Below are 115,009 nucleotides of genomic sequence, written 5' to 3' on the forward strand. Positions count from 1 at the left end.
GAAAGCGCGATCAATTATCGATTTTTGGCGACGATTATGAGACCCCAGATGGCACCAACGTCCGTGATTATGTCCACGTTTTAGACTTAGCCGACGCCCATATTTTAGCACTCGGTTATCTTGAAGCCGGCCATGATAGTAACGCGTTTAACTTAGGGTCATCAACTGGGTTTTCAAACATGGAGATTGTTGAAGCGGCCCGCACCGTAACCGGCAAAGCAATCCCCGTTAAAATGGCGCCACGACGTGCTGGTGATCCAAGCACTTTGATTGCCGCCAGTGACAAAGCCCGTGCCGTGTTAGGGTGGACCCCACAATACGATAACATGGAAGCCATTATTGAAACCGCCTGGAATTGGCATTTAAATCATCCCAACGGTTATACAGACCGCGATTAATATGTATGCCCAAACACGCCAGTAATGCGCTGGCGTGTTTTTTATTGGCTAATTTGGACGCCCGCCATTGTTTTTGTTACAATGGAACCACTACTGAGGAGGCACTTACTTATGCAATTATTAATTCTTGTTTTAACTTATTTAATCGCCATTGAGCACATCGGTATCATGGGGCTGGAAATGTTTGCCAACGCTGAAACCAAGGCAAAAGCTTTTGATATGCCGTTGGAATTTGTGAAATTGCCAAATGCTCGGGTAGCACTTGCCAACCAAGGCATTTATAATGGGATGTTGGGGGCTGTAATTATTATGGTCAACCTGCTATTGGCCGGTCAAACCCTTAAAATAGTGCTCGCCTTATTGATGCTTTACGTCTTCATTGTTGCCCTTTATGGAACATTTACCGCAACCAAGAAAATTTTCTTTTTACAAGGTTTGCCAGCTTTAATCACATTATTATTAATCCTATTCAGCTAAAAGGAGCTTTAGTCATGACAAATCCAATTCTTATCACTACGACCGAAACCATTCCCGGCAAACATTATGAAGTGCTTGGTGAAGTATTCGGTCTAACCACTCAATCCAAGAACGTCTTCAAAAACATTGGCGCATCATTGAAAAATGTCGTCGGTGGCGAAATCAAAGCCTACACTGAAATGATGACTGAATCACGCGACGTCGCTATCGACCGACTCCGCCAAAATGCCCTTAAAATGGGGGCCGATGCGGTTGTCATGATGCGCTTTGATTCCGGTTCAATTGGAACAGATATGCAATCAGTTGCCGCGTATGGCACAGCTGTTAAATATATCGATTAACTAAAAAGTCCTTTAAGTTAAACTAGTCGCTAGTAAGTTAGCGGATAAAATTTAAAATATTTATAAAGAGCTTTATCCTAATATTCACGGGATAAAGCCTTTTTAGATTAAACAATTATGCTTCTTCAGAAATACTAAACTCCGAATATCTTGTTCTCGAGCAAAAGTTGATCATGGTATTTTAAATCCCCTCAATTCTTCAATAGACATTAATTTTTTCTTTACCTAGGCATATCAAAAACCCTTGATGTTCATCAAGGGTTGCTAATAAAGTCGACAATTGACTACTTATATTTTTTACGCCACCGGTATTTCAGGTTGCATACTATTAAGGGTCCACGTAATATCACTTGCGAAAGTCTCGCCAGCTTCAAGTTGAAGCGCTGGATTAGCATTCATTAATAGTGCACCCGTGACTTGCCAAGTATTTGAAGCTTTAGCCGATGCAATCACTATTTCACTATTGTTATCAGTTAATCCTAGATTAGTAGCGCCTGGTAGCCCGTTGATATTAACAGTTGTTATACTTAATTGATTTCCCTTTTTGGACGCCATTTTGGTCATTTTAGCGGTTAATTTCCAACCAGAATCAACCCTCGTATCAGTAACTTTTACCGTATCACTGGTTTCGTATAGTTTATCTTGTGGACTTGTACCCACGTAAACATCTTTAGCCAAGACGTTCCCAAAATTGAAATTAGGTACCTGGTCCAACGATAACTTGCCTAATGCAGGCTGTATTTGTAATTCAGCCTTATTAGAAACGACAACGACTTTTTCTGCTTTCTTACTTGAATCCTCTTCAGAATCAACACTCGTCGTTAGTGTCAGCTGCGCTTGATAACTCTTACCACTAGCAGTCGCATCTGCAGCCTGCTTCATGAAATCACTATTCTTAGCAAACGTTAACGGTTGCACCGTATTTAAATCAGCCAAATTATTAATATCACCGCTACTGTTAGTCACACCACTATTGGCTGGTAATGCTATGGTCTTGCCGGTACTGTCCATAAATTGCCAAGCATAATGCCAGGCACTCGTTGAGCCAGTTGCTTTGACTAAATCGCTTAAACCACCGACAGACCAGCTACCACCGACGTCTACCGCCTGATTATAGGCAGGTAATCCACCGACATAAACGGTTTTATTCGCAAATAGTCGCCCAGCACCAACATGGAAGTGCGCAGGAATTCCTGGGATATTCGGATTTTGATTAACTTGATTAACATAATAAGAATCTGGTACATATTTTTTATCGCTATTAACTTCACCATTGCCAGCCATTAGAGAGGTTTTTCGCCCATTGTTTGGTGTAAATTTCAATAGATCGTTTGAACTAGTCGGTTCCCAGTCAACATCATCAGTTGAATCCACTGGATCTATAATAGCTTTAACCCCATAATCGACATCCGAATAGATGACTTTCGGCGTGCCATCCGCATTATCCGTATCGGCATTAATGGTCTTCGCCGGTTTAGGTTCAGGAGTAATCCCCACCTTCGCTAAATCAGAATAAAACGTCTTCCTAAAAGGAATAATTCCATCTGTAAAACTAAATTGATAATAGTATGTCCCGACACCTAAATCACCTTTACTATTTAGCGCGTAGTCTTCAACATCCAAAAAGCCCAAAGAGCCCATGATTAAAGACCAGCCCGTTTTTGCTTTAGTTTGTCTTTTGTCCTCTACCCAGTTATTTTGGCTGGCATCCCAATGCCAACGGCGAACGGTAATGTTTTTTCCTAAGCCATTACCTAGGTTCGTTAGAATACTCATCCCCGAAAATTTAGCCTTATCAATATCTTGGAGTGCAAAATAATCTTCTTCTTGCGGCTGTCTACTGAAACCTCTTCTAAAAATTGTTAACAAGAAACTCCAACCATTTTTTGAAGGTTTATCCGCATTACTAGGTGTGCCAATTGGTTCAGCACTCTTAGTATCTATCGCTTTTTGCTTAACAATCGGATCCGTACTAGTTGAATTAATTACTTTTGCTTGTGATTGCTCCGTTACAATCGAACTACTAGATTCAGTTGATACCTGATTACTCGTTCTTGAAGACATCAATTCAGCCGCTTTAACTTGAACAGACCGATTCATCAGATGACTACCTAGTAGCACAATAGCTAAACTGCCATAGATTAAATGTCTAATTTGCATCCTATATCGCCTCCTTTTTTACGTGTTGTTGGCGACGCCAGACGATTGCTAATAGCATTAATACACTACCTAATAAACTTAAAAATGAGCTCTTTAAGACATCTGTCTGTGGTAACCGACCGGTACTCGTATTCTGCCCACTAGCTGTATAATGGATTTCTTGACCATTTTTAGGGATATCCGGTTGTGCAACACCATCTTCGCTGTTGTGACTGTTTGGTGCCGTTGGTCTTGCTTGGTCAATATGCACCGTAAAACTAATGGTACTTTGATTTTCAGGAATCCAGGTAGCCCGTGTTGGCTGGACTGTTATGTCTAACATCATGACCATTAATGCCACTATTAAAACCAAACCCGTTTTAGATCTTAATAAGCTATGCATCATGTCTCCCTACACCCCTTTTTCGACCAATTAGATAAGCCATTAAAGCAATCATTAAAATCCCAATCATTCCGATAGAACCCCACAACCACCAATTAAGCCCCGCTTTTTCTGGATTAATTAATGTCTGATTGACTTGTGCACGTGCTTGATCATCAACTGTAAAATTACGCTTTAAATTGAAGGTCTTCTTACCCGAAACCATTTTTACATGGTAGGTATATTGTCCCTTGGGTAAGATTTGGTTATTGGTATCAATTGCGTATTTAAAAGTTGACCACGGCGCCATTGATAGTTTTGCCGCACGCTTTTCATATAATTTTTTGGTTTGGTTTTTGCGCGTAACCCACGCATTTAGCTTAATCTGCCCAAACATGGTCGGTGCGCTATTAGCAATACGCCCAACGACTTGCGGCACGCCACTAGTGGCTTCCACCTTCGCCATTGTTAAAGATAGCTTCGGCGTCAGCTTCTGGTCGAAATCCTGGGTCATAACGACCGGAATTGTCATCGCAAAGCGATTATTAATCCCAAACCCTTTTTTAGACACTTCATTGTTCGAAGTTCGTTTAACATAGATACTGCCTAAAACGGTCCCTTTAAATCCTTTGTCTGGTACCTTAATCATAAAAGTGACTTTTTTTAAAGCACCTGGGGCTAAACTAAAACTTTGCTGATCGGCCCCTTTTTTGACTAAATCAGGTAATAACGGGGCTTTTGTTTTGACCATTTTTTGGTGAGTTGGCGTGTAATCGATATGCCCACTGTTCGAAGTTGAAGCAGCCACAAGTTGTGCATTAAAATCGTTCGCTTTTTCCATATTCAGATTTTGGACGTTCACCGTTAGCGGATATGTTTGGCCGTTTTCGGCTTTAATTGAAAAATACCCCAGACTAGCATCCGTTTGGCCCCCACCGTATTCAGGGGTCACTGTAAATTCAGCCCCCTCAGCGTGGACGGCTTGCGTAAAATGGCTGAACGCTATGAGGAAAGCCATTAAACAAAACAGCACAATTAAAACTTTCTTTTTCAACAACCTTGGTCGCCTCCTATAAAAATAAGGGGTGAGCAAATCACTTTGCCTGCCCCTTATTGAATCACTACATTCGTATACTTTAGTGCGCTTTAAATTCTAGACAATTAAGCTTCTGGTGCAACCGGTGTTGTTGATGATAAATTCCAGTTGATTGTGGTTGAAAAAGCTTCATCCTTGGCCAAAGTAGCCGTTGGGTTAGCAGCCATTGTCAACTTACTATCAGCTGCAGCTAACTTAAATGTATCTACCCCGTGGTCACCGTTACCTTTAACAACTTCAACAGCACTGGCATCATCTTTAATAGCGGTTGATAAATCCTCACCTAAAGAACCAGTAGAAGCTAAATTCAATGTTGAACCACTTAATTGGTTATCACCATCGGCAAATTGATCCATGGCAGCTGTTAATGACCAGTCAGATTTACCCAAACGGGTATCAGACACTTCTAAAGTCCCATTAGCTTGTGCTGGTTTGTCACTAAAACCAGCATAAATATCACTAGCTTCAATTGTGCCAAAACTAAAACTTGGTACTGATTTTAAGACCAATGTCCCGTTTTCAGGATCAGTTGGATTATCTGGATCTTTAGCAACAACCGTAAAATCTGCTTTTGATGTTTGTGGTGTCACTGAATCAGCTGATACCGCACCAATGGTTAGTGCCATTGGTGCTATCAATGCCGTTAATGTTAATATTGAAAATAATTTTGCCTTCATAAAATAATTCCTCCATAAGTTAATAATTGATTACGGTTAATATCATAGCACGCAATTTAATGCGCCAAAACTAAAAAAGAGATACCAAGTGGTATCTTCTTTCTAGTTTTTGTGGTTCATAATTAATCTGATTAACTTAAAACTAACAATCTATTTACCAAAATTTTGGTATCCCAATCAACTCCAAGCCATATTGATTGTTGCCCTTTTAAACCTGAATATTGTTTTTTAAAATCAACTGTTTTAAAGTTACCAATGTATTAGGCGTAAGATCCCATTTTAACCGGTAACTGGATTATTTCCATCATTGTCTCCAAAATACATTATAAGTCGTGGTCATTATAATATGTCTTGTTTTATGTCCTTTTACTCAACTACTATCTATTCTCGAAATACCACTTTTTTGATATACTTATTTCATAAGATCAACCGTCAAAAGGAGCCCTTTTATGTCAACTGTGCAACACCTATTTCTATCATTTATTGTCGTCTTTTCCGCAATCGCGGTTCTTATTTCTTCTGTAATGAGCCTAGTTGCTTTTTATAAGGACCGTCCGATGCTCAAAAAATTGGCCAGGGTGGTCTTTTGGATTAGTTTTGTAATAATGCTTATCTTCTTAAAAATTATCGATGCTTATAAATAGTAAAAAAGTCCTGATTACATTAGTAATCAGGACTTTTTTGTTATTTACCTTTTTTATCGTCTTCATTCATCTTCAAAATGGACATGAAGGCTTCTTGTGGGACTTCCACTGAACCAACGGATTTCATTCGTTTTTTGCCGGCTTTTTGTTTTTCTAATAATTTGCGTTTCCGGGTAATATCCCCTCCATAACACTTGGCAAGTACGTTTTTCCGGTAGGCCTTAACTGTTGAGCGAGCAATCACTTTATTGCCAATAGCCGCTTGGATCGGCACTTCAAATTGTTGACGCGGAATAGTCTCTTTTAACTTGCTAACAATCGCTTTGCCCCGTTCAAAGGCAAAATCACGGTGCACAATGAAGCTCAAGGCATCGACGGATTCGCCGTTCAATAAAATATCCATCTTCACAAGATCACTTGGTCGATAACCTGTTACTTCATAATCGAATGAGGCGTAGCCCTTCGTATTTGATTTCAAGTCATCAAAGAAATCAAAAATGATTTCAGATAATGGCATATTATAGATAACATTAACCCGATAAGTATCTAAATAATCCATGGTAACGAACTCGCCCCGCTTGCGTTGCGCCAATTCCATGACGGCCCCAACGTAATCGTTGGGAACCATGATAGAGGCTTTAACATACGGTTCTTTAACCTCGGAAATATTTGATGTTTCTGGCATTTCTGATGGGTTATCAATTACAACTTCAGTTCCATCGGTTAAATCAACATGATAATCTACTGATGGTGCGGTCATGATTAAATCAAGGTTGAATTCCCGTTCTAACCGTTCTTGAACCACATCCATGTGTAACAGCCCTAAGAAACCACATCGGAACCCAAAACCCAACGCTTGTGAAGATTCAGGCTCAAATTCTAAGGCTGCATCGTTTAATTGTAATTTTTCCAAGGCTTCGCGTAAGTCATTAAACTTCGCGTTATCCACGGGATACATCCCAGAATAAACCATTGGTTGAATGTGTCGGTACCCATCAAGGGCTTTTGCTGCTGGATTGTCAGCAAGTGTCACAGTATCCCCAACACGCGTATCTTGAATCGTCTTGATGCTGGCCGTAATGTACCCCACATCGCCAACCATTAAGAAGTCTCGTTTAACAGCTTTAGGCGACATCACACCGACTTCAGTGACTTCGAATTCTTTCCCATTATTCATTAAACGAATCTTATCGCCAACTTTAACCATTCCGTCAAAGACACGTACATTTAACACAACACCGCGATAACTATCGTAGATTGAATCGAAAATGAGCGCCTTCAATGGGGCCTTTAAATCACCAGTTGGGGCTGGCACGTCGGTTACCAGTTTTTCTAAGATTTCTTCAATGCCAATCCCGCTCTTAGCGCTGGCCAGAACGGCTTCTGAAGCATCCAAACCAATCATTTCTTCAATCTCTGCTTTAACAACGTCTGGTTGTGCTGATGGTAAATCAATTTTATTAATGACCGGTATAATTTCTAGGTCATCGTCGACCGCTAGATAAACATTAGCCAACGTTTGTGCTTCAACGCCTTGGGCCGCATCAACCACTAATAAGGCCCCTTCACAAGCTGCCAAACTTCGCGACACTTCATATGAAAAATCGACATGGCCTGGCGTATCAATTAAATGGAAAATATAAGTTTCTCCATCTTTAGCACGGTAGTGTAACTCCACCGCGTTTAACTTGATGGTAATCCCTCGTTCACGTTCTAATTCCATATCGTCTAAGACTTGCGCTTGCATATCGCGTTTGGCAATAGTATCCGTCATCTCAAGAATCCGATCAGCTAATGTTGATTTTCCATGATCAATATGCGCGATGATCGAAAAATTACGAATGTGTTTTTGCCGGTCTAACATTTCTGCGTAATCCATTAATTGTACCTACTTCCTCTGACTATCCTCTAAATTATACCAAGCCTGCCCCGTAAAAGCGAACGCATTTAACGGCTTTCCAATAAAAAAAGCCAAAACCAAATGCATGATTTTGACTGTTTCTTTATGATTAAGTCCTATTTTTTGGCCGCCTTTTGTCCCTTTTTTATTTTACCCTTATGGATTGTCACTTCACTGACAACCTTTTTAACCGTTCCTTCAATGACACTTTTCAGACTATCTAACCGTTCTTCATTTGCCATATCAATGCCTTCCCTTCTTTTTTATTCAACTTCATTCTACTTTTTAACTGCAATAGATGTCAAAAGGTTCGCCTTAAATGCTATAATTAAGGTAAGCAACAAAATAGGCTGTTGCTTAATTAACTAATTGGAGTTGACCCATATGCAATTTATCATGACTTTTTCAAATAACGAGACCGTTACTTTTGCGGAAACCGATTTGCTACACGCTTGGAAGAATGATACCACGTATTTAAACGTTGGTGATGATCAAGCCTTTTACCTAGACGAAATTTTCAATGGTAGCTACCAAGATGCCATTGCAACTTCTAGCGAACAACAACTCGCTAAAGAACGTCCAATTCTCGCATTAGCAGGTCTATTCGCTGATGCAGATTGGTTAACTTTCGAAACCAATCCTGATAAATACTATCAAACAAAAGCAATCGTTTCACTCACAACCAAAGATTAACTCTCAAAAGCCTAGATTACCTAGGCTTTTTTTATTACTTTCACATGATGCTCGGTACCCAAAGCACCATGCTTCGTTACTTTGGCGGTTATAATGCTCGATTGATGTTTAAAGTGCACTGCTTTTATTACTCTATTTTATCCGGAAACAAGCAGCCTTTAGTCCAGTAGGTCTAATAACTGATCATGGTGATTGATAAGCCAAATTACTCAATAGGCCTAAAAGCCACGCTAAGATCACTTTTATCGTCTAACAAAATTGTCACTATCCATTTAAAGCTTAATAATAAGCACCAAATATGCGATAATATCGTTAATTAAATTTTAGGGGGGCTATCATGCAAACTAAAGCGTATCAAGTTTTAAATAACTTCGAGATCAAATTAATTGGGATTATCCTCATGTTTATTGATCACGTGCACCAAATGTTCGCCGCTGCCGGGGTTCCTGGCTGGGTTGATTGGTTCGGACGGCCAGTTGCCACGATTTTCTTCTTTATGGCAGTTGAAGGATTCACGCATACTCGAAATCAAAAACGTTACATGTGCCGATTACTCATTGGCTTTTGGGTTATGAACTTGGGAAGCCGTATTGTCCAGCAATTCTTCGAAGTCGGTAACCTCGCACTGTCAAACAATATTTTCACCGATTTATTCATTGCCGTTTTAGCAATGTATGGGATTCAAGAAATTAGTGCCGGCCGCCGCGCACACCATCCCAAACAAATCCTGATTGGTGGACTAGCAATTGTCGTTCCCATCCTCGTATCAATATTGGTGCTTGGTCTAATTGCTAACCCTAAGACAGTGATGCTGTCTGCCAATCTCGCAATGGTTATCCCAAACATTATGCTTGCGGAAAATGGTCTTCTCCTCTACATCGGCGTATTTTTTTATCTTTTCCGAAACAACCGACTCTTACAATGTCTAACAGTCCTTGTTTTCGCATTCATTAGCGCTGGGGTCACCTCCGGCTTTGCCTTCACTGGCCTCTTCACTAGCAATACGCAATGGATGATGATCTTCGCGATTATCCCGATTCTCTTGTACAACGGCCAAAAAGGCCCTAGCATGAAGTATTTCTTCTACTTGTTCTACCCAATTCACATTTGGTTATTATTCATTCTTGCTTCATTAATGGGCGTTGGGGCTTAAATCATTAGCTTGATATGCAAGCTAAAAACGATAAATAACTTGTTTAACTATGACTAATGTCTTTGATAGAAATTTCGATGGGCCGTAATATCGCCGTCTTCATCGTTGGGATTGTAATTTTATCCGTTAAAATTCGCTGTCTCTACGATCCAGACCGTTCAGACTGATAGGTGCTCATTGAATTCAAACCGCTTATTGGAACAACCTAGTTCTATATCCGCATGCTCTTGCCAACCAAAACCAACCGTTGGGTATAAGCAATTAATATAACAGCCACAGGGGTGGCTGTTATTTTTTTACAAACAAAAAAAGGCGATTAACACCGTTACGGTAGTGTTAATCGCCTTTTGTTAAGCCGCTAATGCTGCTTAACACCTTGTTTTTTATGGAGCCGGCGGGGGTTGAACCCGCGTCCATGCGCATTGCCACGTCAATCTCTACACTCATAGTCGAACAATTTAGGCCTTCGCTAGTCCAAAACGCCGTCCGACAAAAGCTCGGATGAACTAGCTAGTTTGCAAATCTCCTTTAAACACCTCAAACGGCAGTATTTAACGTAACCCAATTAATTTGAGACCCGGATCTAACCCTTGGGTGAAGTCAGGCGGATCACGCTATGCTGGTGTTTAGGCAGCTACAGCGTAAGAATTGTTATTGTTTGCAGTTATAATTAACTGTAACGTTGTTAACGTAGACGTAACCTACGAAGTGCAATTCACGCTCACCTACACATGTCGAATCCGTAACGGCCCCGATATGCAAATACTAGTTTAGCATATCAGCCAGTAATATGAAAGACTTTAACCTTATTTAACCACTAAGCGTTTCTTAGGGAACCGCTCTTTTAAAAAGGCTTGTAATTTTTCAACCGTCGTTTTAAAGCGTAACTTGGCAATCCGAATTTCACCAACATAAAAATGAACTTCAACGAAATCATCTTGTGTTAATAATTCAATCTTAGAAATCGCCGCAAATTGCCGAATCGTATTTAAGTTTGCAATCAAACTTGTTTTCGTCAAACCACGGGGCCAAAAAGCAATCACAATTAGGATTACAACCGAGCCAAGACCGGTAATTTGGTCGCTAAGGGTTCTCCCCATTGCTAACGTTAAACCCAGTAATAGGATTCCGACGCAACATAGAAAAATCGTCCACAAGCGATTCCGTTTTGCGCGCCAAACCATTTTTGTTTCAACGATTAGCCAGATAACGAACAAAGCAATGGCCAATAAGCCATAAAATAATGTAAAACCTGTCATATTCCTATCCCCTCCACTAAAAAATGACCAGCCAATCGCTGGTCATTTTAACTGATGCTTTAGACGTGGCCAATCTCAACAACGTCTCTTGCAATCATTACTTCTTCATTAGTTGGTACTAGTAACACTTTAACGCGTGAATCGTCAGCACTGATAACGCGTTCTTGCGCCATTACATTATTGCGTTCTGGATCAACTTTAACGCCAAAGAAACTTAAGCGATCGGCAATGCGTTGACGCATTAAAATATCGCCTTCACCCATCCCAGCTGTAATCACTAAGACATCAAGGCCACCCATAATCGCAACGTATGACCCAACGTACTTAATCAGCCGGTTAACAAAGATATCAATTGCCAATTGTGATTCAGGACGTTCTTCACGCGTCTTTTCAAGATCACGCATGTCAGGCGATAAACCAGAAATCCCATAAATACCTGATTTAGTATTCAAAATATCGATCATTTCGGCTGGATCTTGAATGGCTAGTTTTTCCATTAAAAATGCAACCAGTGAAGGATCGATATCCCCTGAACGCGTACTCATTGTCACCCCTGCAAGCGGCGTGAAGCCCATTGATGTATCCAATGATTTACCCTCTTTAATGGCAGTTACTGAGACACCACTCCCAAGATGCATGGTGATCATTTTTAATGCTTCCAATGGTTTGCCTAACATTTCAGCAGCACGATGGGAAACGTAACGATGACTCGTCCCATGAGCACCGTACTTCCGGGCGCCATACTTGCGATAATATTCAAGCGGTAAACTATAAAGATAATTTTCTTTAGGCATCGTTGTATGGAACGATGTATCAAAAACAGCAACCTGCGGTACATCTGGTAGAATCTTCCGAAAAGCACGGATAACACCGGCTTCAGCAGGATTGTGTAATGGTGCATACTCTGCCAATTCTTCAATCCGTTTTAATGACGCTTCATTAATTAATGCGGATGACTTGAAATCTTCACCACCGGCAACGACGCGATGGCCAATCCCACTAATTTCACTATATTCATTGATAATTTTAAATTCAATTAACTTCTTCAATAACAAATCAACCGCAACATCTTGCGTCTTAATATCCTGGGTCATTGAGAACTTTTGCCCATCCCCGTATTTAACGGTAAAGACTGAATCAGATAATCCTAAACGATCAACCATCCCTTGGGCAACAACTTGTTCTTCAGGCATGATAAATAACTTCCATTTAAGGGTAGAACTACCAGCGTTAATTGCTAATACTTTTGACATCTAATCACCTTTTCTATTCGATTATTGTAAATTATCTTTATGCCAAGTCCGGATCTTCTGTAGATACGTTGCAAACGCTTTTTGATCGTTAGAATTTGGAAACTCACCTAATAAAATCGGGTCTGCTTGTTTGGCACCAGCACCTTGTTTTTGAAGGATTAAAATCGCTTTTTGGCCTTCTTTAGTCTTAAACAAGTTGGCTGGTAAACTCAACAAGCCTTGCAAATAGACATGTTTTGTCACCCATTTAATCAGTTGTTTAGCTTCATCCGTTTCTAAAATAACATTCGGTACTAAGAAAAAGCCATAGCCACCTTCTTTAACATAGTGCATCGTTTGTTCAATCAACAAATGATGGGCATATGAATGACCACTAGCTGCATGGGTTTCAAAATCAGCGGCCCGTTCATCTAATGGATAAAAACCAATCGGCAAATCGGCGACGGCAATATCAACGGGTTTAACCAATAGTGGTTCGATTGCATCCTGATGGAAAAAAGTTGTTGTATGCTTCTGCAATTCACTACTGATACCCGCAATTTCCAATAAACTATCGTCATTATCAATCCCAAAACCTTGCACGGTATTCCCTGTTAATTTTTGGATATGATTGATTACGGTTGCCAGTAAGTTCCCCGTTCCGACAACTGGGTCTAAAACCGTCTTGATTTGGTCAGCACCACCGAACACCTCTGCCAAATATGCTACAAGATAGCCAATCGCATCCGGTGTCATTTGCTTGTTCGGTTCCACTTTCACTTGGCGCAAGCCTTTAAGGGTTGCCAACTGCACCGCTTGGCGAATTTCTTCTGCATCAAATTGATTGAGATTAACCGTCGCATAAAGCGCTTCTAATTGTGCAACAGTATCAGCATCTGGTAAACCATCTGCAACTTTTACACGACCACCATCTGCAATATTCGCAATCGTCTCAGTGAGTGCATCTAAATAGGTCGTTTCTAAATTCTTTTCAATTAATTGAGTTGTTTGATCGAATTGATCAAACAACGTTTCTACAGCACTCTTAGGCAAAATAGCCACCTCTATTCATTGGATTCCTGTTATATTCTATCGGTATTCTAACGGCAAAGCAAGTAATACAGGTGGGTACACTTAGAATTATAAATCATAGTAAGCGCTTTATCAAATAGAAAATTTTAACGCTAATCTGTTTCATTCTGAGCTGGAAACTGTTTTCGATAGCCATTGTTTAACTCAATGATGATTAACTTATGTTGTTGATCAATACGACTCTTCCCCATATTAGTCTTTATACCTTGAATTGACGCGGTTTGTCGCGCCTTATTTGTTAATTTAAGAATGATTTGGGTCTGGTAATAGTTGGTCAAACTGGTATAACTTTGTTGTTGCTGTTGATAGCTATGCGTCACAATTAATAGCGTACTTGTCACTAAGCTTAACATCAACACTGCATTCAAAAGTGCGACTGCAGAGCGTTTAATCGGTATGTTTTGTATCATGTTGCGCCTCCAAAAAGCATTCATGTTGATACACGGTCCCATCACTTAAACGTACTTCCAGTTCTAAAAAAGGGTTGTGATACACCATTTTTACCCGCGAGACCCCTTCTAGTAAAGGCATATACCCATTTTCCGTACTCGAGACAACCAGTTCTTTTTTAGCTTTCGTTAAGGTATACCGCCGTTTTGAATCTTTGGCGATGATTAGTTGTTGCTCATAACCTACATATTCGATTGAAACAAATTGGGCGCCCTCCAAGAAACGATCAAGCTCAATCATACTAATGTGCCAGTTAATATTTTGGCGTTCCGTTTGTGTTAATTGCGTTGTATGCGTTAATGTTCTGACGGTCGCCAATCCTAATTGACTGCTCAAAACCAAAATAACGAGTGCTACAACCATTTCGATAAGCGTAAATCCGGAGTGTTTAGTAGCAATGCCATTGAAGTGCAACTCGTTCACCCGCTTTATTTGTGACATAAATAGCCTGTTTTTGGGTGACGACCTGGTATGTTTCCCGTTGTAGCTGCCATTGTGCTCGCGGCGGTTGCTTATTTACCAAGCGATTAACAGCCATTGCCATTACCGCATATTCTGCAGTCACACACCGGCGTTGAACCTGATGTGCTTTAAACTGGTGCAGGCTTATCGTTAAGGTCAAGCCACCCATTAAAAGGAGACTTAACGCGACAATTTGTTCTACTAATAAAAACGCCGGTCTACTTCTTAACATGTAACATCCCCCACATCATCTGGACCCGGTATTCATAGCGGCGCCCATCAATTTTAGACCGACAAATTAATGACTGCGGTCTGGCAGCTGAGTCATGATTAAACTGGATCCTAAACCAAGTTTCAGGATCGACACACGTCAATGTTTCTGGAATCGGGATAGCCATGCTTGAATATTGTGGATCGGCACTTGTGTAATGTAACGTATGATTGGCTTGGTCCCAAGATAGGTGGACATTATGCGGCTCAACAGCGACATATTCGCGAGTCGCATGCCATGATGCTTCAAATTGTTCAAAAAATAACCGCTCCGCCTGCCGTGCGCGATAATCACGAAGATGTTGTAATGCAAATAAACTGACTACCCCAACAATGAACAAAACAACACAACTCTCAATTAAAGTGAATGCCTTATTTTGAATTTTGAACAACTTTATTATCCTTAATTGTTATACCGCGTTTTTCAGCTTGTTTAACTTGATTGTCGCTTAAATATTTTTCGCCTGATGCTAAATCAGCTAAGCTTGAAACTGTTTTTCCATCATCCCTAGCTAATTCGACTTGTGTCTGAATCGTTGCCACCAAGGCCGTATCCGTTTTTTTCTCAGCTGCCTCTTTCTGGCGCATTAAATTAGGCGCAATCAACAGGACTAACATTGATATGACAGCTAAGACAACTACCATTTCAATCAACGTAAATGCCTTTCTTTTTTTCTTCATGATATCCCCTCCATTGTGTGATATAACGGTAATAAAATACTGAGATAAGTACAAATAATGATGACCCCAATCAGGATAAATAAGAGTGGTTGTAGCCAATTGACCTTCTGTTGCAGTTGGCGTTGCAAGTCATCGTATTTAATAGCAGCCAACAGATCGACCTCTTTGGCCATCTGTTGTAACGAACTTCCTTTAGCCAGAACTAAACGCAATTCAGACGGGTAAAAAGTGGTATCTGCTAAATGATCCAATAGCGTGCCGCCCTTTTTAATTCCGGCTTCTAGTCGCTGCATTAGTTGCACGAGCCATGATGTTTGCGCTAATTGTTGAGTGAGCTGGTGCATTTCGGCTAAGTTTAACCCATTTGCTAAGCAAGTCGCCAAATCAAATAAAAGACAATATTGATAGTACGTCTGTAATGACTTACCCAAAAAAGGCCATTTAAACGCCGCGGTGAGCCGCTTTAATAATGGTTGCCGATGCCAACAAATGAAATATCCACTAAGTAACATCCCAATAACAATCACTGATACGCCCATGATTCTTAAAAAGAATTGTAATGGCGAAATGGTCGTCGTTGTCGGAGTAAACTGTGCGATTTCTGGGAAAAGATAGATCTGCATCATCCCAATCAAGAACCCCAGAAAAAGGATCAGAAAACAAGGGTAAGCAATCACCCCGATTAATTCCTTGCGGCGCTTTTGTTGGATCCGTTGTAATTGCCCTAGATGCCATAGACAATCGTCCAAATGCCCCTGTAACTCTGTTAATTCAATTTGGGCAACAAGGTGTGGTGGAAACGAAACGGCCGCCAAACTCGGTGCTAAGCGTTCACCTGCTTCTAAACTAGTTCGAAGCTGATTTAACCACTGCTTTTGGGATGGAAAAACAATTGGCATAAAGCTCAGCGCTTGTTGTAAAGAAAAACCATTTTGCAATAACCGGCCTAACAACAACATGAATTCGGTATTAAATTGGGTAGTTGTTTTAGCCTTCATGTGCAATCTCCTCTAACTGCTGACCCGTAGCCAACTCATAATGTGCCGCCACTTTTGAGCCTTTAACCACTAGTGATTGATAAGCAACGCCAGCTAGGCAAGCTGTTAATTGTACGTGACTAATCCCAAGATCCAATAACCGATCAAGTACGCCACTTGTACTCCGTGCATGAATCGTACTTAATACTAAATGCCCACTTAACGCCGCTGAAACCGCATGTTGGGCCGTCTCTAAATCGCGAATCTCACCAATAATTAAGGTATCTGGTCGCAAGCGGAGACTAATTTTTAATAATGCAGCATAGGTTAATCCTGCGGCTTCATTTACTTGTAACTGTAAAAAAGCCGGTTGTTGAATCTCTATCGGATCTTCAATCGCAACCACCATTTTGTCTTGCATGACTTGTTCTGCCAAATAGTACAAACTAGTTGTTTTTCCCGAACCAGTTGGCCCAGCAAATAATAATAAACCCGATTGCGCAATCAGTTGCATCAAACGCGTTAAAATCTGCGGATCATCACAGTGGTAAGTCTGCCCAATTGGATAAATAAATCGGACGACTAAGCTTTCCCGATTTAAAAAATCACCCACAGTTGCCAACCGCAAATAAACCAATTCACCAGCTACAGACAATGATGAGCGACCAGTCTGCGGTCGTCTTGTTTCACTGATGTCCATCCCTGCCTGGTACTTCAATTGATTAAGCCACTGGTTACCTTGAGACTGAGAAATTGTCTGCACCGTTTGGATCCCCGTTGCTAACCGCTTAACAATCTTCCATCCCGTTGTTAGTGGTTGAAAATAGAGATCCTGTGCTCTTTCTTGCGCACACGCTTGTAAAAGTGCCGTTAATGTTTCAGTCATCTCGTGCCTCCTTCCTGACTAACCAAAGATACGCAAATAACTGAATATTTTTTTGCACAAAAAAAGTGCGTTGCAATAACTTGCAACGCACTTATCAAACAAATTAATCTTCTTCTGGTAGTTCGCCAGCGGTATAAACTTCTTGAATATCGTCATTGTCTTCCAAAGCATCAATTAAACGTTTGAATTGATCGACTTTTTCAGGATCAACTGGTGTTGTATTTTGGGGAATCATCGTTAATTCAGCATTTGCCAATGTGTATTTCTTTTCAAGAATATCACGGACATTTGCTAATTCCTTAGGATCTGTGTAAATTTCAAACACATCATCTTCTGTTTGTAAATCATCCGCGCCAGCTTCTAAAATGTCTTCAAACATTTGGTCTTCATCAACATCTAAGCCGTCACGTGCGATCGCAATATACCCACGACGGTCGAACATGTAAGCAACTGAACCAGAAGCCCCCATTGTCCCGCCATTACGCGTAAATGCAACCCGAACGTCTGAACTAGTCCGGTTCTTATTATCAGTTAAAGCATGGACTAAAACGGCAACGCCACCTGGTGCATAACCTTCATAAGTAATTTCATCGTAGTTCGCGGCATCACCGCCATCAGCCTTATCAATTGCCCGTTTGATATTATCTTTAGGCATGTTAGCTGAACGGGCTTTATCCATAATTAAACGTAATGCGGCGTTAGAACTTGGGTCAGGACCGCCACTTCTCGCAGCCATGAAAAGCTCACGGGATAGTTTTTGGAAAATCTTGCCGCGTTTTGCATCTTGTGCGTTTTTACGACCCTGAATATTATGCCATTTTGAATGTCCTGACATATCTAACTCCTCTTTTCGATTATAGAATTCTGGTACTAAGTCGTTTTCTATGATAGCAAATTACCCTGCTAAAAGCAATGGTAGTCGGGCTATCGTCTCTTTTTTTGTGTCAAAATCCACCGCAGTGCGCAAACTATCACAATCCCCGTTAATGCACCGACACTGTCCAGCATCACATCTTGAAAAAGCGGTGTTCGATCGCCCGTCAACATTTGGTGAAATTCGTCCGTTGCCGCATACCCGGTGGCTGCTAGCCAACTAAAGATTACCGCTAAAAAACTCCCGGTTATGCGTGGCCGCAGCCCTAAATAACTAAAAGCCGCCAATAAAAAATATGTGCCAAAATGGGCGCCTTTACGGACGAAGAATTCCACAAATTTGAAGTATCCAGATGCACTGACACTCTGTTCACTACCTGCATAATGGAACGAAAATTGACTTAACCAAGCCTTAAGTGGTTCATTTTTAAGAAATCGTTCCAACGTGGGCACTGATGTTTGTTCATGATACGTCATTGAAGAACTGTAAAATAAAATCGCCATCATGACCAAGGCCCCCACTAAGAACCAATCACTTTTACGTTTAAACATTGCTGACCTCCGCAAAACTAGTATTTCTCTATTATACCAAAGCCCACGGTTGTGACGAATATTATTATTCGCTATACTACTTTAAAGAAAGAAGGAATTTGCATGTCTGATCAAGAACGTTTTTACCAACCACAAAATGCTAAAGACGCAATGCGTTTTGTTCAAAAACTATTCAATCAATATAACCAAGCGCCACTTTCCGAAGAACTGATTGCCTATCACCAAAAGTTATTGGCTTATCTCACCAACGATGTCACGGCCGAAGTCCAAAAACAAGCAAAGCCTGATCAAGCCGCAAAACTAACTGGGATGATTGAAACTATGCAAAATTGGTTGAAAATCCGCCTCAGTGGTCAACCATACGCAGGGAAAATGCAACACTTTAAATTCGTTCCTGATAGCCAACAAGCTCACTTCAAAACCCGCACGATTAAAGGCGGCAAAAAAGCAAACAATCTCCGAACATCTGCTCGTCACTAATTCATCTTGCTATTTTAGCTAAAAGTGTTAAAATATTCTCGTAAGCATTGGGCCCGTAGCTCAGTTGGGAGAGCGCCTGCTTCGCATGTAGGAGGTCGCCAGTTCGAATCTGGTCGGGTCCATTAGTGATTAAAGCAAGCCACTCTGTAATCGAGTGGCTTTTTTCGTATAGTTGTTTAATTAACCTTTTCTAGTTGTCCATTCCAAGGCTAACGGATTTTGATGTGCACAACTTAATCGTTGCCAACTTCTTCATCGAGCGCTATATTATTGGTGACCCATTCACAATTCGAAGGAGATTTTAATTATGACAGAAAAGGTCTTTACAAAAGAAACACTTGCGCAATATAACGGTCAAAATGGCCAACCCGCATACGTTGCTGTTGATGGTATCGTTTATGATCTTTCAGCAATTGCGCCTTGGCAAGGTGGCAAACATTTTAAAGGTCTCACAGCCGGACGGGATTTAAGCGAATTTTTTGCTAAGTCCCATCACACACCAGCCACTTTAAAACAAGCCGTTCAAGTCGGCACTTACCAAGCTTAAGCGCCAAAAAAACTGCCATCAATCAATTGATGGCAGTTTTTTTAATCAGTACCTGTTTTTAGAAAAATCTCAACTGCTAACACACTCTAGAATAGTAATGTGATTAAGACAAGCGCGAGGACGACTTGTATTGTGACTAATCCTCCAGCGTATGCTAATAGACGTTTACCTTGGTTGAAGAGCGCTTTTAAGTTCAAGCGTAATCCGATAGCTGCTAATGCCGTTGTTTCACACCAGGTGCTCAAGAAGTGACACAGTGCCCCAAATTGGCTTGGAAAAACCCGTAAGCTATTCAAGACGCAAAATAACAAGAAACCAATCACATACCATGGTACTAGACTACTCTTCTTCGCTAATAATTGTTTGCTTAGTTTTGAATCACCGACTTTACTTTGTTTCTTTTGATGTAAGTAACCAAAACCACTGACAACCAAAACCAGGCAAATAATCCGCAAAATTTTGAACAGGGTGGCTGTGACAACCGTTCCTTGGTTAATCATCGTCGCACTAGCAACCACTTGACCAACCGATTGCACTGTGCCACCAATTAAGACGCCACGGAGTGCATCATTATGCCCCCACAGCAACGTTCCAATCACAGGCAAGAGTAACATCAGGATGGTTCCCATTAAGTTCACCAACGTAATCGCAATTCCAGTCTCTTCGTTATCAGCATCAATGACCGGCGCAATCGCCCCAATTGCACTTGAACCACAGACGGCGTTACCACCAGCCATCAATAAATAGGTCCCTTCGCTAAATTGCAAGCGCCGGCCGAACCAGATGGCAAAGCCAATCGTCCCCCCCATTTGTAACATGGTAAACAGCACACCATGCCAGCCGATTTGTTGAATACTTTGAAAGGTAATTGTCGCACCCAGTAACATCACGGAATATTCCAACAGCTTTTTCTCGGAAAACTGAGTTCCGGCTGCTAATCCTGGTTGTTGCAACCCAGTATTGCCAAGTACGATACCGATAAAGAGCGCGATCGTTGCGCCACCTAACATTGGTAACCATAATTTAGCGCTGTAGTAACTGGCAATCGCAATCGCTAACGATACTGCAAAACCCGGTATTTTTTTTATGATAGTGTCCATTGCTTTACTCCTTCTCACTTATTATCTTAAACTATACCGAAACTCTTTCAATTAATAAAATAAATCTTTATAATAGTTGTTATTAAGATAACGAATAGAAGTGATGAGATGTTTAAAATTTTAACAACCTTTAAAACCGTTTATGAAACCAAAAATTTTACGACGGCTGCGCAACTGCTTTTTCTATCACAGCCGACCGTTTCTGTTCAAATTAAACAGTTGGAAGAGTCATTGGGCGTCACATTATTTGAACGCAATGGGCGCCAGCAGATGACGCCAACTAAAAGCGCTGACCTTTTTTATCAACAGGCACAGCAACTCCTTGATTTATGGGCGCAAGACTTGCATGCACTCCAGCATCAAGACGGTCAGCCAAAAACGCCCTGTCGCATCGGTGCCTCGCATACCACCGCAACAGCCTTACTTCCACCCCTGCTTAAAGCCCATCGGCCAGTCCTTGAAACACTTGCCTTGGATATCAGAACCCTCAATTCATCGCAGATTGTCCAAGACTTGACGCAACATAAGCTAGACTTTGGCTTCATTGAAAAACCGTTAACCGAGAAAGATTTAATTCGGACACCACTACAGACTGATCAACTGGTCCTGGCAGGGAACCCCAATGAACCATGGTTGCTCCGTGAACAAGGTTCTGGCGTTTATCATTACACCATGAATTACGTTAAAGAAAATAACTTACCACTCGAAAATGTAATGACCGTTAGAAGCAACGCGCTGATTATCCAACTATTAAGACAAGGTATCGGTCAATCCCTTGTTTCAAGTGCGGCATTGCTTGATTACCCGGAGATTTCCTATCGACCGTTGTCCCAACAATATCAACGCCAATTCTACCTTGTTGCCCGGAAGAATTTGCCGGAACCAATCCAATCATTTATATCGTTATTAATGGCAACCCGATTACCAATTGAATAGGAGTGTTATTTTGGAAAACTCACCACATATTAAAAAAGAATTAGCGGGCTACATTATCCGTGATGTCTTCAGCTCATTAGGCTTATCGATCTATATTTTAGCGGACACGTATTTTATCGCATATGCAGTTGGCCCAATTGGCTTGGCTGCTTTGAATATCGACTTGCCCATTTTTAACTTATTTAACGGCTTAGGCTTGATGCTAGGAATTGGCGGTGCCACGATTTTCTCGATTAATAAGAGTAAACATCCCGAGAAGAGTCGCTTGATTTTCACTCAAGTGCTTTCCTTCGGCATTTTATTAGGCCTGATTATTATGGCACTAGGATTGATTTTTATCCATCCACTACTCCACTTACTCGGTACCAATCAAGAAACACTCGCCCCAAGCTTAGTCTATTTACGCATCATCCTAATCGGTAGCCCTTTATTTATTATCAATAACTTGGTCTTAAGTTTCGTTCGTAACGATAGTAATCCCCATCTGACAATGGTTGCGACACTTTCACAAAGCTTATTTGTTATTATCTTCGATTACCTCTTAATGTTTCCACTGCACATGGGCATGATGGGCGCGGCGATGGCCACGATTTTCTCACCACTTATCAGTCTCATTATTCTGACGCAACACCGTCATCACCCACAACGATTACTGACTCTGCAGCACTTAACGTTGCGTTTTAAACCAACGTTCAAAGCAATTCAACTCGGTTTTCCATCCTTTTTAACTGAAATGAGTACTGGCGTTAGCATTTTCGTCTTCAATATTGTTATTCTCCATCTCAGTAATAACTACGCGGTCGCTGCTTACGGGATTATCGCCAACATCTTGTTAGTTGGTTTATCCTTATTTAATGGGGTCGCCGTCGGGGTTCAGCCCATCGTTAGTCGCGAATTTGGGAAACATCATTTTGATAATGTTAAAACCAGTCTCAAAATTGGCTTGCTTGCTGCCCTTGGCATCGCGCTTGGTTTATATCTCGTTTTAATTGGTCTTAAACTACCAATCATCGAAATTTTTAACCACGAGCACAATCAGCAATTGATTCACTATGCGTCAGCTGGGATTCCATTAATCTTCATTAGTTTCTTTTTCTCAAGCATGAACATCGTCAATAACTTATTTATAACTGCCATTGCACAACCCCGATTATCCTTTTTCGTTGCAATCATGCGGGGCTATGTTCTACTGATTGCAAGTGTCTTGGTTCTTGCTGGAATTTTCGGATTAACCGGTGTTTGGTTAAGTGTCCCACTAACAGAAGTGTTAATCTTCATCATGGGTATGCTTATCACGCGCAGTCTCTTGAAAACAATTGATCAATAACCGCCAAAAAAAGGTGTCGCTCAGCAATTCTGCTAGGCGACACCTTTTTATTAGCTAAAACATGAGTTGTTGAATCAGTGAAATAACGGTCGGATTGTCCGGTAATTGAGTGTGGGCTGCTTGGCGCTGACTGACCGAAATGGTCATATACTCAGCAACTTGCTTTTGAAAAATGAGACGGCCAGCTGCCACACTCGCCGCTGGGACAATGCCATCGTTCTCATCGTTAATGGTACCGCCGACTGAATAGACAACTAGTGCGTTTGGCAAAGCTTGGCGTCGACTCTTCAAATCAGCTAACATCGGTGTTTCTTGATTGATGTGCTCTGACATGCCATTATATGGCGTCCCTAGCGTTAGTAATCGCGTAATCTTCGGCCCACTTCCGCTACGTTCAGCATACCGGGTTAATACAAGGCCCCCATTAGAATAACCAACCCCACCAAAGTGCGTAAAGTGGTATTGCTTAGCCAATTTACCTACGGCCAATTTAAACCAGTTTGATTGTTTAAAGACATTCTGGTCCCCATCAGCATTATTTTCAAACGCGATCACAATCACCGGGTGGTGTGCTTTTGGGTCAAAGTGGCCAGTAGTTTTCAAGTGGCCATCTTTTAATACCGTTACTTTTAAAACATGGCGCGTGGCTTGGCGCTTGAGTCTAGCGAAGGTTCCGTTAAATCCTTCAACAGTCCCATCACTACCGGGGACAAAAATAACAGGCTGGTTCGCGGTTGCCAAAGTTGGCCGGATAATCGCTGGCCCTGCTGCTTGGCGAGTTACTATATGGCCGATAATCCCGCCAATGCCTAAACACAAGATACAAATTAATAACCATTGCCATTTTTTCATTTGTCATTTTCCTTTCAATCAATTGATGATTGTGCTGTAGGTAGAATCGCTTGAATATCGGCCGGAATCGGCGCTGCAATTGTGATCTGCTGGTGACTGAATGGATCTTGAAATTGTAGACGATACGCATGCAATGCTTGTCGCGTTATCCCCAGATTAAGCGGTCCATCATAGAGTTGATCGCCTACTAACGGATGACCGAGTGCGCTGAAATGGACGCGAATCTGATGGGTGCGTCCGGTGTGAAGCTGGACTTTAACTGCCGTCAACTGATCGGTTGCTCCCAAGCGCCAGTAATGGGTCCAAGCCGATTGACCATCGGCTAATACTGCGCGGCGTGGTTGATGATCAATTTGTCCAATCGGTTCACGAATATCCCCCGACTGTGGTAAACCCGTTCCTGAAACGACTGCTAAATAAAATTTTTGTAGTTGATGCTGTTCAATCTGCGGTTGCAATAGACTTTGTGCAACCTGATGTTTACCGACTAAAACAATCCCACTTGTATCAAAATCTAAACGCGTAATGATATGCGGGACTAAATCCGTTACCCCTTGGTCTTGCCAGTAACCCTTGATACGATTCAATAAAGTATCCGTTTGATTAGTGGGTCCTGGAATTGTTGCCAGACCGGCTGGTTTGTTAATTGCTAACCAATAATCATCTTCGTAACAAATAGTAATCGGCGCATGACTAATCGCCACCGCGGCATCCGCCGGTTCAGCTGGTAACTGCACTGTAACCACATCACCGCGTTGCACCCAATCACTAGGCGCACACTTTTGCCCGTTCACTAAAATTGGTTGTCCTACTGCCTTAATTTTGGCATATAATCGTTGACTGATGCCACTTGCAAGCAAAAATTGTTTAACAGATTGTGTTTGATTAACGTGCCATTTAATTTCCATGATTCATTTCCCATCTTTGTTCTAATGATTGTTATTATACGATTATACCTTGCGAATGCCAATCGCTAACCGACCATATTCTTTGCTAAAAGCTTCATTAATTCGCTATGCTTAAATTAGCAAGTAAAAATGGTTGCCTTTTCAGCGGAACGTGTTATACTAAAATTACTTACTAATAATAAGTAAACAATTGGAGGGTTCACTATGACAAAAAATATCGCAGTTTTAATTGGTAGTTTACGGAAAGATTCTTTTAGCAAAGCGGTTGCTAAATCATTAATGCCATTATTCCCATCAGATTATAAGCTAGAAATTGTTGAAATTGGTGATTTACCATTGTACAACCAAGATTATGACGATTTAAATCAAGTCCCTGAAGCTTATACGACTTTCAGAAATAAAATGAAGACAATGGATGCCGTTTTATTCGTTACACCAGAATACAACCGTTCAGTTCCAGCCGTATTAAAGAATGCTTTAGACGTTGGTTCACGTCCTTATGGGGCAAGCATCTGGGATAACAAACCAGCTGAAATCGTCAGCGTTTCACCTGGTGCAATCAGTGGTTTCGGTGCTAACCACCACTTACGACAATCACTTGTTTTCTTAAACATGCCAACGGTTCAACAACCAGAAGCTTATATCGGCAATGTCATGAACTTATTAGACGACAATCAAGAAATTACCAATCCAGATACGCTTAAATTCTTCCAAGCAATCGTTGATGCCTTCGATACATTAATCAAACGTTACTAATTGATTGCACAAAAAAATACCCCGGCTTGCGTCGGGGTATTTTTTTGCGCTAAAGTTTACCAATTTGTCGCATTCCAGATTCGGCCGTCAAGCTCACCTTGTTGTTGTTCAATCCGCAACGCTAGTTCATCACTTGCTTGTTGAAGAGCTGTATAAAAAGCTTGCTCCTCATAAGTCGTAGCTTGCTCTTTTTGCAATTGAATTTGTTCCGTTAGCCAATCCACTAGCCTTCACCTTCTTCTTCACGAATCAGTTGAACTTGCCAATTCAAATCGGTTAATGCCGCATGCTTATTAGCCAATTGTTCACGCAAAAGCGTGATCCGTTGTTGTGCTTCAGGCGACGTGACTTCAGCAGCCTTTTTAATAAGCATCGTTTCAAACCACGCTAATTTCTGATCAAAATTAAATTGCGCTTGCGTCAAATACCGCTGATAATCAATGACCAAACGCTGTTTATCGGTTTCTTGCCAATAACCTAGTTGATGTATCGTAAGTGGTGGTAAATAAACCATCCCTAACTTACGCGCCACCAATTCATATGGACGCAAAATTTCCGAAAGTGTTACCTGTTCACTACCACCAGCTTGAAAATGTTTAGCTGCCGTTCCCGTTGAAACGACAATCCCAAGTGTTTTTCCCGCTAATGGTTGGCGGCCATTAAAAGCAAATTGGCCCGTTAAAACCGTGTCCAACCACGCTTTTAGACTCGCTGGGGCAGCATACCAATAGAGCGGAAATTGAAAAATAATCCGCTCATGATGCCGTAATAAGGTTTGTTCAGCAACCACATCGAATGTATCGATTGCATCTAAGTGATGCCAAGTAATGTCTTCCAGCGGTGCTGCACTCGCTTTTAAGAAATTTTGAACCATCGATGTTTCGATTTCGGGATGGCTAATAATCACCAATGTTTTCATACGCTGCCAACTTTCTATTTCTAAAGTTTAATTGTACAAAAATATGGCGCAAATAGCGACTAATAAAGTTCCAAATATTGTTCCCGTTCCCACTCAGAAACTTGTTGGCGATAAGCCGCCCATTCTAATGATTTAGAATCCATGAAGCTCTGGTAGAGATATGGTCCCATTGAAGCTTTGATAATTTCATCCTGAGCTAATTCCTTCAATGCATTGTGCAATGTTGATGGTAAATCAGTGATGTGATTTTCCTTCCGTTCTGTTTCATCCATACTATAAATATTACGATCGACCCCAGCATCAGGTAAGAGCCCTTGATCTAAACCAGATAAACCGGCTGCTAAGATCGAACCGATTGCTAAATAAGGATTGGCACTTGGATCGACACTCCGTAATTCAAGCCGCGTTGATAAGCCACGTGATTGGGGGACCCGAATTAATGGTGAACGGTTATGACCAGACCATGCGACATAAACAGGGGCTTCAAAACCAGGGACTAGTCGTTTGTAAGAATTGACTGTTGGGTTGTTAATCGCCGTAATGGCGCGCGCATGTTGCAATAAACCGGCTAAGAAATGATAAGCCGTTTCTGAAAGTTGCTCAGTCCCATTTTCATCGTAAAAGGCATTAGTCCCATCTTGATTAAAGAGCGACATGTTAATGTGCATCCCAGAACCGTTGACACCATGCAATGGTTTTGGCATAAAGGTTGCATGTAACCCATGTTTTCGCGCGATGGTTTTAACCACTAGTTTAAAGGTTTGAATGTTATCGGCAGCATCAACTGCATCAGCATATTTAAAATCAATTTCGTGTTGTCCCGGTGCGACTTCATGATGACTCGCTTCCACTTCGAAGCCCATCTTTTCAAGTTCCAAAACAATGTCCCGGCGACAATTTTCCCCTAAATCAACGGGGGCAAAATCAAAATAGCCGCCTTGGTCGTTAAGTTTTAATGTCGGTTTACCGTATTCATCTAATTTAAAAAGAAAGAACTCTGGTTCAGGTCCGATATTAAAATCTTTGAACCCTTTTGCCTGCATTTCGCGAACCAATTTCTGCAAGTTATTCCGTGGATCACCCAAGAAGGGTTGCCCATCTGCCGTATAGACAGAACAGATGAGCCGCGCGACTTTCCCATGTTCAGCTTCCCATGGGAATATGAGCCACGTACTTAAATCAGGGCGCAAATACATATCACTTTCTTCAATCCGGACAAAACCATCGATTGAAGAACCGTCAAACATCATCTTGTTACTTAAAACTTTATCTAATTGACTAATTGGCACTTCCACATTTTTGATAATTCCATTGATATCCGTAAACATTAAACGTAAGAACTTAACGTTTTCTTGATCCACCAATTGCTTAATTGCTTCTGCTGTTAATTCTTTACGTGCCATTAATCCGTCGCCCCTTAATATAATTTAGATGATTGTGAAATGGTTGACCGTTGTCCAACTAAGCCGCCGACTGATAATAATTCGTTGGCCAATAATCGGCGCGCCTTTTCGTCTGATAGCTGTTTATCGTGTTGCCGCTCTACCTTCTTTTGATAAATCTGACGAATCTGAGCCATTGTTGTCCCTTCAGCTAGGTAATCCTTGATTTCTAACAAACGATCAACGTCGTTCAACGAAAACATGCGTTGATGGCCCGTTGTCCGTTGTGGAAAAACAAGCGCCTGCGCTTCATAATAGCGAATTTGACGGGCTGTTTGCCCTGTCAATTTCATGACCGTCCCAATCGGTAACACTGCTAAGTTGCGCCTTAACTGTTTTTCAGCCATCCATTTCACCTCACTTGCGTTTTATCTTACCAGTCGCCTTGCAAACGGTCAACATTTGATGTTAGCTTTTCTGACATCATTTAAAAATTCGCCTTAGTGGCCGTTTCGACCCCCAGTAAAGTATTCAAAGGAACATTGTCCAATTTCGCAAGGGCGACTACCATATTCAAATCTGGTGCACTTTTATCCGTCTCCCATTTAGAAATAACTTGGCGTGACACATTAATCTGATCCGCGAGTGTCCGTTGAGAGTAGCCCGCGTCCAGACGGAATTGTTTTAATCGTTGACCAATTAGCATCTAACCACCTCCAAGATTTACCGTAGCGAGATTAACTCCTTTGTACTAGCAATAATTTAAAGCATCGCTTAGAAACAATCGCTACGTTCCGTTGCATCCTTATCATACCACGCTTTATGTCCAAAAAAAGCGGTCAATCAAACGCGCATTTGATTGACCGCTAAGAATTTATTTTTCAAAAAAAGTTGTTTGCACCGCTCGACTAATCGCGAGTTTAACGTGCGCGTAAGTTAACCCACCTTGCAAGTAAAGGGTATATGGTGCGCGCAGTGGTCCATCGGCTGAAAATTCAATACTAGCACCTTGGATAAAGGTTCCGGCAGCCATCACGATTTGGTCTTCGTAACCAGCAAAATCACTTGGAATCGGTGTCACAAACGAATCAATTGGTGATTGTGCTTGAACACAACCAGCGAATTTAACCATATCATCTGGATTACCGAAGTTCACTGTTTGAATCAAGTCAGTTCGAGGCGCATCCCATTTCGGTGAGACACTCAAGCCCATTTGTTCCAAGAGTGCTGCTTCAAAAACAGCCCCTTTAATTGCATTACCGGTCACACTTGGGGCTAAGAAGAAACCTTCAAACATCAATTGTAAATTACCTTGGGTGGCCCCTTCACTGGCACCAACACCTGGTACAGTGAGCCGATAACCAATCATTTCGATTAACTTCTCAGTGCCGACAATGTAACCACCCGTTTGCGCGATACCCCCACCAGCATTTTTGATCAAAGAACCAGCCATGACATCAGCTCCGAACTCCGTTGGTTCCGTTATTTCAGAGAATTCACCATAAGCATTATCGACAAAGACAATCAATTCAGGGTTAATATCTTTGACAAAGGTAATCATTTCTTTGATTTTAGCAACTGTGAAACTATCGCGGTCAGCGTAGCCCCGTGAGCGTTGAATAGCAACCACTTTTGTCTTAGCAGTGATTTTGGTCCGCGCTGTTTCAAAATCTACGGCCCCATTCTCTAATAATGGTACGAAATCAAATCCAATTTGGAATTCTTTTAGTGAACCAATTCCATTGCCGGCCATTCCGATGACTTCTTGCAACGTATCATAAGGTTCACCGGTTAGATATAAAAGGTCGTCGCCTGGACGCAACATGCCTAATAAAGCCGTTCCAATTGCGTGCGTGCCAGAAACTAGTTGTGGCCGCACGAGGGCAGCTTCGGTTTTGAAAACGCGGCGATAAACAGCCTCTAATTTATCGCGTCCTTGGTCATCGTTGCCATAACCGGTTGTTCCATTTAAATGTGATTCAGAAATATTTTCTGCTTGGAACGCTTCGAGCACCTTTGCTTGATTATTGATAATTTGTTCATCTAATGCTTGTAAACGCGGTGCGATTTGGGCATCAACTGCCGCGATTTTAGCTTGTAATTCTGGTGCTAAGCTTGCTTGCCAATCCATCTTAACCACTCCATTTCTATTATTGCTGTAACCATTGTTGTAAATCAGTTTGAATCCGGGCTAAATCAGCTTCTGGTTGTTCAACTAAATTGTACCAGTTTACCGGAATCTGGTTTCTAAACCAAGTTAATTGCCGTTTTGCATAATGCCGCGAATTCTGTTTCACTTGCGCAATTGCCGTTTCTAACGATACGGTACCATCAAAATAAGGAAAGAACTCTTTATAGCCAATCCCCCGTACAGCTTGCGGGCTCGTTTCACGATGTGCATAAGCGAACCGTGCTTCTTCGATCAAACCCGCTGCAACCATCTGATCGACCCGTTGATTAATGCGCGCATATAATAGCGAACGCTCACAATTTAAGCCAATGATAAACGAAGCATAACGTAACGCTTTTGGCTTTTGTTGTGAAAAAAGCAGCCCCGTTGTTTCGTACACTTCTAATGCCCGAATCACGCGCCGGGGGTTAGCGCTTGGAATTTTAGCGGCTGCTTGCGGATCAATCTGATTAAGTGCTTGCCATAAAGCTGTTTCAGAATGTTTATCCAAAAAAGTTTGCCACTTTTGCCGAATTGCAAAGTTCTGTTCCGCATCTTGCGCGCTACCCAGGGTCATATCATACAGTAATGCCTGCAAATACAATCCCGTCCCACCAACAATTAAGGGCATATGTTGACGACTGATAATTTCAGTAACGAGTTGTTGCCCTTGCTGTTGAAAGTCAAAGGCGGTGAACCGTTGGTCAATATCTGCCACATCAATTAAGTGGTGCGGCACAAGCGCTTGTTCTTGGGGAGTTACTTTCGCTGTTCCGATATCCAATTGACGATAAACCTGCATCGCATCCCCGGAAATAATTTCACCTTGTAACTGTTGTGCAAGTTGTAGGCTTAAGGCTGTTTTACCAACGCCTGTCGGACCAACAATGACGATTAGCTTTTCTTTTTCCATATTTTCACCACATTAATTAACGTATTTTACTAGCTATTCGCGCTTAAATACGCGATAATAAAGTTGTACTTGAATCAATTGAGACTTGAGGAGGCTTTATCTATGAAACATAAATTTCTAAAAGGGTTCGTCATCGGAACCGTTTCAACAGTCGGCGCGATTGCCGGTTCGCTCTTGGCATTTAAGAAGACCGTTGTTGATCCAATCGAAGAAAAAGAAAATCAAATTGAAGAAAGTCGTCGACGTGCTAACCGTAAGAGCCATTCAGCTCACCAAGGATAAGTCCTTCGAAACGACTGTGTCCGTTACCTTTGGGTGACGGACTTTTTTTATGGTTTCACAACCTATCCAAGAGGCGCTGCCAAGCCGCCTAAGTGTCGTACGCTAACATAAAAACCCAACAGTCGACTAGTTTGTTTGCTAGTAACTCTTGGGTTTTTTAGTTTAATTTAATTTCTTTTTACGCTTTGTTTTGCCGGTCCAACCAGCATAACCCTTTTTCAACCATTTAACATCTGTGAAACCAGCTTTTCTTAACTTCAGTGCTGCTCGGATACTAAGCGTAATGCCTGCATCGTATAAGTAGACTGGTAAGTCCATCCGTAATTCACCCATGTTTTGTTTCAACATTGGATAAGGTAGGCTCCGGGCCCCTAAAATATGCCCGGCATCAAAATCTTTTTTATCCCGTAAATCGACAATCTGAGCCTTACGCATGGTTTCTTCAAAGGCCGCTTCCGTTAATTCGCCACCTAAGCGTTTGCGTTGAATTTGATAATAGGCCCAATCGCCCAATAACCAGAGTAAAATGACGACTAGAATAATATTAATGACTACCCATACATTAATTGTCCCTAATACAAGCATCGATAAGACTCCCTCATAACAAATTATTGTTGATCAAATTGAAGTGCAAGTGAAGCAGCCCCGATAACACCGGCTACATTCCCTAGATTTGCTAAGCGAATCTTAGTCGTCTTCTTAACATTTGGGAATGTGAATTCTTCAAAGTATGCTTCAACTTGTTTGCGTAAGAACTCACCAGCAGCTGAAACGCCACCACCGATAACGATGTAAGCTGGGTTTAACATGTTCCCAACGTTAGCCAATGCTAACCCAAGGTAGTAACAAACGCGATCAACAACTTTGACAGCCAATGCGTCTGATTCTTTAGCCATGTCGAAAACTATTTTCGAACTGATTTCTTCACCATCATCCAACATTGTCTTTAATTTTGAGTTACCAGCGTATTCTTCAGCCATGTCACGCGCAACCCGAACAACTCCGGTTGCTGAAGCATAAGTTTCTAAACACCCTTGCTTGCCACAAGTACATTCGTAACCATGTGGTTCAACCGTTACGTGGCCTAATTCACCAGCAGAACCGGCAACACCGTGTAATAAATGACCGTCAGCAACGATTCCGCCGCCAACACCAGTGCCAAGTGTCACAAAAGCAACGTCAGGTTGGTTTTCTCCTGCACCTTTCCAGCGTTCGCCTAAAGCAGCAACGTTGGCATCGTTATCAATTGCAAGCTTCATGTGTGTGCCTGCTTCGATATCGCGACGAAGATATTGCGTTGTCTTCCAATTTAAGTTGTAAGCCCCAATAACGGTTCCTTCTTTACTGTTAACACTACCAGGGGTTCCCATCCCAATTCCGATAAAATCAGCAGGTGTCATGTTATATAAATCTAAATGATGATTAATCGATTCAATGATATCAGGTGTAATGTGGCTACCTTCATCTAAAATATCCGTATCGATACTCCAACGTTGTTGGATTTCGCCATCCATTGTCATAATTGCAAATTTGGCAGTTGTTCCGCCTAAATCAACGCCGATTAACTTCTTGTCTGTCATTTAAATTTCTCCTCCAATAAATTGTGATTAAACGCTTCTTTTTCCTCCAACCGATGTTCACGCACTAAAACCATCTTAGCATCACGATACACTTTGCCATCGATTAACCCCGCATCATAAACGTGCCGTAATTCGATACTGGTTAACTCGATATCCCAAAGTCGTTTACCAAGATGGACGTAAACCCCGAATTGTTTTAAAAGTTGTTGTACATCATAGAGAGTTTTCATCAACTTCACCTTTAACATTATACATAAGTTATTTAATGATTCATACCCAGAAATCCAAATAAAATCATCGTTGCGACATAAATTAACCCACTCACAACACGGTTTAGCGGGTTAATTTTCCCCACTTTAGGGGCACCAAGCGCCATACTACTTAAAAAGCCGCCAAGGACCCCACCAACCATTGCGTACAATGCATTGTGATCGACAATAAACTGTAATCCGATGGTTAAAAATAGAAATAACCAATATTGACGGGCCACTTGGCCTAACACTGACTCTTCTTTGAAGGCATCCCCTAACATCAAGAAACCACCGAAGAGCCCTAAAATGGCTGTTCCAGCAGTAACCATTGGCGTATTAAGGCCCAAAAAGGCGCTAGTGGTAAACAAGCTCGCCAAACTACTCAGCACATAGATCGCTAGTAATCGCCAGTGGCCCAACAGGCGTTCAAGTTGCCCACCGACAAAAAATAAAATCACTAGATCTACGAAGAGATTCATAAACCGTCCATGATTAACAGACGCCATTATAAAGCCAATAATATGGCCATTCATTAACATATTAGCCGATGTAAAGCCGTTCAACCATACCACCGGATTCAAAAACATCATTGCAAACATCAAAATGTTCAATAACATCAAGGCGTACACCACAATCGGGGCGTCTTGCCAACGTTCTTTAAAATTAGTCATCTTTTCTCCTTTAGACCTGAAGAACCTGATCGAGCTGGACATCAAATTCATCAATGGCCCAATCGGCACTTCGTTGTTGTGGTTTAAGTGCTAGTGCGATAGTTGGCATGGGGTGTTGGACCAGATAGCGGTCATAATAACCACCACCAAAGCCAACCCGCCAACCTTCCGGACTAAATGCTAGCCCAGGTACAATCATTAAATCAGGGATTATCGCCTGGCTACTAGCTGTGATTACGGGTTCTAAAACACCATACGAACTCGTTGCCAAGTCAGTGGTTGCCGTTAACGGGTAAAAAGCCATTTGTCGCGCCGGTAAAGTCTTAGGAACTGCAACTTGTTTACCTGCAAAACGAATGGCATCAATTACCGGTTTTGTCGCCATTTCAATTGGCTGACTTAATGTGATACCGATGATTGTTGCCGTTTGGAACGCTTCGGTTGCCATTAATAATTGCAAAAGCTTTGCTTCTTGAGCGGATTTAAGCGCTGGCGTTTGCGCAAGCGTTTGTAAGGCCGCAATTTGTTGTTGCCGAATTTGCTCTTTAGTCTGCATTCAAACGCCTCCTTAACAAAAAAAAGCCCGAGCGCGAAGCGCCCCGACTTTTGATGTGCGTCACTATTATTTAGTTTCGCGGTGTAAAGTTACTTTGCGTTCGCGTGGGCAATATTTCTTTAATTCCAAGCGATCTGGATTGTTACGTTTATTTTTGTTTGATAAGTAACTACGTTCGTGACATTCTGTACATTCCATTGTAATGTGAACACGCATTGATATAGCCTCCAAGTTGTAAGTAATTTTCTAAAAAACTGTTTAATTCTTAGACTCTTAGTATCATACCATTTTTTATGGTATCTGAAAAGGTTATTTCGGAATATTTCATCCAGTAATGTTATTTAATTTATAAAAACTCGTAATCATTTCACGCGCTAGTAATGTATTGTAATGTCCTTTATCAGAGTTTAAGTTCGGGAACACAATGGCAATTGCCACTTGTGGATTATCGTAAGGCGCAAACCCAACCAAACTAGACGTAACGGTTTCCACTTGCTTACTTGTCGAATCATTTGGATCTTCACGCGCAAAAGATTGGGCAGTCCCGGTTTTAGCGGCAAACGTTGGTTTGATGTCTTTTAAGGTGTGTGCTGTCCCCCAGGCGTTGGTCCCGTTGACAACGTTGTACATCCCTTTTTTAACGACATTGAAGTAACTTTCCGGCGCATCAACTGTGCTGAGCACGGTGGGCCTTGTCTTGGTGCCGACTTGACCAGCTGTGCCATCGTTACCAGTTTGTTGGATGGAATCCACAAGGTATGGTTTCATGCGCTGGCCACCATTGGCGATGGTTGAAATGTATTGTGCTAATTGAATTAAAGTATAAGCATCATAGTTACCATAGGACAAATCCAGTAAGGAACCTAAGGCTGGATCGCCATATTCATTGACAGTTGGCCCTAAAATTCCTGAGGCTTCACCCGGTAAATCAACCCCAGTCTTTTGTCCTAAACCGAATTGACTGAAATAACCGCGCATCTTCGTAAAGATATCTGAGTCCATCGTCAACTGTGAATTGGGTACATATTTGGCATGCCCTTCTAACATTGCTAATTGCATCATATAAATATTAGAAGAAACTTCCAACGCTGATTCAGCATTCAATGCACTAAATGTCCCAACTGGGTAAACTGATTTCTTAACGGGCGTTCCAGTTAAATAAATCGGGGTATCCGGTAAGGTATTATTGGTTGGTGTAATCACACCGTCCATTAAGCCACCCATAACAGTCGCCCCTTTGATTGCAGACCCCATAACGAAGGTGTGGTTAATAACCCCAAGGGCATCATCGGCAATTTCACCTGATTTGCGATCGTTGGATTCACCGGCCATTGCTAAAATAGCCCCTGTTTTGGGATTCATCGCTACGGCATATGCCCCATCAGAATACTGGGTGGCTCCTGCGGCTTTTGCTTGGTCGTAGACTTTCTTCAAAGCAGCTTCCACCTGTGTTTGATAAGCTTGATCAATGGTTAAATTTAAATTGCTCCCTTTTTGTCCTTTATATAAGACATTACTTGAAAGAATCTGATTATTCGCACCAACTTCGACTTGTGATTGTGACTTCGAACCGTGCAAGACACTTTCGTATTGCTTTTCTAAATAACTCGTCCCAACGCGATCATTCCGCGAATAACCCTGTGCTAACAAGGCGTTAATACCGTCTTCTGGCAACCCTTGTTCTTCTGTTGAAACATGGCCAATAATACTGCGCATCGAATCCCCATTGGGATAAGCGCGTTCCCAATCGGTGCCGACATTAATCCCTGGTAAACTCGTTAGATGTTCACTAATTTGTGCAATTTCCTTATCGGTGACATCCGTATTCTTGATATAAACTGTCGATAATTGATAAGCACCACTCATAATTTTAAAAATCGCAGCAGCTTGTTTCTGTTGATCGTTTAAGCCGCCAAACGATTTTTTAACCAATTCGATTGTCGATTGATAAACTTTCTTTTCCGGTAACACAGAACCATCACTGGCAACCTTAGCCGATTTAGGCAGTTTTGCGTTCCATTTTTTAAGGTTCTTGGGATTACTGAGGTAGTAATCAATCTGATCCCGTTCCGTTAATTTATCTGTCGGTACCGTTAAATAGTGGGTTAACTTATTAGCTTCGGTATACATTTGATCCGCCAAAACATTCATGTTCTTCGTATAAGTAATCGCCGGCTTAGCTGTATTCCCAACTAAAACCCGCCCCTTCGAATCGAGGATCATTCCTCGGGGCACGTTACCTGTAACGATTTTCTTATCAGTCGTGTTGACCATTGCTTGAAAATTAGCGCCCTCCATTACTTGTAGGCGGCCCAATTGCATAATCAACGCCGCAAATAACACAAAAACGATGAACAATAGGAAGTTCAAGCGGAATGGAATCAGTGATTTTTCATGGTTTTGTTTGTTTTTTCTCTTAATGATTTTCACAGACGGTCAGATACTCCTTATTAGCGCCTTGCTAGTGAAAGATGGGGCGCTGCTTTATGCTTCAAAAAGTCACCAAACGACTTTTTGAGCGATTGTGTGCTGTATTGTTTAAGTTTAGCAAAATTATCATAAACAAGCTATGCCAAATCTCTAAATTCAAACAAGATTATGGTATGCTTAAGCATAGTCATTAACTGATTATATTTTACAGCTTTTCTCAGTTAAAAACGGACTAGCAACCTAATTTTTAGATTTTTTTATTAATTGGAGGATTACCGTGAGTCGATTCTACGCTTTTGCACGTCGTCATTATACATTAGGTCTGAGTTTCCTACTACCACTTAGCATTTTATTTATTTATGGGCTACTGCGGCATGTGTTTCCTTTTGGTGGGCAAACAATCCTGACGGTTGATTTAGGCCAACAATACATTGATTTTTATGCTTTTTTCAGAAGCACCCTATTGCATCATCCCGAGACCTTTTTTTATTCCTTTGCTAAAGGCTTGGGGGGCGACATGCTTGGGGTCTGGGCCTATTATCTGATGAGTCCGTTCAATTTAATCGTCCTATTGACACCGGGACGCTGGCTGAGTTTGGGCGTCTGGCTGATGGTCCTTTTGAAAACCGGGACCAGTGGTCTGAGCTTTGCCTACTACTTAAAATCTAACAAACTACTCCACAGTTGGTGGTTCCCAACACTTAGTGTCGTCTACGCCTTATCCGGATTTGCAATTGCTAACCAGTTTAACGTCATGTGGTTGGATGCACTCGTTTGGCTTCCGTTAATTGTTTTAGGAATTGATCGCCTCTTTACTGGCCGTCACTTTTGGCTGTATCCATTGAGTCTTGCTGCCCTTTTAATGAGTAACTATTATATGGGATACATGGTTTGCCTGTTTGTCATTGCTTATTTTGCGTGGGCTTGTGCCCATTACTGGCAAACTTGGCGTCATTTCCGACGAAGTGGCGTCCGCTTCATTAGTGGCTCACTTTTAGCCGGTTTACTCTCGGCGTGGTTGCTACTGCCGACTTTCTTCCAATTGACGCAGAGTAAGGGCCAATACACAATCCAAAAAATTCATTGGCAGTTCGAATATAATCCGCTTAAGATGCTCTCTAAACTAGTCATTGGTAATTTCAACTTCGACCAAATGCCAAAAGGCGAACCGAATATCTTCGTCGGAAGCCTTGTATTAATTTGTGCGCTTTTATACTTTGGAACACACAAGATTGCTTGGCAAGAACGATTTGTTGCCTTATTAGTCACTATTTTCTTAGGCGTTTCAATGTGTTATGAACCCCTTGATTTATTATGGCACGGCATGCAATTTCCGGTTTGGTATCCTTATCGTTTTTCATATGTGGTTAGCTTTTGGCTAATCGTTCTTGCGGTCCAACGGCTCCACTATCAACCGCGATTTAGTTGGTATCAACTCTTATTACCATTTTTAATGTTGATGGCAGCCTACGGTTATACTGCTAAACATCTCAAGCATTTTACGGCGCTAAGCCCTACTCAGATTAACGTAAGCATCGCCTTTTTATTAATGACTTGCTTGCTTTTGCTCTTGAAAAGACCACTCAAGCGCTATTATCCTTTGCTTCTAATCCTATGCGTCGTTGGTGAAATGATCACCAACGCGACAATGAGTCTCAATCAGATTAGCTATGTTTCGCAAAAAGATTACGCAGACTATACAGCGCACTTGCAGGCGGCCGTTAACGCAATTCCCAATAAAACCACTTTTCAACGAATTGGTAAAACCTTTATGCGGACTAAAAATGATCCAATGCAAGCTGATTATTTCGGTGGGTCCCATTTTAATTCGATGCTCGAACCCAGTTATCCGAAATTTATGGGCAGCATTGGTGAACCGGCTGGCGATGGCGCCGTTGCCGATACGAATCAAACACTCTTCACTGATGCATTATTAGGTTATCGCTACTATCTCAACGACACTAGTGGTCAACCAACAATGCCGCTCAGTTCCAATAAACCAGACTTAGCGCGCTATAACTTACTTAAGAAAAAAGATCAAGTTGCAATTTATCAAAATCAAAACGCACTCGGCCTTGGCTTTGCCGCTTCTGAAAAAGTGCTTAAACACCATGTCGTCGCTAACTATCCACTACTTGAACAGAACCAGATTGCATCAGATTTAACCAATTCAACGACGATCGAACCACTTTTCACACTACAATTTTTCAAAACCGTCACTTATAAGAATGCTAAACAAAAGCCCAAGCTCAATGAAACATTCTTACGAATTGACCCCAAAAATCCAGCGCATGTCATCTATACGTTCACGCCCACCACGAGTGACCCTTATTATCTCACATTGGGCGCCAGCCTTGAAAAAAATGCGGTTCAAGTCGCATTAAATGGCCAAGCCATTCAACAATACGATACTTTTCGGGATGCTGTTGTTCTAAACTTAACGAGCAACGCGATTGGGCAACAACAAACCGTTGATCTAACCTTTTCTAAAAAGGAAATTTGGCTGCAGAATATTAATCTATACAGCCTAAATTACCAAGCTTTAACGCAGTTAACCAATCAATTACGAGCCCATTCATTGCAACTGAAAACTTTCTCAAACACGTTAGTTAAAGGGACAATTACCATTCCAAATCAAAATCAAGTCCTCATGACAACCGTCCCATATGCTGCTGGTTGGCACGCAACGGTTGACGGGCACCCGGTTAAAATCAAACGCGGTTTGAAGAACTTCATTGCCATCCCGCTGAAAAAAGGGCCCCATACAATCACCCTAAAATACTGGCCGCCTTATTTCTATTGGGGATTGACGATTTCACTAATCAGCGCAAGCCTTGCGCTAGTTGGCTATTACAGCTACCGATACTACCGTCGCCGGCATTTATTCTAGCTATCAAAAAAAGCCCTTTACACTCGTTTTAAAATGAGTGCAGGGGGCTTTTTTTCCATCTATTCAGTATCCGTTCGTGCTAAAATGAGCGCATTTTCGGAATAGTTAATGTTTTTACGTAATTCATCTGCAAGCTGCCAAGCAATCTTATGTTGTTCCAATAACTCTTGAATCGCCGCACGTTCACTCGTGAGCGCTTTGATTCTTAATTTTTGCAATTGACGTTCATAAATAGCGGTCTTACTCCGGCCCCCATTTTTCATATTTTCAATCTGGTTACGATAGCGCACAATAATTTGATAAATCACCTGACGATTAAAATGACGTTGGCGATTTTCCGGTTGCTTCAAAAAATATGACAACTGCTTGATTCCCGCTTTAGCCATTTCCCGTTCAGTTAATTGCCACTCAGTTTCACTTGGGGATTTAGTCCGCCGCGGCCAGAGATGCGTCAAAAATCGTTTGCTAATCGACCAAGCACGATAGATTTGTAATTGTACATGATGCCAGTTAAAGCTCGTCCCGATAACCGATAACATCACTTGCTTTTGCCGTAATTTACGTTTACCGTGCCGATAACTTTTGGCACTAATTGCTTTTTCAGCCCATAACGCCTCTAACTTCTGCCGTTCACCGTCAAATGCTACTTGCCGTAAAATTAACTCTTCAGCAATTAACGGTGGTAATTCGTCGCTTGGGCTTGCTTCGCTTTGCCGACTCTCCAATCGGCGAATCATCAGTTGATATTCTGCTAATAAATCTAAAGCAGCCCGATTATTGTCACTATGTCGTTGGGATTCGACCATGCTCGCTGCCACCTTGTACATGTAAATCTTAGCATCTGTTTCATCCAAAAAGTCAGTGGCTGCTTCATCTTCGGCGGCTGCTTCGGCCTCCAGCTCTTGTTGCATGCCCCGCATCTCAATTGGTGCTTTGACTTTGGTCAACTTAGGAATCAAGACAACGGCCATCACTAAGCTGACAATAATCACGCCCGCCGCAATAAAGAGCATTAAACCGCGTTGAGGAAACGGTGAACCATCCGCCAAAACGGTTGGTACCGACAACACCCCCGCCATGGTAATTGCCCCACGAACCCCAGATAGCCCAGATAACACTGCTATTTTGCTATTTTCACGCAGCGTTTTGGGATTGGTCTGGTTTGTGTAGAGCAAATAAGCTAACGTCCATAAGCCACGAACAATCACTAGAATCAGCCAAACCGCGAAGACAAGTAGAATTTCTTCACTCGTATTAATTAACGGATTATGCACCGTATTGCGCATTGCAACGGGCAGTTCAATCCCTAAAATTAAGAAGACAATCCCATTTAGTAAGTAAACACTGATTGACCAAGTTTGTTCCGTCACTAACTTCAATTCAGGTAAGAAATCAAGAAAAATATTACGCGATGAATGACTAATAATCCCAGCTACCACCACTGCAATAACACCAGACGCGTGAAATAGATCTTCAACAATCAGGTAGATAATAAACGGCGTTATCAATTGTAGAATCGTGTGGAACATCACGTCTTCAAAGCCTTGTTGTAACATAAATAAGCGGATAAAATGAATTACTAACATGATGATCATCCCAGCTAATGCACCAACAATACTAATATAGAGAAAATCTCCCGCAGCTTGTTGCCATGAAAAATAGCCGGTAACAGCAGCGGCAATGCCGTATTTAAAACTAATCAAACCACTAGCATCATTAATTAAACTTTCACCGCTTACTAAGTGCAAAACCCGTGGGGGCAGATCAGCCTGTTCCGAAATCGACTGCACCGCTACTGGATCAGTTGGCGACAAGATTGCGGCTAACGCAAAACTCGCAGCAAGTGGTAACGTCGGTACTAACCAGTGAATCGCCAAGCCGCCAATCAACGTAGTGGCAAAAACGAGGAAAATTGCGTTGCCAATAATCGGTCCGCGCAACGCCCACAGTTCTTTCTTGGGAAACCGGCGGCCATCGTTAAACAATAGTGGTGCAACAAAGACTAACATGAACCAATCCGTTTTCAGTGGAATTTTGACGGCAAAAACTAAGGCCACCATCAATCCCAAGCCAATCTCAATTAAACTGACCGGTAAATTCGGTAAATAATGCCCGATGATATTGGCAATAATCACCAACGTAATTAACAAAATAACAGCTTCAATAATCGCCATCCCAACACCCTTTCTTTTTAAAACGCGCCATTAATCAGCGCACATCGTTAAAAAAAGCCCTGATAAAATCATTTTTTACCATAGCTTTTCATCATTGATTTAACCTTGCTTATGTTGGCCAATAATGCGGACTTCTGGTTCTAAGCGCACCTGAAACTTCGCCCAAATGGTTTTTTGAATATATTCGATCAACGTCAAATAATCCGTTGCCGTTGCATGATCAATATTCACAATGAACCCGGCATGTTTTTTAGAAACTTGCGCGCCACCGATTTGATACCCTTGAAGCCCCGCTTTTTGAATCAACGGCCCGACAAAATACCCAACTGGTCGTTTGAAGACACTTCCACATGAGGGATATTCCAAAGGTTGTTTTGCAGCCCGGAGAGCATTAACCTCATCCATTCGTGCTCGAATCGCTGATGCAACACCAGTTGTCATTTCAAAATAGGCCGCTAAAACAATGCTCCCGTTTTCCTGCATTAAACTATGCCGGTAACTAAAATTTAAGTCAGCGGCTGTTAAGGTTTGCAATTGATTGTCACGTGTTAAGACATCAACGCGTGTCAAGACATCACTGATTTGGCCACCATAAGCGCCAGCGTTCATGAAAACCGCGCCGCCAACACTACCAGGAATGCCGGCAGCAAACTCTAATCCCGTCAAACCACCAGCATAAGCTGCTTCAGAGGTTTGAATGATTCCGGCGCCAGCTTGGGCGGTCACCAAGTTGCCCTCGACTTTAATCTGGTTCATTGCGGTTAAGATGATGACTAAGCCCTCAATCCCGCCGTCACGGACAATTAAATTACTAGCGTTGCCGATAACTGTGATAGGTAAGCTCAGTTCGTTAGCACTGGCCACTAATTGGCGCACTTCTGCAACAGATTTGGGGAGTGCGAGTAAATCCGCTGGCCCACCTGTTTTGGTAAAGGTGTACAAGCTTAATGGTTCAGCTTGATGGATCTCGATTGTTTGATTTGCTTGTAAGAATGCTTCAACTTGACTTGTCACAATTGTCGTTCCCCTCAAAAATAATCTACTCCTAGTTTAACAAAGACGGCTTAAATTGAACAGTCACCACTTTTTTTGCGTATTATTAACTAAACCGTTAAAATGGAGTTTAGAAATGAGGGAACGACAATGAAATTTATTTCTTGGAATGTTAATGGCTTACGCGCTATTTTAAAAAAAGATTTTATGACCACTTTTAATCAACTAGATGCCGATTTTTTCTGTCTGCAAGAAACGAAGATCCAAGCCGGCCAAGTTGAATTGGCGTTACCAGGTTACCATCAATACTTTAATTATGCCGAAAAAAAAGGCTATTCCGGTACTGCCATCTTGACCAAGCACAAACCGCTAAACGTAACTTATGGTATCGGTCAGTCTGAACACGATCAGGAGGGGCGCGTGATTACGCTTGAGTACCCGACTTTTTATTTAATCACTTGTTACACGCCCAACTCACAGGATAAATTAAAACGATTAGCTTATCGAATGCGCTGGGAAGATGCCTTTCAAACTTATATCGCTGATTTATCGACCCAAAAATCCGTCATTTTCTGCGGTGACTTAAACGTTGCTCATGAACCAATTGATCTAAAAAATGATCAAACTAATCATCATAATGCCGGCTTTACTGATGAAGAACGCGGACAAATGACAACCCTTTTAAAGCGCGGTTTTACCGATACTTTCCGTTACTTCTACCCTGATCAGACTGATACTTACTCATGGTGGAGTTATCGCTTCCACGCCCGGGATAATAATGCCGGGTGGCGAATTGATTACTTCATCACTTCTAATGATTTACAACCTAAGTTACTGGATGCCAAGATTCACACGGAACTTTTCGGTTCCGATCACTGCCCCGTTGAACTTGACACGCAAGATTTATTCGCTTAGAATAAGCAAACTTTAAAAAAAGCGAGGTTCAAAATAGTGAATTTTGTCGCAATGGATTTTGAAACCGCCAATGGACAGCGGCACAGTGCTTGCTCACTCGCCCTTGTCGTTGTGCGCAACAATCAGATCGTTGATAGTTTTTACACCTTAATTAAACCGGAAACTTATTTTAGTAGTCGCAATACTCAAATTCATGGAATTCGTGAAGCTGATGTGGCGCAAGCCCCCAAATTTAATCAAGTCTGGCCGCACATCGCACCGTTTTTCACCCCAAATAAGTTAGTAGTCGCCCACAATGCCAATTTCGATATTGGTGTGTTAAAAAGCACCCTTCAATACTACGACATCCCTGCCCCCCATTATCTAGCCTTAGACACGCTCAAAACGAGTCGCCGTTTATACCCACAATTTGAAAATCATAAGTTAAATACATTGTGTGATAACCTAGCGATTCCACTCGATAATCACCACAACGCACTGGCTGATAGTATCGCCTGTGCCAAAATTTTAATTAAAGAAGCTAACGATTTTGGTGTTGAGCCGCTAAAAGCAGCCACCAAATTAATCGGCTAACAAAAAGAACGGTTAACTTGTCTATGCAGACAGGCTAACCGTTCTTTTAACGAATGGTGGATTAAAGCTAAATTGTCATTAAGGCTTCGACAAGATTAATAACTTCATCATAATCATTAATTTGTTTTGACTAATGTAAGAGCTTTGTTTCCGTTGTTGATTATACCATAATTCGGTTCATCGTGTTAACTTATTTTGAATTAGATTGCCCAAGGCTCAAGATAAAGACGGTACTGATGACGAGTATCCCGCCAACGACTTCCCAAATATTAAAGCTTGTTTTTAAAAATAAGACGGTGCCGATAGTCGCAGCCAGCGGTTCAAAAGTATTCAATAACCCGGCCGTCGTTGGGGTGATATACCGTAAACTTCCCAAGAAACAGAGGTTAGCAAGGGCGGTCCCAAATAGGGCAATGAACAAGACACTGCTGATTGTTGCCACGTTTAACGGTGGCACATCAACCCAAAATGGGTGGACAAAGGTAAAGACAATCCCACCGATTAACATCGCCCAGCCCACAATCACTAACGTCGGAAATTTTTGAAATAATTTGACCGGCAATAATGTATTCAAAGCCCCGGAAAAGCCGAGGCATAAACTAAGTCCAAATGCTACGTGTGAAATCGCTAAATGGGTCAGCTGGCCCTTTGTCACTAACAACCACGTTCCTAGCAATGCAACCGTCACCGCAATTAATTCAACTCGGCTTGGGGCCCTCCGATAAATCACTAAACTAATTAAAATAATCATTATGGTGCCTAGCTGCTGTAAAATGGTGGTCGTTGGGGCGTTGCTGGCTTGAATCGTTAGAAAATAAAAATACTGAACGGCCGATAAGCCTAATACAGCAAATAACAGCAACCGGCTAAAATCTCGTGGTTGCCGCCACACTGTCAAAACATCATTCGGTTGTTTAATGAACGCATAAGCCAATAAGAATAAGCCGGAAAGGCCCATTTTAACCCCCATCAGCCATTCCGGCTTAATTGCCGTGTCAGTGAACAACCACTGTGATACTGGTCCTTGAATTCCCCAAAAGGTTGATCCTAATACGGCTAAGTAAATTCCGCGTCCTCGTTGGTGTTGCATCATAATTCTCCTCATCCATATTCATTAATTGGCTCATTTGCACCATTGGCATATAGCCTGTTTCCGGCGTATCAAAGCCCGCTGTTAATCGGACCTTGGCCCTATAACCAAACTGTTTATTGCATACAATTGCCGGATAATTTGTTGCAATTCAAAAATACGCGCTATCTAAATTCAGTAAATCGTGACGCTAAAGCGACTAGCCCCGCGAATAAGATAACTTACGGTGTTTCTTTGGGCACCGTTTTTAGAAAAAAATAAATAAGCCCGCGCATCTGCGGCTTGCACGGGCCGAATATCAATGACACTCATCTGCAAAACTAGCACGCACCAATGCTTCATAGCGCGCGCCATGCGGTTCAAGTACTAACGTCCGAACTTGATCATCATGAACATCCTTATTAAAGTGAATCATCAAATAATCGCTCGGTAGCTCTTCGGCAATAAATTGACTCCATTCAATCACGGAAACCCCGTTCCCATCGAGATACTCTTCTAAGCCTAAATCGCTAGCACCCGTTTCTTCCAATCGATACATATCCATATGATAAAGTGGTAACCGACCGTCTTGATATTCACGAATTAACGTAAACGTCGGACTCTTAATATAGCGCTCAATTTCCAAACTCGCTGCTAAGCCTTTAGTAAACGTTGTTTTACCAGCGCCTAAATCACCATCCAATAACAAGACGTCACCGGCTTGGACTTGTTGGCCCAACTGTTTGGCAATCGCCATCGTTTGTTCTGGATCAGTTGTTTTAAATTCTAACATCTTCTGCCTCATTCTAATTGTTATCTGTGTGTCATTATACCGAAAAAAGCCCTGTTCGCAAAGTTAAAAACGCCAGCACAATTTTTTGTGCTAGCGTTTTTAATTGCCATCAGTTAGTTTTGTAATGCTTGAGCAGCCGTGATAATAGCCAACTTATAAACATCTTCTTCATTGCTCCCGCGCGATAAATCAGAAATGGGTTGATTCAAGCCTTGTAAAATTGGCCCGATTGCTTCGAAATTCCCAAATCGTTGAGCAATCTTGTACCCAATGTTCCCTGATTGTAATTCTGGGAAAACAAACACCGTCGCCTGCCCAGCAACTTTTGAACCTGGCGCTTTTTGGTTAGCAACAACTGGGACGTAGGCGGCATCAAATTGTAATTCACCATCAATCGTTAGGTCTGGTGCGATTTCATGCGCAATTTTGGCTGCTTCTTGCACTTTCGTGACTTCGTCTGCTTGAGCCGAGCCCAATGTCGAAAAACTCAACAGGGCAACTTTCGGATCAATGTCAAACAACTCAGCCGTCTTAGCAGATTCCACCGCAATTTCAGCCAGTTCTTGAGCATTCGGATTGATGTTAATCGCACAATCCGAAAATAAGTAACGTTCGTTATCCCGTCCACGTTGCATAATAAAGGCACCGCTCGTCCGTTGAACGCCTGGTTTTGTTTTAATAATTTGAAGTGCTGGGCGAACTGTATCCCCAGTTGAATGCACGGCCCCTGAAACCATCCCATCAGCTAGGTTTAAATAGACCATCATAGTGCCAAAATAATTCGGGTCTTGTAAAATGGTTTGTGCTTGTTCAGGGGTTACCTTGCCTTGACGACGCTCGACAAAAGCAGCAACCATTTTTTCGAAGTCGGCTGCTGGGTATTCTTGTGGATCAATAATCGCTATTTTGTCCAAGTTAAATCCTTTAGCAGCGGCGATTTGTTGAATATCGTTCGTTGCGCCAATTAAAATTGGTTTCAATAGCCGATCGGCATTCAACCGCGCTGCTGCGCCAATAATCCTTGGCTCTGTCCCTTCCGGAAAAACAATTTTAAATTGCCGATTGGTAATCTTTGCTTTTAAGCTTTCAAATAAATCCACAATTGCAACCTCCAGTAAGCGTTTTATTATTGCTAATGTAATCATACAACGTTTCTAATAGCGCGACAAGTTAATAATGGTAGCGTTTTATTATTCTGCCGTGACTGTTTGTGGTAATTGCCAATTAATTGGTGCCATGCCCCATTGTTCAAGGGCCGTATTTGTCTGTGAGAACGGTCTAGAACCAAAGAAGCCATGATAGGCTGATAAGGGACTAGGATGCACCGCCGTAATGACCGCATTTTGCGTCTCATCAATTAACCGGCGCTTATTCTTTGCCGCGTTTCCCCATAAAATAAAGACCACGTGGCCCCGCTTTGACAATGCGGCAATGGCTGCATCTGTTAGCTGTTCCCAACCATGGTTACGATGCGAATTTGCTTGGCCTGCCCGCACAGTCAATACGGTATTCAACAAAAACACCCCTTGATCTGCCCAATTCTTTAAATAGCCATGTTCAACCGGTTGAAAGCCAACATCCGTCTGCAATTCTTTATAAATATTTTGTAATGACGGTGGTACTTTGACGCCTGGTAAAACGGAAAAACTGCACCCATGCGCTTGGTGCGGACCATGATAGGGATCTTGTCCTAAAATAACGACTTTGACCTGTTCAAACGGCGTCCATTCAAAGGCTTGAAAAATATGATACATCTCGGGATAAATCGTCGTCGTTTGGTATTCTTGTTTCAAAAAAGTATGGAGCTGACCATAATAGGGTTTAGCAAATTCTGGTGCGAGAATTGTCTGCCACTCATTGTGAATAATTGTTTTCATCTGCTCACCTCGTTAACTAGTTTATCGTGTTTTGACATAAGTTGCTAGAAGAAAAGTAGCTTGCATGCTAAGATAGAGGTAAGTTTCGAATAATACGTTTTCAGGAGGAATTCCTTTGATTTCAATTATTGCATCTGATATGGACGGTACTTTATTAAACGACAAAATGCAGGTTTCAGACGGGAACATAACCGCCATTAAAGCTGCTCAAGACGCTGGCATCGAATTCGTGGTGGCTACTGGCCGCAGTCGCTCGGAAGCCCTCCCACTAATTGACAGTGATGACATCCACCCAACTTTAATCACGATGAATGGCGCTCAGGTTTTTGATTCTTTAGGGAATGAGGTGTTAAACGTCCCGATTGATGCGCAAACGGTGGCGGCCGTTACAGAAAACTTACGCGAAAATCAGATTTACTTCGAACTCATGACGACTGCCGGTAATTATTCAGATAGCAAAGTCAGTCGTATCCAAAATGTCGCTGATTTACTCGTCAACCTCAATCCTGATACGAGTTATAAAATTGCGGTTGCTTTAGCTGCTGCCCGTTTGGAATTGATGAACATTAACTATGTCGATGATCACTATCAAGGGATTATTAACGATCCAACAGTTAAGATTCTTAAAATCATCGCTTTTAGCACCCACGGAATGACCGAATTAGCACCAATTAAGACCTTTTGTGAAGACCGCGGTAATTTAGTCGTAACTTCCTCTTCAAGCAATAACATCGAAATAAACCACATTGATGCGCAAAAAGGCATTGCTTTGGCTGCTTATGCTGAACAAAAAGGGATTCCAATTGAACAGACAATGGCGATTGGTGATAACTTAAATGACTTTTCAATGATTAAAACAGCCGGCATTGGGGTGGCCATGGGCAATGCCGTCCCAACGATTAAAGAACTTGCCAACTATCAAACTGCAACCAATATTCAAGACGGCGTTGCACAAGCCATTTATCACGCAATTGACTTGAATCGTTCAGCTGAAAAGAAGTGATCTAAGATGCCCATTTTTTACATTAAACACCAAGCGAGTGCTTCACGCGGGGTCTCAACAGTAATTGACGAACAACAACAACCGCGTTATTTACTCGTTGGTAAGCGCGGCATTCGGCATGACGTGTTTAGCCTTTACTCACTCACGGGCGATTTACTGGGTGAAATTCGCCAAGTTACAATTAGCCCCTCACCTGACTTTGACTTGTTCCAAAACGGTGAACGGATTGGGCAGCTCAAAAAGATTTGGGGTATCTGGCGTGAGTTTGTCTATGTTAAACAACTCAACTGGTTAATTATGGGGGATTTAACGCAAAATCAATATCGCATTATCTACCATACCCAATCCATCATGCAAGCAACCACCATCCTAGCTAGCAGCGGGCCTGCCTTTCAATTAACTATCAGCCATGAAACAGATGTCGTCCCCTGCATCTTGATTGCTACCGTTTTAAATCATTGGGCCTATAACCAGCCCAAGGCCCTGATGCGGCGTTTTAAGCCTAGCTTACGATGCGAATAATCATTAAAAAACCGACTAATCCGCTGATTAGCCGGTTTTTTTGGTCTAGTTCAAGACTTCGAAACAATATCGCTAAGCGCTAACATTTAAAATTAAATTGATTCTCTTCTTTTAAATTGGTATAGTTGAATATGCAAACTTAAAATTAAAGGGGTCTTATTAATGCCAACTGGCGTAATTATTAATTCATTAGCCGTCTTACTCGGCGGTCTATTCGGTAGTTTATTGGGCGATAAATTATCAACTAAATTTAAAACTGAGCTCACCTTAATCTTCGGTGTCGCTTCAATGGGGATGGGCATCAATGCCATCATTCAAATGAAGAACATGCCGGCCGTTATCTTCGCAGTCGTTCTCGGTACCGGCATTGGGCTCTTAATCCACTTCGGTCGCTGGATTGATCGCGGGGCAGTTCTAATGGAACGGCCAATTTCTAAATTCTTTCCTCGCAAAAACAATACGTTATCTGACGCCGAATTTATTTCAGCACTCGTGACAGTGATTGTCCTCTTTTGTGCTGGAGGAACTGGGATTTATGGAACATTAGATGCTGGGATGACCGGTAATAATACGATTTTAATCTCTAAATCGATTCTAGATTTCTTCACGGCTGCCATCTTTGCCTGCAATCTTGGCCCCGTCGTCTCAACGATCGCAATCCCGCAATTCATTATCTTCTACATCATTTTTTTACTCGCAAAACTAATCTTTCCGTTGACGAATCCAACAATGCTTGCCGATTTCAAAGCTTGCGGTGGCCTCTTGATGCTTGCTACCGGCTTTAGAATCGCTAAAATTCGTGAATTCCCAATTGCGGATATGATTCCGGCAATGATCTTAGTCATGCCACTCAGCTGGCTATGGACGACAATGATTATGCCACTACTTTAAACTTAAAAAGAGCCCTCAACAATAATTGTTGAGAGCTCTTTTTATTTTAAAGCTGTTTAACCATGTGATCGTATTGATGATCACCAATCATTAATGTCCCTTGTTTAACAAAACCCATTCGTTCATAAAGTTTCTTAGCGCCCGGATTTTGTAAATCAACACTGAGACTAATCTTTTTTTCACCACGAGCTTTTAAATACGCTGGTAATGCTTCAAGTAACTTTGTCCCGATACCGCGCCCCTGTGCGTGCTCAGCAACGGCAAGTGTATCTAAATACCACTCACCCGGTTGGGCCTCTTTATCGGTAAAAAAACGCGTTGTTTCAGGTAACCCGATTTGTGGGAATAGCGGTGCTAATGCATCATCGATGTGGGCTTCTTTGTCTTCGGGGAAGCCAACCATAATCCCCAGAATTTGACCATCTTCTTCATAAACCAGTGTATTAGCATAACTATACCGATATTCTGGTATTGCAAAGGCCTGTTCTAAAATACTAAATAAATCCTCTAACGGAATTTTTTGGAAAAGGGGCATTTCCATTTCTTCAAAAACGATGTTAATAATTGGCAAGACGCTCTTGGCATCTGCAACTGTTGCTTGACGAATCATTCAAAAACCTCCTTGTTCATCTCATCTAATAAGCATACGGGGGATTATGCGACACGTCAAATCCTATCATGTTAAATCTGATCGATAAGCTGCCATTTTCTTAGCAAATAACTCACCATTGGTCGGTGGCGTGTACGTCAATGCATTCGCACCTGCTTCAATGGTCGCTAATATATGCGCTTCATCTTTGCCCCCAGTTGCCATGATGGGGATTTCAGGGTATTGTTGCCGAATTGCGCTGACAATCGCTGGCGTTTTAGCCGCACCACTAACGTTTAAAATCGAAACCCCCGCTTCAATCTGTGCGGCATAATCCTGTTGTTCCGACACAACAGTACAAATAATTGGCACATCAACAACGCGGCTAATCATTTTAATCGTCGCCACGGACGTTGGTGCGTTAACCACCACCCCAATTGAACCGGCAGCCTCAGCCAATAATCCCATATACGCGGAGCGACTGCCAGCTGTTAGCCCCCCACCAATCCCGTTAAAGACAGGGATCGTCGCTACATTGCTGATGGCATTCATGACCGCTGGATGTGGTGTGAATGGATAAACCGCCAAAACAGCATCGGCATTCGTATTATTCACAATCGCTACATCGGTGGTAAAAATAATCGTTTTAATCTTCTTACCGAGGATCTTAATGCCCCCAACTTTTCGCGCCACAGTAGGTGGTCCGACAACACTGGTTTTTAATGGCGTATAAATTTCTGGCACGAATTCTTCCATCATCCAATTCTCCTTTTTATTCTGTTGCTTGCATAATGGTTACTAATCGTTGTTCTAATGCAACCAAATCCATTGCATTTAACCGCGCAAAATTGATGCGTAATGCGTCTGTTTTAAGGCCAAATAGTGATCCTGGTGCGACAGCTAACTGATGATCAAGAAAGGTTTTTAAGCGTAATTTATGGTTGGGCCGTGTCATCCAGATATAGTATCCGCCCGCTGGTAAGTCAATTTGCCAATCTGGTAATACGCTTTTGAGCATCCTATACGTCGCCAGTGCCCGTTCTTGCAGTGTTGCCTTAAGTTGATCCAATTGTGTTTGAAATTGGGGATCCCCCATCGCCAGGGTCACCATGACTTGTGACATAATACTTGGTACTAAATCCATTTCATGCTGCACCCGGGTCAATTGTTCGATCACTTGCGAGCTAGCAACTACCCACCCGATTCGGCTACTAGCCCCCATAATTTTGGACAGCGAACTAATATAAATGACGTTATCCGGATCGAGTTGTTTCAATGTTGGGATTGGATTAACAGTCTCAAATCCTAACCAACCAAAAACATCATCTTCTACAATTGGTATTTGGTATGTCTGACATAAATGAACGACTGCTTTTCTTTTTTGAAGACTCATGACGTGACCAGTTGGGTTTTGATAGTCCGGATTAAGGATAACCAATTTAATCCGATGCTTAATGATTAGCTGTTCTAAAACCGTTAATGAAATCCCATCAGCGTCAACTGCCGCCTCATAAACGCGGACACCAGTTGCTTCAAACAAAGTTGAGTCATGAAAAAAAGAGGGGGATTCAATCGCGACAGCATCGCCTGGCGACAACAAACCTTGTAATATTAAAAAAAGTGATTGCTGTACACCGGCCGTCATTAACAACTGTTCTTCGGTAAACGATAAACGTTTGTTGTATTGATCCAATTGATTAATTGCTGCAATAAGCGGTTGATAACCGCGCGGTGTCTCTAGCGCTTGTGCTGTGATGAAATCTTGCCACGTTAATGCCGGAAATCGAAATTGTGGGACTAATGCTAATGGTAAATCACTTGAATAAACATCAATTAATTTTTCCGATTTTTGGCTAACTAATTGTTGTAATTGTCGCCGTTCATTTTGACTTTGTGACTGCCGCTGACTTAACAAATAAGTATGCCAGTTAACCCGCTTTGCCTGGGGGCGGGCTTGTAGACTGACAAATGTACCGCTCCCGACGCGCCGTTCAATCACACCATCTGCAACTAATTCATCAGATGCACGCGTCACTGTTGAACGATTAACCCGCAATAATTTAGCGAACTGCCGCTCGGGCGGTAATTGATCACCTGGGCTTAGCTGGCCACGGTCTATTAAATCAATAATCATTTTTTTAATCGCCATATACTTTGGCTTTTGTTCTGGTAGATATTGGCGCCATTCAATCACTTTTACCACCTCTCACTCAGTTTACAAATTGGCTGGTAAAAAAACAAGCCAATTGGCTGTTGTTGCACATTCTAATCTTCACTATGATAGTGGAGATTAGAATTGGGAGGACAACTATGCAAAACATTTTAACCATTGCCGGCTCTGATACACTGGGTGGTGGTGGCATCCAAGCCGATTTAAAAACATTTGAAGCCTTAGGAACATTTGGTGTTAGCGCGATTACTTGCATCGCGACGTTATTACCAGATGGTCAGTTAAAAATTCATGACTTACCTGAGGATACCATTTTAGACCAGCTTGATGCCATTTTAAACTACGTACCACTGACCCACGTCAAAATTGGTTTGGTGCATCAAACAAAAACTTTAAAAGCAATCTGTGGGCGATTACGACAACATCCCGAATTAAACATCATCACTGATCCAGTCCTCATCTTTAAAGAAGGAGCTGTTCCTGCGCAACAAGCGTACCTTGAGACACTGAAAAAAGAACTGCTCCCCCTGACGAGCGTTACCACGCCAAATTTGTTAGAAGCGCAACAACTCAGTGGGCTTTCAACGATTACTACCCGTGCGGAAATGGTCGAAGCCGCCACAATCATTCAATCATTTGGTCCCAAGCACGTCATCATCAAAGGTGGCCAACGATTTCCTGGTAAACAAGCCGTTGATTTATTAAAATCGGGCCCAACAACTCATTATTTAGAAGCCCCTCGATTGGAGACAACGACAATTGATGGTGCGGGCTGCACCCTTTCAGCAGCAATTACGGCAGAATTAGCAAACGGAAAATCACTTGAAAGTGCCGTTGCACGCGCGAAAAAATTGGTTTATGCTGGTTTAAAAGCGGGGGTGCATTTGCGCCATGGCCTGGGGAACGTTTGGCAGGGGGCAGCTCAACATGCATTTTAATAAACATCAGTTACCATTACTCGCGATGCTCACCGCATTGACCGTTGCACTCTCGTTGTTAATCATCATCCCGATTCCGGCGACAAAAGGCTTTGTGACGCTCTGTGAGGTCGGGATTTACACAGCAGCAATCATGCTTGAAAATCCCGGCGGACTCGCTGTCGGATCCACGAGTGGCCTATTAATCGATCTATTATCTGGTTACCCTGAGTGGTGTCTTTTCTCACTCATCATTCACGGGGCACAAGGCTTTATTGTAGGTCACCTGACTCGTAGTGATTCAATACGACCAAAGCAGCTGATTATCCCCCTCATTTGCGGTAGTATCGTCATGGTTGCCGGTTACTTTTTAGCTACCAGTTTACTTTTCGGCTGGGCTGCCGGAACCGCTTCGATTTTCAGCAATATTGTTCAAAACGGACTTGGAATCGTGGTCACCATCCCGTTAGTCACGAGTTTATCCCGTATTCGACCACAATTATTTAACCATTAGGAGATTTCAAAAATGACAAATGATTTACCATTAAACCAAATTCAACAAAACTTAATCCAAATAACACAAGATGTTTTAAACGAAGCCCACTTAGCAAGCGGCGATTTATTCGTTCTCGGCTGTTCAACGAGTGAAGTTGTCGGGGGCCATATTGGTAAAGCTTCTAGCAAAGAAGTTGGCGAAATTATTATTGCAACGCTTCGTGGCGTGCTTAATCCACTGGGGATTCATTTAGCCGTGCAAGGCTGTGAGCACATTAACCGTAGTTTGGTTGTTGAACGCCAAGTTGCCCGCGCACACGACTTTGAAATTGTCTCGGTTGTTCCCGCTATGCATGCTGGCGGTGCTTGTTCTGTTGCTGCTTTTGAACAATTCAGTGACCCTGTCGAAGTTGAACATATCGTCGCACAAGCTGGTTTAGATATCGGTGATACAGCGATTGGGATGCACGTGAAATTCGTTCAAGTCCCTGTCCGTCCAACACTTGATACATTAGGTAGTGCACATGTCACAGCTTTACGATCACGACCAAAATACGTTGGCGGGCCACGGGCCACTTACGCCCCAACGCATTAAACGCAAAAAAAGCCTCGTTCTTTTGAACGAGGCTTTTTTTAAGTGTTTATTCAACGGTGACACTCTTAGCTAAGTTTCTTGGTTGATCGACATCATACCCTCTATGCAGACTTGCATAGTAAGCAATTAATTGCCCAGGAACAATGCCCAATAAAGGCGCCAATAAGTCATTCACGGTTGGTAGAACGATTTGATCGTCTGCTTCAGCGAAGGCTTCACTAACAATCGTCAAGGCTTTTGCCCCCCGCGCGGTCACTTCCTGCAAGTTCCCACGGGTGTGCGCAATCGTTTTGGCATCCATTAAAAATGCAATGACTGGGGTATTTTTTTCAATCAAAGCAATCGTCCCATGCTTTAATTCGCCGGCAGCAAAGCCTTCTGCTTGAATGTATGAGATTTCCTTTAATTTCAAAGCAGCTTCTAAACTTAAAGCATAATCCTCACCACGTCCGATATAAAAGGCACTGCGCGTTGTTTGCAAGTAATCAGTCGTTAAGGTTTCAATCTGTTCTTTTTCGCTCAGTAGCGTTTCCATGCCGGTAGCAATTAAGCCTAATTCATGGTGCACGTCGAATTGTTCTGCCAATACTAGTTGATTGTGGCGCCCAAGTGCGACAGCTAAGAATAATTCAACCGCAATTTGTGCAGTGTAGGCTTTCGTTGAAGCAACTGCAATCTCGGGCCCCGCATGCAACAATAATGTGTAATCAGCTTCCCGCGAAAGCGTTGAACCTTGGCTGTTTGTAATGGTCAAACTAGGATAATGGCGGGCATTAGTTTGGACCAACACTTGACGACTATCAGCGGTTTCGCCACTTTGGGTTAAAAAGATAAAGAATGGCTTTTCAGATAATAGTGGCATGTGATAGCCAAATTCACTAGCAACATGGACTTCAACTGGTTTGTGCGCTAGCGTTTCAAACAAGGTCTTCCCGATTAAACCGGCATGATAACTGGTCCCAGCCGCCACGATGTATAAGCGGTCGGCATCATTCATTGCGCTGAGTAACGCTGCGTCGATCTTAAGCTGTCCGTCAGCAGCAACGTATTCGTTTAATAAACGCCGCATGACAGCTGGTTGTTCGTCGATTTCTTTTAACATGTAATGTGGATAGGCACCCTTACCTGCTGCATCAGCATCCATTTCCACATGGTAGCTTTCACGGTGAATGAAAGTGCCGTCTAAATCTTCAATTTGAATGCTCTGTTTCGTGAGCGTTACCATTTCACGATCATGGATTTCAATAAAATCCTTTGTTTCGTTCAACATCGCTAATGCATCCGAGCAGACCACATTAAAGCCATCACCCACACCAATTAACAACGGCGATTTATTTTTAGCAACGTATAAAGTATCCGGATCATCGCGATCAACCATGACAAATGCGTATGAGCCTTCAATCAGGGTCAATGCCTTCCGGAAAGCTTCCTTAGCTGACAACTGTTCCGTCTTAGCAAAGTAAGCAATTAACTGAACAGCAACTTCCGTATCGGTTTGACTGACAAAATGGACATCTTCTAAGTAAGTTTCTTTTAAAGCTAAATAGTTAGTCAATACGCCGTTATGCACCAAATAAAAACGACCGTCTTCAGATACATGTGGATGCGCATTATCACGACTGGCAACACCGTGCGTTGCCCAGCGCGTATGCCCGACCCCGATTGTACCTTGTACTTCAGAGCCAACCGCTGCTTGTAAAACGCTAATTTTGCCCGGTTCTTTAACTAAGTAGTCATGGCCAGTTTCACTGTTTACATAAATGCCTGCTGAATCGTAACCACGATACGCCAACTTCTCTAATCCGTTTAGCAAAATTTCAGTTGTCTTTTCATTACCAATCACGCCTACGATTCCACACATTATAAAATCCTCTTTTCAACTTTGGTTTAATATTTTTAAATTAATTGGTATAACACTTAAATATAATAACACCAACGAATTTAATGTCAACTATTTTATTGGTATATATCGATTTTACATTTTGGTATAGGCCGCTTATTACCAACGACGTCGGGCTTTTATGCTCGATTGCAACCAATTTATTTCAGTAACAAGCGTGCGTTAATGCGAGTCTTTTTTCTTGAGCGATTAATTAGCGCGGGCTTGATTCTAATATGATCGACCAATCAGCACATAAAAAGCCCATCAACATAATATTGATGGGCTTTTTATTTATTTCGAGTAACTTTTGCCAGTAATTTATGCACCAATTTCAGCTTGAACGACAGCGGCAATTTGATCGGCATATTGGTTCACTTTTTCTTCAGTTGCAGCCTCACACATTACGCGTAGTAATGGTTCTGTCCCACTTGGACGGACTAAGACGCGTCCGTCACCATTCATTTCTTTTTCAACGGTATCAATAGCAGCTTGAATCTTGTCATTCGTTGACCAAGCATTCTTATCCTTAACAGTTAAATTAACAAGTTTTTGTGGGTAAGTTTGAACCGGCGCTGCCAATTCAGATAACTTCTTACCAGTTTGTTTCATAACGTTTAAGAGTTGAATCCCCGTTAACATCCCGTCACCAGTATTATGATAATCAAAGATGATAATGTGGCCTGATTGTTCGCCACCAAGGTTATAGCCTTTTTCACGCATTTCTTCTACGACGTGGCGATCACCAACGTCTGTTTGGGCAGATTGCATGTGGTGAGCTTCAATCGCCTTATACAAGCCGATATTACTCATGACAGTTGTCACAATCGTATCTTGTTTTAAGCGTCCCTTATCGGATAAATATTGGCCCAAGATAAACATAATCTTGTCACCGTCGATAATGTTGCCTAATTCGTCAACTGCGATACACCGATCACCATCACCATCAAATGCTAAACCAACTTCAGCACCTGTTTCTAACACTTTTTGGGCTACATTTTCTGGGTGCGTTGAACCAACACCGTCGTTGATGTTCAAACCATCGGGATGCGTAGCCGTTGTTGTGAATTCTGTGTCCAAATCAGCAAACACCCGGCTAATCAAACCACTGGTTGAACCGTTTGCCCCGTCCAATACTACTTTTATCCCAGCTAAATCATCAGGAATCGTGTGTTCTAAAAACTGTGTATATTTCAAAGCACCCTCTGGATACTCTTCAACGGTGCCAAGGCCAGCGCCTTCTGGACGTGGTAAAGTATCTTCTTTGGCATCGATGATTGCTTCGATTTCTTCTTCGGTTGCATCTGGTAATTTATAACCATCCGCGCCAAAGAATTTAATCCCATTATAAATAGCAGGGTTATGCGAGGCTGAAATCATAATGCCGGCACTTGCTTCTTGAACCTTAATTAAATAGGCAACTGCCGGTGTTGTCACCACGCCTAATGATAGGACTTCAATCCCGACTGATAATAAGCCAGAAATTAAAGATTGTTCTAACATTTGACCTGAAATACGTGTGTCCCGAGCCACCAATACCTTAGGGCGTTGATCCTTAGCAGCATGCTTGGTTAAAACATACCCCCCCGCACGTCCTAATTTAAACGCCATTTCTGGACTTAATTCTAAGTTGGCAACCCCACGTACACCATCAGTTCCAAAATACTTTGTCATATTTAATTATCTCCATTCATCTTGCTAAAATCTTTAGCGTTGATTATTGATTTATATTGGGCTTTATTTTGCTACTTTCGCTTTCACTTGAGCTTGATTGACTGTTTGATTGGCTACTACTTGAACTTGACGCAATGGGCGCACTAGTTGATGTTTGCGCCGTGCTTTCAGCAGGCGCTTCAACCGTACTAGTGGCACTCGTATTAGCCGTATCCGGCGTTACCGTAATTGTGACCTTAATAGTACTTGGCATACTCTCATAAATATTATCTGGTAAAGGCACTTTAACCGTTTTAGAAGTTGAACTCGTAATCGTCGATAAGTCGACGCTCACTGGTAACGATGTCAACTTTGCTAAAGCAGTTTGCCGCCCGTAAACGGTCACTGAATCAGTTGGTGATGACAGACTGTAGCTATAACCACTCTTTTCACCGGTCTTCTCCAAACTAATTGGGAGTGTTTTCTTGTTCATTTGAACCAAAATCTTAACGTTAACGGTTTGTGGTGAAATTAAAACATTCAAGGCTTTGCCATTGCGATCAACAGCTTGCAATAAGACTTCTTCGTTGATGTCTTTTTTGGTCCCTTCAGCAGGATCAATAGTGGCCACCACTTGCGATACAGCATTCACAGCTGATTTTGCGCCACTGACTTCAACCACGTCTTGACTTAGTTTTGGATTTCCCAAACTATACCCCGCCGCTAAGTTTTCTTTTTTTACATTAACTTGCACTGGGAATTGTTTTGTCACTTTATGCTCAATATGAACCTTAATTTCTCTGGGTTCAATCGTCACTTTGATATCCTTATTAATCCCCGTCTGTTCCAACTTAACAGTATGATCACCAGGACCTAGCTTCGTTAAATCAGCAATCACACGGAAATTTAACGTGTTAACCGCAGATGTTACCAACGCATTTGGACCAGATAATTTCACCTTAACTTTTTGCGGATAGCCCGTAATAAAGTACTGATCAGTATCCGCGTTAATCTGTAGGGGGACTTTTACGGTTTCCGTGCGAGTTGCTAGCATCTGGGTATCATTGTTATTCGTCTGGCGGGTTGTGTTGATTTCATCCAAATTAACATAACCAAACAATAATAACGCTAGAAATAACGCTAAAATGCGATAGAGCCATGGGCCTTCAACAAAGTTTTTCATCATTTCTGGCCTCCTTTTTTGAAGCCATCAACAAATTCTTGTAAGAGACTCGGTTTGTTTTCCTCTTGGGTAATCAAATGCGAGTTGAAGTACTTCATATAATCATCACGGCTTAAATCACGCATTAACTCGTTATTGCGCGTTAATGTGACGCCACCAGTTTCTTCAGAAACTACAATCGTCAAGGCATCCGTTACCTCACTAATCCCAACGGCTGCCCGATGTCTGGTCCCTAATTCTTTGGGGATTAAATTACTCTCTGAAAGTGGTAGGTATGCGGCCGCAACAGCAATCTTGTCGTCGCGAATAATGACAGCCCCATCATGTAATGGTGTATTCGGAATGAAGATGTTAATTAATAACTCACCCGTTACATCCGCATCCAAATGAATCCCTGTTTCGATGTAATCTTCCAAACCGGTATTCATTTGGATTGTAATTAGCGCTCCGATGCGTCGTTTCGACATATACTGAATTGACTTATCGAGTGCTTTAATTAAATTATTTTCTTGTTCAATCTTAGGATTAACGCCACGGCGTAATAACGATCCACGACCGATATGTTCCAGACCACGTCTAATTTCGGGTTGAAAAATAACAATCAGTGCAATCACAATCCAACTGATAAATTGATCCATAATGTATGAAACAGTTCGTAGACCAATGTACCAACTGATAACCTTAATCAGCGCAATCACAATAATCCCTTTAAACAATTGGACGGCTTTGGTACCGCGAATCAACATGATTAATTTATACACAAAATACCAAACAACAATAATGTCTAGCACATTTGCGAGCATCCGCCACGTTAATAATTGTGACCATTCAAATGACATAGGTAACCTCCATCCAAAAAATTCTGTGTCTATTATACCATGAACCATTTCAATCTGCTCATTGTACTTTAATGCTGCATTTTAAACTCTAAAAATAAATCATTATACCGGCCAACCGCAGTTGGTGCTAAATCTTTATAAACTTGTAACCGCTCAATCACCTTTTGACTTGGATAATAGCCCGGATTGTTGCGCGTTGCTGCTGGTAATAATGCTTTAGCTGGTATATTGGGCGTTGAATAGCCGATATATTCGGCGTTTTGAGCCGCATTTTTAGGCGCTAACATAAAGTTTAAGAAAGCATAGGCTGCCTTTTCATGTTTGGCTGTCTTGGGAATCACTAAATTGTCAAACCATAAATTGCTACCCTCTTCGGGAATGACATAGTGCAAATGGGGATTGTTAGCCAACATTTCGGCTGCTTCACCAGACCAGGTCACAGCAACACTCGCTTCATTTTGAACCATGTACATCTTAATTTCATCAGCCACAATCGCTTTGACATTTGGGGCCATCTGATCAAGCTTATCCTTGGCTGCCCTTAAAACGACTGGATTCGTACTATTGACAGACTGGCCATTTTCAATTAATCCGACGGCCATCATATCCCGGGCACTATCAACCACCATAATCTGCCCGCGATAATCAGGGGACCAAAGATCAGACCAATGCGTCAACGGCTGCTTCACTAATTGATCGTTATAGATAATCCCTAACGTCCCCCAGAAATAAGGCAGCGAATACTTATTTCCCGGATCAAATGGTTGATTCAAAAAATCCTTGCCAATGTTCTGATAACCGATTAGGCGCTGATGATCAATCGGTTTAAGTAAGTTCGCTTTGCGCATCTTTTCAATCATATACTCACTAGGGACAGCTAAGTCATAAGCTGTTCCACCTTGTTTAATCTTCGTGTACATCGCTTCATTACTATCAAATGTCTCGACTGACACATGATAACCCGTTTGCTTTTCAAACTTTTTAATGAGCGCTGGGTCGATATAATCGCCCCAATTATACAATGTTAACGTGTTACTCTTCGTATAACCTTGTGATTTTTGTAATTCAACCGTCCCAAACCAAAGGGCTGCACAGACCACTAAAATCGCTAAAGTGATGCGTCCTAATTTATTCATCTTAAGCCCTCGCTTTCCGTTTACGCCGTGCTTTTTGGGCTTGGCTTCTTTGATTCAATAAATAATAGCCAGCCACAAGAATTAAGGAGAAGACAAACATCAAGGCAGATAACGCATTGATTTCCAGACTAATCCCCTGACGCGCTCTTGAATAGATTTCAACGGAGAGCGTTTCAAAGCCATTTCCAGTGACAAAGAAGGTCACGGCAAAATCATCTAACGAATAGGTGAAAGCCATGAAAAAGCCCGCAAAAATACCGGAACTAATGTACGGTAAAATGACTTTACGTAAAACTTGCCAGTCAGTTGCTCCTAAATCACGTGCCGCATCTACCAATGCTGGCCGCATTTCATTTAACTTCGGCAAAACCATCAAGACGACAATCGGAATTGAAAAGGCGATATGACTCAATAAAACTGACCCAAAGCCTAAGCCAAAACCTAAGAACGTGAAAAAGATTAAAAAACTTGCCCCAATAATGACATCGGGTGAAACCATTAAAATATTGTTAAGCGATAAAATCATATTGCGCACACGCCGACGCTTCGTCGAATAAATCCCCAACGCACCAAACGTTCCCACGATTGTCGCACACAAAGATGATAGAATCGCGATTAATAATGTTTGTAACACAATTTCAATCATTCGTGTATCTTCAAATAAGGCCTGGTAATTGGCCCAAGTAAAAGACTTGAAGCCATTCATGTTATCGCCACTGCTAAATGAATAGAAAATCAAATAGAAAATCGGCGCATACAATAAGGCGAGGATAAGCACTAACCAAATATTTTGCCATTTCCATTTTTTCATCTGTTAGTCACCTTCTTCTTCGCTTTTTGCTCCCCGGTTACCAACATGATTAACCCCATGGCAACGATGAGGACCACCCCGATGGTCGAGCCCATTCCCCAGTTCATTGTCGTAAGGAAGTGTTCTTCAATCGCCGTCCCCAGGGTAATCACCCGATTTCCCCCAATTAGACGCGTCAGCATAAATAATGATAATGATGGAATAAAAATGGCCTGAATGCCGGCTTTAACCCCAGCCATGGTCAACGGTAAGATAACTTTAATAAAGGTTTGCCAATTACTGGCACCAAGGTCACGGCTTGCGTTGACCAATGATGGATTTAGTTCTTCTAAACTGTTAAAAATCGGCAAAATCATAAATGGAATTTCAATATAAGTCGCCACCACTAAGAAACTGAAATTCGTAAATAAAATCTGCTGTGGCCCAATTCCAAACCATTCTAAGAAATGATTAATGGCGCCATCTTGACTAAAAATACCAATAAACGCATAAGCTTTCAGTAATAAGTTAATCCATGTCGGTAATATAATTAATAAAAGCCACAATTGCTTATGTTTGGTTTGATGTAGCCAATAAGCCGTTGGATAACTAATTAATAGCGTCACTAGCGTAATTAAAAATGCATACCATAACGAATTTAATGTCATCTTCAAGTAAGTACCTGATTGAAAATAAGTCGTATAGTTAGCCAATGTCGCGTGCCCATTGATATCAAAGAAGGACTGATACACAATCAGCGCGACTGGTGCAAGAACGAATAAAATTAACCAGAGGGCATATGGTAAGTAGTATAACCATTGTTTTTTACGCAATTGCTCTAGTCCTCCTCTTCATAACTTTCAAGGCGAGCATCGAAATCTTCTTCTGATTCACCAAAACGCATAATATGCACGTCTTCCGGTTCAAAGAATAATCCAACGCGTTGCCCATCTTGGGCCGGGTTGGTTGAATGAATCAACCACCGATTTTGATCCGCATCATAAGCCGTAATTTCATAATAGTCACCACGGAATAACTGCGTATCAACTGTCACCACTAATTGTCCTTGGTCAACGGCGACAATGTCAAGATCTTCAGGACGAAGAACCACTTCAACCGCTTCGTTGACCCGCATCCCAGCATCAGCACATTCAAATTGCTTGCCCACCATTTCCACTTGATAATCAGCGACCATTTTTCCTGGGAGGATGTTACTTTCCCCGATAAAATCGGCCACAAAATGATTAATTGGTTCGTCATAAATATCGACTGGCGTGCCACTTTGCAACACTCGTCCTTCGTTCATGATAAAAATTTCATCACTCATCGCTAAGGCTTCTTCTTGATCGTGCGTCACAAATAAGAACGTAATGCCTAATCGTTGTTGTAACTCGCGTAATTCATATTGCATAGCTTTCCTTAATTTCATGTCAAGTGCTGATAAGGGTTCATCTAGTAGTAATACTTTTGGTTCGTTGGCCAAGGCGCGCGCAATCGCGACCCGTTGTTGTTGCCCACCCGATAATTCACTAATCTCACGGTTTTCATAGCCAGCAAGCCGTACCAATTTAAGGGCTTCAATGACCTTTTCCTTGATGGCTGCTTTTTTGACTTTGCGCAAGTTTAACCCAAACGCAACATTCTCAAAGACATTTAAATGGGGAAATAAGGCATAATCTTGAAAGACCGTATTGACTTGACGTTTGTTGGCCGGTAAATCGTTCATTTTCTGCCCTTCAAATAACACATCCCCCGCAGATGCATTGGTAAACCCAGCGATAATTCTCAAAATAGTTGTTTTACCACAGCCCGACGGCCCTAATAAGGTATAAAATTTACCTTTTTCCAATGCAATATCAATGCCCTTTAAAATCTGGACATCGTCGTATTCTTTAATGACATTTTTAAATTCCACCATTGGTTGTTGCATCTTTTTCTTCGTCCCCTTTATCTTTAGCGCGCTCAGACTAGTTGTTAGCTAACTAATATCCTATTAATTATACCGTTTCCGAGGCTCGATGCCAATTCAAAGCAAACATTGTTGTATAATGAAGTTAAACAATTATTAGAAAAGAGGTTGCAATCATATGGTCGCCTATCAAGCACTTGTTTTAGAACAAACCGGCCCTACTGTCAGGGCCACTTATCAAACTAAGTTAACACCCGACCTCGCTAAAGATGGCGTGTTAGTCAAAGTCGCCTATTCCGATATTAACTACAAAGATCGCCTCACAATGAATCCTAAAAGTGGCGTCTTACGCCACTATCCGATGACTCCTGGCGTTGATTTTGCTGGCGAAGTTGTCGAATCAGATAATCCGTTCTTTGAAGCAGGCGATCAAGTGCTATGTACGGGTTATGCAACTGGCATTAAAATTGACGGGGGCTATGCTGAATATGTCAAAGTCCCTAGTGAATGGCTTTTTAAATTACCTGAAAATCTTAGTTTGGCTGAAACCATGCAGCTTGGAACGGCAGGTTTCACCGCTGCAATTGCTCTCACCAAATTATTACGCCAAACCTTTACGGCTGATCATAATACACCCCTCTTAATTACGGGTGCTACTGGCGGCGTTGGCAGTTTTGCCCTTACTATCCTCGCCCAGTTGGGCTTTACGAATCTAACAGCGACTACGCGTGACTTGCAGCAAACTGTTTATTTACGACACCTTGGGGCGACCCATGTTATGCATACAGCTGATTTAACGACTGCCCCCCTCAAGGCACTCAATCATCAAACGTTCACTGGAGTCATTGATTCGCTTGGGGGACCCGTTTTAGCCCACATCTTGCCCCAGGTTTATGCCGGCGGGTTCGTGGCAACTTGCGGTAATGCGGCGGGTGCCACTGTCGAAACAACGGTAATGCCCTTTATTCTCCGGGGAATTACCTTAGCTGGAATTGACTCAGTTTACTACCCGCGCAAGGACCGTAAAGAACTCTGGCAATTGCTCGCCACAACGTTTAAACCTGTAACCTGGCCAACCATTAACTCAATCGCCTTTTCAGATTTAGCCCAAGAGCTCAGCCAAAGCCCCCATAAAACTGGTCGTGTATTGGTTACCTTTTAACCCAAAAGAAAAAGCCCCGCCAAAATTAATCATTTGGCGGGGCTTTTGTCATCTAATGCCGTTCAAACCGATATTGTGGTTCTTCACGTTCTGGATCGTAAGCAACTTGCAAATCATAATCAGCAAAAAACCAATCGTCCGACTGACTCGCAAAATAAGTAATGCCATCTTTAACCACTGAACCAATTGGTTGCTCAACAGTGGCGCGCTCCATGCCCAATGAAAAGCCATCATGCACGGCCGTTTGACCATACACTTTACCAAAAAAGCGGACCGCATCCCCCGGTTTTAAAGCTAATTCATCACGAAACCATTGACTTGCTGCATCTGACACTTGAATTTGCATGTTGCACTCCTCCTGATTAATCGACTAGTTGGTTCTTAATCGCATAAATTGCCGCTTGGGTGCGATCATCAACTTGTAACTTCGCCAAAATATTTGAAACGTGGGTCTTAACCGTTTTTAAAGTAATGAATAATTCATCCGCAATTTCTTGATTACTGCGACCTTTAGCAATCAATCCTAACACCTCACGTTCACGATTAGTCAGGTCTTCATATAATTTAGGTTCAACAGGATGCGTCAATCGATTCATCATCTTGTTGGTCACCTCAGGCTCTAAAACAGATTGTCCCTGCGCCGTTTTACGAATCGCATTGGCAATTTCCTCAGCTGTGGACGTTTTTAATATGTAACTGGCCGCACCGGCTTCAATTGCCGGATAAACTTTCTCATCATCAATAAAGCTCGTCAAGATAATGATTTTGGCTTCAGGCCACACCTTTAAAATCGCTTTGGTGGCCTCAATGCCATCCATCTCAGGCATCACTAAGTCCATCAAAATTACATCAGGTCTTAATGCCAGTGCCTTTTGGACCCCTTCTTTCCCATTGACGGCTTGGGCGACGACCTTAATATCGTCTTGGACCCCTAAATACGTTGAGATACCTAATCGCACCATTTCATGGTCGTCTACTATCAATACATTAATCACTTAATTGGTCTCCTTTAATAATGGTACTCGAATTTCAACACTTGTTCCCTGGTTGGGTAAACTAATAATTTTGGCGGTTCCACCCACACTATGGGCCCGTTCAACAATGTTGTTTAGCCCATAGCTGCCGGCTTTTTGCTCCGCTTTGGGATCAAAGCCAATCCCATCATCAATTACCTTTAATAAAGCACTCTGACCGAGCTGTTTCAAGTACACTTCAATCTCTTGCGCTTTAGCATGCCGCAATGTGTTTGACAGTAACTCTTGGACAATTCTAAATAAATTATCTTCAATGCCACTTGGTAACGCAATACTGTCAATGTCCCACGTAATCTCAATCGCAATTTTGGTCTTCAACTCATTCAATAACTGAATGATGCCATCGCGTAAACTCTTGCCTTCCAAGTTAACCGGTCGCAAATGTAAGAGTAACGCCCGCATTTCTGATTGGGCCTCATTTAAGACCCGTTCAACCGTCGTTAACGATTGCAACATCTGCACGTTATCAGTTTGCTTTTGCGCCACCTCGCTTAATGCCGACAGCATCATCGTCGCCGCAAATAGTTGCTGACTGACTGAATCATGTAACTCGCGTGCTAACCGGTGCCGTTCTTGCGCTAAAATTTCTTCCTTAGTTTCACCGGCAATCATGGTTGGACGATCACTATAGCTTTGAATCTCTTGTTGTAAGCGTATCATTTTTTGGCGTAATTGTTCAACAGTTTGCTCAATTGACATCGCATAGTCAGTTGTTTCACTTTGTTTAATCTGAAAAACTGGCGACTCGTACTGCCCAGAAAGTAAAAATTGTAACTGACTTTCAGTATGTGATAGTTGTTGACGAACGACAAGATAGACGATTGCGGTGACTAAAAAACCCACTGCCATTGCGGCCACCACAATATAGACGATCAGTGGCACGTAGAATAACTGTTTTGTGACCAAACTAATCAACCATTGTTCTTGATGGGTACTGTAAAAATACGCAAAAAATAACGCTACTGAAAACAGAAGCGTCAACAAACTTGTGCTGATCCATATAAAGCTCCGCGTTAACTTGCTCATACTAAGATTACCTCAAGATCGCCAATCATTACATTCGTAATGATTTTAAGATGGCGACTTTCCTCATCATAGTTTGTACTATACAACTGAATTGATTCGTTTTTCAAGTTATAATGTTGATTATCGATTGTCACGCTCCCTAGCATTGCGGAGTGATCCAGATAGACCCCCGTTCCGACTGGCACCAAAATTCGTGTCTTTCCAAATCCTTTACGGATGACAATATGGTTGTCATTCTTAGGTAAAATGGTGCTACCTAAATCAATAATTGTATCGCCGGCAGCGACCGCGAAGTTAATATCGTCCCATTCAAAAATATTACTGCCAATTGTCTGATGACCAAACCAACTATGGCGCTTGACTGTCGCCTTTTTAGCGGTTGGCTCAGTTGTCTGAACGGGGACAAAGCTTTTCTTGCGCCAAAAAGCATTATCAAATAACTGATTCATATTACGACTGCTAAACTGCCCCATGCGGCTGTGATTGAGGGCTAAAAAGACCACCGCCACAATGATCATTAACCACAACGAGAAGTTAATCACCAACGGGACCGTAACTGCTACACAACCGATCATCGTTAACAAAGTCGTCCAGGCACCGGTTTTATCTTGACGACGACGCTTATTGGCCCAGATCAAGAGTAAAATCCCTACAATGATGAACACCAAATTAGCGGGTATCGTAATCATTTGCCAAATGAACGTCCCGAAGATAATCGCTTCTATTACAAAAAAAACGCGCCAGATAAACGGCATATTTACGGTCCCCTTTCAACTGATTACTATTATTATACAAGCAAACCCGTTAAACGCCAATCCGTCTCAAGGCTGATTAAAAGCAATTAACGCCCACTAAAAAAGCCGCGAAATTTTTTCGCAGCTTTTTTTGAAACATCTTTTTCAGGCAGATTATTCTGGTTTAGCTACGCCTCGCAAATAACGGACTACGTCGCTTATGGAACGCTTTTAGCTAGCCCTCACAATATAACCACCTGAAACGGACTCTATTTAACTTCTGTAATCGTCACGTGCATGTCGCCGCCTGGTGTTTGAACAACTACCTTGTCACCCATTCGTTTGCCGAGTAACGCTTGGGCAATTGGTGAATCATTGGAAATTTTACCACTAAATGGATCTGATTCCGCAGCCCCGACAATTTGGTAGGTTTCTTCTTCACCGTCTTCTTCATCTTTGAAGCTGACCGTTTTACCAACGGCAATTTCATCAGCTGCGATGCTATCAACATCGATTACCTCTGCAAAGCGTAACATGTTTTCCACTTCGGCAATCCGTGTTTCTAATGAGCTTTGTTCATCTTTAGCTGATTCATATTCAGAATTTTCTGATAAATCACCAAAACTCCGTGCAATTTTAATTCGGTCAATGACTTCTGGTCGTTTTACCATTTTAAGTGTTTCTAATTCTTCGGCTAACTTTTCTTTACCTTCTGCAGTCATTGGATAAGTCTTTTGTGCCATTTTATCCACCTCTTTATTTTAATTAATAATACTGACTATCTTAATTACTGTGTCCGTCCTTGTCAAATCGCAACCTTTATTCGGCATTTAGAATTGATTGAATCTTCGTTACAAGTAAATCAATGGCCACGCGATTATTGCCGCCTTCTGGGACAATTAAATCAGCATAGCGTTTGGTTGGTTCAATAAATTCATGAAACATGGGTTTTACCGTCTTAAGATATTGGCCGACAACATCATCAAACGTCCGCCCGCGACTTTCCATATCGCGATGCATTCGTCTTAATAATCGAATATCATCATCAGTATCCACATAAACCTTAATATCCATTAAATCTCGTAAACGGGCATCTGCCAACACCAAAATCCCCTCTAAGATAATCACATCTTGTGGTTCAACGTGTTGAATTTCATTCGTCCGATTATGAATTTTATAATCATAAACTGGCTGTTCGATGGCTTGATGATGCTTTAACATTGATGCTTGTTCAATTAACAAATCGGTATCAAAAGCATCTGGATGATCATAATTCGTTTGTTGCCGTTGTTCAAACGGAACATCTTGCCGTTTATAATAGGCATCTTGTGGTAATAACATTACTGAGTGATTCGCAAATTTTTGGGCAATAGCCTGGCTAACGGTTGTTTTCCCGCTACCAGAACCGCCTGTAACACCAATAATGATCGGCGCTTTTTTTTGACTGGACATGGGACGCTCCTTTTATTCTGAACTTCTTTTTGGGCAAATAGAAGTCGACCCCCAAAAGGCGGTCGACTTCGATAACCTTAAATGAACCTAATCTTCAATCGAATCTGTTGTGTCATTATGTTGGGCGAAGGTTCTTGAGTAATAGACCTTACCCGTCTTCAAGTTAGCAACAAAGTAGAGATAATTTTGATCACGATCAGCTGGATTCAAGACGGCTGTAATAGACTGTAAACTAGGCGAGTTAAATGGTCCTGGGCCATAACCTTTATTGATATATAAGTTATACGGTGAATCGACTTCAGTATCTTTGTTATAAAGGTGTGTCTTGTGGGTATTTAAGGCATACATCACTGAAATATCAGATTGAATTGGCATGCCGCTGTCTAAACGGTTAAAGAAGACGCCAGCAATCTTTTGACGATCAACAGCTGTCACCCCTTCACGTTCAACCAATGAAGCTAGCGTTAACGTTTGTTGGACGGTTAACTGCTTGTCCTTGATGGTTGCATAGTAAGGTTGCATCTTTTGATCCATCGTTGAAACCATTTCAGTGATAATTTCTTTTAACGTACTGTCTTTATAAACTTCATAAGTGGCTGGAAAAAGGTAGCCCTCTAAGTGATAGCGAACATCCTTTTGAGCCATCGTTGATGATAGTAATTCAGGATATTTCTTCGCTAAACTTGCTAAGAATTGCTTATCATTTGCTTGTTTAATGAAGGCGGCTTTAGAGAATTTGGTTTGTTTGCCGACATCGGCCGCAATTTCTTCTAAAGTGACCCCTTCTTTAACTAGCACTTTGCCCACCACATCGCGTGGGCGCGTTGGGGTCCCTTCTTTTTGTAAGTTAGAGATAATCTTATCCAACCCCATTGATTGCTTCAATACATGATACCCGGCTTGGAAATCCGAGAAGTTATGGGTCTTCACATAATAATTAAAAACTGGCGCGCTCCGAATTAATTTTTTGTCCTGCAAAATAGCAGCAATTTGTTTATTCGTTGAGCCGTTCGGAATTCGCACGATAACTTCGTGTTTTGCCTTTGTGTCATACGGTTTAAGCGATGCTTGGACGTAGCGATAGCCCATGAAACCAATAATGACAACGAGGGCTAATAAAATGCCGATAATCCAATAGACAATTTTGTTCGCTGCTTTTTTCTCTGCACGGCGTTCTTCATACAATGATTGGGCCGTTTTTTCTTGGTTTACTGGCTCCTTTTGATCAACATTCTTCAAAGGATGACCTCCTAATTGCTCTTTTAAATACAATCCTTAAAACATTATACCAAATTATTCAAAAATTGCATTAAAGATTCGAGATTAACGGATTTTAGCATCAAAAGTAGCAACTAATTCAGCGACTACTTTTTCAAAAGCAGCATTCACTTCTTCTTCTGTTAAAGTAGCGGTCTCATTGAGATACGTTAAGGTATAAGCCATTGACTTCTCACCGGCTTCGATATGACTCCCTGCATAAACATCGAAAAGTTCAACCGAAGCTAGATGGGCCCCACCCTTTGCTTTGATGGCTTCGACAATCGCGGCATTCGAAACTTGGCTAGCTACTTGAATTGCAATATCCCGCGTTACTGCCGGGAATTTAGGCGCTGGTTTAGCAATGACCGTTTGGGTTGGTAACGCGAGGATTTGGGCCAAATCTAATTGGAAAACATAAGTTTCTTTTAAATGATTGGCTTTCGCAACTGCTGGATGAATTTGCCCTACAAATCCAACCAGTTGTTTACCAACGTAAATGGCGGCCGTTCGACCAGGATGCATTTCTGGATAAGCTTGTGTCGGTTGATAGCTGATTGGATCCGACAAGTTATAGCTAGTCATCAACAATTCGACAACCCCTTTGATTGTGTAGAAATCAACTGGCGCTGCTGCCGTTTGCCAAGTCTTTGTCTGCCGGTTGCCACTCATTAAACCAGCGACATATTCGATTTCGGTTGGTCGTACTTGGTCGTCTGTTTGCTTTAAAAATACTCGTCCTTGTTCATAAAGTGCCAAATTGGTTTGTTTACGCGCCACATTATATGCAGCATCGTCTAATAAACCAGTAATCAAGTTCATGCGTAAGTGTGCGTGATCTTGGGTCATTGGCCAATCAAGCGCTGTTAACGCCGAATCAACAAGTGTAAATTGCCGCGCCTTTTCGGGCGTTGTTAATGCGTAACTGATTGCCTGGGTTAAACCAGCGCCTTCAAGGGTATGCCGCGTTTGACGGAGGGCCTTTTGTTCAGGCGTTAATGCGCCGGTGGTCATTGCACCAGTGGGTAATGTACTTGGTAAGTTATCGTAGCCGTATAAACGAGCCACCTCTTCAATGACATCTGCTTGGATTTCAATATCCCAACGACGTGGCGGAATCGTTACCGTTAAGCGGTTATCGGTATTGGCAACCCCAAATCCAAAACGTTCTAACAATTCAACGATCGTTTGCGTGGCAAGTTCTGTGCCTAAAACGCGGTTAATCCGGTCAGCTTCGATTTCAATCACTTTGTCGCTTGGGATTAAATTAGTTGGGCTGATTATCCCAGCAGTCACTTGACCATGACCTAAATCAGCCATCATCGCAGCAGCGGCGTCTAACGCTGTTTGAACATCAGCGATATTGACTCCTTTTTCAAACCGCGATGAAGCATCTGAACGCAAGTTATGGCGTTGGGCCGTCTTACGGACTGCAGTCGGTTCAAAAACTGCAGCTTCGATAATCACATTCTTCGTATCAGCCGTAATTTGTGAATTCAAGCCACCCATGACCCCTGCTAGCGCAATTGGTTGATGACCATCGGTAATCACGATGTCTTCGTGTGTTAAGGCATGTTCTGCTTCGTCTAGCGTTGTTAATTTTTCGCCTGCTTTTGCTAAACGAACTTCAACTTGTTTATGGTCACCTTTTAACGTATCAGCATCAAAAGCGTGCAATGGTTGCCCATATGTGAGCATCATGTAGTTGGTCACATCGACAAGATTGTTGATGGGGCGAATGCCAGCGTTCCATAGGCGCGTCTGTAACCACATCGGACTAGGTTGCACCGTTACATTTTGCAACATCCGTAGATGATAACTAGGCGCCAATTGTTCATCAGCAACATAAGCCGCTAAGTGATCCGCTGTTTGAACGTCACTTTCCGTCACTACTACGTCTTCAAAATGTGGGGTTAATGATTCAATCGCTGCCACTTCATGGGCCACCCCGTGAAGCCCAAGGGCATCAGCACGATTGGCGGTGAGGTCTAGATCAATAATATAATCAGTCATTCCCAGTGCTTCGTAGACTTCTGTTCCGGGTTCAATTGCTTCTGGGAAGACAAAGATGCCATCAACATACACCTTAGGAACAACGCTATCAGCAAAGCCAATTTCTTGTAGACCACAAATCATCCCCATTGAAACCACGCCGCGCAACTTACCTTTTTTAATCTTAACGTTGTCGGCAATCCGGGAATTAGGCAATGCAACAACCACGTATTGTCCAACAGCGACATTTGAGGCCCCACAGACAATTTGGAAGGGTTCATCTTCCCCAACGTCTACTTGGCAAACGTTCAAGTGATCAGAATCGGGGTGCGGTTGGCAACTTAAAATGTGTCCCACCACAATTTTTTTCAAGCCCGCGCTCTTTTGCGCCACATCAGCCACTTCAATCCCCGTTCGGGTAATTTTTTCAGCTAATGCCTTTGGGGCAGTTGTTAAATCTAAATAATCTTTTAACCAGTTGTAAGAAACTTTCATGGTCTAGCCCTCCTGTGTGAATTGATTTAAGAATCGAACGTCATTTAAGTAGAAGTTTCGGATATCATCCACACCATATTTCAACATTGCAAAGCGATCAATCCCGAGGCCAAAGGCAAACCCACCATAGACATCTGCATCGACACCGCCGGCTTTTAAGACGTTAGGATGGGTCATTCCAGCCCCCAAGACTTCAATCCAGCCAGTTTGCTTGCAGACATTACAGCCCTTGCCATCACAACGGAAACAAGAGATATCCACTTCAACCGATGGTTCCGTGAACGGGAAGTAACTTGGCCGGAAACGTAAATCACGGTCTTCACCAAAGATATGGTGAATTGTGTATTCTAAGGTTCCTTTTAAGTCCGCCATCGTAATATTCTTATCAATCACTTGCCCTTCCATCTGATAAAATTGATGTGAATGCGTTGCATCATCTGTATCCCGGCGGTAAACACGGCCGGGACTAATCATCTTAATCGGACCATTTTTAAAGTCATGATTTTCCAAATCGCGCGCTTCATTTGGCGACATGTGCGTCCGCATCAATAAATCATTGGTAATATAAAACGTGTCTTGCATATCACGGGCTGGATGATTGGCTGGCATGTTTAGCATTTCGAAGTTATGTCTTTCATCTTCCACTTCGTAGCCGGCAACCACTTGATAGCCCATCCCCACAAATAAATCTTCTAAATCATCAATCACTTGGGTTAAGACGTGGGGCGTACCTTTTTTAATCGATTGGCCAGGTAATGTGACATCCAATGTTTCATGAGCTAACTGGGCTGCTGCTTTTTTGGCCTCTAATTCTGCCTTACGGGTTTCAATCGCTTCAGCCAAATCACTTTTAATTTCATTAGCAAACGCCCCTACCTTTGGTCGTTCTTCATTACTTAGATTCCGCATCCCACGTAGAACTTCCGTGATGGGACCTTTTTTCCCGAGTACTTCCACGCGGATTTGATTTAACGCATCTAAATCAACAACTTTTTGAATTTCTTGTAGACTTGTTTGCCGTAAGTTTTCTAGTTGTTCCTTCAATGACATTGCAGTTCCTCCTTTTTTTCAACAAAAAAAGCCCGTCCCTCAAAAAGGGACGAAGCTTCGCGGTACCACCCTAGTTTACGACTACGCTAGTCGTACACTCAAGTTTGCGCTAACGGGCAATACCGGACCAATAGTCAACTCAGAAAGTGAACTTCACCTAAACTTAGTTGAATAACTTGCAGTCAACCGATTATTCTCCCTGGAAACTAAGGATTAGGTTACTCTTTTTCGTCTTTGTTTAATAGTTGTATTTTAACGTAAATCACAATAATTAGCAACTAGGCTTCAGTGGCATACCAATCATTTGACCAATCATGAATGGCAGCCATTACTGGCGCTAACGCTTCCCCTTTAGCGGTTAAGCGATATTCAATCAACGCAGAACCTTCACTGGTAATCCGTGCGACGATGCCTTCTTGTTCTAGTTCCTTCAATCGTTCAACCAATACGCGGTCACTGCATTTAGGCACACTATGCACTAAATTCTTAAACCGTTGTGCCCCGTTTTCCAGTAAGACATCGATAATCAGGCCGTTCCACTTCTTACCTAAAATGGAAAAAGTCTTCTCAAATTTAGGACATAGTTGGAAGGTCTCTTGACAGCCAGCAGTTGCGTTTTCTTTTACAATCACCATTATTTTCACCTCACACTTATTAATAAGAAGTGTACTGAAAAAGGCGCTAAAAAGCAACCTATCAGCTTAACGCATCTTTACTTATTAATTACCGGTGTTTGGCGGAGGACTTTTTGTTTAAATTTCGTCCACATTGGTGCACAAAATTCCGTCACTGCGCAATAATCATCGACTAACGACACAATGTAGCTTTCTTTATATTTTGGCCGGCTAACGGTTGCGCCCCACATATGTTTAATAATAATGTCTTTTTCTTTAGATGAAAGTTCTGTTAATTTTTCGGCATTCCGAAGCGCAATGCGCGGGTGAATATAAGCATGCGTGCCTAAATCAAACTTCGTATCGCGCCAGTCATAATAGAATAGATCATGTAATAAGCCCGCGCGTGCAATTGCTCGCGTATCAAGATGCCACTTCTTAGCAAGTTCATAACTGCGATAAGAGACGCTTAGCGAATGTTCCAAACGATCCGAATGATGATGTTGCGTATAGTTCGCTAATTTTTGGACTTCTTCTTTAGCTAATAAATCGGCGACTAACGCCATATAATCCGCATCATCGTACCATTTTGCTCTTGAATTCATTCAAAGACTCCTCACATTTTTAAATTCAAATTCTGCCACAAGAATAACAGCTTTTCATCTAAAAAAGAAGTTATCCAGCTTAAAAAACGATGTTTGTTAGAAAAAATTAAGAATTAAGCCTCAATTAACTTGAACATTAAGATGCCAGCGGCGACAGCGACGTTTAATGATTCGGCATTCCCTGGAATGGGAATATAAATATTCTGCGTTGTCGCTGCTAAAACGTCAGCATTCACGCCGTTCCCTTCATTCCCCAGAATCAAAGCCATATCATCGGCTTTAGGCACATCTTGATAACTGATGGCCGCGGGATTTAATTCCGTCCCATACACAGGGACATCTTGAGATTTGAATTTCTTCATCCAGTCCATCAAATTACCTTGATAAATTGGCAAATGGAAGTGACTCCCTTGCATTGAACGTAAGAGTTTTGGATTATATAAATCAACACTGCCATTGCCTAGAACGACACCGGCAAAGCCGGCTGCATCTGCTGTTCGAATCATTGTCCCGATATTACCTGGATCTTGAACAGCATCTAATAATAGGTAACGCCCCGTTAATTTTTCCGGAACCGGTGTTTCAGACATTTCAACAACCGCAAAAATCCCTTGGGGGGCTTTAGTTTCACTAAGGTGTTGCGCCACTTCCGGGGCGATTTCAAAGGTCGCATCGTAAAGGCCGCGTAAGGCGCGTTCATCCACATATTTTTCAGTTGCAAAAACTTGGCGGATAACGGCTTTATTTTGGATAGCTTCTTGTACTAAGTGCCAACCTTCTAATAGATACGTATTTTCCTTGCGTTGATTTTTCTTAACGGTTAACTTTTTAGCCGCCTTAATTTTAGCATTTTGATTCGATTGAATGTATTCCATGTTGTGCTCCAGTCTATTTAGTACTTTCCATTATACGCGACTTAGGGGGTAAATTCTATCAACGGTTGCTTTTTAATCGCCAAATCGTACTGAACAGCTTACAATTAAGATGAGGTGATAATCATGCAAAATGCAATTCAACTTGAAGTTTATGGCCGCGTACAAGGCGTTGGCTTTCGTTGGATGACCAAATTGGTCGCCGATAAGCTCCATATCACAGGCACCGTTGCTAATCGTGACGACGGCTCAGTTAAAATTATTGCGATGGGCCCAACTGACGCACTCGAAAAATTTATTGGGGCCGTTAAAGCTTCGCCTTCGCCTAGCGGACGCGTCGATCGGGTCATTCAAACCCCACTTAAAAATGTGTCACTGTGTCATCAATTTTCGGTTGTCAGTTGAAAAAAATAGCCCCTTCAAGTATAGTTACACTTGTTGAAACTTATCTTGAAAGGGCTAAATTTATGAAAAATTCTAAACGCTTCGCGACACTTGCGATGCTTGCAATGACCGTTACATTCTTTCTTGCTGGCTGCGTCCCACAAAAAATGAGCAGTCACCCCAAAGTCCCAACCGGCTTAATCTATGGTTCATCGTATAAATACATCGCTGTGCCGCTCCAACACATCATGGAACGTATCGCCGATGTTTTCGGTGGTATCAATGGTTACGGCTGGGCAATCATCATTATCACATTCGTTGTCCGGATGATTTTACTTCCCTTAATGTTGAACCAATCTAATAAGATGACGGCCCAACAAGAAAAGACCCGGCGTTTGAAACCGCAGTTGGATATTATCCAAGAACAACAAAAAGCAGCAACCACGCCTGAAGAAAAGGCTGAACTAAGCCAATTGATGATGAAAGTTTATAAGGAAAACGATTCAAGCATGATGCCAAGTCTTGGCTGTCTAACCTTATTAATCCAATTGCCAATCTTCTCTGGTTTGTATCAAGCTATTCAATACTCACCTGAGATTTCAAGTAGTCACTTCTTTGGCATCGGCCTTGGGAGTCCTAACATTATCATTACTGTGATTGCAACCCTCTTATATGTCGGTCAAAGTGCACTCTCATTAGTCGGGATGCCTGCTGAACAAAAGAAACAAATGCAAACAACCGTCCTAATGAGTCCAGCCATCACATTTTTCATTTCGTTATTTGCACCAGCCGGTTTAGCACTTTATTTCTTAGCTGGTGGGATTATCATGGTGATTCAACAATTAATCACGACATTCATCATTATGCCCCGGGTTAAAAAACGGATTGATCAAGAAATTAAAGAAAAACCAATCGTCACGGTTGTCACAAAAGAAATGTTCACTCAAAAAGCAGCGGTTAAACCGGCTGCGCCTGTCACCGAAACACCAACACAAACAACCAATACAAATGCGGCTACCCCAAAGGTAGCCGGCAAACGCAACTCAGGCAAGCAACGGCATAAGCCGCAAGCTTAACCAACAAAAAAAGCGGTGCACCTCAATCTATTAAATGATTGAAGTGCACCGCTTTTTTAATCCGGCTTAACTGGTTCTTCTGATTTTGGTTCTACTTCACGAATCAGTGGTAACTCAACTCTAAAAACAGAACCATAGCCGACACTACTTTCGAGTGACACATTCCCGTCATACCCTTCAACGAGTTGTTGGGCAATTGCTAATCCCAGTCCATTACCGCCTTTTTCCCGACTTCGCGCTTTGTCAACGCGATAGAACCGATGGAAGACTTTTTTCTTGTCTTCTTCCGAAATGCCTTCACCAAAATCTTGCACCGCAACCTGTGCATACCGTTCATCGCTAGCAACGGCGATATGAACTTCCTTACGGGTTGTTGAATATTTAACCGCGTTATCCAATAGAATAATCATAATTTGTTCTAAGTGATTCCGGTTAACATGTACCAACGCTGGCTGGTGCAAATCATTGTCGAGAATAAAATTAAATTCTGGATATAACATTTCAAAGTTATGGTAATTCTGAAGAACGACTTCCCCGACATCGGTCACTTCAGTCGTTCCTTCAGTCACGACTTTGTCCGCCCGTGTCAAATCGAGCATTTCTTGAATTAAATTTTTCATCCGTAAAATTTCTTGTAACGACGCCGCTAAAGATTCTGCCAAGACCTCTGGATCATCTTTCCCCCATCGATTAAGGAGTTGTAGATGCCCTTCAATAATTGCCACTGGGGTTCGTAATTCGTGCGAAACATCACTGACAAACTGGTCTTGCTGTTCGAAATAGTGTTGAATTCGATTCAACATGCCATTAAATGCACTGACCAAATCGGATAATTCATCTTGACTGTGCCCAGTCTCAGGAATGCGGATATCTGAATTTGGTTCGGAGTTAATAGCTTCGATCGTTTTTTTCATAACTTCGATTGGTCGTAAGAATTGGTTGGCCAATAAATAACCAATCAACGCGCTAAATAACATGGCGAAAAAGACCACCACAATTAACACAATTCTTAATTCAGTCATCGCATGGTTATAATCACGGACATTATTGACCACTTCTACATAACCAATGACACGGTTTTGATTCGTTTTAATCGGGCTAATCCCAATCAAGCGCATTTTGCCGAAGATAGCTTTGCGCTTTAACGTATCCGTATCACCTTTGGGAAACGGACCAACCGCCCCGCGCGATGCAAATAAGCCCTTCTTGTTTGCATCGTAAATCTTAACGGTAACATCTTGTTGGGCTAGCCGCGTTAAAACCGCATCTTGATAAATCGCTTTGGGACTGTGACGGTTCGGATCTAATTGATTGGTGACAAATCCTTCAGTTAGATGCGGCCCATTACTGGATAATCGAGCTTGTACGACCGTTACCGTATCATGCACGTTATCGACTTCTCTGTGTAATAGAATATTGGAGATACTACTAAAAATCACAATTGAAAAAATCGCAAAGGTGATAAAAATGGCCAACCCAACCGCAGCTGCCCATTTCACCTTTAGCGATATTTTACGCCCCTTATTTGTTGTCGGTGACACTGACTCGCCCTGCATCACGAGCGCATCACATAACCCGTTCCACGAACCGTTTGAATGTAACTTTGTTCGCCAGAACGATCAATTTTATTCCGCAAGTAACGGATATAAACATCAACAACGTTGGTTTCAACATCCGAATCATAACCCCAAACTTTGCTGAGTAAGACATCGCGTGCTAAAACAACGTTGACGTTTTCCATCAGTGTTAATAATAATTCGTATTCACGTTTCGTTAATTCAATGACATCGTCGCCCCGTCGAACAACCCGGTTTTCCTTTTCGATTGTTAAATCACGATAGGTAACCGTCGTTTGTTTAGCAGCATTATGTTCACCTTCGATGTCAATTCGCCGTAGCAACGCCCGTAAACGCGCTAATAATTCTTCAATGGCAAATGGCTTAACAATATAATCGTCTGCGCCGTGGTCTAATCCAGAAACACGGTCTATCACTGAATCACGCGCTGTCATCATAATAATCGGCGTATTCTTAACTTGACGGACCCGCCGGCAGACTTCTAAACCATTTAATTCAGGTAACATTAAATCTAGTAAAATAGCATCCCATTCTTCATTTAAGGCAGCTTCTAAACCAGTACGCCCATTGAAATGGACCTCTGTCTCATAACCCTCATGTTTTAATTCAAGTTCCACAAATCGAGCTAAATTTTTCTCATCTTCAATAATCAATATGCGACTCATTTAGTCACTCCCCAAAAAAGTAATTTTAATGGACTCTCTAAATTCTAATCATGGATAAGAATTCTCTAAGAAACCGCAAACGTTAAAATCCGTTCACCTTTCCATTTTAGCATAGTTCTAATTAAATAACTAACTAATCTGAATCTCATCTGATGGCGATTTAATAAAAATCAAAAACCCCCGCGCCATGAGAATCAGCGCGGGGGTTGAGGGAAACGAATTTCATCAGGCGTATTTTTTTGTGACTCACTTTGCTTAGCAAATAACCAATAAATTGGTCTGCCAAACGGTGCTAGTCTTAAAAATATAAGCGCCTACTATTGTTCTTTGTACCAAGTATAGTGGAATGTACCTTGGCGGTCTGTTCTTTGATAAGTGTGCGCACCAAAGTAATCACGTTGTGCTTGGATTAGATTTGCTGGTAATACTTCTGAACGATATGCATCGAAGTATGTGATAGCAGCTGAGAAACCAGGTGCCGGAACACCTTGTTGGATAGCCATTGCAGCCACGTCACGAACAGCGCCTTGATACTTCTTGGTAATATCTAAGAAGTAATCATCCAACAATAAGTTATTTAAATCAGCTTTCTTATCAAAAGCATCCGTAATCTTTTGTAAGAAACGCGCACGAATAATGCAGCCTTCACGCCAAATCTTAGCAATTTCGCCATAATTTAATGACCAGTCGTATTGATCTGACGCCACACGCATTTGTTCAAAGCCTTGAGCGTAACTCATAATCTTACTGAAGTACAATGCTTGGCGAATTTTTTCGATAATTTCTTTCTTGTCTTCTGTTAATTTAGCAACGGTTGGTGCAGGCAAAATCTTGCTTGCAGCGACCCGTTCATCTTTCATCGCTGAAATATAACGTGCATAAACAGATTCCGTAATGAGCGATTGTGGTACCCCTAATTCAAGCGCACTTTGTGAACTCCATTTACCAGTTCCTTTATTCCCAGCAGCATCTAAAATGACATCTACGATTGGTTTCCCTGTTTCCAAGTCATCCTTGCGTGTTAAGATGTCCGCTGTGATTTCCATCAAGTAGCTATCTAATTCGCCGTGGTTCCATTCCTTGAAGACATCAGCGATTTCTTCAACAGACAAACCAACCACGTTTCTTAACAAGTTATAGCTTTCTGAGATTAATTCCATGTCACCATATTCAATCCCATTATGAACCATCTTGACATAGTGACCAGCACCGTTAGGCCCAATATAAGTGACACATGGTTGACCATCTTCGGCTTTCGCTGACATTTGTTCCAAGATAGGAGCCACTAAATCATAAGCTTCTTTTTGACCACCGGGCATCATCGAAGGGCCTTCTAGCGCACCTAATTCGCCACCAGAAACCCCCATACCAATGAAGTTAATTCCTGATTTGTCTAGTTCGGCATTCCGCCGGATAGTATCACCGAAGAAGGTGTTCCCACCATCGATTAAAATATCGCCCTTGTCTAATAAAGGCAATAATTCATTGATGACAGCGTCTGTCCCAGCCCCTGCTTTCACCATTAAGATAATCCGTCGTGGTTTTTCTAGGGATTGAACAAATTCTTCAATTGTATAGCTTGGTACTAATTTCTTTTCACTGTGATCTTGCATCACGGCTTCTGTCTTAGCCCCTGTCCGGTTATAAATAGCAACTGTATAACCGTGACTTTCAATGTTTAATGCTAAGTTCTTGCCCATAACTGCCATCCCGATGACACCAATTTGTGGTTGACTCATGTAAAAGGCCTCCTAAATGATTTCTTAATTTAAGCGTTGTTGACTATTAACACAACAACGCGTCTACTATATTTATGTTAGCAGAATTGCACTTTAAATAAAAGCATTTTAACCGTTTTGGTCCGGTCCATTTGATAAATGGACTATAAAACCGCCAAACTTAATCGGCATCATTGTCTTGGTCTTCTAATAATTGTTTAAGCTTAGCCAATTCAGGATTGGGGGCCGTTTTTTCTTCGGCCTGTTGCTTAGCGTATGCCTCTTCAGAAATCACTGCCCACGACTGCCCTGCTGGCATCACATCATCTTCCGCTTCTTCTGGGGTCAAGATGTGACTTGGAATATGCAAAAGAATGTGATCTTCAATGGCGACTTGTAATTCAAGCGCTTCACCTTCAAATGGGAATAAAATATCTTCGTCCGTAAACCGACTCAACTGATCGTCTTCTGGATCAACGTAGATTTCAGTGAATTCAAAATCCATTGGTAAGTCCACTGGCTCTAAACTCCGCGTTGAAGGCACCGTTAATGCCCCAACCACGTGTACCCGTGCAATGACGGCCCGTTGATCGACGGTTAATTCACCATCAACGACAAATGGGGTAGCGTTTAGGATATCTGCTTCTCTTTTTTGTAAACTTTCTTTGACCATCAATGTCTCTTTAAACGTCAATGGATGGTCACGGTGTTTTAATAATGATTGGACTGCCCATTTTAACAATGCTCGTCATCCTTTCTTTTATAAAAAATCGGTTGGCGGGCAAAATTTTGTGACTGCCAACCAAACTGTTCTTGCAATCGATCAACGCGGACATCTAACCCCAACGGTCCATCTTCAGCTCCTAACTTAGCAGAAACCTTGCTAATTAACGGCTGCGCTAACGTTTTTTTTAACGTGTGTAAATGGGTTTGCCCCACTGCGTTAAAACCTAACAAGTGTATCGGTTGTTGGGCTAGCGATTGTGCGATATCCGCTGGGGAAATGTTTAATAAGACGTACAGACAAACTCGTTGTAATCGTGCATATGTGTAACGCTTAGTTTTGAGTGCTCGCAGTAATTCCGCATAACTGTTGGCTGTATGAATGACTTTTTTAAACCGGTATTCAAGCCCTTCTGACATCTGGTAAATCGCACGCAATTGCATCAGTGACGTGCTTTCAATCCGATATTTCAATAATGGCCACAGTTGCTCCCAATCTAAATGCGATTGCCTTTGTAAAGCCCGCAGTGTGTCGCTTGGCATCACTTGAGCCAATTGGCGCCAATTGGTAGTCGCAGCCTTCAGCGACCGTCGAATCGCACTAGCACTTGCATACTGGCCTGCTGCAATCGTCTGATCACCATGTTGGGCTTGTTTACGCTCAATAGCAAGTAAGTGCAACGGCGTTGTCAGTTGCGCATTCGCCACTGCATAACTCACACCTAAGAGGTGATTGGGTTGATCTAAATTTAAATTCAATTCAGCTTGATAAAACTCATTGAGCTGTGTCGCATAAGTTTTTTGATAATCAATAAACGTTTGGGCTTGCGCTTTTAAAGTCAAAATTTGCTGACCAACTTGTTGATAGTCAAATGTAGGATACTCACTTCCAAACGCTAGTGTCTGACAGCCAAGTTCCGCCAATAATTTGACTGCTCCCTCGGCGAACCGTTCTGCAGGTTGGACCGCACTGGCAAACGGCAGTTCAACAACCATATCGGCGCCATTACGCAAAGCAAGTTGCGCACGCGTCCATTTATCCAAAATCGCGGGTTCCCCCCGTTGCACATAGTTACCACTCATGCAAACAATTACTAAATCAGCATGCGAAGCTTCCCGTGCCTCTTGTAATTGATAGCGATGTCCATTATGTAGCGGATTATATTCCGCAATAATTCCCGTAATTCTCATGCATCCGCCACCGGTTTTACAGCGCTAAAGAACCAACGCACACTATCTTCTTGAACAATTTGTCGACCAAAATCAGCACTAACGGATACGTTTTTAAACCCGACTGCTTCTAACGCCGCAACATAGTCGGTCACGGGATAAGTCCGTTCGTGGTGCAATTCATTGAGTTCTTGATAACCATTAATTTCGTCATCCCAGACAAAGAAGCTGAGATCATGTTCAACTGAATGCGGCACTTCACCCGCATAACTCGTCCACATGAAGGCCGTTTCTGCTGTCTTATCGTTATACATAAATCCTGGGAAAAGCTCATCCATTTGATAAAGTGAATGCGCATCAAACAAGAATTGCCCGCCTGGTTCTAAACTTCGGTAAACCTGCTCAAAAACTTGTTGGACATGTGCTAAATCAGGCATGTAACAAATCGAGTCATCAAAGCAAGTCACGGCTTCAAACGTGCCAATCGCCTCTAAATCAAGCATATCGCCTTGCAATAAAGGCAATGTAACCGCAGCTTCAGATGCCTTTTCAGAAGCGATACTTAACATCTCGTTTGATAAATCCAAGCCAACAACCTCTAGCCCGGCTTGTTTCAGCAAGATGGCTAAATCGCCGGTACCACAAGCTAGTTCTAGAACTCGGTGTTTATTTTGTAACATCTGTAACGTATAGTCACGCCATTGCCCATATAAGGAGTGATCCATCAAGCAATCATAGACGGCCGCAAAGCTTTGGTAAATCATTCTTCATCCAACCATTCAGAAACATCAACAAGTGGTGCTTGATCCCAAAGTTTTTCAAGGTTGTATAATGCGCGTTCTTCTGGCATGAAGGCATTGACAACGATATCGCCAAAGTCCATCAAGATCCAACGTGAGCCTTTTTTACCTTCAATGTGTTTTACGAAAACGCCATTTTCTTCTTCGGCGTCTTCGATCGCATCAATGATTGCGCCTAATTGACGCTCTGAAGTCCCCGTCAACATCACGAAGTAATCCGCTAATAAACTGATGCCTTCCATGTTCAATGCAACAATATCTTCTGCTCGTTTGCTATCTGCTGCTTGTACAGCAATTTTTAAAATATCTAAACTTTTCACTAAAGTTCTCCTTTATTTGGCTTGAGTCGGAACCCAAGCATTATATGTGTCAATTGTTTTCGGGTAAATCTGCTTCTTCCCCTGAATTAAAAAGGTCAATGTATTTAAAATTTCATACCGCACACCGGCTGCTAAATCAGCCATTGCTGTCTGACGAGCAGCTTCGACACCCGGAAAATGACGACCAGGTTCGATAAAATCCGCCACAAATAAAATCTGATCAATCAAATTCATTGCTGGTGCGCCAATCGTATGACACCGAACGGCATTTAAAATCGTTTCATCATGAATCCCTAAATCGCGTTCAATAAAATAAGCCCCCACAACACCGTGCCAGATTGCATTGCCATAATGAAGTAGTTCAGGATCAAAGCCTTGCGTTTTAATCGCTTCGATGAACGTTTCATCTGGTAATTGCTTGGCATAGTCATGAACTAAGCCGGCAATTGCCGCGCGCTCAACGTCCGCCTCATTTTTTTGTGCTAATTGAATTGCGGTGGCTTCCACTCGCAAACAATGTTCAAATCGACTTTTAGATAAGTTAGCGGCTACTTTAGCCACTAACTCAGCCCGTGTATACGGCACGATGTTTTCTTGATAAACAAAATCACTCATGATAAAGGCCCTCTTTTTGAATGTAATCAAAGACTAGATCCGGTATTAAGTACCGCACAGAACCGCCCTGTTGAAGCTTATTGCGAATTTGCGTTGAGCTGATGTCAATCACCGGCGCATCCACCCATAAGACCGGATATGGTGTCTGTTGCTTATACCCTGTCCGTTTAACCCCAACAAACTGGACGAGCTGTACTAAATCATCAATCCGATGCCAAGTTGACAAGTAATCGACCATATCGCCGCCAATAATGAAATAGTAGTCAATCTCAGGATGCTGTTGTTTTAACGCCACAATTGTATCGTAGGTGTAACTGACCCCACCTCGTTCAATCTCCATTAGGTCAAGCTCAAAATGTGGATTATTAGCGATAGCACGTTCCACCATTGCGACACGGTGCTTGGCTGGCAATGTTTTTTTCTCATCAACGTGTGGTGGATTGGCATCTGGCATGAACAGCACTTTATCGAGACCCAGTTGGCTACGAACTTGTTCTGCCATCACCAAATGGCCGATGTGCGGCGGGTTAAAAGTGCCGCCCATAATTCCGACTTGCAAGCGATGACCATCTTCCACGACCAGTACGTCCGGTTCGGTGACATGATTTGTCTGCTTTAGCGTTGCCCTTTGCATTTAATCACCGCCTTATTAGCGTCCGAGCTTAGTAACAATCGTTGAAATTTTTTGGTATTTTTCTTTCCGTGATGCTTTATAAATCACCAATGTGCGCCCAATTTTTTGCGCAATTTCAATACGATTGTCATGTTGCTTTAAGAAGTTAGCTAATTCATCAACTGTTACCTCTGTCGTTTGCAGTAAGTTAATCTTAATAAGTTCTCGTTTTTCAATTGCCTCTTCAATTTGTTCAAAATAAGTTTGGCTCAAGCCATTCTTACCTAGTTGAAAAAGCGGCTTGGTGGTTTGCGCTAAACCACGCAAGTAATGTTTTTGTTTGCCTGTTAACACGTGCGATACTTCCTTCCCTAATTAAATTAATGCTTTCCGAATCATGACTGAGACACCCTTAGGGGCATATCCCGCAACCACGACATTTTCTGGTAACGTAATCCAGCCTAACCCAGCAAACACTAAATCGCTCTTTTGCTTAGTTGAGAATTCATACCGTTGGAGTTCTGGAAAATTAGCTAAATCTTCTGGATGTGGTGGCTGTAACATATCGCCTAATTGCTTAGCGTAGAATTGATCTGCATTTTCAAGTTTAGTCCGATGAATATAAAGTTCATTATCGAAGTACCCAACAAAGCCGTGGCGCGCACCTTGAATGAAATCAAAGCGAGCTAAGCCCCCCAAGAAAAGTGTTTGTTGTTCATTTAATTGGTAGACTTTCGGTTTAATCCGCTTTTGTGGTGCAATCAACCGTAAGTCCTTATCATGAAGATAATGTGCCATTTGCTGGGCATGAATGATTCCCGGCGTGTCAATCAACGCATGGTCATCTTCGTATAATGGGATATCAATACGGTCTAACGTTGTTCCTGGAAATTGAGATGTCGTAATTACGTCACTGTCTAAAATTCCAGTTTGCTTGATAATTCGATTAATTAGCGTTGATTTACCAACATTGGTTACCCCAACAACATAGACATCCCGGCCTTTGCGTTCACGTTCAATGACGGCCAATAATTCATCAACTGAATTGCCTTTTTTAGCACTCACGAGCATGGTTTCCACCGGGTGTAAACCATGTTCTTTGGCTTCTTTTTGAATCCAATTGATCACTTTATGCGGATTGAGTGCAGCTGGTAAGATATCAACCTTATTTCCCACTAAAATCACAGGATTATCGCCGATGAACCGGTGCAACCCAGGAATCAAACTGCCATTAAAGTCAAAGATATCGACCACATTCACGATGAGGGCATCACTGTCCCCAATTTGATTCAATAGCGCTAAAAAATCATCATCATTTAATTTGATATCACTGATTTCGTTGTAGTGCCGTAATCTAAAACAACGTTGACAATATAGTTGACCTGTTTCTAAGCCTTTTTTGAGTGCAGAATTAGGCGTGTAGCCGAGTGCTTCTTTGTCCGTAGTTTGGATGCGAGCCCCACAGCCAATGCAAAATAGTTCTTCGTCAGTTTGTTGTGTTTCAGTCATTTAAATCCTCCCGCCAAGTTAAATCTGCGTGTTTTTTTAGTAGTTGTTGCATAATATATTTTTCAAAGAAACGATTAATCGATGTATTCCAGGCGTCACTATCAATAATCGGTTTAACCAAAATGGTCCGTACGCCAGCTACATTGCCTGCGTGCATATCCGTAATCAGTTGATCACCAACCATTACCACTTCATGCCGTGAAAGGCCCAGTTGTTGTTTCGCTTTAATAATCCCAGTTGCAAGTGGCTTATTTGCGCGTGCAATAAAAGGCAATTGTAACTCAGCTAACGCCCGTTGGACCCGATCATGATTATTATTTGAAACCACCATCACGGTAATTTCAGCAGCTTGCATTTGTGCTAACCAAGCTTTTAATTGGGGGGTGCCATCTGGATTATTCCACGCAATCAACGTATTATCCAAATCGGTTAAAACAGCTTTAATACCCTTGGCCTTGAGTTGTTCGGGGGTTAAATCATAGATGGCGTTGACCATCCAAGTTGGCTTAAAATTCTTTAGCATGCACTTGTCTCCTTGACTTTAATGTGCTCTCATCAACAGCGCTTTACTACACTTATTAAATTAGAGTTTCCATCTCCAATTCGCTAAGTTAGGTAAACGCTCGAAAGCTCCCAGTTGATGCGACACTTCTTTTTAATCTAGTCACTGATTAATTATAGGTTATTTAACACCAAATTGCACCTTTACGCGGTTAATTTTCACAAATTCCAATTAATTCATAATTGATTTAAAACCATAAGTCAAACTAATCGACTTTTAGCGTTAATTCTGGTACGTTTAAAGAAATTGAGAGGATGTGTTTGTTATGGAAAAATTCGGTTTTAACCACTTTGGCGGCCCCGACGTTTTCGAACGTTTCGATCAACCCCAACCTATTCCAAAGGACAATCAAGTCCTCATTAAAGTGCTCGCTGCTGGATTGAATCCATACGATGCTGCACTGCGGAATGGTTCACAAACTTCAGTGCGCCCATTACCTTTCCCAATCTTTCCTGGTACTGATGTCGTTGGCGAAATCGTCAGCCTTGGTGCTGACGTCGACGATTACCGCGTTGGCGAAATTGTCATCAATCATCGCTCAATGGGGGCGTATAGCGAATATGTAACGGCTAGTACTGCGAAAATTCTCCGTAAACCAGCCAGCATGCGTATCGCTGAAGCGGCCGGTTTGCCTAGTGCTGGCATCACCGCTTATAATACACTAATGCACTTTACAAACTTTAAACATGGCGATACCATCGCCATTATGGGAGCCAGTGGTGCCGTTGGTAGTTTACTCGTTCAATTGAGTTTAGCAGCCCATTTGAACGTGATTGCAATTGCTAACAGTGCCAATTTAGACTATCTTCGCTCGTTTGGTGTACAAGAAGCAATCGCTTATGATCAACCTGCTGATTTCGAACGGTTTGCACAGACCGCCCAAATCGCCATCAACTTAAGTCGTAGTCCAGAATCAACTGAGCGCTTAAATAACTTGCTTGTTCCTAACGGCACATTCACGTCAACAACGATTTTACCAACTGAAACGCAACAACGTTCAAAAATTCTTTATCAATCTGTTTATCCACGAAAAGATTATGCAGACTTAACTGCCTTACAAGATTTAAATGAATTGATTAACCAAGGCTTGTTACACAATACCGTTTTTGAGACCTTACCCTTTAGTTTAGAGGGCGTTATTGCAGGCCACAAACTGCTTGAAAGCCATCATGCCCCTGGTAAGATTGTTATCAGCCATTAATTTTATGATGATAAAAGAAAGAGTCTAGAACAAAACTAAGTTTTGTCCCAGACTCTTTTTTTAATCTTAAATTATTTGTTTAAAGCAGCTTTAGCAGCTTCAACAACTGCTGTAAATGCAGCAGCATCGTTAACCGCTAAGTCAGCTAACATCTTACGGTTCATGTCAATTTCAGCGACTCTTAAGCCGTGCATTAATTGGCTGTATGAGATGTTGTTCATCCGAGCAGCAGCGTTAATACGAGCAATCCATAACTTACGGAAGTCACGTTTACGTTGACGACGGTCACGGAATGCATAACGGTATGAAACCATTACTTGAGTATTTGCTGATTTGAATAATAAATGTTTAGCGCCGCGATAACCTTTGGCTAATTTTAAAATCTTTTTACGACGTTTGCGCGTCACTGTTCCACCTTTAACACGTGGCATAAGAATTTCCTCCTTGAATAACAAACAACGTCAAAGCGTTGCTGTACTGATCTAATTTTTGCTTGAAGCCGAAAATGCTATGGCTTATTTAAGGCCTGATAACATTTGACGGATCCGTCTCATATCGCTATTAGAAACCATTCCAGATTTTCTTAATTGACGACGTTGTTTCTTAGTCTTGCCGTGGAAACGGTGACTTGTGTAGGCGTGACTGCGTTTTAGGCCGCCATTACCTGTACGTTTAAAACGTTTTGCTGAAGCACGGTGTGTCTTAAATTTTGGCATGATATTTCCTCCTAATAAATCAGAAACAGATTTTTTATTTTTGGTCCTTTAGCGGTTCTAACATTAAGAACATGCTACGGCCATCCATCTTAGGACGTGCTGTAACTTTAGCGATGTCCTCTGTTTCTTTAGCAAGTCTTTCCAATACACGCTGGCCAATTTCTTTATGCGTAATTGCGCGCCCCTTAAAACGAATAGAAGCTTTCACTTTATCGCCTTTGCTAAGGAACTTACGTGCATTGTTCAACTTAGTATTAAAATCATTTTGTTCAATTGTGGGACTAAGACGAACCTCTTTGAGGTTAATGGTTTTCTGCTTCTTACGAGCATCACGTTGTTTCTTTTGAAGCTCGAAACGGTACTTACCATAGTCCATAATACGAGCAACGGGTGGTTTGGCATTTGGTGAAACCAAAACAACATCCATATTAGCTCGATCAGCTAATGCAATCGCATCTTGAGTACTCTTAATACCAAGTTGTTCGCCATCTTGAGCAATCAAACGCAATTCTCGTGCACGAATCCCATCGTTAACCATCAAATCTTTTGCTATGACTCTTCACCTCCATAAAGTTTAGAGAGAAAATGCAGCTAAGTAACCAAAAAAGCGGCCCTCTCATAACAGAAAGGCCCGCTTGTTCGGTACTTAGTTCGTCCGAATTAGAAACTATCAGCCCAGAGACATCAAGTGTCTACTAAGGCGAGAAGCGGGAACTTCTGCTTTATTTCTCAACGAAAATAAGTATACGCGGTTGGGCATTTAAAGTCAAGAAAATCCCGCACATTAATTTAACGGATACTTAATTACCGTAGTGGTTATCGACTAAATGAGTCGCTTTCACTTCATCAATGTTGTGCGTGCCCGCTAATTGCATGACTAATTCTAATTCTTTTTGCAAATAGTTAAAGACGCTTTGCACCCCTTGTGATCCGCCAAGTGCTAATCCGTAAATAACTGGACGCCCAATTGCAACAATATCTGCTCCTTCAGCTAGCGCTTTGAAGACATGTTGACCACGGCGAACGCCGCTATCGAAGACAATTGGTGCCCGCTTATTAACAGCTTTAGCGACGATGTGTAAGGAATCAAAAGCTGCAGGCCCCCCATCTAATTGCCGGCCACCATGGTTTGAAACCCAAATTCCTTTAGCACCTGCTTGAAGTGCGATTTCAACGTCTTCTGCTGTTTGGATGCCTTTAACAAATACTGGTAAATGCGTGTATTCTGAAATAAATTCAACATCTTTAGGACTCAGACGTTGTTTAGCTGACTTATAAACGGCATCCATCGGCTGGCCCACACCCGTTTGGTAAGCTTCGACAATTGGTAATCCGACTGGGAATGTAAAATGATTGCGTTTATCGGTTTCGCGATTACCGCCAACTGTTGCATCAGCTGTTAAGACAATCGCCTTAACATTATGTGCCATCGCTTCGTCTAAAATCTTACGATTGATGTCGTTGTCTTTACTCATGTAAAGTTGGAACCATTGTGGTGCGCCATCGGCTGCGGTTGCCATATCATCGATACTTGCCGAGGCAAATGAACTCATCGTTAGGATTGAACCATAATTTGCTACCCCTTTAGCGGTTGCTGCTTCCCCTTTAGTATTCACTAACTTATGGGCTGCAACTGGGGCCATGATGATCGGGGATGTTAAGTGATCGCCAAAAATTTCAGTAGTTGTATCTGGATCTTCGATGTCTTGTAAAACACGTGGTGCGATGTATTTGTGATTAAATGCGGTAATGTTTTCGTTAATGGTATAAAGATCACCTGCACCACTGTAAATATAGCCAAAACCACCCTTAGGAACAACTTCACCGGCTTCTTTTTCCAAGTCATAGAGATTAATAATGTCTAATGGTTGCTCCGCTGAACCTGCTTGATATTTTTCCGTCATCATAAGAACGCCTCCCAATTAATCAGCGATTGAAATCGTTTACATATTTATTATACCGCTTTTTTAATTGTGCGCAATTAAAAAAATAAAAAAACGTCCGAAATGTCAAAATAACATTTCGGACGTTTTAATAACTGCTTATAGGTTTATTTTTTTATGATCTTTACCATCGCGACTGTAGTTCCCAACTTCAGCAACAATTGCATCAATAAACATATCTGAAGCTTCTTCGCTCGCCTTTTCTTCACCATATTTACGGACTGAGACCGTTGCATCAGCCACTTCTTGATCCCCAACAACTAATGTATAAGGAATCTTGCTTGTTTGGGCTTCACGAATCTTATAACCCATTTTTTCATTACGATCATCAATACGGACCCGTAACCCATGTTTAACCATGGCATCTTTAACGTTCTTTGCGTAGTCATAATGTAATTCATTCTTAACAGGAATAATCACCGCTTGGGTTGGTGCTAACCACGTTGGGAAAGCCCCCTTATAAATTTCTGTCAAATAAGCTGTGAAGCGTTCCATTGTTGAAACCAAACCACGGTGAATCATTACTGGACGGTGCATTTCGCCATCTTCACCAACGTATTGTAATTCAAACCGTTCTGGCAACATGAAATCTAACTGGATTGTTGAAAGTGTTTCTTCGTTGCCCATGGCCGTCTTCGTTTGAACATCCAATTTAGGTCCATAGAAGGCAGCTTCGCCTTCAGCTTCAACGTAATCTAAACCAAGATCATCCATAGCACCTTTTAACATCGTTTGTGCTTTATTCCACATTTCATCATCAGCATAGTACTTTTCGGTATTAGCAGGATCGCGGTAGCTCAAACGGAATGTATAATCGTTGATATTGAAGTCTGAATAAACTTCAATCATTAATTTCAAAATTGATTTGAATTCATCTTGAATTTGGTCAGGACGAACGAATGTATGTCCATCATTTAAAGTCATTTCACGCACCCGTTGTAACCCTGAAAGCGCACCTGATTTTTCATAGCGGTGCATCATCCCTAGTTCAGCTAACCGAATTGGTAATTCACGATATGAACGTGGGTGGTGTTTGTAAACTTGGATATGTGATGGGCAGTTCATTGGGCGTAATTCAAGCATTTCGCCATCGCCCATATCCATTGGTGGGAACATGTCCTCACGGTAGTGATCCCAGTGACCTGATTGTTTGTACAAATCTAAGTTCGCTAGAATTGGTGTGTAAACATGTTCATAACCATTGGCAACTTCTTTATCAATGATGTACCGTTCGATTGAACGTCGAATGGTAGCACCATTTGGCAACCAATAAGGCAAGCCCGCACCAACCTTAGGATCAACAAAGAATAAGTCTAATTGGTTCCCAATCACACGGTGATCACGTTCTTTAGCTTCTTGACGACGCTGTAAGTCAGCATCTAAGTCAGCTTGTTTGTTGTAAGCTGTTCCGTAAATCCGTTGTAACATCTTATTACTTGATTTACCTTGCCAATAAGCGCCGGCAACCGATAAGAGTTCAAAGACCTTAACGTCGCTCACTTTAGCTAGCATTGGTGCTAACCCAAAATCAGCAAAATCGCCTAATTTGTAAACTAAGACTTGGTCTGTTTCCATTTCATCTAATAATGCTAATTTGTAAGTTTGCCCAGCAAATAGTGCTTTAGCAGCAGCTTTGTCTAAGCTGACACGTTCGATTGCTCCGCCAGCTTGAATTAACTTGCTCATTGCTTTTTTAATGTCTGGTAAGTCGGTCACAGCTACTTGACCAGCTTCGTTTTCGGTATCATAGAAGAAGCCATCTTCAGTTGCATGTACTTCGCCGAATTGCATCTCGGGATAAGCACGGTTCAACGTTGCAGCTAAAACAAAGGCTGCCGTATTCCAAATTGCCATCAAATCGGTTGCTTTGTCATCTTTAGTGATGATTTCAATTGCCCCATCTTCTAAAATTGGTTGCTGTAAATCAACTAATTCACCGTTGAATTTACCGGCAATTGCCTTTTTAGCTAAGCTTGTACTAATTGATTTAGCAACATCTAAAAGACTTGTTGCTTGTTCAAATGCCTTTTGGGCACCATCTGGAAAAGTTAATTGAATCTCTGCCATTACTATCCACTCCTTCTAATTTGTCATCAACAATAAAAAAAGTCCCTGAGACGCACGAATTGTGCAGCTCAGGGACGAATTAATTTCGCGGTTCCACCCAGATTGAGACCCCAACATTTGGTTCTCCAACTTTAAGCGTCTATAACGGAAACGACCCGATCAGTTGTATTGCCTTTGAAAGTGGTCAATTAAATGGGGGTGAAAAACTTTCAGCTATGTTTTTCTCTCTGCGATGGTTCATTTAAAAGGTGTCTTTCATCATTGATTGATTCTATTAAAACACTTAATTGCTTTTTTAGCAAGCCTAAATTACTAAGGTTGTAGGCGACGATTTTGACCACCAACTTCAATTTCTTGCGCTAAATAGCGCACACGTTGCATGATGCGGGCCGCTTTAACCGGTTCGTCTCCTTGGTTGCTAGTCGTCAAATGTGTCTCTAATTCAGCCATTGTGAAGTTTGAACTGAAGAAGGTGGCGAGTTGTTCTTGCATTCGATATTGCAAAATAATGCCCAGTACTTCATCCCGAACCCATGCACTCATTGCATCAGCCCCAATATCATCAATCATTAGAATCGGGGCTTGCTTAACTACGTTGACCTTTTCAAGTACATTGTTTTGCCCGATCGCATTTTTCATCTCGACTGCAAATGTCGGGAAATGAATGAGGGTTGTTTCAAACCCAGATAACGCCAGTTCATTGGCAATTGCCCCTAGCAAGTAAGTTTTGCCGACACCAAATTGCCCACTGAGGTATAACGCTTGATGAAAATCATTTGGTGCTTGCCGATAAGCCCCGATAAACGCGGTAGCCTTAATCAATGCGTCAAAACGATTGGTTGGATCGTACGAATCAATCTTTGCCTGTTCAATATCCCGTGGCATATTGATTGACTTAACCCGTGCATGTAAGGCCGCTTGTTCACGCTCTTGTAGTAAACTCGCCGTAGGCTCATAACTGACATCGATAAAATGGTTATTTAAGACTAACTTAGGCGCATAGCCAGGTGCCAAAGTGGTTTGCCCATTGGCTAACTTTTTCTTTTCGATGACGTATTCGTAAATCTTAGCCGCACTCCGCGTCACCGTTTCTTGCGATAGGCGGTCTTTATTGGCTTGAATAAACGCTTGGACATCGGAATCATTCAAGGCATCTTCGACCAACTTATTAAACTGTTGGTTTAACTTCTGGCGATTCATGTAATCCGTTAAATCTTTACCCATATTTTCCATTATGATTCCCGCCCTTCACGAATTTTTTTCAAAGCCGCTTCTAGTTCATGTTGATGCTCAGGTGTGGTTGTTTCTTTCGGCGCTTGATAATCTGGTTTAGCCCATTTAGGCACTGGTTCTTTTTTAGCTTTGTTTTGATAACGTGTTTGGCGATTTTTTTGCACTTTCGCCGTTTGTTTAGTCTGGAAATCGCGGATTTGTAAAATCGCATCCGCTGCCGTCTTTACCCCTTGCTGGGCCCATTGATTCGCAATCCGATCAACTAACGCCTGCGTTAGCCCATCATATTGCGAAATAATGTAAACGACCAAAATATTGAGGACGTCATTGTTGAAGATGTAGCGGTTTTGTAAGTCTTTCAACGCCCGTATTTCATTTTTGGCGACAAAGCCGTGGTTTTTTTGTTTTAAATATTCGAGATAATCAACTGGTAAATAACCTTGACTCTCTGTTAGCCACTGCAATTCTTGTTCGTTAAAACCGGCTTTTTGCCATTCTTTTTGTAACTCGGCTAATGGTTTTTGGGTGGTGGTAGCGGTTGGCATTTGTCGGTTACTTTGACGCCGCGTATAGTTGTTTAAAACGTTTTGTTCGAGGGCTGCCATATTAATCGTACTGTCGGCAACATTCATCGTCAAGCCAATCAAGCGCGCTAAGTCCATCTCATCCAGGCCATAGAAATAATGGAGATTGAATAAGCCTTGCTCATTTTTGAGAATTTGATCAGTATCAATCTGATATTGCGCCGTTGCATCTTGTAACAGCTCCCAATCAAAAGTCCGTAACTCAACCGGCGTAAACTGCGGCGTCTTAGCGGCTTTTTGTTGATACATTGTCTTGGTTTCAGCTACACTACTTGGGGTAGTCGTCAATAAATCGTTTTGGACATGAAAAACGGTCAAGAAATTCTTAGTAACCTCTTGATAATCCTTAGCGTAAACCGGCCGTAACTTGAAATAATCGCGCAGTTCCACAAACCGTGTTTCGCGCACCGCTTCGAACAATGCCACACTTAGCAGATCATCGTTAAAAAAAGCTTGTGGTTGCAGTGGTGCATACAATTCATATACCAACTTACGCCCCGTTTTCTCGTTTTTTTGATACGTCCGCATCAAACCGAGTGCTTCCAATTTACTACGACTATCATAAAAAGCAGGTAAATCAACACTCAACAGATTTAACAACGTCGCATGTGTTTGAAAATGCTGTTCTGTTTCTTTCTTGGTTTGACTCCATAACAAAAGATAGAGACTGTAAGCAACAGCCCCCATCAATGGTTGATATAAGTAAGTGACGACTGTTTGATCGAAGTCGGTCAAATAGTTAGCTTTTGTCACTGAAAAACCGTCTTTTGGACTTAAAAATTCAAATGCATCTGACATCGGCTAACCCCTCTTCCTTAATTCGACTTCTTCGCCTTTTCTTTATTCATCATTTCTTGTAATTCACTCATAAAAACATTCATATCCTTGAATTCGCGGTAAACACTCGCAAAGCGAATATAGGCAATCTGATCAATATCGGGTAACAGGCGCATAACATATTCTCCTACCGCTTGTGAAGAGACTTCATTTTCACCCAATGAGCGAACCTTATTTTCAACTTCATCAACTACTTCAGTCATTTGCTCCATTGTAACGGGCCGTTTTTCAGCAGCACGAATCAGACCACGCAATAATTTATCGCGGTTGAATTCTTCGCGCGTACCATTTTTCTTGATAACCAACAATGGGGTTTGTTCCACTCGTTCGAACGTTGTAAACCGGAAACGGCAATTCTCACACTCACGGCGACGACGAATCACCCGCCCTTCATCCGTGGGGCGACTATCAATTACCCGCGAACTATTCTGATGACAATGTGGACATAGCATAATGACACCTTCTTATCTTTTGATTAATTCATTTCAAATTCAATCCATTTAAAAACAATTAGTATAACAGTAGTATACCATGCCAGGCAAGCAGGCTAAATAAAAAATGTATCAGACACAAGGCATTTCACCTTTGCCAAACAACAAAAGCGGTCGAACAGATTATCCTGTTTGACCGCTTTTGTTACTTTTTATGACACAACTGTTGTAGCAACTCTAAAACCTGCTGCCGCAACATTGCTGGTGTGCCTTGATTATCGATCACAAAATCCGCACGCGCTTTTTTAGCCGCCAAATCACATTGACTATCGATCCGCGCATTCGCCTGTTCTACGGTAATTTGATTACGTGCCATCAACCGTTTCAATTGCATTGCCCGTTCAACATAGACAACGGCAACGCCATCGCAGAACTGTTCGTAGTGCTGTTCATATAACAGCGGCACATCCAACACAACAAGGGGCGCAGCCGCTATTTGCATCTGGTGCTTAATGACCGTCAAAATAGCAGGACCAGTAATTGCATTTAACTGGGCCAAAGCCTCTGGGTTACCGAATACTTGCTGGGCCAACACAGGCCGATCAACTTGCCCATTTTTAACAACTGCTACTCCAAAAGCTGCTTGTAACTGGGCCTGTACCGCCTGATTAGTCGCCAATATCTGATGAGCGATTTGATCAGCATCAATTACTGGAACGCCCTGTTCTTTAAACAGTGCTGAAACCGTCGACTTGCCACTGGCAATGCCACCCGTCAAACCTAGAAAATACGTCATTGAACTGCTTCTTCCTTAATCTGGCAATGCGGGCAAAAATGCGTACCGCGCTGGGCTACTTTAATTTTCTCGATTGGTGTCTGACACCGATCACACGGTTGCCCTTTCTTACCGTAAACATGCAACATCTCCTGGAAGGCGCCCGCGTGGCCTGCTGCGTCCAAGAATGTATTGACCGTTGTCCCACCGTTATTGGTTGCCAGCTCTAACTCCGTAATGATTTCATCATGTAAGCGATCAGTTTCTGCTTTTGACAATAAATTCGCGGGTGTTTCTGGATGAATGCGACTCAACCACAGCGTTTCATCCACATAGATATTCCCAAGACCGGTTACAATTTTTTGGTCTAGCAACAGTGGTTTAATCGCTTTTTTATGTTTCTGCAATGCCTGATAAAAGGCGCCTTTTTTAAACGTTGCTGGGGTTGGTTCAACGCCTAAATCTTTCAACCCAGCGACAGTGTTTTCTTGCCCCGTTTCAATTAATAGCATTCGGCCAAACTTACGTGAATCAAGATACCGTAACTGCTGACCATCCGTAAACGTCCAAACCACATGCGTATGCTTAGTCATTGGTACCGATTGATCATCAACTTCATACTTACCTTCCATCCGCAAGTGACTCACAACGGTTAGGTTTTGATCAAAACGAATCAACAAATACTTGCCACGCCGATCAACACCGATAATCTGCCGACCAGTCAGGCCCTCAACGAACACATCGTCTGGATTACTGATAATTTTTGACCAACGAATCGTGATACTTTGAATTGTCTTACCGACTACTAATTGCGCCAGCCCGCGGCGTACATTTTCAACTTCTGGTAATTCTGGCATTTTCCGTCCCCTTATTTCTTAATGTCATACCAAGTGGGCCCGAAGCCACTTTCAACTTTAAGCGGCACCGCTAGTGAAACTGCAGAATCCATTACACTTGGCACTAATTTTTCTAATATTGGTATTTCTGATTCTGGTGCTTCAAAAATCAATTCATCATGCACTTGTAAGAGCATTTTTGCTTGTAAGCCTGCCTTTTTCAATTCAGCTTGCATTAAAATCATTGCCATCTTAATGATATCAGCGGCACTCCCTTGAATCGGGGTATTCATTGCTGTACGTTCCGCAAATGACCGCAGATTAAAGTTTTTAGCGTGAATATCTGGTAAATAACGGCGGCGATGGAAAAGCGTTTCAACGTAGCCTTCTTCACGCGCCTTTTTCACGATATCTTGCATGAATTGATGTACACCTGGATACTGTTCGAAGTACGCTTCAATAAAGCGCTTGGCTTCAGCCCTTGTAATCCCAATGTTTTGTGATAACCCATAGTCACTAATTCCGTAGACGATCCCGAAGTTCGTTGCTTTGGCTTGCCGCCGCATATCTGGCGTAACTTCGTCTGCACTAGATAGGCCGAAAATCTTCATCGCCGTATTCGCATGAATATCACGGTCTTCCTTGAATGCCTCTTGCATATTAGCATCCTTTGAAATATGGGCTAAAACCCGTAATTCAATTTGTGAATAATCAGAAGCAAACATCTGCCAACCTGGTTGACTTGGGACAAACGCTTGCCGAATTTTACGACCTTCTGCTAGCCGCACTGGAATATTTTGTAAGTTAGGATCAACCGATGACAAGCGCCCAGTCTGCGTCAAGGTTTGCAAATACCGGGTGTGTACCTTATTATCTTGATGAATTGATTTCAATAATCCTTCAACATACGTTGATTGAATCTTAGCAATTTGACGATAATCCAAAATGGTTTGCACGATTGGTGCCGCTTTTTTAAGTTGTTCTAAAACATCAACCGCCGTTGAATAGCCAGTCTTAGTTTTTTTAATCACGGGTAACCCCATCTTTTCGAATAAAATGACCCCTAATTGCTTGGGGGAATTGATATTAAACGTCTCACCAGCTTCTGCATAAATCTTTTCTTCCAAAATTTTAAGGGTTTGGCTGAACTCGCCGCCCATTTGTTGTAGCCGACTCGCATCGACCCGAACACCTGTGATTTCCATATCAGCCAGAACGAGCGCTAGGGGTAATTCCATATCGACGAATAAATCGAATTGTTGATGTTCTTTTAATTGTGCTGTGAGTTGTGGTGCTAATTTGTAAATAGCGGCTGCCTTTTGAATCAGGTGTTGATAGAGCACCGTTGAATCGACAGGGACTGCGCGTTTAGCGCCTTTCCCATAAACGGTTTCATCTGTTTGCACATTCTGATATTGATGCAGATTCGCAACCGTTCCAAGATCATTACTATTATTAGTCGTATTCAGTAAGTAAGACGCCAATAGTAAGTCAAATTGAACACCCGCTAAGTGAATTCCTAAGCGATTCGCGGCAACTTGATTACGTTTCACATCAAAAACCGCTTTTGGCCGCTTCGCATCCTCTAACCACGTTTTTAAAACCGGTTCTGTTAAGAGCGTCACATCGTCGCTAACATACCAATGGTCTGGCCGGCCGATATAAAAACCAATCAGGTCGGCCGTATGGTAATTGTCGGTTAACATTTCGATGCCAAACGCAACGTTTTCCGTCGTTGTCACGACATCGGCGATATTATCAAGAGTTAACACCGTAAATTGATAGTCTTCGGTGGCAGTCGATGCCACCGGAGCAACATCTAATTGGCTTAGAAATGATTTGAAATTCATTTCTTGATAAAAAGCAACTAAGGCAGCCATATCTGGCCCGTTATAGACCACATCGTCTAAACCAATCGTAATGGGAGCATCACGTTTAATAGTTGCCAATGTCTTACTCATGAAGGCTAAGTCACGATCTTCAATCAAATGTTCTTTCAGTTTACTCTTTTTCATTTCATCGACATGTTCATAGACCCCTTCAATACTGCCAAATTCCGTAATCAATTTAAGGGCGGTCTTTTCACCGACCTTGGTCACTCCAGGATAATTGTCAGAAGTATCACCCATCAATCCTTTTAAATCGATAATTTGACTTGGCGCTAAACCGAGTTTGGCTTGAACGTGTTCAGGAGTATACGCTTCAATTTCATTGACGCCTTTGACAGTGATGTTGACCGTTGTCTGGTCAGTCGTCAATTGGGTTAGGTCACGATCGCCGGTAACAATATCGACTGTAAACCCATCAGTTTCTGCTTGCTTAGCGAGCGTGCCGATGATATCGTCCGCTTCAAAATTGGCGAGTTCATAAGACTGAATCCCATAGGCTGTCAAGAGTTCTTTGATATAGGGAAACTGTTCCGTTAATTCAGGTGGCGTTTTAGAACGGCTTCCTTTGTAGTCGGCAAACTGTTCGGTTCTAAAAGTTGTTTTACCCGCATCAAAAGCAACTAACACGTGCGTTGGTTCAATTTTTTTCAAAATAATATCCAACATATTCTTAAAGGCGTAAATTGCATTAGTGTGCAACCCCGCCTGATTGGTGAAATGATCTAAAGCTTGATGCATTGCGAAGAATGCTCGAAATGCAACACTATTGCCGTCGACTAATAATAATTTCTTTTGAGAACCCATATTGTTCCTCCTACATTCGTAAAGTGGCTAGCTCTATTCTAACAAAGAAAGTGACGCGCGTCATTATGCGCGACCGTTGGCAAGCGCATAAAAAAAGACCGCAATAATGCTTGCAGCCTTTTGTAACGTTTATTTTGCTTCTGGGCGCTCCATGTTCATTGATGCCATCCGACCAAAGATTTTCTTACTTTGGTCGATTGTTGCGTCAACAGTATCTTGGCCAATTTCATTTTGTAAATCCTTGTACAAGTCGACGTAATAGGTTAAGAGGTGACGATAAACTTCCAAACCCTTTTCGGTTAAATGAACACGCCGAATGCGTTGGTCATTTTCGTCAGATTGTTCCGCAATAAAGGCCATCTTACGTAGTGAGCGACATTGACGTGAAATCGCTGAACGACTCACTTGCATTTTATCTGCCAAAGCACTGTTGGTTGTTTCATTATTAGCATTTTGAATCTCATGCATCACTAAAAATTGATCAAAAGATAAACCGTACTTTTGACTTTCCCGACTCATGGAATCGCTTAAATTGTTAATTAACCACCGGTATAAACCTGCGAATTCCATAAAATCTGCTGAGGTGCTACCGATTAAATCGGTGTTATTATTTGTATCCATTTCTATTCCTCCTACATACTGAAACTCATCAATCATTAACCAATGATAAGTTTCACGCACACATTATTCAGTACTTCGACTTAAAGCGATATCAATAGTCTATAGTATTAAATTATATATTTCAACTAGCTTTCCCGGATAATTATCAACAATAATCATTAAGAGTTGTCGTAACAACCTTTATTAAATATTATTTATTTTACCCTAATAATCTTTTAGGTAAAAAAACAGCCTTGACCAAGGCTGTTTTTAAGCTTATTTAATAATTGTGATTGTAATATGCCGACGGCCCCAACTCTTACATTGCGCAACAGTCGGGAAATGCACATCAATAATATGGCCTTTAATCGCGCCACCTGTGTCACCAGCAATTGCATACCCGTAACCAGGGACTAAGACAAGTGACCCTAACGGAATAACGCTCGGATCAACGGCAATACAGTTCGGATTTTTAGTTAAATCAATCCCAGTAGCACCAAAATGACTTAATCCAGCTTGAGCAGTTGAATAAGCAGTCGCTTGTACTTGAATCGTTTGACCGGCCTTACCATCAGCAGCGCTTGCTAAAGCTGCTTGTTGAGCACTTGAATCCGCAGCTGGTGCAACTGATGCTTGTGCTGCTTCATCGGCCGCTTTTTTAGCTGCTTCAGCCGCTTTAGCTTCAGCTTCTTCCCGTGCTTGTTCTGCCGCTTTTTCTTTAGCAATTTTGGCAAGATTTGCTTGGCTTTGACTTAAATTATTCTTTAACCCAGCCACTTGTTGTTCCAGTTCAGCAGATTGCTGATCTAAACTACTACGCTGTTCATCAAGTTCCGTTTTGCTAGCTTGTAACTTACTTTGAATCGCTTGTGTGTCGCGGTAACTCTGTGCTAATTCGTCCATGTTATGGTTATCCGCACTTTGAAGAATGGTTAATGTGTAAGCCCGGTTGAAGAAATCGCTCAAAGAATCAGCTGACAATAGTGCGTTGACAACATTGCGGTCATCAGCTGTCCGTTGAAGTGATTGTAAGCGTTCCTTAGCATAACTTTTGCGTTTGGCTAATGTTGCTTGTTGCTTTTTTAAAAGCGTTTGTGATCGTTCAATATTTTTTTCGTTATCCTTAATCTTTTCCTTTAAGGCGTTAATTTCTTGATACTTCGCATTCACACTTGTTAAAGTAGCTTGAATCTTCGAATTCGTATCATTAATACTTTTTTGGGTACTGCTTTCTTGGGCTTGTAATTCACTCAAACTGGCAGCACTAACAGATGTGCCCATCGTAACCATTGCAACTAAACCGGTAACAACAGCTAACGCTAGTTTTCTAAATCGCATCTTGTTAAACTCCTCCATTCATAACTCAGATTTGATTATACGCAACAATCCCCTTAAGAAGATTTCAGATCAATGACGTTATATTACAGTTTGAAGACATTTATAATTTTTGTGTAATAAAACCGTGTTTGTAACCGTTAACAAATCAAATACTGCCAATAAAAAAGGCTAACACAAAATAAAATTTGTGATAGCCTTTTTAACTTCCTGCTTAAATTTTTAATTAGCACGCTAACCTTTAAGCCGAACCGCGCGCGCCATTTCCCGATCTTGTTCTTTTCGTTTAAGTGTTTCACGCTTATCGTATTCCCGTTTACCTTCGCCAACGCCGATTAAAACTTTGGCAAAACCATGTTTTAAATAAACCCGTAACGGCACAATGGTAATCCCTTTATTCTTTGTCAAGGCACCAATTTTTGCAATTTCCTTCTTGTGCAACAATAGCTTTCGATTGCGCAATGGGTCATGATTGAACTGATTACCTTGTTCGTAAGGGCTAATATGGACGTTTTCGAGATAGGCTTCCCCTTTACGCACCCGGGCGAACCCGTCACGTAAATTAATTTTGCCCTTACGGACCGATTTGATCTCGGTACCAGTGAGCACTAAGCCTGCTTCGAATGTTTCCAAAATATTATAATCGTGACCAGCTTTTTTATTCTGTGCAATTAAGTTCGCTGGTTTTTGAGGATGTTTCTTTGCCATTCAATCACCTACTTTTAAAAGTACGTTTTTGTGAGTCCTTATTCGTAGCTGGGCGTCTTGGATGATTATTTTTGTTTTGATCACCACGCCGTTGGCCACCTTTTTCATGATCACGTGGCCGGACTGGCCGCTTTGGTCGGGCTTCAATCTGACTTAAGACTTCTGCAGAAGCTAACGGTACTTCTTCGCTAGCTAATAATTCAAAGTCCACTGAATGCGCATCTAAGTCAACATTCGCAACTTTTACGCGAACTGGCTGGCCAATGCGGAATATCTTATGGGTTCTTTCACCGACAAGTGCTAATTGACTCTCAACGAAACTATAGTAGTCATCTTTCATCTGGGAAATGTGGACAAGTCCTTCAACCGTATTTGGTAATGCAATAAACATCCCAAAACTCGTCACCGAACTAATCACAGCATCGTATTCATTGCCGATCTTATCAAGCATGTACTCAGCTTTCTTAAGGTCAACCACTTCCCGCTCAGTATCGATTGAGCGGCGTTCTTCAAGTGATGTTTGTTCTGCGACTGGTTGTAACTTAGGTGCCCATTTTTCTTTTTCTTCAATGGTCATGCCGTTGGTAGCATAACTATGAATCAATCGATGGACCATCAAATCAGGATAACGGCGGATGGGTGATGTGAAATGCGTGTAGAATTCCGCACCCAAGCCAAAATGACCAAGAGATTCATCAGAATAATGTGCCTGTTGCATACTTCTTAATAGCATGGTTGTAATAATTGGTTGTTCAGGTTGCCCTTCAATTTGTGTCAAGACTTCCTGAAGCATCATTGGTGTCACTTTCTTACTTGAACCGTGTGCTTGAATCCCATAAGCGGTGATAAATTCGAAGAAATTCTTCATCTTATCAGCATCTGGTGTTTCATGGACCCGGTATAAGAAAGGGGCATTAGCGGTACTATAATGTTCAGCAACCGTTTCATTAGCGGCCAACATGAATGATTCAATCATCCGTTCTGAAAGTCCGCGTTGACGCAACTCAATGTCGATGGCCTTACCATTTTCATCAACAATAATTTTTGCTTCATCTTCTTCAAAATCGATTGCCCCACGGTTATGGCGCTTCTTCAAGAGAATTTCATGTAATTCTGACATCGTTTCAAACATTGGCACAAGGCGTTCATATTGTGCCCGTAAGGCAGCGTCATGCTCCGTTAAGATCTTATTGACGTTTTTGTAGGTCATCCGCGCTGTTGACTTGATGACACTTGGGAAAATCTTGTGATCCACTACCACGCCGTGTTCATTGATTTCCATTTCACACGTTAAAGCGAGTCGTTCAACATCTGGATTCAATGAACAGATTCCGTTTGATAAACGGAATGGTAACATTGGGATTACACGATCAGTCAAGTAAGTACTCGTCCCGCGTTCTAAGGCTTCAACGTCCAATGGTGAGCCTTCAGTAACATAGTGACTCACGTCAGCAATGTGGACCCCTAAGTAGTAGTTGCCATTTGCTAATTTCTTAACGTTAACCGCGTCATCAAAATCCTTAGAGTCGTCACCATCAATTGTAACAACATCTTGGTCTGTTAAATCTTTACGACCCAATTTGTCAGCCTCTAAAACAGTATCTGGAATCGCTTCTGATTGAAGCCGAACTTCTTCTGGGAAGTCCGTCTTAATATCATGCTGGTACACGATTGATAAGACGTCAACCCCTGGATCATTTTTGTTGCCTAACACTTGTTTAGCAATTCCGCGCATTTGACCAGGTGTATTAACACTTGGATATGACGTAATATCGACTTGCACCATATCGCCTTTTTGTGGATGTAAGCCATTATCGGTCAGATAAATTAAATAACTGCTTAATTTTTTGGCATGGCTTTGAATATAACCAATCAAACCTGTCTTTTCTTTTTGGATGTCTGAATAAGGCATGAATTCGCCGACGATTTCTTCAATTCCCCGCGTGATCACCTTGACCACTTTTCCTTCAGGGCCGCGACGGTTATTTTCTTCTGCTTCTTTGATGATGGCTACTTCAACCGTGTCGCCATTCATCGCAAAGTTCGTATTTGGTGGGGCAATAAAAACATCTGGGTCATTAGGTTCCTTATCAACGATTGAAACGAAGCCAAAGCCGCGATCGTTAGCATGAAAAACCCCCTCAACAAGGCGGTTGCTTGCCGGTAATCGGAACTTACCGGCATCATCCATATTCAATGTCTTATCCCCTTCTAATTCTGCTAATACCTTCACTAGGTCCTTAAACCCTTGTGAACCGGCAACGCCGATTCGTTCACTAATTTCGGATACGTTTAATTGTTGCGTTGCATCTGCTTTAAAAATCGCAAGAATTGCTGCTTTCATCTGTTCAACCTGTGTCAAATCAACACCTCTTTCTCATTTCTTAAAACGGTTTATAAATTCTAGGACATCTGTTTCTAATTGGTGGTGCGCATTATCGACCGTAATGACATGGCCGGCTTGTGGGTACCAATGATAATCAACTGGTATGTTGGATTGCGTTAATTGCTGGTATAAAACTTGGGCTTGTGTTGAATCGATAATTTGATCTTGCCCGCCTTGACCGATGAAAATCGGTTTATCTTTAATGTGTTTCAAGTCCGTCACAACTTGGCGACTAAAGATGCCAATTGATGTGAGTTGTTGTGGTAATCGCTGATCAATGGTTGCCAAACGTGCTTTTTGTGTCACGCTTGAGACAGATGTCAGCTGCATCATTGTCTTGGCATATTGTCCAAAAAGCGGCGTCAACTTAGCGCTCGGGCCTTCGAGGACTGGTGCACTAAAAATCCCACCACCATAAACTTGTGGTAATTTTTCTATCGCACGCATGGCAAACAATCCGCCTAACGACAACCCGAAAACAAATAACGGTTGCTTGTTGACCGCCGATAGCTGCTCAACCGCAGTCACCGTGTCGGCCCACCATGCCTCGACAGACCCACGTGTTAAAATTTCGGTTGGATCTGCCGTTGCATGCCCTGCAAATTGCGGTGCATAAACCGTTAACTGATGCTTCTCCAAAAAGCGCCCCATCATACGAACATCGTTAGCACTGCCTGTATAAGCATGCAACAACACAACTCCGACTGAGCCGCCGTCAAAATAAAACGGTTGTGGCAATCGATACGTCATATGCTCACCTCCAAGTCATTCCTGCTTGAATTCATTTAAAAAGGTCTCCTGCCATTCAACAGGAGACCGCATCAACGTTCTTATTAGAATTCGACCCGTCTCACATGGATTAGTGCGATGATAAGTACACTAAAGCTAATGCAAAGACGAAGAATAAAGCCCCTAAAACAACGGTTACTTTTTGCATGAAAGCTTCAAATCCCCGGGCCTTTTGCTTGCCAAATAAATCACCAGAACCACCTGATAATGCACTCAAAGCGTCTTGTTGTTTACTTGGCTGCATCATGACTGCGATCACAATCAAGATGGAATCGATTAATAATAAGTTCAGGATAAGATTTTCCAACCTAATTCCCTACCTTTCTATCTACACTGTCTTTTAATACTTTAGCATAAAAAGTAGTTAATCACCACTTTTTTATCGATTATTTAACGAGATTTTCATCCGTATTTTGTAAGGCTTGGGCAGCGTCTTCAATTTGCCGCCGTACAGTCGCTCGTAGTTGATGATCAGTTAGCACAATCAACGTATCACCAGCGCGAATCAACGTATCGCCATGCGGAATCAGTTCAGATTCACCACGAACAATCGCAATTAACAAACACGTCTTCGGCCAATCCACTTCGCGGACTTGGCGATCCTCTAACGGTGCGCCAGCAAATACTGGTACTTCTAAGCGATCAGAAAATGTTGCCAACTTACGCTGTGGTTTACCGAGTGCACGTTGTAATAATGACGCGTAGATGGGTGCGCCACCCATTAAATCAACGACAATGTAAGCCACTAACGATAAAATCGCCAATGGCATCAAGTGGACGAGTGAACCGACCATTTCAGTCACTAATAAAATAGCTGTGAATGGGGCTTTCCCGATGCCAGCAAAGTACCCACCCATCGCAAAAATAATTAAATTAGGGACATAAATCGGTGCTAACCAGCCGAATTGAACCATCACAAGTCCATAAAGGGCCCCAATTAAAGCACCGAGTGATAAGATCGGCAGAAAAATCCCACCTGGTAGTCCCGAGCCATATGAAACCATTGAAAATATAAATCGTAATAAGAATAAACCAGCAATCACACTAATCGTCGGCAGATTTTGGCCAAGGTGTGCAATCAAACCGTTACCACCGCCTAAAATTTCCGGCCAAAAATAACCAATTGGTAAAACACATAACAATGGTACTAACCCGGTATACGCTTTTGGCAAGGGGATCTTTGCATAAAATTGCGGTAACCATAGCAATACCTTTTGATACGCGTATCCTAGTAATCCTAATATCACACCTAGGACCAACAAATGCCAATACTGATTAATTGGTAAGCTCTGCGCGTACGTAATATGTAAAGTCGGTGTTAAACCAAAGAAGTTCAACGAAATGAAATTTGCCGCAATCGCACTCGCTAACGATGTAATCCAGACTAATGGTGAAAAATTATGATAAATTTCTTCTAATACGAAAAAGGTCCCAGCAATCGGCGCATTAAACGCAGCCGATAAGCCAGCAGCTGCCCCGCTGGCGATCAAAATGCGCCGATCTGCCCCGCGATTTTTAAGCTTAGCGGCAACCCCTTGCCCAATAGCAGCCCCCAGTTGAATCGACGGGCCTTCTCGTCCTAAAAATAACCCCGGTGCGATACTTAAAATACCACCAACAAATTTACGCCACAAGATTGACCACCAATTGAAATCAAACTCCCCTTCCAACTGTCCTTCAACTTGCGGAATCCCCGAACCACTAATATTCGGTTCTTTTTTTAGTAATTGGGCGGCCAACAGCCCAATCACTAAATTAGCGCCAATCAATGGTCCCCAGTACCACGGATGCATATTTAACCCTTGATAGATAGTTATAATGAAGGCCAGCCCTTTTTCAATCGCTAAGCGAAATAAACTGACCACTAATCCAGTGAACGCCCCAACTAATAATCCCTTGCCTACAAAGCGAAACCGCGTCTTATTAAACTGACTGGCGCGTCTAAGTCGTCCATTTTCCACGTTTACCTAACCTCCATCTGATAGCTTTATATACAGACTACCACGGAAATGGTGATTATCAAATGGCGAAGTTAATTAAAAGGCCAGCCATGAGTTGGCTGACCTTGTTATAAATTAGCTTTAAAAAAATCAGTAATCATATCCATCAACGCCGGCTTCATCAGATGGCGTTCACTATTTCCCGTTAAAAATATCACGTTTCCAGCATAAGGTTGGCCTTTAATCTGCTGATTAAATGTTGCCATTTGTTCATATCAAAAGACTCACCACTACTATCGCGAATGACCAACGAAAAAGCGGATTAGGCGCTGGTGCTTAATTATTTCGCCTCGCTAGCCAATGCTTGGCCCGCCTGATGAACCAGTTGAACACTATTAATCACTAGGGGAAAACCAATGTATGGCAATAACTGAACGATTGACCAAATTAGTTCTGCTTCAGTGTTACCTGCTTTGAGACTGCCGCGAGCATGTGCTTTAATTTGAAAATCAACATTTAATGCAATCAGCGCTAATAATTCAAACCGTTCACGTTCTTTGACACTGAGTTCACTACGCCGATAAAAATCATTAAAAAAGTGTTGGGTTAACATTTCTGAAATAAACTGGCCTGCATTATCCGGCAAATCTTTGAGCAACTGTTTAATTTCAGTGCCATACAGTTTAGCCTGCACCTCAGCCCCAAAATGATCTGACTCCTGTGCGATGGGCTCTTGGACAACACGCTTCAATTGTTCGAAAGTAAGGTTAATCTGCTCAACAGCCGCCAAAACCTTTGTGATCCCGATTATCGGTGACAATTGGTAGATGACTTCTAATATTTTTTCAGGCTTAATGCCTGCCTCGAATGCACTACGCGTTTGTGCTTGAATTAAATTCATCTGACCTTGAACCGCCATGGCAATTAGCGGGATGAACAACCGATCATTGGTCAAATGGGCGCGTGTCGCTTGATCGACATCAGCTAGTAATGGTTGAATTAACGTCTTAAATTGCGTAGTTTGTGCTAAATCATTCATCCTTTTTAACCCCTTTTTGAATCGTGTGCCAATTTTCAAATAATATTTGTTGTTGCTGAAGTTGTGATAATTCAGTAGCCGCAATCGCTTGTTGAATCACTTTAGTTGGCCCAATTGGTGGGATTCCCAATGGCGTATCGGTTCCAAATAGAACATGATCCACACCAAAAAAATCAACTGCTAATTGAATCGCACTTGGATTGCCTAACAATGCAGTATCCACATAGAATTTTTTAAAGGCTTGATACTTTTCTGGACCTTGAATATGGAAAATACGTTCACTAAAATAAGGGACCATTGCGCCAGCATGGTGGACAATTATTTTCAATTGTGGATAACGGTCGAAATAACCTTGGGCCACAATTGCATCCATCGCAAGCGTCTGTTCGTATTCCCAACTAAAAGTGAGGTTATTATCTGGTTTACGTTCATCAAAAATAGGATGTAACCAAATCGGTTTTCCCAGTGTCGCCATTTTGGCAAATAACGGCTCGTACTCAGGACTGGTAATCGATTGATTCAAGGCCCGTGTAAATAACTGAATCCCCGCTAATTTTGAAGATGACGCAACTTGTGTATCAATTATCTTTAAAGCCGCTGGGATGTTATTCATGGGAACCATAGCAACTGCTGCTGGAAAGGTTTGTGGATATTTTTGAACAAGTTGAGCCAATTCTTCATTAGCCTGATAGCATAAATCAGCAGCTTGTGAAGCTGAGCCAAAGTCTTCAGGATTGAGATTGACATTAGAAATAATTTCTTGATGACCGGGTTCGATCGTCGCTATTCGTTTGGGGATGTCTGACAATAAGGGATTTTTCATCCACTCAGCTGTGTCCAAAGCATGGGGCGCTATTTGTAACATCTGCTTTAAAAATTTCGGGGGTAATACATGCGCAAAAACATCAATTATTTCGTTTTGCATATTACAACCAACTTGGCTTATCGCCATCTGTTCCCGGCTTATTGATTCCCAAACTAGCTTGTTGATATTGCGTAGGATCTTTAATAATCTTCACAATAACATCGGCCACACTGGCACGCGACACTTCAGTCCCCTTAAATGCTTCATCACGTTGCGTTAATTCATAATCGATTTCCGCCTTATCAGTCAACCAAGCAGGCCGTAACTGCGTTGTGATAATCGTTTGTTGTTGATCAATTAGTTGTGCTGATTGTCTAAAACCCGGTAAAAAATCGGCAATGGCGGTTTCATTCCAAGCACCAAACTTACCTGGTACTTCATGATAAGCCCCTAATGCACTATAAAAAATTAATCGTTTGACTTTCGCAACTGTCATCGCCTTTAAAATGCTCTTAGTCGCATCAAATAAATCGGTCCCACCAACATTCGAATAGACTAAATCAATATCATTCATCGCGGTAATTAATTGATCAGTATTTTTGACATCTCCTTCAATCAATGTCACGCGCTCATTTTGTTCATATTTGCTTAACCGATTAGCTTGTCGTAAAAATAAATGCAATTGTAAATCAGTCTCAGCTAAAAGACGTTCGATCACTAGCTGCGCCGTTTTACCATACGCGCCTAAAATTAATATTTTGTTCATTGTCAACACTCCTTAATAATAATTGATTAACTTCTTTCTTTGACTATAACTCTCTGTGACACCCATTATGAAAAGTTATCCAAAATCGATATATATAATTTAACGCCAAATTGAATATGCGTAAAATACTTATATTAATGTATAATATGCCTAATAAGCATATTATTGGGAATCAGGTGAAAAAATGGAAATTCGTTTATTACGGTATTTTTGGACAGTCGCAAACGCAGAATCAGTTTCAAATGCTGCTAAACAACTACATGTGACCCAACCCACATTAAGTCGCCAAATTCGCGAGTTAGAGGACTATTTAGGCACGCCACTTTTCTCACGAACACACCATAAATTAGTTCTAACTGAGGCCGGCTTATTTCTTAAAAGCCGTGCTGAGGAAATATTAGCACTTGATCAAGCAACCGAACAAGTCTTCATTGATCAAAAACAACAATTATTTAACGGTAACCTCCGGATAGGCTGTATTGAAGCGGATAATTCAGATACAATGGCTACAATACTAGCCGAACTAGTCCATGATTATCCTAACATTACTTACGCCATCATCACTGGCAATGGCGATTTTATTACTGATCAATTAGACAAAGGGCTTATCGATGTTGCTATCCTAATTGAACCAATCAATACCGCTAAATATTTTTCCATTCAATTACCTCGTGGTGAAAAATGGGGCCTCTTAGTGGCGAAAACAGCCTCTTTAGCTAGTAAATCAACTATAACGCCCAGTGATTTCACTGAATTACCCTTGATACTCCCCAATCGTCCAGCAGTGATGCGCATGTTGGCTGACTGGTATGGTCAAGCACAAGAAACCCTAAATATCACTGGGAGCTATAACTTACATTATAACATTTTGCCATTAGTTGAATTACAAACAACCAATGCACTAGTCATCGAAGGCGTCACTAAGTATAGGGATAATGACAAATCAACCTTCATCCCCCTAGAGCCATCTATTCAAACCCATTGCCGCTTAGTGTGGCGCAAAGATCGCGTCCTCACTGCAGTGGCTTCTGAATATATCCGCCGTTTTAAAAAAGCATTCGCTTAACATCCTAGCGAACTATCGTTTAAGTCAACATTGAACAAAGTTAATTGGAGTGAACATCATGGATAACATTTTAACAAAACCCGTCAGTATGCTTGAATTATTCTACGATCTAGTCTTCGTTTATATGATTTCAAGAGCAACTGATTTAATTCATCACTTGGACCAAGGCGTGGTGAATATAACCAACTTTTTAATTTTTGCAGTAGTAATCATTGTTTTTATTAATTCATGGATGGTCCAGACGGTCTACACGAATCGCTATGGACAATCATCTTGGACGGACGTTATATTTACTTTTACTGATATGATGATTGTCCTTTACCTATCAAATAGTTTTAATAAATGGCAAAATCATCAACGTTTTTTCTTGGCTGCTAGTTTATTATCCTTCACCCTTTGTCTACAATATCTAATCACTTATCGTAAAAGTAACCAACTTGATGACCGAAAAATTGCGACAATTTTTTCCCTAATTCTCGGTTTTCGTACTATCTCACTGTTACTTGGGGGGCTAATTCCCACAATTAGCGGTGTTTATATTGCTTTAATTGGGACACTAATCAGTTGGATTGCCCCCGGTTTAACTGGTACCTATACCAAAAAACACCCGATTATCTTCAGCCATTTGTTAGAGCGACTCACATTATTGATTATCATCACGTTTGGCGAAACGATTGTCGGAATTGCGCCTTACTTTACGCCAGAACACTTTTCAATCTGGTCCATTTTAATTTTTATGATTGTTGCAAATCTATTTTTCACCTATATTACAGAGTTTGACCATCTAATTGAAACCCAACGCCCAAATGAAACTGGTAATTTACTGATCTATCTCCATTATTTAATCCTGTTTGGCATTAGTTTAATCACCGTCGCGCTTCACTTTATCGATGATCGGATCGCTAATAAACTTTTTGCCACAATCTATTTATATAGCGGATTATTGCTATTTTACAGCGGAATTATTATTGCTAGTTACTATAATCGTCTTCAATTCAAATTAACCAAATCAACTGCTATCGGGGTGTTCGCCATTGTTGGCTGTGGCTTAGTTATCATTTTAAGCAAGCCTAATATGATGATGCTCACTGTAACCAGTGCCCTGGTCACTTCATTAGTCACGGCACTAGTGCTGAAAAAACTAATCAAGCGTAATGCGCATTGAGTATCGATTAGTTTGAAACTGGCCGCTACTTCTTTGCATTACTTCTAAACCCCTTAAACTTTTTGCTTGACTTACAGCTACTCTAAGGGATTATCATAGACGATGTGCAGCAATGACTGATATTTTGTCAGTCATTGCTGTTTAATAAACCAATGCTCAGTATCACAATATTATTGACAAAGAGGATGATGGAATGTATACAGATTTAAATGGTAAAGTCGCAGTCATTACTGGCGGCTCCAAAGGAATTGGTAAAGCAATTGCTAAACGCTTTGGCCAAGAAAAAATGGCCGTGGTCGTCAACTACAATAGTGATTCAAAGGGCGCCCAAGAAGCAGCTGAGCAAGTAATCGCCAATGGGGGCCAAGCGGTTACAGTCCAAGCTGACGTTGCGACGGAAGCTGGCAATCAATTACTATTACAGACTGCCTTAGATCACTTTGGTACTTTAGATATCTGGGTTAATAATGCCGGTATGGAAATTCAAGCACCAACCCATGAACTCACTTTAGAAGCATGG

125 protein-coding genes, 1 tRNA gene, 1 other RNA gene and 1 other annotated feature (1 of these 128 cut by a window edge) are annotated in these 115,009 nt (G+C 41.9%); of the genes, 28 read left to right on the forward strand and 99 right to left on the reverse strand.

Features of this window, described 5'->3' with window-relative positions; translation table 11 throughout:
* The 3 genes from J7Q78_RS04530 to J7Q78_RS04540 all read left to right on the forward strand — a co-directional run.
* A partial coding sequence (locus J7Q78_RS04530) for a GDP-mannose 4,6-dehydratase (RefSeq protein WP_208421889.1) occupies positions 1–398 on the forward strand: 398 nt, incomplete at its 5' end.
* A gap of 111 nt (positions 399–509) precedes the next feature.
* Positions 510–875 carry a DUF1304 domain-containing protein gene (locus tag J7Q78_RS04535; protein ID WP_208421890.1) on the forward strand — a complete coding sequence of 122 codons (366 nt, stop codon included), beginning with the start codon at positions 510–512 and terminating at the stop codon, positions 873–875.
* A gap of 14 nt (positions 876–889) precedes the next feature.
* On the forward strand, positions 890–1,216 hold the full coding sequence (locus J7Q78_RS04540; RefSeq protein WP_154241669.1) for a heavy metal-binding domain-containing protein: 327 nt from the start codon (positions 890–892) through the stop codon (positions 1,214–1,216).
* 297 nt (positions 1,217–1,513) lie between these two features.
* On the opposite strand, the gene J7Q78_RS04545 is transcribed toward J7Q78_RS04540, so the two are convergent.
* From J7Q78_RS04545 to J7Q78_RS10080, 6 genes are all read right to left on the reverse strand, one after another.
* Positions 1,514–3,376 (reverse strand): WxL domain-containing protein, encoded by a 1,863-nt coding sequence (locus J7Q78_RS04545; protein WP_208421891.1) that lies wholly within the window; start codon positions 3,374–3,376, stop codon positions 1,514–1,516.
* A 1-nt stretch (position 3,377) separates the two neighbouring features.
* Entirely contained in the window at positions 3,378–3,761 is a 384-nt protein-coding gene (locus tag J7Q78_RS04550; protein WP_208421892.1) for a hypothetical protein, read from the reverse strand.
* Positions 3,751–4,794, reverse strand: coding sequence for a DUF916 and DUF3324 domain-containing protein (locus tag J7Q78_RS04555; RefSeq protein ID WP_208421893.1), 1,044 nt, complete (start codon positions 4,792–4,794; stop codon positions 3,751–3,753). Before J7Q78_RS04555 ends, J7Q78_RS04550 begins: the two co-directional genes overlap by 11 nt.
* A gap of 104 nt (positions 4,795–4,898) precedes the next feature.
* Positions 4,899–5,510, reverse strand: coding sequence for a WxL domain-containing protein (locus J7Q78_RS04560; RefSeq protein WP_208421894.1), 612 nt, complete (start codon positions 5,508–5,510; stop codon positions 4,899–4,901).
* Positions 5,511–6,194: 684 nt separating this feature from the next.
* The gene (gene lepA / locus J7Q78_RS04565; protein WP_208421895.1) at positions 6,195–8,033 is read right to left on the reverse strand and encodes a translation elongation factor 4; all 1,839 of its coding nucleotides are present in this window, start codon (positions 8,031–8,033) and stop codon (positions 6,195–6,197) included.
* A gap of 137 nt (positions 8,034–8,170) precedes the next feature.
* Positions 8,171–8,296 carry a hypothetical protein gene (locus J7Q78_RS10080; protein WP_268911915.1) on the reverse strand — a complete coding sequence of 42 codons (126 nt, stop codon included), beginning with the start codon at positions 8,294–8,296 and terminating at the stop codon, positions 8,171–8,173.
* Between the two features lie 142 nt (positions 8,297–8,438).
* On the opposite strand from J7Q78_RS10080, the gene J7Q78_RS04570 reads away from it, so the two are divergent.
* Together J7Q78_RS04570 and J7Q78_RS04575 are read left to right on the forward strand one after the other, a co-directional pair.
* A complete protein-coding gene (locus tag J7Q78_RS04570) occupies positions 8,439–8,747 on the forward strand; it encodes a hypothetical protein (RefSeq protein ID WP_154241656.1) in 309 nt (102 codons plus the stop codon).
* A gap of 337 nt (positions 8,748–9,084) precedes the next feature.
* Positions 9,085–9,900 (forward strand): TraX family protein, encoded by an 816-nt coding sequence (locus tag J7Q78_RS04575; RefSeq protein WP_208421896.1) that lies wholly within the window; start codon positions 9,085–9,087, stop codon positions 9,898–9,900.
* A gap of 383 nt (positions 9,901–10,283) precedes the next feature.
* Here the strand turns inward: J7Q78_RS04575 and ssrA are convergent.
* The 13 genes from ssrA to J7Q78_RS04640 form a co-directional block, all read right to left on the reverse strand.
* Positions 10,284–10,653, reverse strand: a transfer-messenger RNA (tmRNA) gene (gene ssrA, locus J7Q78_RS04580).
* A 53-nt stretch (positions 10,654–10,706) separates the two neighbouring features.
* Positions 10,707–11,159: a laaL gene (locus tag J7Q78_RS04585; protein WP_208421897.1), complete on the reverse strand. Its 453-nt coding sequence runs from the start codon at positions 11,157–11,159 to the stop codon at positions 10,707–10,709.
* A 59-nt stretch (positions 11,160–11,218) separates the two neighbouring features.
* On the reverse strand, positions 11,219–12,412 hold the full coding sequence (locus tag J7Q78_RS04590; RefSeq protein ID WP_208421898.1) for an acetate/propionate family kinase: 1,194 nt from the start codon (positions 12,410–12,412) through the stop codon (positions 11,219–11,221).
* Positions 12,413–12,433: 21 nt separating this feature from the next.
* Positions 12,434–13,444, reverse strand: a complete 1,011-nt coding sequence (locus J7Q78_RS04595) for a class I SAM-dependent methyltransferase (protein ID WP_208421899.1) — start codon at positions 13,442–13,444, stop codon at positions 12,434–12,436.
* A 131-nt stretch (positions 13,445–13,575) separates the two neighbouring features.
* A complete protein-coding gene (locus J7Q78_RS04600) occupies positions 13,576–13,893 on the reverse strand; it encodes a hypothetical protein (RefSeq protein ID WP_208421900.1) in 318 nt (105 codons plus the stop codon).
* Positions 13,871–14,374 carry a competence type IV pilus minor pilin ComGF gene (locus J7Q78_RS04605; RefSeq protein ID WP_208422051.1) on the reverse strand — a complete coding sequence of 168 codons (504 nt, stop codon included), beginning with the start codon at positions 14,372–14,374 and terminating at the stop codon, positions 13,871–13,873. Before J7Q78_RS04605 ends, J7Q78_RS04600 begins: the two co-directional genes overlap by 23 nt.
* The gene (locus J7Q78_RS04610) at positions 14,322–14,627 is read right to left on the reverse strand and encodes a hypothetical protein (RefSeq protein WP_154242288.1); all 306 of its coding nucleotides are present in this window, start codon (positions 14,625–14,627) and stop codon (positions 14,322–14,324) included. The genes J7Q78_RS04605 and J7Q78_RS04610 overlap by 53 nt, the downstream gene beginning before the upstream one ends.
* The gene (locus tag J7Q78_RS04615) at positions 14,614–15,057 is read right to left on the reverse strand and encodes a type II secretion system protein (protein ID WP_173011544.1); all 444 of its coding nucleotides are present in this window, start codon (positions 15,055–15,057) and stop codon (positions 14,614–14,616) included. Before J7Q78_RS04615 ends, J7Q78_RS04610 begins: the two co-directional genes overlap by 14 nt.
* Positions 15,038–15,346 (reverse strand): competence type IV pilus major pilin ComGC, encoded by a 309-nt coding sequence (gene comGC / locus J7Q78_RS04620; RefSeq protein ID WP_154242290.1) that lies wholly within the window; start codon positions 15,344–15,346, stop codon positions 15,038–15,040. Before comGC ends, J7Q78_RS04615 begins: the two co-directional genes overlap by 20 nt.
* A complete protein-coding gene (locus J7Q78_RS04625; RefSeq protein WP_208421901.1) occupies positions 15,343–16,344 on the reverse strand; it encodes a type II secretion system F family protein in 1,002 nt (333 codons plus the stop codon). The genes comGC and J7Q78_RS04625 overlap by 4 nt, the downstream gene beginning before the upstream one ends.
* Complete coding sequence (gene comGA / locus J7Q78_RS04630) at positions 16,334–17,209, reverse strand: competence type IV pilus ATPase ComGA (protein WP_208421902.1); 876 nt, start codon at positions 17,207–17,209, stop codon at positions 16,334–16,336. The genes J7Q78_RS04625 and comGA overlap by 11 nt, the downstream gene beginning before the upstream one ends.
* A 103-nt stretch (positions 17,210–17,312) precedes the next feature.
* Complete coding sequence (locus J7Q78_RS04635; RefSeq protein WP_154242293.1) at positions 17,313–18,044, reverse strand: YebC/PmpR family DNA-binding transcriptional regulator; 732 nt, start codon at positions 18,042–18,044, stop codon at positions 17,313–17,315.
* A gap of 89 nt (positions 18,045–18,133) precedes the next feature.
* On the reverse strand, positions 18,134–18,634 hold the full coding sequence (locus tag J7Q78_RS04640; RefSeq protein WP_154242294.1) for a VanZ family protein: 501 nt from the start codon (positions 18,632–18,634) through the stop codon (positions 18,134–18,136).
* A 102-nt stretch (positions 18,635–18,736) separates the two neighbouring features.
* On the opposite strand from J7Q78_RS04640, the gene J7Q78_RS04645 reads away from it, so the two are divergent.
* The 3 genes from J7Q78_RS04645 to J7Q78_RS04655 all read left to right on the forward strand — a co-directional run bounded on the left by J7Q78_RS04645 (position 18,737) and on the right by J7Q78_RS04655 (position 19,661).
* Complete coding sequence (locus tag J7Q78_RS04645) at positions 18,737–19,114, forward strand: hypothetical protein (RefSeq protein ID WP_154242295.1); 378 nt, start codon at positions 18,737–18,739, stop codon at positions 19,112–19,114.
* A gap of 49 nt (positions 19,115–19,163) precedes the next feature.
* A tRNA-Ala gene (locus J7Q78_RS04650) sits at positions 19,164–19,236 on the forward strand.
* A gap of 185 nt (positions 19,237–19,421) precedes the next feature.
* Positions 19,422–19,661: a cytochrome b5 domain-containing protein gene (locus J7Q78_RS04655; protein WP_154242296.1), complete on the forward strand. Its 240-nt coding sequence runs from the start codon at positions 19,422–19,424 to the stop codon at positions 19,659–19,661.
* A gap of 86 nt (positions 19,662–19,747) precedes the next feature.
* Here J7Q78_RS04655 and J7Q78_RS04660 read toward each other — a convergent pair whose 3' ends face one another.
* A complete protein-coding gene (locus J7Q78_RS04660) occupies positions 19,748–20,761 on the reverse strand; it encodes a YeiH family protein (RefSeq protein ID WP_208421903.1) in 1,014 nt (337 codons plus the stop codon).
* A gap of 108 nt (positions 20,762–20,869) precedes the next feature.
* Here J7Q78_RS04660 and J7Q78_RS04665 point away from each other — a divergent pair, with 108 nt between their 5' ends.
* Entirely contained in the window at positions 20,870–21,697 is an 828-nt protein-coding gene (locus J7Q78_RS04665; RefSeq protein WP_154242298.1) for a LysR family transcriptional regulator, read from the forward strand.
* A 10-nt stretch (positions 21,698–21,707) separates the two neighbouring features.
* Positions 21,708–23,024 carry an MATE family efflux transporter gene (locus J7Q78_RS04670; RefSeq protein WP_208421904.1) on the forward strand — a complete coding sequence of 439 codons (1,317 nt, stop codon included), beginning with the start codon at positions 21,708–21,710 and terminating at the stop codon, positions 23,022–23,024.
* A gap of 54 nt (positions 23,025–23,078) precedes the next feature.
* On the opposite strand, the gene J7Q78_RS04675 is transcribed toward J7Q78_RS04670, so the two are convergent.
* Both J7Q78_RS04675 and J7Q78_RS04680 read right to left on the reverse strand, forming a co-directional pair.
* Entirely contained in the window at positions 23,079–23,876 is a 798-nt protein-coding gene (locus J7Q78_RS04675) for an alpha/beta hydrolase (RefSeq protein ID WP_208421905.1), read from the reverse strand.
* Positions 23,877–23,890: 14 nt separating this feature from the next.
* The gene (locus tag J7Q78_RS04680) at positions 23,891–24,784 is read right to left on the reverse strand and encodes an RluA family pseudouridine synthase (RefSeq protein ID WP_208421906.1); all 894 of its coding nucleotides are present in this window, start codon (positions 24,782–24,784) and stop codon (positions 23,891–23,893) included.
* A 204-nt stretch (positions 24,785–24,988) separates the two neighbouring features.
* Here J7Q78_RS04680 and J7Q78_RS04685 point away from each other — a divergent pair, with 204 nt between their 5' ends.
* Positions 24,989–25,540, forward strand: coding sequence for an NADPH-dependent FMN reductase (locus tag J7Q78_RS04685; RefSeq protein WP_208421907.1), 552 nt, complete (start codon positions 24,989–24,991; stop codon positions 25,538–25,540).
* 56 nt (positions 25,541–25,596) lie between these two features.
* On the opposite strand, the gene J7Q78_RS04690 is transcribed toward J7Q78_RS04685, so the two are convergent.
* The 7 genes from J7Q78_RS04690 to miaA all read right to left on the reverse strand — a co-directional run bounded on the left by J7Q78_RS04690 (position 25,597) and on the right by miaA (position 30,924).
* Positions 25,597–25,764: a hypothetical protein gene (locus J7Q78_RS04690; protein ID WP_173011545.1), complete on the reverse strand. Its 168-nt coding sequence runs from the start codon at positions 25,762–25,764 to the stop codon at positions 25,597–25,599.
* Positions 25,764–26,459 (reverse strand): NAD(P)H-dependent oxidoreductase, encoded by a 696-nt coding sequence (locus J7Q78_RS04695; RefSeq protein ID WP_208421908.1) that lies wholly within the window; start codon positions 26,457–26,459, stop codon positions 25,764–25,766. Before J7Q78_RS04695 ends, J7Q78_RS04690 begins: the two co-directional genes overlap by 1 nt.
* 59 nt (positions 26,460–26,518) lie before the next feature.
* A complete protein-coding gene (gene glnA, locus J7Q78_RS04700) occupies positions 26,519–27,862 on the reverse strand; it encodes a type I glutamate--ammonia ligase (RefSeq protein ID WP_208421909.1) in 1,344 nt (447 codons plus the stop codon).
* A 14-nt stretch (positions 27,863–27,876) separates the two neighbouring features.
* Entirely contained in the window at positions 27,877–28,248 is a 372-nt protein-coding gene (locus J7Q78_RS04705) for a MerR family transcriptional regulator (RefSeq protein WP_154242305.1), read from the reverse strand.
* 80 nt (positions 28,249–28,328) lie between these two features.
* The gene (locus J7Q78_RS04710) at positions 28,329–28,547 is read right to left on the reverse strand and encodes a helix-turn-helix domain-containing protein (protein ID WP_235688057.1); all 219 of its coding nucleotides are present in this window, start codon (positions 28,545–28,547) and stop codon (positions 28,329–28,331) included.
* Between the two features lie 168 nt (positions 28,548–28,715).
* On the reverse strand, positions 28,716–29,972 hold the full coding sequence (locus tag J7Q78_RS04715) for a methionine gamma-lyase family protein (protein ID WP_208421910.1): 1,257 nt from the start codon (positions 29,970–29,972) through the stop codon (positions 28,716–28,718).
* 19 nt (positions 29,973–29,991) lie between these two features.
* Entirely contained in the window at positions 29,992–30,924 is a 933-nt protein-coding gene (gene miaA / locus J7Q78_RS04720; protein WP_208421911.1) for a tRNA (adenosine(37)-N6)-dimethylallyltransferase MiaA, read from the reverse strand.
* A 102-nt stretch (positions 30,925–31,026) separates the two neighbouring features.
* Between miaA and J7Q78_RS04725 the strand changes: the two genes are divergently transcribed.
* The gene (locus J7Q78_RS04725) at positions 31,027–31,206 is read left to right on the forward strand and encodes a DUF3042 family protein (protein WP_004265196.1); all 180 of its coding nucleotides are present in this window, start codon (positions 31,027–31,029) and stop codon (positions 31,204–31,206) included.
* A gap of 162 nt (positions 31,207–31,368) precedes the next feature.
* Here the strand turns inward: J7Q78_RS04725 and J7Q78_RS04730 are convergent, their stop codons facing one another.
* The 7 genes from J7Q78_RS04730 to J7Q78_RS04760 form a co-directional block, all read right to left on the reverse strand.
* Entirely contained in the window at positions 31,369–31,791 is a 423-nt protein-coding gene (locus tag J7Q78_RS04730) for a rhodanese-like domain-containing protein (RefSeq protein WP_154242308.1), read from the reverse strand.
* A 23-nt stretch (positions 31,792–31,814) separates the two neighbouring features.
* Entirely contained in the window at positions 31,815–32,786 is a 972-nt protein-coding gene (locus tag J7Q78_RS04735) for an ROK family glucokinase (protein WP_154242309.1), read from the reverse strand.
* On the reverse strand, positions 32,783–33,016 hold the full coding sequence (locus tag J7Q78_RS04740) for a YqgQ family protein (RefSeq protein WP_173011546.1): 234 nt from the start codon (positions 33,014–33,016) through the stop codon (positions 32,783–32,785). Before J7Q78_RS04740 ends, J7Q78_RS04735 begins: the two co-directional genes overlap by 4 nt.
* Positions 33,017–33,048: 32 nt before the next feature.
* Positions 33,049–33,708: a rhomboid family intramembrane serine protease gene (locus J7Q78_RS04745; RefSeq protein WP_208421912.1), complete on the reverse strand. Its 660-nt coding sequence runs from the start codon at positions 33,706–33,708 to the stop codon at positions 33,049–33,051.
* Between the two features lie 10 nt (positions 33,709–33,718).
* Entirely contained in the window at positions 33,719–34,264 is a 546-nt protein-coding gene (locus J7Q78_RS04750; protein WP_208421913.1) for a 5-formyltetrahydrofolate cyclo-ligase, read from the reverse strand.
* 66 nt (positions 34,265–34,330) lie between these two features.
* Positions 34,331–34,480: a 50S ribosomal protein L33 gene (rpmG, locus tag J7Q78_RS04755; RefSeq protein ID WP_011375028.1), complete on the reverse strand. Its 150-nt coding sequence runs from the start codon at positions 34,478–34,480 to the stop codon at positions 34,331–34,333.
* Positions 34,481–34,588: 108 nt separating this feature from the next.
* Entirely contained in the window at positions 34,589–36,694 is a 2,106-nt protein-coding gene (locus tag J7Q78_RS04760) for a peptidoglycan D,D-transpeptidase FtsI family protein (protein WP_208421914.1), read from the reverse strand.
* A gap of 277 nt (positions 36,695–36,971) precedes the next feature.
* Between J7Q78_RS04760 and J7Q78_RS04765 the strand changes: the two genes are divergently transcribed.
* Positions 36,972–39,584: a YfhO family protein gene (locus J7Q78_RS04765; RefSeq protein ID WP_208421915.1), complete on the forward strand. Its 2,613-nt coding sequence runs from the start codon at positions 36,972–36,974 to the stop codon at positions 39,582–39,584.
* A gap of 59 nt (positions 39,585–39,643) precedes the next feature.
* Here J7Q78_RS04765 and J7Q78_RS04770 read toward each other — a convergent pair whose 3' ends face one another.
* Together J7Q78_RS04770 and murB are read right to left on the reverse strand one after the other, a co-directional pair.
* Complete coding sequence (locus tag J7Q78_RS04770) at positions 39,644–41,758, reverse strand: cation:proton antiporter (RefSeq protein WP_154242315.1); 2,115 nt, start codon at positions 41,756–41,758, stop codon at positions 39,644–39,646.
* 99 nt (positions 41,759–41,857) lie between these two features.
* The gene (gene murB, locus J7Q78_RS04775; protein WP_154242526.1) at positions 41,858–42,772 is read right to left on the reverse strand and encodes a UDP-N-acetylmuramate dehydrogenase; all 915 of its coding nucleotides are present in this window, start codon (positions 42,770–42,772) and stop codon (positions 41,858–41,860) included.
* A gap of 129 nt (positions 42,773–42,901) precedes the next feature.
* Here murB and J7Q78_RS04780 point away from each other — a divergent pair, with 129 nt between their 5' ends.
* Both J7Q78_RS04780 and J7Q78_RS04785 read left to right on the forward strand, forming a co-directional pair.
* Positions 42,902–43,666, forward strand: coding sequence for an exodeoxyribonuclease III (locus J7Q78_RS04780; protein ID WP_208421916.1), 765 nt, complete (start codon positions 42,902–42,904; stop codon positions 43,664–43,666).
* A gap of 36 nt (positions 43,667–43,702) precedes the next feature.
* On the forward strand, positions 43,703–44,239 hold the full coding sequence (locus tag J7Q78_RS04785; RefSeq protein WP_154242317.1) for a 3'-5' exonuclease: 537 nt from the start codon (positions 43,703–43,705) through the stop codon (positions 44,237–44,239).
* A gap of 190 nt (positions 44,240–44,429) precedes the next feature.
* On the opposite strand, the gene J7Q78_RS04790 is transcribed toward J7Q78_RS04785, so the two are convergent.
* The 4 genes from J7Q78_RS04790 to J7Q78_RS04805 all read right to left on the reverse strand — a co-directional run bounded on the left by J7Q78_RS04790 (position 44,430) and on the right by J7Q78_RS04805 (position 47,978).
* On the reverse strand, positions 44,430–45,329 hold the full coding sequence (locus tag J7Q78_RS04790; RefSeq protein ID WP_208421917.1) for a DMT family transporter: 900 nt from the start codon (positions 45,327–45,329) through the stop codon (positions 44,430–44,432).
* A 298-nt stretch (positions 45,330–45,627) separates the two neighbouring features.
* Positions 45,628–46,101, reverse strand: a complete 474-nt coding sequence (gene tsaE / locus J7Q78_RS04795; protein WP_208421918.1) for a tRNA (adenosine(37)-N6)-threonylcarbamoyltransferase complex ATPase subunit type 1 TsaE — start codon at positions 46,099–46,101, stop codon at positions 45,628–45,630.
* 113 nt (positions 46,102–46,214) lie between these two features.
* A complete protein-coding gene (gene pta, locus J7Q78_RS04800; RefSeq protein ID WP_208421919.1) occupies positions 46,215–47,201 on the reverse strand; it encodes a phosphate acetyltransferase in 987 nt (328 codons plus the stop codon).
* A 90-nt stretch (positions 47,202–47,291) separates the two neighbouring features.
* On the reverse strand, positions 47,292–47,978 hold the full coding sequence (locus tag J7Q78_RS04805) for a uracil-DNA glycosylase (protein ID WP_208421920.1): 687 nt from the start codon (positions 47,976–47,978) through the stop codon (positions 47,292–47,294).
* A gap of 115 nt (positions 47,979–48,093) precedes the next feature.
* Between J7Q78_RS04805 and J7Q78_RS04810 the strand changes: the two genes are divergently transcribed.
* The 3 genes from J7Q78_RS04810 (at position 48,094) to J7Q78_RS04820 (ending at position 50,394) form a co-directional block, all read left to right on the forward strand.
* Positions 48,094–48,981: a Cof-type HAD-IIB family hydrolase gene (locus J7Q78_RS04810; protein ID WP_208421921.1), complete on the forward strand. Its 888-nt coding sequence runs from the start codon at positions 48,094–48,096 to the stop codon at positions 48,979–48,981.
* A 6-nt stretch (positions 48,982–48,987) separates the two neighbouring features.
* On the forward strand, positions 48,988–49,503 hold the full coding sequence (locus J7Q78_RS04815) for an LURP-one-related/scramblase family protein (protein WP_154242323.1): 516 nt from the start codon (positions 48,988–48,990) through the stop codon (positions 49,501–49,503).
* 162 nt (positions 49,504–49,665) lie between these two features.
* Positions 49,666–50,394 (forward strand): DUF554 domain-containing protein, encoded by a 729-nt coding sequence (locus tag J7Q78_RS04820; RefSeq protein ID WP_154242324.1) that lies wholly within the window; start codon positions 49,666–49,668, stop codon positions 50,392–50,394.
* Positions 50,395–50,440: 46 nt separating this feature from the next.
* Here the strand turns inward: J7Q78_RS04820 and J7Q78_RS04825 are convergent, their stop codons facing one another.
* From J7Q78_RS04825 to J7Q78_RS04835, 3 genes are all read right to left on the reverse strand, one after another.
* A complete protein-coding gene (locus tag J7Q78_RS04825) occupies positions 50,441–51,004 on the reverse strand; it encodes a GNAT family N-acetyltransferase (protein ID WP_154242325.1) in 564 nt (187 codons plus the stop codon).
* Positions 51,005–51,070: 66 nt separating this feature from the next.
* Entirely contained in the window at positions 51,071–51,742 is a 672-nt protein-coding gene (locus J7Q78_RS04830; protein WP_154242326.1) for a beta/alpha barrel domain-containing protein, read from the reverse strand.
* Between the two features lie 13 nt (positions 51,743–51,755).
* On the reverse strand, positions 51,756–53,177 hold the full coding sequence (locus tag J7Q78_RS04835) for an aminotransferase-like domain-containing protein (RefSeq protein ID WP_154242327.1): 1,422 nt from the start codon (positions 53,175–53,177) through the stop codon (positions 51,756–51,758).
* A 116-nt stretch (positions 53,178–53,293) separates the two neighbouring features.
* Here J7Q78_RS04835 and thiD point away from each other — a divergent pair, with 116 nt between their 5' ends.
* From thiD to J7Q78_RS04850, 3 genes are read left to right on the forward strand one after another with little or no spacing between them, the layout of a single operon-like run.
* A complete protein-coding gene (gene thiD, locus J7Q78_RS04840; RefSeq protein ID WP_154242328.1) occupies positions 53,294–54,091 on the forward strand; it encodes a bifunctional hydroxymethylpyrimidine kinase/phosphomethylpyrimidine kinase in 798 nt (265 codons plus the stop codon).
* Entirely contained in the window at positions 54,081–54,584 is a 504-nt protein-coding gene (locus tag J7Q78_RS04845) for an ECF transporter S component (RefSeq protein ID WP_154242329.1), read from the forward strand. The genes thiD and J7Q78_RS04845 overlap by 11 nt, the downstream gene beginning before the upstream one ends.
* Positions 54,585–54,596: 12 nt before the next feature.
* On the forward strand, positions 54,597–55,160 hold the full coding sequence (locus J7Q78_RS04850; protein ID WP_154242330.1) for a TIGR01440 family protein: 564 nt from the start codon (positions 54,597–54,599) through the stop codon (positions 55,158–55,160).
* Between the two features lie 46 nt (positions 55,161–55,206).
* On the opposite strand, the gene glmS is transcribed toward J7Q78_RS04850, so the two are convergent.
* The 8 genes from glmS to J7Q78_RS04890 form a co-directional block, all read right to left on the reverse strand.
* Entirely contained in the window at positions 55,207–57,021 is a 1,815-nt protein-coding gene (gene glmS, locus J7Q78_RS04855; protein ID WP_208421922.1) for a glutamine--fructose-6-phosphate transaminase (isomerizing), read from the reverse strand.
* Positions 57,022–57,360: 339 nt separating this feature from the next.
* Complete coding sequence (gene glmM, locus J7Q78_RS04860) at positions 57,361–58,713, reverse strand: phosphoglucosamine mutase (protein WP_154242332.1); 1,353 nt, start codon at positions 58,711–58,713, stop codon at positions 57,361–57,363.
* A 43-nt stretch (positions 58,714–58,756) separates the two neighbouring features.
* A complete protein-coding gene (locus J7Q78_RS04865; RefSeq protein ID WP_235688058.1) occupies positions 58,757–59,875 on the reverse strand; it encodes a CdaR family protein in 1,119 nt (372 codons plus the stop codon).
* Entirely contained in the window at positions 59,875–60,714 is an 840-nt protein-coding gene (cdaA, locus tag J7Q78_RS04870) for a diadenylate cyclase CdaA (protein ID WP_154242334.1), read from the reverse strand. Before cdaA ends, J7Q78_RS04865 begins: the two co-directional genes overlap by 1 nt.
* 68 nt (positions 60,715–60,782) lie before the next feature.
* Positions 60,783–61,850 (reverse strand): ABC transporter substrate-binding protein, encoded by a 1,068-nt coding sequence (locus tag J7Q78_RS04875; protein ID WP_208421923.1) that lies wholly within the window; start codon positions 61,848–61,850, stop codon positions 60,783–60,785.
* 1 nt (position 61,851) lies between these two features.
* Entirely contained in the window at positions 61,852–62,661 is an 810-nt protein-coding gene (locus tag J7Q78_RS04880; protein ID WP_208421924.1) for an ABC transporter permease, read from the reverse strand.
* The gene (locus J7Q78_RS04885) at positions 62,658–63,473 is read right to left on the reverse strand and encodes an ABC transporter permease (protein ID WP_208421925.1); all 816 of its coding nucleotides are present in this window, start codon (positions 63,471–63,473) and stop codon (positions 62,658–62,660) included. Before J7Q78_RS04885 ends, J7Q78_RS04880 begins: the two co-directional genes overlap by 4 nt.
* 5 nt (positions 63,474–63,478) lie before the next feature.
* Positions 63,479–64,570: an ABC transporter ATP-binding protein gene (locus J7Q78_RS04890; RefSeq protein ID WP_154242338.1), complete on the reverse strand. Its 1,092-nt coding sequence runs from the start codon at positions 64,568–64,570 to the stop codon at positions 63,479–63,481.
* Between the two features lie 157 nt (positions 64,571–64,727).
* Here J7Q78_RS04890 and J7Q78_RS04895 point away from each other — a divergent pair, with 157 nt between their 5' ends.
* Positions 64,728–65,711, forward strand: coding sequence for a YhdH/YhfP family quinone oxidoreductase (locus J7Q78_RS04895; RefSeq protein WP_208421926.1), 984 nt, complete (start codon positions 64,728–64,730; stop codon positions 65,709–65,711).
* A gap of 52 nt (positions 65,712–65,763) precedes the next feature.
* Here the strand turns inward: J7Q78_RS04895 and J7Q78_RS04900 are convergent, their stop codons facing one another.
* The 12 genes from J7Q78_RS04900 to J7Q78_RS04955 all read right to left on the reverse strand — a co-directional run bounded on the left by J7Q78_RS04900 (position 65,764) and on the right by J7Q78_RS04955 (position 76,845).
* Positions 65,764–66,057 carry a HesB/YadR/YfhF family protein gene (locus J7Q78_RS04900; protein WP_154242340.1) on the reverse strand — a complete coding sequence of 98 codons (294 nt, stop codon included), beginning with the start codon at positions 66,055–66,057 and terminating at the stop codon, positions 65,764–65,766.
* A 16-nt stretch (positions 66,058–66,073) separates the two neighbouring features.
* Positions 66,074–66,706: a response regulator gene (locus tag J7Q78_RS04905; RefSeq protein WP_208421927.1), complete on the reverse strand. Its 633-nt coding sequence runs from the start codon at positions 66,704–66,706 to the stop codon at positions 66,074–66,076.
* Positions 66,707–67,771, reverse strand: a complete 1,065-nt coding sequence (locus J7Q78_RS04910; protein WP_154242342.1) for a sensor histidine kinase — start codon at positions 67,769–67,771, stop codon at positions 66,707–66,709.
* Positions 67,768–68,526: a cell wall-active antibiotics response protein LiaF gene (gene liaF / locus J7Q78_RS04915; RefSeq protein WP_208421928.1), complete on the reverse strand. Its 759-nt coding sequence runs from the start codon at positions 68,524–68,526 to the stop codon at positions 67,768–67,770. Before liaF ends, J7Q78_RS04910 begins: the two co-directional genes overlap by 4 nt.
* Positions 68,527–68,774: 248 nt before the next feature.
* Positions 68,775–69,248, reverse strand: a complete 474-nt coding sequence (gene greA, locus J7Q78_RS04920; protein ID WP_154242344.1) for a transcription elongation factor GreA — start codon at positions 69,246–69,248, stop codon at positions 68,775–68,777.
* 76 nt (positions 69,249–69,324) lie between these two features.
* A complete protein-coding gene (udk, locus tag J7Q78_RS04925) occupies positions 69,325–69,957 on the reverse strand; it encodes a uridine kinase (RefSeq protein ID WP_154242345.1) in 633 nt (210 codons plus the stop codon).
* An 87-nt stretch (positions 69,958–70,044) separates the two neighbouring features.
* A complete protein-coding gene (gene mltG, locus J7Q78_RS04930; RefSeq protein ID WP_407929557.1) occupies positions 70,045–71,196 on the reverse strand; it encodes an endolytic transglycosylase MltG in 1,152 nt (383 codons plus the stop codon).
* Between the two features lie 84 nt (positions 71,197–71,280).
* Positions 71,281–73,701 carry a phenylalanine--tRNA ligase subunit beta gene (gene pheT, locus J7Q78_RS04935; protein WP_208421929.1) on the reverse strand — a complete coding sequence of 807 codons (2,421 nt, stop codon included), beginning with the start codon at positions 73,699–73,701 and terminating at the stop codon, positions 71,281–71,283.
* A gap of 3 nt (positions 73,702–73,704) precedes the next feature.
* A complete protein-coding gene (gene pheS / locus J7Q78_RS04940) occupies positions 73,705–74,751 on the reverse strand; it encodes a phenylalanine--tRNA ligase subunit alpha (RefSeq protein WP_154242347.1) in 1,047 nt (348 codons plus the stop codon).
* A gap of 42 nt (positions 74,752–74,793) precedes the next feature.
* Positions 74,794–74,995, reverse strand: a binding site (T-box leader).
* Between the two features lie 34 nt (positions 74,996–75,029).
* Positions 75,030–75,386, reverse strand: a complete 357-nt coding sequence (locus J7Q78_RS04945; protein WP_208421930.1) for a winged helix-turn-helix transcriptional regulator — start codon at positions 75,384–75,386, stop codon at positions 75,030–75,032.
* Positions 75,387–75,463: 77 nt separating this feature from the next.
* Positions 75,464–75,970, reverse strand: coding sequence for an HD domain-containing protein (locus tag J7Q78_RS04950; protein WP_208421931.1), 507 nt, complete (start codon positions 75,968–75,970; stop codon positions 75,464–75,466).
* A 113-nt stretch (positions 75,971–76,083) separates the two neighbouring features.
* Positions 76,084–76,845: a TrmH family RNA methyltransferase gene (locus J7Q78_RS04955; RefSeq protein ID WP_208421932.1), complete on the reverse strand. Its 762-nt coding sequence runs from the start codon at positions 76,843–76,845 to the stop codon at positions 76,084–76,086.
* A gap of 123 nt (positions 76,846–76,968) precedes the next feature.
* Here J7Q78_RS04955 and J7Q78_RS04960 point away from each other — a divergent pair, with 123 nt between their 5' ends.
* Positions 76,969–77,247: an acylphosphatase gene (locus J7Q78_RS04960; protein WP_208421933.1), complete on the forward strand. Its 279-nt coding sequence runs from the start codon at positions 76,969–76,971 to the stop codon at positions 77,245–77,247.
* Positions 77,248–77,309: 62 nt separating this feature from the next.
* Positions 77,310–78,302, forward strand: coding sequence for a membrane protein insertase YidC (gene yidC / locus J7Q78_RS04965; RefSeq protein ID WP_208421934.1), 993 nt, complete (start codon positions 77,310–77,312; stop codon positions 78,300–78,302).
* A 56-nt stretch (positions 78,303–78,358) separates the two neighbouring features.
* Here the strand turns inward: yidC and J7Q78_RS04970 are convergent, their stop codons facing one another.
* The 12 genes from J7Q78_RS04970 to J7Q78_RS05025 all read right to left on the reverse strand — a co-directional run bounded on the left by J7Q78_RS04970 (position 78,359) and on the right by J7Q78_RS05025 (position 88,535).
* Positions 78,359–79,843 carry a HAMP domain-containing sensor histidine kinase gene (locus tag J7Q78_RS04970; protein WP_235688059.1) on the reverse strand — a complete coding sequence of 495 codons (1,485 nt, stop codon included), beginning with the start codon at positions 79,841–79,843 and terminating at the stop codon, positions 78,359–78,361.
* A 14-nt stretch (positions 79,844–79,857) separates the two neighbouring features.
* Positions 79,858–80,544, reverse strand: coding sequence for a response regulator transcription factor (locus J7Q78_RS04975; RefSeq protein WP_154242354.1), 687 nt, complete (start codon positions 80,542–80,544; stop codon positions 79,858–79,860).
* A 317-nt stretch (positions 80,545–80,861) separates the two neighbouring features.
* The gene (gene gndA, locus J7Q78_RS04980; protein WP_208421935.1) at positions 80,862–82,283 is read right to left on the reverse strand and encodes an NADP-dependent phosphogluconate dehydrogenase; all 1,422 of its coding nucleotides are present in this window, start codon (positions 82,281–82,283) and stop codon (positions 80,862–80,864) included.
* A gap of 160 nt (positions 82,284–82,443) precedes the next feature.
* Positions 82,444–83,004, reverse strand: coding sequence for a DUF177 domain-containing protein (locus J7Q78_RS04985; RefSeq protein WP_208421936.1), 561 nt, complete (start codon positions 83,002–83,004; stop codon positions 82,444–82,446).
* On the reverse strand, positions 82,998–84,176 hold the full coding sequence (locus J7Q78_RS04990; RefSeq protein ID WP_208421937.1) for a nucleotidyltransferase: 1,179 nt from the start codon (positions 84,174–84,176) through the stop codon (positions 82,998–83,000). Before J7Q78_RS04990 ends, J7Q78_RS04985 begins: the two co-directional genes overlap by 7 nt.
* Complete coding sequence (locus J7Q78_RS04995; protein ID WP_208421938.1) at positions 84,173–84,919, reverse strand: class I SAM-dependent DNA methyltransferase; 747 nt, start codon at positions 84,917–84,919, stop codon at positions 84,173–84,175. Before J7Q78_RS04995 ends, J7Q78_RS04990 begins: the two co-directional genes overlap by 4 nt.
* Positions 84,916–85,275: a ribosome silencing factor gene (rsfS, locus tag J7Q78_RS05000; protein ID WP_154242359.1), complete on the reverse strand. Its 360-nt coding sequence runs from the start codon at positions 85,273–85,275 to the stop codon at positions 84,916–84,918. The genes J7Q78_RS04995 and rsfS overlap by 4 nt, the downstream gene beginning before the upstream one ends.
* A 12-nt stretch (positions 85,276–85,287) precedes the next feature.
* Positions 85,288–85,890, reverse strand: coding sequence for a bis(5'-nucleosyl)-tetraphosphatase (symmetrical) YqeK (yqeK, locus tag J7Q78_RS05005; RefSeq protein ID WP_208421939.1), 603 nt, complete (start codon positions 85,888–85,890; stop codon positions 85,288–85,290).
* Positions 85,883–86,524: a nicotinate-nucleotide adenylyltransferase gene (locus J7Q78_RS05010; protein WP_208421940.1), complete on the reverse strand. Its 642-nt coding sequence runs from the start codon at positions 86,522–86,524 to the stop codon at positions 85,883–85,885. Before J7Q78_RS05010 ends, yqeK begins: the two co-directional genes overlap by 8 nt.
* Before the next feature lie 15 nt (positions 86,525–86,539).
* Positions 86,540–86,857 (reverse strand): YhbY family RNA-binding protein, encoded by a 318-nt coding sequence (locus tag J7Q78_RS05015; protein WP_154242362.1) that lies wholly within the window; start codon positions 86,855–86,857, stop codon positions 86,540–86,542.
* Positions 86,858–86,878: 21 nt separating this feature from the next.
* Positions 86,879–88,012: a ribosome biogenesis GTPase YqeH gene (gene yqeH, locus J7Q78_RS05020; protein ID WP_154242363.1), complete on the reverse strand. Its 1,134-nt coding sequence runs from the start codon at positions 88,010–88,012 to the stop codon at positions 86,879–86,881.
* The gene (locus J7Q78_RS05025) at positions 88,005–88,535 is read right to left on the reverse strand and encodes a YqeG family HAD IIIA-type phosphatase (RefSeq protein WP_154242364.1); all 531 of its coding nucleotides are present in this window, start codon (positions 88,533–88,535) and stop codon (positions 88,005–88,007) included. The genes yqeH and J7Q78_RS05025 overlap by 8 nt, the downstream gene beginning before the upstream one ends.
* A 304-nt stretch (positions 88,536–88,839) precedes the next feature.
* Between J7Q78_RS05025 and J7Q78_RS05030 the strand changes: the two genes are divergently transcribed.
* Entirely contained in the window at positions 88,840–89,775 is a 936-nt protein-coding gene (locus tag J7Q78_RS05030) for an NADP-dependent oxidoreductase (protein ID WP_208421941.1), read from the forward strand.
* A gap of 71 nt (positions 89,776–89,846) precedes the next feature.
* Here J7Q78_RS05030 and rplT read toward each other — a convergent pair whose 3' ends face one another.
* The 22 genes from rplT to J7Q78_RS05140 all read right to left on the reverse strand — a co-directional run bounded on the left by rplT (position 89,847) and on the right by J7Q78_RS05140 (position 112,258).
* The gene (gene rplT, locus J7Q78_RS05035) at positions 89,847–90,206 is read right to left on the reverse strand and encodes a 50S ribosomal protein L20 (RefSeq protein ID WP_154242366.1); all 360 of its coding nucleotides are present in this window, start codon (positions 90,204–90,206) and stop codon (positions 89,847–89,849) included.
* 84 nt (positions 90,207–90,290) lie between these two features.
* Positions 90,291–90,491 (reverse strand): 50S ribosomal protein L35, encoded by a 201-nt coding sequence (rpmI, locus tag J7Q78_RS05040; protein WP_004265303.1) that lies wholly within the window; start codon positions 90,489–90,491, stop codon positions 90,291–90,293.
* 34 nt (positions 90,492–90,525) lie between these two features.
* Positions 90,526–91,029: a translation initiation factor IF-3 gene (gene infC / locus J7Q78_RS05045; RefSeq protein ID WP_154242367.1), complete on the reverse strand. Its 504-nt coding sequence runs from the start codon at positions 91,027–91,029 to the stop codon at positions 90,526–90,528.
* A 262-nt stretch (positions 91,030–91,291) separates the two neighbouring features.
* Positions 91,292–92,395: a lactate oxidase gene (locus J7Q78_RS05050; protein ID WP_208422052.1), complete on the reverse strand. Its 1,104-nt coding sequence runs from the start codon at positions 92,393–92,395 to the stop codon at positions 91,292–91,294.
* A gap of 138 nt (positions 92,396–92,533) precedes the next feature.
* A complete protein-coding gene (thrS, locus tag J7Q78_RS05055) occupies positions 92,534–94,501 on the reverse strand; it encodes a threonine--tRNA ligase (RefSeq protein ID WP_154242368.1) in 1,968 nt (655 codons plus the stop codon).
* 312 nt (positions 94,502–94,813) lie between these two features.
* On the reverse strand, positions 94,814–95,734 hold the full coding sequence (gene dnaI, locus J7Q78_RS05060; RefSeq protein ID WP_154242369.1) for a primosomal protein DnaI: 921 nt from the start codon (positions 95,732–95,734) through the stop codon (positions 94,814–94,816).
* Complete coding sequence (locus J7Q78_RS05065; RefSeq protein ID WP_208421942.1) at positions 95,734–97,116, reverse strand: replication initiation and membrane attachment family protein; 1,383 nt, start codon at positions 97,114–97,116, stop codon at positions 95,734–95,736. The genes dnaI and J7Q78_RS05065 overlap by 1 nt, the downstream gene beginning before the upstream one ends.
* Before the next feature lie 17 nt (positions 97,117–97,133).
* A complete protein-coding gene (gene nrdR, locus J7Q78_RS05070) occupies positions 97,134–97,607 on the reverse strand; it encodes a transcriptional regulator NrdR (RefSeq protein ID WP_154242371.1) in 474 nt (157 codons plus the stop codon).
* A 184-nt stretch (positions 97,608–97,791) separates the two neighbouring features.
* On the reverse strand, positions 97,792–98,382 hold the full coding sequence (gene coaE / locus J7Q78_RS05075) for a dephospho-CoA kinase (protein WP_208421943.1): 591 nt from the start codon (positions 98,380–98,382) through the stop codon (positions 97,792–97,794).
* Positions 98,379–99,218, reverse strand: a complete 840-nt coding sequence (mutM, locus tag J7Q78_RS05080) for a DNA-formamidopyrimidine glycosylase (protein ID WP_208421944.1) — start codon at positions 99,216–99,218, stop codon at positions 98,379–98,381. Before mutM ends, coaE begins: the two co-directional genes overlap by 4 nt.
* Positions 99,219–99,229: 11 nt before the next feature.
* Positions 99,230–101,890 (reverse strand): DNA polymerase I, encoded by a 2,661-nt coding sequence (gene polA / locus J7Q78_RS05085; protein ID WP_208421945.1) that lies wholly within the window; start codon positions 101,888–101,890, stop codon positions 99,230–99,232.
* 129 nt (positions 101,891–102,019) lie between these two features.
* Positions 102,020–102,511, reverse strand: a complete 492-nt coding sequence (locus tag J7Q78_RS05090) for a MarR family winged helix-turn-helix transcriptional regulator (protein WP_154242375.1) — start codon at positions 102,509–102,511, stop codon at positions 102,020–102,022.
* Between the two features lie 255 nt (positions 102,512–102,766).
* Positions 102,767–103,828, reverse strand: coding sequence for a 3D domain-containing protein (locus J7Q78_RS05095; protein WP_154242376.1), 1,062 nt, complete (start codon positions 103,826–103,828; stop codon positions 102,767–102,769).
* Between the two features lie 231 nt (positions 103,829–104,059).
* Positions 104,060–104,533 carry an SsrA-binding protein SmpB gene (gene smpB, locus J7Q78_RS05100; protein ID WP_154242377.1) on the reverse strand — a complete coding sequence of 158 codons (474 nt, stop codon included), beginning with the start codon at positions 104,531–104,533 and terminating at the stop codon, positions 104,060–104,062.
* Positions 104,534–104,537: 4 nt separating this feature from the next.
* Positions 104,538–106,895 carry a ribonuclease R gene (gene rnr / locus J7Q78_RS05105; protein WP_154242378.1) on the reverse strand — a complete coding sequence of 786 codons (2,358 nt, stop codon included), beginning with the start codon at positions 106,893–106,895 and terminating at the stop codon, positions 104,538–104,540.
* A 15-nt stretch (positions 106,896–106,910) separates the two neighbouring features.
* On the reverse strand, positions 106,911–107,669 hold the full coding sequence (locus J7Q78_RS05110) for an alpha/beta hydrolase (RefSeq protein WP_154242379.1): 759 nt from the start codon (positions 107,667–107,669) through the stop codon (positions 106,911–106,913).
* 109 nt (positions 107,670–107,778) lie between these two features.
* The gene (gene secG / locus J7Q78_RS05115) at positions 107,779–108,015 is read right to left on the reverse strand and encodes a preprotein translocase subunit SecG (protein ID WP_004265318.1); all 237 of its coding nucleotides are present in this window, start codon (positions 108,013–108,015) and stop codon (positions 107,779–107,781) included.
* A gap of 79 nt (positions 108,016–108,094) precedes the next feature.
* Positions 108,095–109,669, reverse strand: coding sequence for a ClC family H(+)/Cl(-) exchange transporter (locus J7Q78_RS05120; protein ID WP_154242380.1), 1,575 nt, complete (start codon positions 109,667–109,669; stop codon positions 108,095–108,097).
* A 107-nt stretch (positions 109,670–109,776) separates the two neighbouring features.
* Complete coding sequence (locus tag J7Q78_RS05125) at positions 109,777–109,914, reverse strand: hypothetical protein (RefSeq protein WP_208421946.1); 138 nt, start codon at positions 109,912–109,914, stop codon at positions 109,777–109,779.
* Between the two features lie 74 nt (positions 109,915–109,988).
* Positions 109,989–110,687: a carboxymuconolactone decarboxylase family protein gene (locus J7Q78_RS05130; RefSeq protein WP_208421947.1), complete on the reverse strand. Its 699-nt coding sequence runs from the start codon at positions 110,685–110,687 to the stop codon at positions 109,989–109,991.
* Complete coding sequence (locus J7Q78_RS05135; protein ID WP_235688060.1) at positions 110,680–111,612, reverse strand: amidohydrolase family protein; 933 nt, start codon at positions 111,610–111,612, stop codon at positions 110,680–110,682. The genes J7Q78_RS05130 and J7Q78_RS05135 overlap by 8 nt, the downstream gene beginning before the upstream one ends.
* Before the next feature lies 1 nt (position 111,613).
* Positions 111,614–112,258 carry an NAD(P)H-binding protein gene (locus J7Q78_RS05140; protein WP_154242383.1) on the reverse strand — a complete coding sequence of 215 codons (645 nt, stop codon included), beginning with the start codon at positions 112,256–112,258 and terminating at the stop codon, positions 111,614–111,616.
* A 184-nt stretch (positions 112,259–112,442) separates the two neighbouring features.
* Here J7Q78_RS05140 and J7Q78_RS05145 point away from each other — a divergent pair, with 184 nt between their 5' ends.
* From J7Q78_RS05145 to J7Q78_RS05155, 3 genes are all read left to right on the forward strand, one after another.
* Positions 112,443–113,324 (forward strand): LysR family transcriptional regulator, encoded by an 882-nt coding sequence (locus J7Q78_RS05145; RefSeq protein WP_154242384.1) that lies wholly within the window; start codon positions 112,443–112,445, stop codon positions 113,322–113,324.
* A gap of 58 nt (positions 113,325–113,382) precedes the next feature.
* Positions 113,383–114,489: a low temperature requirement protein A gene (locus J7Q78_RS05150; RefSeq protein ID WP_154242385.1), complete on the forward strand. Its 1,107-nt coding sequence runs from the start codon at positions 113,383–113,385 to the stop codon at positions 114,487–114,489.
* A gap of 193 nt (positions 114,490–114,682) precedes the next feature.
* On the forward strand, positions 114,683–115,009 hold the 5' portion of the coding sequence (locus J7Q78_RS05155; protein WP_154242386.1) for a glucose-1-dehydrogenase. 459 nt of this gene lie beyond the right edge of the window; the window shows 327 of its 786 coding nt (coding positions 1–327); its start codon is at positions 114,683–114,685; its stop codon lies off the right edge, out of view.

Source organism: Latilactobacillus fragifolii (assembly GCF_905332535.1).
Classification (GTDB): Bacteria; Bacillota; Bacilli; order Lactobacillales; family Lactobacillaceae; genus Latilactobacillus; species Latilactobacillus fragifolii.

Bases quoted from the DNA above. Each gene is read 5' to 3' on its own strand.
- J7Q78_RS04850 (WP_154242330.1), top strand. From the start codon at position 54,597: ATGACAAATGATTTACCATTAAACCAAATTCAACAAAACTTAATCCAA.
- J7Q78_RS04695 (WP_208421908.1), bottom strand. From the start codon at position 26,459: ATGAAAACATTGGTGATTATTAGCCATCCCGAAATCGAAACATCGATG.
- J7Q78_RS04675 (WP_208421905.1), bottom strand. From the start codon at position 23,876: ATGAAAAAATGGCAATGGTTATTAATTTGTATCTTGTGTTTAGGCATT.
- J7Q78_RS04845 (WP_154242329.1), top strand. From the start codon at position 54,081: ATGCATTTTAATAAACATCAGTTACCATTACTCGCGATGCTCACCGCA.
- rpmG (WP_011375028.1), bottom strand. From the start codon at position 34,480: ATGCGTGTTCACATTACAATGGAATGTACAGAATGTCACGAACGTAGT.
- rpmI (WP_004265303.1), bottom strand. From the start codon at position 90,491: ATGCCAAAATTTAAGACACACCGTGCTTCAGCAAAACGTTTTAAACGT.
- J7Q78_RS04975 (WP_154242354.1), bottom strand. From the start codon at position 80,544: ATGAGTCGCATATTGATTATTGAAGATGAGAAAAATTTAGCTCGATTT.
- coaE (WP_208421943.1), bottom strand. From the start codon at position 98,382: ATGACGTATTTTCTAGGTTTGACGGGTGGCATTGCCAGTGGCAAGTCG.
- J7Q78_RS04955 (WP_208421932.1), bottom strand. From the start codon at position 76,845: ATGGAATACATTCAATCGAATCAAAATGCTAAAATTAAGGCGGCTAAA.
- J7Q78_RS04995 (WP_208421938.1), bottom strand. From the start codon at position 84,919: ATGATTTACCAAAGCTTTGCGGCCGTCTATGATTGCTTGATGGATCAC.
- comGA (WP_208421902.1), bottom strand. From the start codon at position 17,209: ATGACTGAAACATTAACGGCACTTTTACAAGCGTGTGCGCAAGAAAGA.
- glmM (WP_154242332.1), bottom strand. From the start codon at position 58,713: ATGACAAAGTATTTTGGAACTGATGGTGTACGTGGGGTTGCCAACTTA.
- J7Q78_RS04590 (WP_208421898.1), bottom strand. From the start codon at position 12,412: ATGTCAAAAGTATTAGCAATTAACGCTGGTAGTTCTACCCTTAAATGG.
- J7Q78_RS04865 (WP_235688058.1), bottom strand. From the start codon at position 59,875: ATGAAAAACTTTGTTGAAGGCCCATGGCTCTATCGCATTTTAGCGTTA.
- J7Q78_RS04945 (WP_208421930.1), bottom strand. From the start codon at position 75,386: ATGGTGATTGTAAAAGAAAACGCAACTGCTGGCTGTCAAGAGACCTTC.
- udk (WP_154242345.1), bottom strand. From the start codon at position 69,957: ATGTCCAGTCAAAAAAAAGCGCCGATCATTATTGGTGTTACAGGCGGT.
- miaA (WP_208421911.1), bottom strand. From the start codon at position 30,924: ATGGAAAAAGAAAAGCTAATCGTCATTGTTGGTCCGACAGGCGTTGGT.
- polA (WP_208421945.1), bottom strand. From the start codon at position 101,890: ATGGGTTCTCAAAAGAAATTATTATTAGTCGACGGCAATAGTGTTGCA.
- J7Q78_RS04645 (WP_154242295.1), top strand. From the start codon at position 18,737: ATGTCTGATCAAGAACGTTTTTACCAACCACAAAATGCTAAAGACGCA.
- J7Q78_RS05010 (WP_208421940.1), bottom strand. From the start codon at position 86,524: ATGCAAAGGGCAACGCTAAAGCAGACAAATCATGTCACCGAACCGGAC.
- J7Q78_RS04570 (WP_154241656.1), top strand. From the start codon at position 8,439: ATGCAATTTATCATGACTTTTTCAAATAACGAGACCGTTACTTTTGCG.
- J7Q78_RS04825 (WP_154242325.1), bottom strand. From the start codon at position 51,004: ATGATTCGTCAAGCAACAGTTGCAGATGCCAAGAGCGTCTTGCCAATT.
- J7Q78_RS04725 (WP_004265196.1), top strand. From the start codon at position 31,027: ATGAAACATAAATTTCTAAAAGGGTTCGTCATCGGAACCGTTTCAACA.
- pheS (WP_154242347.1), bottom strand. From the start codon at position 74,751: ATGTCATTGAAGGAACAACTAGAAAACTTACGGCAAACAAGTCTACAA.
- J7Q78_RS04770 (WP_154242315.1), bottom strand. From the start codon at position 41,758: ATGGCGATTATTGAAGCTGTTATTTTGTTAATTACGTTGGTGATTATT.
- J7Q78_RS05110 (WP_154242379.1), bottom strand. From the start codon at position 107,669: ATGACGTATCGATTGCCACAACCGTTTTATTTTGACGGCGGCTCAGTC.
- J7Q78_RS05135 (WP_235688060.1), bottom strand. From the start codon at position 111,612: ATGCAAAACGAAATAATTGATGTTTTTGCGCATGTATTACCCCCGAAA.
- liaF (WP_208421928.1), bottom strand. From the start codon at position 68,526: ATGCCGTTTATCTGGCGCGTTTTTTTTGTAATAGAAGCGATTATCTTC.
- J7Q78_RS04685 (WP_208421907.1), top strand. From the start codon at position 24,989: ATGACAAAAAATATCGCAGTTTTAATTGGTAGTTTACGGAAAGATTCT.
- J7Q78_RS04730 (WP_154242308.1), bottom strand. From the start codon at position 31,791: ATGCTTGTATTAGGGACAATTAATGTATGGGTAGTCATTAATATTATT.
- J7Q78_RS04740 (WP_173011546.1), bottom strand. From the start codon at position 33,016: ATGAAAACTCTCTATGATGTACAACAACTTTTAAAACAATTCGGGGTT.
- J7Q78_RS04680 (WP_208421906.1), bottom strand. From the start codon at position 24,784: ATGGAAATTAAATGGCACGTTAATCAAACACAATCTGTTAAACAATTT.
- J7Q78_RS05150 (WP_154242385.1), top strand. From the start codon at position 113,383: ATGGATAACATTTTAACAAAACCCGTCAGTATGCTTGAATTATTCTAC.
- J7Q78_RS04880 (WP_208421924.1), bottom strand. From the start codon at position 62,661: ATGAAAAAATGGAAATGGCAAAATATTTGGTTAGTGCTTATCCTCGCC.
- J7Q78_RS04895 (WP_208421926.1), top strand. From the start codon at position 64,728: ATGGTCGCCTATCAAGCACTTGTTTTAGAACAAACCGGCCCTACTGTC.
- infC (WP_154242367.1), bottom strand. From the start codon at position 91,029: ATGGTTAACGATGGGATTCGTGCACGAGAATTGCGTTTGATTGCTCAA.
- J7Q78_RS04820 (WP_154242324.1), top strand. From the start codon at position 49,666: ATGCCAACTGGCGTAATTATTAATTCATTAGCCGTCTTACTCGGCGGT.
- J7Q78_RS04560 (WP_208421894.1), bottom strand. From the start codon at position 5,510: ATGAAGGCAAAATTATTTTCAATATTAACATTAACGGCATTGATAGCA.
- lepA (WP_208421895.1), bottom strand. From the start codon at position 8,033: ATGGATTACGCAGAAATGTTAGACCGGCAAAAACACATTCGTAATTTT.
- pheT (WP_208421929.1), bottom strand. From the start codon at position 73,701: ATGAAAGTTTCTTACAACTGGTTAAAAGATTATTTAGATTTAACAACT.
- J7Q78_RS04550 (WP_208421892.1), bottom strand. From the start codon at position 3,761: ATGATGCATAGCTTATTAAGATCTAAAACGGGTTTGGTTTTAATAGTG.
- J7Q78_RS04900 (WP_154242340.1), bottom strand. From the start codon at position 66,057: ATGCAAATTCAAGTGTCAGATGCAGCAAGTCAATGGTTTCGTGATGAA.
- J7Q78_RS04660 (WP_208421903.1), bottom strand. From the start codon at position 20,761: ATGGACACTATCATAAAAAAAATACCGGGTTTTGCAGTATCGTTAGCG.
- J7Q78_RS04960 (WP_208421933.1), top strand. From the start codon at position 76,969: ATGCAAAATGCAATTCAACTTGAAGTTTATGGCCGCGTACAAGGCGTT.
- J7Q78_RS04635 (WP_154242293.1), bottom strand. From the start codon at position 18,044: ATGTCAGGACATTCAAAATGGCATAATATTCAGGGTCGTAAAAACGCA.
- J7Q78_RS04875 (WP_208421923.1), bottom strand. From the start codon at position 61,850: ATGAATAAATTAGGACGCATCACTTTAGCGATTTTAGTGGTCTGTGCA.
- J7Q78_RS04750 (WP_208421913.1), bottom strand. From the start codon at position 34,264: ATGCAGACTAAAGAGCAAATTCGGCAACAACAAATTGCGGCCTTACAA.
- mutM (WP_208421944.1), bottom strand. From the start codon at position 99,218: ATGCCAGAATTACCAGAAGTTGAAAATGTACGCCGCGGGCTGGCGCAA.
- J7Q78_RS10080 (WP_268911915.1), bottom strand. From the start codon at position 8,296: ATGGCAAATGAAGAACGGTTAGATAGTCTGAAAAGTGTCATTGAAGGA.
- J7Q78_RS04585 (WP_208421897.1), bottom strand. From the start codon at position 11,159: ATGACAGGTTTTACATTATTTTATGGCTTATTGGCCATTGCTTTGTTC.
- J7Q78_RS04545 (WP_208421891.1), bottom strand. From the start codon at position 3,376: ATGCAAATTAGACATTTAATCTATGGCAGTTTAGCTATTGTGCTACTA.
- J7Q78_RS04815 (WP_154242323.1), top strand. From the start codon at position 48,988: ATGCCCATTTTTTACATTAAACACCAAGCGAGTGCTTCACGCGGGGTC.
- J7Q78_RS04790 (WP_208421917.1), bottom strand. From the start codon at position 45,329: ATGCAACACCAACGAGGACGCGGAATTTACTTAGCCGTATTAGGATCA.
- yqeH (WP_154242363.1), bottom strand. From the start codon at position 88,012: ATGACTGAAACACAACAAACTGACGAAGAACTATTTTGCATTGGCTGT.
- J7Q78_RS05025 (WP_154242364.1), bottom strand. From the start codon at position 88,535: ATGCTAAAGAATTTTAAGCCAACTTGGATGGTCAACGCCATCTATGAT.
- comGC (WP_154242290.1), bottom strand. From the start codon at position 15,346: ATGAAGAAAAAAAGAAAGGCATTTACGTTGATTGAAATGGTAGTTGTC.
- J7Q78_RS04735 (WP_154242309.1), bottom strand. From the start codon at position 32,786: ATGACAGACAAGAAGTTAATCGGCGTTGATTTAGGCGGAACAACTGCC.
- thrS (WP_154242368.1), bottom strand. From the start codon at position 94,501: ATGGCAGAGATTCAATTAACTTTTCCAGATGGTGCCCAAAAGGCATTT.
- J7Q78_RS04950 (WP_208421931.1), bottom strand. From the start codon at position 75,970: ATGAATTCAAGAGCAAAATGGTACGATGATGCGGATTATATGGCGTTA.
- rplT (WP_154242366.1), bottom strand. From the start codon at position 90,206: ATGCCACGTGTTAAAGGTGGAACAGTGACGCGCAAACGTCGTAAAAAG.
- J7Q78_RS04605 (WP_208422051.1), bottom strand. From the start codon at position 14,374: ATGTCACAAATAAAGCGGGTGAACGAGTTGCACTTCAATGGCATTGCT.
- J7Q78_RS05030 (WP_208421941.1), top strand. From the start codon at position 88,840: ATGGAAAAATTCGGTTTTAACCACTTTGGCGGCCCCGACGTTTTCGAA.
- J7Q78_RS05125 (WP_208421946.1), bottom strand. From the start codon at position 109,914: ATGGCAACATTTAATCAGCAGATTAAAGGCCAACCTTATGCTGGAAAC.
- nrdR (WP_154242371.1), bottom strand. From the start codon at position 97,607: ATGCTATGTCCACATTGTCATCAGAATAGTTCGCGGGTAATTGATAGT.
- J7Q78_RS05065 (WP_208421942.1), bottom strand. From the start codon at position 97,116: ATGTCAGATGCATTTGAATTTTTAAGTCCAAAAGACGGTTTTTCAGTG.
- J7Q78_RS05130 (WP_208421947.1), bottom strand. From the start codon at position 110,687: ATGAATGATTTAGCACAAACTACGCAATTTAAGACGTTAATTCAACCA.
- greA (WP_154242344.1), bottom strand. From the start codon at position 69,248: ATGGCACAAAAGACTTATCCAATGACTGCAGAAGGTAAAGAAAAGTTA.
- J7Q78_RS04705 (WP_154242305.1), bottom strand. From the start codon at position 28,248: ATGGCTGAAAAACAGTTAAGGCGCAACTTAGCAGTGTTACCGATTGGG.
- J7Q78_RS04575 (WP_208421896.1), top strand. From the start codon at position 9,085: ATGCAAACTAAAGCGTATCAAGTTTTAAATAACTTCGAGATCAAATTA.
- J7Q78_RS05140 (WP_154242383.1), bottom strand. From the start codon at position 112,258: ATGAACAAAATATTAATTTTAGGCGCGTATGGTAAAACGGCGCAGCTA.
- yidC (WP_208421934.1), top strand. From the start codon at position 77,310: ATGAAAAATTCTAAACGCTTCGCGACACTTGCGATGCTTGCAATGACC.
- J7Q78_RS05090 (WP_154242375.1), bottom strand. From the start codon at position 102,511: ATGGATACAAATAATAACACCGATTTAATCGGTAGCACCTCAGCAGAT.
- J7Q78_RS05145 (WP_154242384.1), top strand. From the start codon at position 112,443: ATGGAAATTCGTTTATTACGGTATTTTTGGACAGTCGCAAACGCAGAA.
- J7Q78_RS04910 (WP_154242342.1), bottom strand. From the start codon at position 67,771: ATGAGCAAGTTAACGCGGAGCTTTATATGGATCAGCACAAGTTTGTTG.
- J7Q78_RS04890 (WP_154242338.1), bottom strand. From the start codon at position 64,570: ATGCAACAACCAATGGTGGAATTTAAAAATGTCATTAAAGAATACGAC.
- J7Q78_RS04665 (WP_154242298.1), top strand. From the start codon at position 20,870: ATGTTTAAAATTTTAACAACCTTTAAAACCGTTTATGAAACCAAAAAT.
- yqeK (WP_208421939.1), bottom strand. From the start codon at position 85,890: ATGAGTGATTTTGTTTATCAAGAAAACATCGTGCCGTATACACGGGCT.
- cdaA (WP_154242334.1), bottom strand. From the start codon at position 60,714: ATGTCATTTGAATGGTCACAATTATTAACGTGGCGGATGCTCGCAAAT.
- J7Q78_RS04710 (WP_235688057.1), bottom strand. From the start codon at position 28,547: ATGCTAATTGGTCAACGATTAAAACAATTCCGTCTGGACGCGGGCTAC.
- dnaI (WP_154242369.1), bottom strand. From the start codon at position 95,734: ATGGAAAATATGGGTAAAGATTTAACGGATTACATGAATCGCCAGAAG.
- tsaE (WP_208421918.1), bottom strand. From the start codon at position 46,101: ATGTTAGAATTTAAAACAACTGATCCAGAACAAACGATGGCGATTGCC.
- J7Q78_RS04535 (WP_208421890.1), top strand. From the start codon at position 510: ATGCAATTATTAATTCTTGTTTTAACTTATTTAATCGCCATTGAGCAC.
- J7Q78_RS04715 (WP_208421910.1), bottom strand. From the start codon at position 29,972: ATGGATTGGCAAGCAAGCTTAGCACCAGAATTACAAGCTAAAATCGCG.
- J7Q78_RS05095 (WP_154242376.1), bottom strand. From the start codon at position 103,828: ATGCGATTTAGAAAACTAGCGTTAGCTGTTGTTACCGGTTTAGTTGCA.
- J7Q78_RS04640 (WP_154242294.1), bottom strand. From the start codon at position 18,634: ATGTTTAAACGTAAAAGTGATTGGTTCTTAGTGGGGGCCTTGGTCATG.
- J7Q78_RS04540 (WP_154241669.1), top strand. From the start codon at position 890: ATGACAAATCCAATTCTTATCACTACGACCGAAACCATTCCCGGCAAA.
- J7Q78_RS04745 (WP_208421912.1), bottom strand. From the start codon at position 33,708: ATGACTAATTTTAAAGAACGTTGGCAAGACGCCCCGATTGTGGTGTAC.
- J7Q78_RS04600 (WP_208421900.1), bottom strand. From the start codon at position 13,893: ATGATACAAAACATACCGATTAAACGCTCTGCAGTCGCACTTTTGAAT.
- thiD (WP_154242328.1), top strand. From the start codon at position 53,294: ATGCAAAACATTTTAACCATTGCCGGCTCTGATACACTGGGTGGTGGT.
- gndA (WP_208421935.1), bottom strand. From the start codon at position 82,283: ATGAGTCAACCACAAATTGGTGTCATCGGGATGGCAGTTATGGGCAAG.
- glnA (WP_208421909.1), bottom strand. From the start codon at position 27,862: ATGGCACGTAAAGAATTAACAGCAGAAGCAATTAAGCAATTGGTGGAT.
- glmS (WP_208421922.1), bottom strand. From the start codon at position 57,021: ATGTGTGGAATCGTAGGCGTGATTGGTAATGAAAAGACAACTGAAATT.
- J7Q78_RS04805 (WP_208421920.1), bottom strand. From the start codon at position 47,978: ATGAAAACAATTATTCACAATGAGTGGCAGACAATTCTCGCACCAGAA.
- J7Q78_RS04625 (WP_208421901.1), bottom strand. From the start codon at position 16,344: ATGAAGGCTAAAACAACTACCCAATTTAATACCGAATTCATGTTGTTG.
- smpB (WP_154242377.1), bottom strand. From the start codon at position 104,533: ATGGCAAAGAAACATCCTCAAAAACCAGCGAACTTAATTGCACAGAAT.
- J7Q78_RS04610 (WP_154242288.1), bottom strand. From the start codon at position 14,627: ATGTTAAGAAGTAGACCGGCGTTTTTATTAGTAGAACAAATTGTCGCG.
- J7Q78_RS04780 (WP_208421916.1), top strand. From the start codon at position 42,902: ATGAAATTTATTTCTTGGAATGTTAATGGCTTACGCGCTATTTTAAAA.
- J7Q78_RS04655 (WP_154242296.1), top strand. From the start codon at position 19,422: ATGACAGAAAAGGTCTTTACAAAAGAAACACTTGCGCAATATAACGGT.
- J7Q78_RS04830 (WP_154242326.1), bottom strand. From the start codon at position 51,742: ATGATGGAAGAATTCGTGCCAGAAATTTATACGCCATTAAAAACCAGT.
- J7Q78_RS04990 (WP_208421937.1), bottom strand. From the start codon at position 84,176: ATGAGAATTACGGGAATTATTGCGGAATATAATCCGCTACATAATGGA.
- J7Q78_RS05050 (WP_208422052.1), bottom strand. From the start codon at position 92,395: ATGACGGAAAAATATCAAGCAGGTTCAGCGGAGCAACCATTAGACATT.